This is a genomic window from Marivivens sp. ABH4_498, from assembly GCF_056160585.1.
On sequence record NZ_JBSWXL010000004.1, the window covers coordinates 57,672 to 167,831 of the forward strand.

General features: G+C 55.2%; 124 protein-coding genes and 2 tRNA genes (2 of these 126 running past the window's edge). 59 read left to right on the top strand and 67 right to left on the bottom strand.

Features of this window, described 5'->3' with window-relative positions; genetic code table 11:
* The 4 genes in view from ACXAGA_RS10420 to rsmA are tightly spaced (at most 30 nt apart) and all read left to right on the top strand, a layout consistent with a single transcriptional unit that may run on beyond the window.
* Positions 1-77, top strand: the end of a protein-coding gene (locus tag ACXAGA_RS10420; RefSeq protein WP_475117413.1) for an LPS-assembly protein LptD. It extends 2,014 nt beyond the left edge of the window; 77 of the gene's 2,091 nt are visible here — the last part of the coding sequence; the start codon falls outside the window, past its left edge; its stop codon occupies positions 75-77.
* A 10-nt stretch (positions 78-87) separates the two neighbouring features.
* Positions 88-1,284, top strand: coding sequence for a peptidylprolyl isomerase (locus tag ACXAGA_RS10425; protein ID WP_475117414.1), 1,197 nt, complete (start codon positions 88-90; stop codon positions 1,282-1,284).
* Positions 1,281-2,246, top strand: coding sequence for a 4-hydroxythreonine-4-phosphate dehydrogenase PdxA (gene pdxA / locus ACXAGA_RS10430; protein ID WP_475117415.1), 966 nt, complete (start codon positions 1,281-1,283; stop codon positions 2,244-2,246). Before ACXAGA_RS10425 ends, pdxA begins: the two co-directional genes overlap by 4 nt.
* 30 nt (positions 2,247-2,276) lie before the next feature.
* Complete coding sequence (gene rsmA, locus ACXAGA_RS10435; protein WP_475117416.1) at positions 2,277-3,116, top strand: 16S rRNA (adenine(1518)-N(6)/adenine(1519)-N(6))-dimethyltransferase RsmA; 840 nt, start codon at positions 2,277-2,279, stop codon at positions 3,114-3,116.
* Here the strand turns inward: rsmA and ACXAGA_RS10440 are convergent.
* The 7 genes from ACXAGA_RS10440 to ACXAGA_RS10470 form a co-directional block, all read right to left on the bottom strand.
* On the bottom strand, positions 3,106-3,705 hold the full coding sequence (locus ACXAGA_RS10440; RefSeq protein WP_475117417.1) for a DNA-3-methyladenine glycosylase I: 600 nt from the start codon (positions 3,703-3,705) through the stop codon (positions 3,106-3,108). The genes rsmA and ACXAGA_RS10440 overlap by 11 nt on opposite strands.
* Positions 3,706-3,752: 47 nt before the next feature.
* Positions 3,753-4,322: a DUF4167 domain-containing protein gene (locus tag ACXAGA_RS10445; protein ID WP_475117418.1), complete on the bottom strand. Its 570-nt coding sequence runs from the start codon at positions 4,320-4,322 to the stop codon at positions 3,753-3,755.
* Between the two features lie 201 nt (positions 4,323-4,523).
* Positions 4,524-5,360 carry a peptide chain release factor N(5)-glutamine methyltransferase gene (prmC, locus tag ACXAGA_RS10450; protein WP_475117419.1) on the bottom strand — a complete coding sequence of 279 codons (837 nt, stop codon included), beginning with the start codon at positions 5,358-5,360 and terminating at the stop codon, positions 4,524-4,526.
* Entirely contained in the window at positions 5,357-6,412 is a 1,056-nt protein-coding gene (gene prfA / locus ACXAGA_RS10455) for a peptide chain release factor 1 (protein ID WP_475117420.1), read from the bottom strand. Before prfA ends, prmC begins: the two co-directional genes overlap by 4 nt.
* A 38-nt stretch (positions 6,413-6,450) precedes the next feature.
* Positions 6,451-6,873, bottom strand: a complete 423-nt coding sequence (locus tag ACXAGA_RS10460) for a DUF1499 domain-containing protein (protein ID WP_475117421.1) — start codon at positions 6,871-6,873, stop codon at positions 6,451-6,453.
* The gene (gene speB / locus ACXAGA_RS10465) at positions 6,870-7,832 is read right to left on the bottom strand and encodes an agmatinase (RefSeq protein ID WP_475117422.1); all 963 of its coding nucleotides are present in this window, start codon (positions 7,830-7,832) and stop codon (positions 6,870-6,872) included. Before speB ends, ACXAGA_RS10460 begins: the two co-directional genes overlap by 4 nt.
* Positions 7,833-7,889: 57 nt before the next feature.
* Positions 7,890-9,053 carry a M20 aminoacylase family protein gene (locus tag ACXAGA_RS10470; RefSeq protein ID WP_475117423.1) on the bottom strand — a complete coding sequence of 388 codons (1,164 nt, stop codon included), beginning with the start codon at positions 9,051-9,053 and terminating at the stop codon, positions 7,890-7,892.
* Positions 9,054-9,119: 66 nt separating this feature from the next.
* Between ACXAGA_RS10470 and mazG the strand changes: the two genes are divergently transcribed.
* From mazG to ACXAGA_RS10485, 3 genes are all read left to right on the top strand, one after another.
* A complete protein-coding gene (gene mazG / locus ACXAGA_RS10475) occupies positions 9,120-9,953 on the top strand; it encodes a nucleoside triphosphate pyrophosphohydrolase (protein ID WP_475117424.1) in 834 nt (277 codons plus the stop codon).
* A 91-nt stretch (positions 9,954-10,044) separates the two neighbouring features.
* Entirely contained in the window at positions 10,045-11,043 is a 999-nt protein-coding gene (locus tag ACXAGA_RS10480; protein ID WP_475117425.1) for a Fe(3+) ABC transporter substrate-binding protein, read from the top strand.
* Between the two features lie 105 nt (positions 11,044-11,148).
* Complete coding sequence (locus ACXAGA_RS10485) at positions 11,149-11,400, top strand: hypothetical protein (protein ID WP_475117426.1); 252 nt, start codon at positions 11,149-11,151, stop codon at positions 11,398-11,400.
* 47 nt (positions 11,401-11,447) lie between these two features.
* On the opposite strand, the gene ACXAGA_RS10490 is transcribed toward ACXAGA_RS10485, so the two are convergent.
* The 3 genes from ACXAGA_RS10490 to ACXAGA_RS10500 all read right to left on the bottom strand — a co-directional run bounded on the left by ACXAGA_RS10490 (position 11,448) and on the right by ACXAGA_RS10500 (position 14,590).
* Positions 11,448-13,256: an ABC-F family ATP-binding cassette domain-containing protein gene (locus ACXAGA_RS10490; protein ID WP_475117427.1), complete on the bottom strand. Its 1,809-nt coding sequence runs from the start codon at positions 13,254-13,256 to the stop codon at positions 11,448-11,450.
* 39 nt (positions 13,257-13,295) lie between these two features.
* A complete protein-coding gene (locus ACXAGA_RS10495; protein ID WP_475117428.1) occupies positions 13,296-14,048 on the bottom strand; it encodes a GNAT family N-acetyltransferase in 753 nt (250 codons plus the stop codon).
* A 68-nt stretch (positions 14,049-14,116) separates the two neighbouring features.
* Positions 14,117-14,590: an outer membrane protein assembly factor BamE gene (locus ACXAGA_RS10500; RefSeq protein WP_475117429.1), complete on the bottom strand. Its 474-nt coding sequence runs from the start codon at positions 14,588-14,590 to the stop codon at positions 14,117-14,119.
* Positions 14,591-14,671: 81 nt separating this feature from the next.
* On the opposite strand from ACXAGA_RS10500, the gene ACXAGA_RS10505 reads away from it, so the two are divergent.
* The 8 genes from ACXAGA_RS10505 (at position 14,672) to ACXAGA_RS10540 (ending at position 19,989) form a co-directional block, all read left to right on the top strand.
* Complete coding sequence (locus ACXAGA_RS10505) at positions 14,672-15,229, top strand: YceD family protein (RefSeq protein WP_475117430.1); 558 nt, start codon at positions 14,672-14,674, stop codon at positions 15,227-15,229.
* A gap of 160 nt (positions 15,230-15,389) precedes the next feature.
* Positions 15,390-15,596 carry a 50S ribosomal protein L32 gene (rpmF, locus tag ACXAGA_RS10510; protein ID WP_475117431.1) on the top strand — a complete coding sequence of 69 codons (207 nt, stop codon included), beginning with the start codon at positions 15,390-15,392 and terminating at the stop codon, positions 15,594-15,596.
* 35 nt (positions 15,597-15,631) lie between these two features.
* A complete protein-coding gene (plsX, locus tag ACXAGA_RS10515) occupies positions 15,632-16,723 on the top strand; it encodes a phosphate acyltransferase PlsX (RefSeq protein ID WP_475117432.1) in 1,092 nt (363 codons plus the stop codon).
* 14 nt (positions 16,724-16,737) lie between these two features.
* Entirely contained in the window at positions 16,738-17,709 is a 972-nt protein-coding gene (locus tag ACXAGA_RS10520; protein ID WP_475117433.1) for a beta-ketoacyl-ACP synthase III, read from the top strand.
* 84 nt (positions 17,710-17,793) lie between these two features.
* Positions 17,794-18,096 carry an integration host factor subunit alpha gene (ihfA, locus tag ACXAGA_RS10525; protein ID WP_475117434.1) on the top strand — a complete coding sequence of 101 codons (303 nt, stop codon included), beginning with the start codon at positions 17,794-17,796 and terminating at the stop codon, positions 18,094-18,096.
* Positions 18,097-18,100: 4 nt separating this feature from the next.
* Positions 18,101-18,691 (top strand): MerR family transcriptional regulator, encoded by a 591-nt coding sequence (locus ACXAGA_RS10530; RefSeq protein ID WP_475117435.1) that lies wholly within the window; start codon positions 18,101-18,103, stop codon positions 18,689-18,691.
* Positions 18,692-18,782: 91 nt separating this feature from the next.
* Positions 18,783-18,859: transfer RNA gene (locus ACXAGA_RS10535), tRNA-Pro, on the top strand.
* 53 nt (positions 18,860-18,912) lie between these two features.
* Entirely contained in the window at positions 18,913-19,989 is a 1,077-nt protein-coding gene (locus ACXAGA_RS10540) for a 2'-deoxycytidine 5'-triphosphate deaminase (RefSeq protein WP_475117436.1), read from the top strand.
* Between the two features lie 57 nt (positions 19,990-20,046).
* Here the strand turns inward: ACXAGA_RS10540 and ACXAGA_RS10545 are convergent, their stop codons facing one another.
* The 6 genes from ACXAGA_RS10545 to argS form a co-directional block, all read right to left on the bottom strand.
* The gene (locus ACXAGA_RS10545; protein ID WP_475117437.1) at positions 20,047-20,244 is read right to left on the bottom strand and encodes a hypothetical protein; all 198 of its coding nucleotides are present in this window, start codon (positions 20,242-20,244) and stop codon (positions 20,047-20,049) included.
* 3 nt (positions 20,245-20,247) lie between these two features.
* Positions 20,248-20,934 (bottom strand): SMC-Scp complex subunit ScpB, encoded by a 687-nt coding sequence (scpB, locus tag ACXAGA_RS10550; protein WP_475117438.1) that lies wholly within the window; start codon positions 20,932-20,934, stop codon positions 20,248-20,250.
* Positions 20,927-21,727, bottom strand: coding sequence for a segregation and condensation protein A (locus tag ACXAGA_RS10555; RefSeq protein WP_475117439.1), 801 nt, complete (start codon positions 21,725-21,727; stop codon positions 20,927-20,929). The genes scpB and ACXAGA_RS10555 overlap by 8 nt, the downstream gene beginning before the upstream one ends.
* A gap of 8 nt (positions 21,728-21,735) precedes the next feature.
* Positions 21,736-22,719 (bottom strand): glycoside hydrolase family 3 N-terminal domain-containing protein, encoded by a 984-nt coding sequence (locus ACXAGA_RS10560; RefSeq protein ID WP_475117440.1) that lies wholly within the window; start codon positions 22,717-22,719, stop codon positions 21,736-21,738.
* Positions 22,720-23,739 carry an SPOR domain-containing protein gene (locus ACXAGA_RS10565; RefSeq protein ID WP_475117441.1) on the bottom strand — a complete coding sequence of 340 codons (1,020 nt, stop codon included), beginning with the start codon at positions 23,737-23,739 and terminating at the stop codon, positions 22,720-22,722.
* A gap of 75 nt (positions 23,740-23,814) precedes the next feature.
* On the bottom strand, positions 23,815-25,557 hold the full coding sequence (argS, locus tag ACXAGA_RS10570) for an arginine--tRNA ligase (protein WP_475117442.1): 1,743 nt from the start codon (positions 25,555-25,557) through the stop codon (positions 23,815-23,817).
* A 119-nt stretch (positions 25,558-25,676) separates the two neighbouring features.
* Between argS and ACXAGA_RS10575 the strand changes: the two genes are divergently transcribed.
* On the top strand, positions 25,677-26,762 hold the full coding sequence (locus ACXAGA_RS10575; RefSeq protein ID WP_475117443.1) for a hypothetical protein: 1,086 nt from the start codon (positions 25,677-25,679) through the stop codon (positions 26,760-26,762).
* Here the strand turns inward: ACXAGA_RS10575 and ACXAGA_RS10580 are convergent.
* Positions 26,739-28,598: a cation:proton antiporter gene (locus tag ACXAGA_RS10580; protein WP_475117444.1), complete on the bottom strand. Its 1,860-nt coding sequence runs from the start codon at positions 28,596-28,598 to the stop codon at positions 26,739-26,741. The two genes, ACXAGA_RS10575 and ACXAGA_RS10580, sit on opposite strands and share 24 nt — an antisense overlap.
* Positions 28,588-29,763: a deoxyguanosinetriphosphate triphosphohydrolase gene (locus ACXAGA_RS10585; RefSeq protein WP_475117445.1), complete on the bottom strand. Its 1,176-nt coding sequence runs from the start codon at positions 29,761-29,763 to the stop codon at positions 28,588-28,590. Before ACXAGA_RS10585 ends, ACXAGA_RS10580 begins: the two co-directional genes overlap by 11 nt.
* Positions 29,764-29,840: 77 nt before the next feature.
* Here ACXAGA_RS10585 and ACXAGA_RS10590 point away from each other — a divergent pair, with 77 nt between their 5' ends.
* Together ACXAGA_RS10590 and xth are read left to right on the top strand one after the other, a co-directional pair.
* A complete protein-coding gene (locus ACXAGA_RS10590) occupies positions 29,841-30,164 on the top strand; it encodes a HesB/IscA family protein (protein ID WP_086450683.1) in 324 nt (107 codons plus the stop codon).
* A 78-nt stretch (positions 30,165-30,242) separates the two neighbouring features.
* Positions 30,243-31,025: an exodeoxyribonuclease III gene (gene xth / locus ACXAGA_RS10595; protein ID WP_475117446.1), complete on the top strand. Its 783-nt coding sequence runs from the start codon at positions 30,243-30,245 to the stop codon at positions 31,023-31,025.
* Here the strand turns inward: xth and ACXAGA_RS10600 are convergent.
* Together ACXAGA_RS10600 and dksA are read right to left on the bottom strand one after the other, a co-directional pair.
* Positions 31,022-32,176: an FAD-dependent monooxygenase gene (locus tag ACXAGA_RS10600; protein ID WP_475117447.1), complete on the bottom strand. Its 1,155-nt coding sequence runs from the start codon at positions 32,174-32,176 to the stop codon at positions 31,022-31,024. The two genes, xth and ACXAGA_RS10600, sit on opposite strands and share 4 nt — an antisense overlap.
* 3 nt (positions 32,177-32,179) lie before the next feature.
* Positions 32,180-32,602 carry an RNA polymerase-binding protein DksA gene (gene dksA / locus ACXAGA_RS10605; protein WP_475117649.1) on the bottom strand — a complete coding sequence of 141 codons (423 nt, stop codon included), beginning with the start codon at positions 32,600-32,602 and terminating at the stop codon, positions 32,180-32,182.
* Positions 32,603-32,792: 190 nt separating this feature from the next.
* Between dksA and ACXAGA_RS10610 the strand changes: the two genes are divergently transcribed.
* The 7 genes from ACXAGA_RS10610 (at position 32,793) to ACXAGA_RS10640 (ending at position 38,383) form a co-directional block, all read left to right on the top strand.
* A complete protein-coding gene (locus ACXAGA_RS10610) occupies positions 32,793-33,632 on the top strand; it encodes an AAA family ATPase (protein ID WP_475117448.1) in 840 nt (279 codons plus the stop codon).
* Positions 33,633-34,011: 379 nt separating this feature from the next.
* Positions 34,012-35,361, top strand: coding sequence for a DUF2927 domain-containing protein (locus ACXAGA_RS10615; RefSeq protein ID WP_475117449.1), 1,350 nt, complete (start codon positions 34,012-34,014; stop codon positions 35,359-35,361).
* Positions 35,362-35,373: 12 nt separating this feature from the next.
* Positions 35,374-35,547, top strand: coding sequence for a hypothetical protein (locus ACXAGA_RS10620; RefSeq protein ID WP_475117450.1), 174 nt, complete (start codon positions 35,374-35,376; stop codon positions 35,545-35,547).
* 3 nt (positions 35,548-35,550) lie between these two features.
* Positions 35,551-36,738 (top strand): vWA domain-containing protein, encoded by a 1,188-nt coding sequence (locus ACXAGA_RS10625; RefSeq protein WP_475117451.1) that lies wholly within the window; start codon positions 35,551-35,553, stop codon positions 36,736-36,738.
* Positions 36,735-37,070 (top strand): hypothetical protein, encoded by a 336-nt coding sequence (locus tag ACXAGA_RS10630; protein ID WP_475117452.1) that lies wholly within the window; start codon positions 36,735-36,737, stop codon positions 37,068-37,070. Before ACXAGA_RS10625 ends, ACXAGA_RS10630 begins: the two co-directional genes overlap by 4 nt.
* On the top strand, positions 37,063-37,665 hold the full coding sequence (locus ACXAGA_RS10635) for a DedA family protein (protein WP_475117453.1): 603 nt from the start codon (positions 37,063-37,065) through the stop codon (positions 37,663-37,665). The genes ACXAGA_RS10630 and ACXAGA_RS10635 overlap by 8 nt, the downstream gene beginning before the upstream one ends.
* 37 nt (positions 37,666-37,702) lie before the next feature.
* A complete protein-coding gene (locus ACXAGA_RS10640) occupies positions 37,703-38,383 on the top strand; it encodes a M48 family metallopeptidase (protein ID WP_475117454.1) in 681 nt (226 codons plus the stop codon).
* A gap of 120 nt (positions 38,384-38,503) precedes the next feature.
* Here ACXAGA_RS10640 and eda read toward each other — a convergent pair whose 3' ends face one another.
* Both eda and edd read right to left on the bottom strand, forming a co-directional pair.
* Complete coding sequence (gene eda / locus ACXAGA_RS10645) at positions 38,504-39,145, bottom strand: bifunctional 4-hydroxy-2-oxoglutarate aldolase/2-dehydro-3-deoxy-phosphogluconate aldolase (protein ID WP_475117455.1); 642 nt, start codon at positions 39,143-39,145, stop codon at positions 38,504-38,506.
* A 42-nt stretch (positions 39,146-39,187) separates the two neighbouring features.
* Positions 39,188-40,993, bottom strand: a complete 1,806-nt coding sequence (gene edd, locus ACXAGA_RS10650; protein ID WP_475117456.1) for a phosphogluconate dehydratase — start codon at positions 40,991-40,993, stop codon at positions 39,188-39,190.
* 224 nt (positions 40,994-41,217) lie between these two features.
* On the opposite strand from edd, the gene ACXAGA_RS10655 reads away from it, so the two are divergent.
* The 3 genes from ACXAGA_RS10655 to ACXAGA_RS10665 are packed head-to-tail and all read left to right on the top strand — an operon-like array spanning position 41,218 to position 43,576.
* Positions 41,218-41,802 carry a DUF6778 family protein gene (locus tag ACXAGA_RS10655; RefSeq protein ID WP_475117457.1) on the top strand — a complete coding sequence of 195 codons (585 nt, stop codon included), beginning with the start codon at positions 41,218-41,220 and terminating at the stop codon, positions 41,800-41,802.
* A 41-nt stretch (positions 41,803-41,843) separates the two neighbouring features.
* On the top strand, positions 41,844-43,040 hold the full coding sequence (locus ACXAGA_RS10660) for an RSP_2647 family RNA methyltransferase (protein WP_475117458.1): 1,197 nt from the start codon (positions 41,844-41,846) through the stop codon (positions 43,038-43,040).
* On the top strand, positions 43,037-43,576 hold the full coding sequence (locus tag ACXAGA_RS10665) for an RSP_2648 family PIN domain-containing protein (protein ID WP_475117459.1): 540 nt from the start codon (positions 43,037-43,039) through the stop codon (positions 43,574-43,576). Before ACXAGA_RS10660 ends, ACXAGA_RS10665 begins: the two co-directional genes overlap by 4 nt.
* On the opposite strand, the gene ACXAGA_RS10670 is transcribed toward ACXAGA_RS10665, so the two are convergent.
* Both ACXAGA_RS10670 and ACXAGA_RS10675 read right to left on the bottom strand, forming a co-directional pair.
* Positions 43,573-43,845 (bottom strand): hypothetical protein, encoded by a 273-nt coding sequence (locus ACXAGA_RS10670; protein ID WP_475117460.1) that lies wholly within the window; start codon positions 43,843-43,845, stop codon positions 43,573-43,575. The two genes, ACXAGA_RS10665 and ACXAGA_RS10670, sit on opposite strands and share 4 nt — an antisense overlap.
* The gene (locus ACXAGA_RS10675; protein ID WP_475117461.1) at positions 43,838-46,615 is read right to left on the bottom strand and encodes a [protein-PII] uridylyltransferase family protein; all 2,778 of its coding nucleotides are present in this window, start codon (positions 46,613-46,615) and stop codon (positions 43,838-43,840) included. Before ACXAGA_RS10675 ends, ACXAGA_RS10670 begins: the two co-directional genes overlap by 8 nt.
* 182 nt (positions 46,616-46,797) lie before the next feature.
* On the opposite strand from ACXAGA_RS10675, the gene ACXAGA_RS10680 reads away from it, so the two are divergent.
* The 3 genes from ACXAGA_RS10680 (at position 46,798) to ACXAGA_RS10690 (ending at position 48,635) form a co-directional block, all read left to right on the top strand.
* Positions 46,798-47,223 carry a DUF2852 domain-containing protein gene (locus ACXAGA_RS10680; protein WP_475117462.1) on the top strand — a complete coding sequence of 142 codons (426 nt, stop codon included), beginning with the start codon at positions 46,798-46,800 and terminating at the stop codon, positions 47,221-47,223.
* 56 nt (positions 47,224-47,279) lie between these two features.
* Positions 47,280-47,729, top strand: coding sequence for an RDD family protein (locus tag ACXAGA_RS10685; RefSeq protein WP_475117463.1), 450 nt, complete (start codon positions 47,280-47,282; stop codon positions 47,727-47,729).
* 78 nt (positions 47,730-47,807) lie between these two features.
* Positions 47,808-48,635, top strand: a complete 828-nt coding sequence (locus tag ACXAGA_RS10690) for an arginyltransferase (RefSeq protein WP_475117464.1) — start codon at positions 47,808-47,810, stop codon at positions 48,633-48,635.
* 50 nt (positions 48,636-48,685) lie between these two features.
* Here ACXAGA_RS10690 and ACXAGA_RS10695 read toward each other — a convergent pair whose 3' ends face one another.
* Positions 48,686-50,566 carry a calcium-binding protein gene (locus tag ACXAGA_RS10695; protein WP_475117465.1) on the bottom strand — a complete coding sequence of 627 codons (1,881 nt, stop codon included), beginning with the start codon at positions 50,564-50,566 and terminating at the stop codon, positions 48,686-48,688.
* A 476-nt stretch (positions 50,567-51,042) separates the two neighbouring features.
* On the opposite strand from ACXAGA_RS10695, the gene ACXAGA_RS10700 reads away from it, so the two are divergent.
* Together ACXAGA_RS10700 and ilvN are read left to right on the top strand one after the other, a co-directional pair.
* Positions 51,043-52,785 carry an acetolactate synthase 3 large subunit gene (locus tag ACXAGA_RS10700; protein WP_475117466.1) on the top strand — a complete coding sequence of 581 codons (1,743 nt, stop codon included), beginning with the start codon at positions 51,043-51,045 and terminating at the stop codon, positions 52,783-52,785.
* Between the two features lie 12 nt (positions 52,786-52,797).
* A complete protein-coding gene (gene ilvN / locus ACXAGA_RS10705) occupies positions 52,798-53,361 on the top strand; it encodes an acetolactate synthase small subunit (protein ID WP_475117467.1) in 564 nt (187 codons plus the stop codon).
* A 56-nt stretch (positions 53,362-53,417) separates the two neighbouring features.
* Here ilvN and ACXAGA_RS10710 read toward each other — a convergent pair whose 3' ends face one another.
* From ACXAGA_RS10710 to ACXAGA_RS10725, 4 genes are read right to left on the bottom strand one after another with little or no spacing between them, the layout of a single operon-like run.
* Entirely contained in the window at positions 53,418-54,395 is a 978-nt protein-coding gene (locus tag ACXAGA_RS10710) for an ABC transporter substrate-binding protein (protein ID WP_475117468.1), read from the bottom strand.
* A 19-nt stretch (positions 54,396-54,414) separates the two neighbouring features.
* Positions 54,415-55,461: a FecCD family ABC transporter permease gene (locus ACXAGA_RS10715; protein ID WP_475117469.1), complete on the bottom strand. Its 1,047-nt coding sequence runs from the start codon at positions 55,459-55,461 to the stop codon at positions 54,415-54,417.
* Positions 55,458-56,453: a FecCD family ABC transporter permease gene (locus ACXAGA_RS10720; RefSeq protein WP_475117470.1), complete on the bottom strand. Its 996-nt coding sequence runs from the start codon at positions 56,451-56,453 to the stop codon at positions 55,458-55,460. The genes ACXAGA_RS10715 and ACXAGA_RS10720 overlap by 4 nt, the downstream gene beginning before the upstream one ends.
* Before the next feature lie 3 nt (positions 56,454-56,456).
* Positions 56,457-57,275 carry an ABC transporter ATP-binding protein gene (locus ACXAGA_RS10725; RefSeq protein ID WP_475117471.1) on the bottom strand — a complete coding sequence of 273 codons (819 nt, stop codon included), beginning with the start codon at positions 57,273-57,275 and terminating at the stop codon, positions 56,457-56,459.
* Positions 57,276-57,482: 207 nt separating this feature from the next.
* On the opposite strand from ACXAGA_RS10725, the gene ACXAGA_RS10730 reads away from it, so the two are divergent.
* Genes ACXAGA_RS10730 through ACXAGA_RS10740 form a run of 3 tightly spaced genes read left to right on the top strand, consistent with a single transcriptional unit; the run spans position 57,483 to position 60,256 of the window.
* Positions 57,483-58,424, top strand: coding sequence for a nucleoside hydrolase (locus ACXAGA_RS10730; RefSeq protein ID WP_475117472.1), 942 nt, complete (start codon positions 57,483-57,485; stop codon positions 58,422-58,424).
* Positions 58,421-58,870 carry a GNAT family N-acetyltransferase gene (locus ACXAGA_RS10735; protein WP_475117473.1) on the top strand — a complete coding sequence of 150 codons (450 nt, stop codon included), beginning with the start codon at positions 58,421-58,423 and terminating at the stop codon, positions 58,868-58,870. Before ACXAGA_RS10730 ends, ACXAGA_RS10735 begins: the two co-directional genes overlap by 4 nt.
* Before the next feature lie 9 nt (positions 58,871-58,879).
* Positions 58,880-60,256 (top strand): protein adenylyltransferase SelO, encoded by a 1,377-nt coding sequence (locus ACXAGA_RS10740; RefSeq protein ID WP_475117474.1) that lies wholly within the window; start codon positions 58,880-58,882, stop codon positions 60,254-60,256.
* A 75-nt stretch (positions 60,257-60,331) separates the two neighbouring features.
* On the opposite strand, the gene ACXAGA_RS10745 is transcribed toward ACXAGA_RS10740, so the two are convergent.
* Both ACXAGA_RS10745 and ACXAGA_RS10750 read right to left on the bottom strand, forming a co-directional pair.
* Positions 60,332-60,880, bottom strand: a complete 549-nt coding sequence (locus ACXAGA_RS10745) for a peptidylprolyl isomerase (protein ID WP_475117475.1) — start codon at positions 60,878-60,880, stop codon at positions 60,332-60,334.
* Positions 60,873-61,382, bottom strand: coding sequence for a peptidylprolyl isomerase (locus ACXAGA_RS10750; RefSeq protein ID WP_475117476.1), 510 nt, complete (start codon positions 61,380-61,382; stop codon positions 60,873-60,875). Before ACXAGA_RS10750 ends, ACXAGA_RS10745 begins: the two co-directional genes overlap by 8 nt.
* A gap of 128 nt (positions 61,383-61,510) precedes the next feature.
* On the opposite strand from ACXAGA_RS10750, the gene ACXAGA_RS10755 reads away from it, so the two are divergent.
* From ACXAGA_RS10755 to ACXAGA_RS10785, 7 genes are all read left to right on the top strand, one after another.
* Positions 61,511-62,686: a phosphoglycerate kinase gene (locus ACXAGA_RS10755; RefSeq protein ID WP_475117477.1), complete on the top strand. Its 1,176-nt coding sequence runs from the start codon at positions 61,511-61,513 to the stop codon at positions 62,684-62,686.
* Between the two features lie 147 nt (positions 62,687-62,833).
* Positions 62,834-63,721, top strand: coding sequence for a fructose bisphosphate aldolase (locus ACXAGA_RS10760; RefSeq protein WP_475117478.1), 888 nt, complete (start codon positions 62,834-62,836; stop codon positions 63,719-63,721).
* A gap of 107 nt (positions 63,722-63,828) precedes the next feature.
* Positions 63,829-64,131: an FtsB family cell division protein gene (locus ACXAGA_RS10765; protein WP_475117479.1), complete on the top strand. Its 303-nt coding sequence runs from the start codon at positions 63,829-63,831 to the stop codon at positions 64,129-64,131.
* A gap of 204 nt (positions 64,132-64,335) precedes the next feature.
* The gene (pdhA, locus tag ACXAGA_RS10770; protein ID WP_475117480.1) at positions 64,336-65,340 is read left to right on the top strand and encodes a pyruvate dehydrogenase (acetyl-transferring) E1 component subunit alpha; all 1,005 of its coding nucleotides are present in this window, start codon (positions 64,336-64,338) and stop codon (positions 65,338-65,340) included.
* Between the two features lie 17 nt (positions 65,341-65,357).
* Positions 65,358-66,722, top strand: a complete 1,365-nt coding sequence (locus tag ACXAGA_RS10775) for a pyruvate dehydrogenase complex E1 component subunit beta (protein ID WP_475117481.1) — start codon at positions 65,358-65,360, stop codon at positions 66,720-66,722.
* A 12-nt stretch (positions 66,723-66,734) separates the two neighbouring features.
* Positions 66,735-68,048 carry a pyruvate dehydrogenase complex dihydrolipoamide acetyltransferase gene (locus ACXAGA_RS10780; RefSeq protein WP_475117482.1) on the top strand — a complete coding sequence of 438 codons (1,314 nt, stop codon included), beginning with the start codon at positions 66,735-66,737 and terminating at the stop codon, positions 68,046-68,048.
* A gap of 129 nt (positions 68,049-68,177) precedes the next feature.
* Positions 68,178-68,684: a DUF4405 domain-containing protein gene (locus ACXAGA_RS10785; protein WP_475117483.1), complete on the top strand. Its 507-nt coding sequence runs from the start codon at positions 68,178-68,180 to the stop codon at positions 68,682-68,684.
* A gap of 30 nt (positions 68,685-68,714) precedes the next feature.
* Here the strand turns inward: ACXAGA_RS10785 and ACXAGA_RS10790 are convergent, their stop codons facing one another.
* Positions 68,715-69,137, bottom strand: coding sequence for a MarR family winged helix-turn-helix transcriptional regulator (locus tag ACXAGA_RS10790; RefSeq protein WP_475117484.1), 423 nt, complete (start codon positions 69,135-69,137; stop codon positions 68,715-68,717).
* A 116-nt stretch (positions 69,138-69,253) separates the two neighbouring features.
* Between ACXAGA_RS10790 and ACXAGA_RS10795 the strand changes: the two genes are divergently transcribed.
* Positions 69,254-69,682, top strand: coding sequence for an organic hydroperoxide resistance protein (locus tag ACXAGA_RS10795; protein WP_475117485.1), 429 nt, complete (start codon positions 69,254-69,256; stop codon positions 69,680-69,682).
* Positions 69,683-69,714: 32 nt separating this feature from the next.
* On the opposite strand, the gene ACXAGA_RS10800 is transcribed toward ACXAGA_RS10795, so the two are convergent.
* Positions 69,715-70,221 carry an N-acetyltransferase family protein gene (locus ACXAGA_RS10800; RefSeq protein ID WP_475117486.1) on the bottom strand — a complete coding sequence of 169 codons (507 nt, stop codon included), beginning with the start codon at positions 70,219-70,221 and terminating at the stop codon, positions 69,715-69,717.
* A gap of 146 nt (positions 70,222-70,367) precedes the next feature.
* Here ACXAGA_RS10800 and ACXAGA_RS10805 point away from each other — a divergent pair, with 146 nt between their 5' ends.
* Entirely contained in the window at positions 70,368-70,709 is a 342-nt protein-coding gene (locus tag ACXAGA_RS10805) for a carboxymuconolactone decarboxylase family protein (protein ID WP_475117487.1), read from the top strand.
* On the opposite strand, the gene cysE is transcribed toward ACXAGA_RS10805, so the two are convergent.
* The 17 genes from cysE to ACXAGA_RS10890 all read right to left on the bottom strand — a co-directional run bounded on the left by cysE (position 70,706) and on the right by ACXAGA_RS10890 (position 83,914).
* The gene (cysE, locus tag ACXAGA_RS10810; RefSeq protein ID WP_475117488.1) at positions 70,706-71,524 is read right to left on the bottom strand and encodes a serine O-acetyltransferase; all 819 of its coding nucleotides are present in this window, start codon (positions 71,522-71,524) and stop codon (positions 70,706-70,708) included. The genes ACXAGA_RS10805 and cysE overlap by 4 nt on opposite strands.
* 81 nt (positions 71,525-71,605) lie before the next feature.
* The gene (locus ACXAGA_RS10815) at positions 71,606-71,896 is read right to left on the bottom strand and encodes a DUF7742 family protein (RefSeq protein ID WP_475117489.1); all 291 of its coding nucleotides are present in this window, start codon (positions 71,894-71,896) and stop codon (positions 71,606-71,608) included.
* The gene (locus ACXAGA_RS10820) at positions 71,896-75,774 is read right to left on the bottom strand and encodes a baseplate multidomain protein megatron (protein ID WP_475117490.1); all 3,879 of its coding nucleotides are present in this window, start codon (positions 75,772-75,774) and stop codon (positions 71,896-71,898) included. Before ACXAGA_RS10820 ends, ACXAGA_RS10815 begins: the two co-directional genes overlap by 1 nt.
* Positions 75,774-76,208 carry an NlpC/P60 family protein gene (locus tag ACXAGA_RS10825; protein ID WP_475117491.1) on the bottom strand — a complete coding sequence of 145 codons (435 nt, stop codon included), beginning with the start codon at positions 76,206-76,208 and terminating at the stop codon, positions 75,774-75,776. The genes ACXAGA_RS10820 and ACXAGA_RS10825 overlap by 1 nt, the downstream gene beginning before the upstream one ends.
* The gene (locus tag ACXAGA_RS10830) at positions 76,205-77,080 is read right to left on the bottom strand and encodes a DUF2163 domain-containing protein (RefSeq protein WP_475117492.1); all 876 of its coding nucleotides are present in this window, start codon (positions 77,078-77,080) and stop codon (positions 76,205-76,207) included. The genes ACXAGA_RS10825 and ACXAGA_RS10830 overlap by 4 nt, the downstream gene beginning before the upstream one ends.
* Positions 77,077-77,709 (bottom strand): phage distal tail protein, Rcc01695 family, encoded by a 633-nt coding sequence (locus ACXAGA_RS10835; RefSeq protein ID WP_475117493.1) that lies wholly within the window; start codon positions 77,707-77,709, stop codon positions 77,077-77,079. Before ACXAGA_RS10835 ends, ACXAGA_RS10830 begins: the two co-directional genes overlap by 4 nt.
* Positions 77,710-77,718: 9 nt before the next feature.
* Positions 77,719-78,378, bottom strand: a complete 660-nt coding sequence (locus tag ACXAGA_RS10840) for a phage tail tape measure protein (RefSeq protein WP_475117494.1) — start codon at positions 78,376-78,378, stop codon at positions 77,719-77,721.
* A 1-nt stretch (position 78,379) separates the two neighbouring features.
* Entirely contained in the window at positions 78,380-78,547 is a 168-nt protein-coding gene (locus ACXAGA_RS10845) for a phage tail assembly chaperone (protein ID WP_475117495.1), read from the bottom strand.
* 19 nt (positions 78,548-78,566) lie between these two features.
* A complete protein-coding gene (locus ACXAGA_RS10850; protein ID WP_475117496.1) occupies positions 78,567-78,881 on the bottom strand; it encodes a gene transfer agent family protein in 315 nt (104 codons plus the stop codon).
* On the bottom strand, positions 78,881-79,294 hold the full coding sequence (locus ACXAGA_RS10855; protein ID WP_475117497.1) for a phage major tail protein, TP901-1 family: 414 nt from the start codon (positions 79,292-79,294) through the stop codon (positions 78,881-78,883). Before ACXAGA_RS10855 ends, ACXAGA_RS10850 begins: the two co-directional genes overlap by 1 nt.
* Before the next feature lie 24 nt (positions 79,295-79,318).
* Positions 79,319-79,729: a DUF3168 domain-containing protein gene (locus tag ACXAGA_RS10860; RefSeq protein ID WP_475117498.1), complete on the bottom strand. Its 411-nt coding sequence runs from the start codon at positions 79,727-79,729 to the stop codon at positions 79,319-79,321.
* Positions 79,726-80,064, bottom strand: a complete 339-nt coding sequence (locus tag ACXAGA_RS10865; RefSeq protein ID WP_475117499.1) for a head-tail adaptor protein — start codon at positions 80,062-80,064, stop codon at positions 79,726-79,728. The genes ACXAGA_RS10860 and ACXAGA_RS10865 overlap by 4 nt, the downstream gene beginning before the upstream one ends.
* On the bottom strand, positions 80,061-80,651 hold the full coding sequence (locus ACXAGA_RS10870; RefSeq protein ID WP_475117500.1) for a head-tail connector protein: 591 nt from the start codon (positions 80,649-80,651) through the stop codon (positions 80,061-80,063). Before ACXAGA_RS10870 ends, ACXAGA_RS10865 begins: the two co-directional genes overlap by 4 nt.
* A 149-nt stretch (positions 80,652-80,800) precedes the next feature.
* Positions 80,801-81,982, bottom strand: coding sequence for a phage major capsid protein (locus tag ACXAGA_RS10875; protein ID WP_475117501.1), 1,182 nt, complete (start codon positions 81,980-81,982; stop codon positions 80,801-80,803).
* Positions 81,983-82,006: 24 nt separating this feature from the next.
* Positions 82,007-82,555: an HK97 family phage prohead protease gene (locus ACXAGA_RS10880; RefSeq protein WP_475117502.1), complete on the bottom strand. Its 549-nt coding sequence runs from the start codon at positions 82,553-82,555 to the stop codon at positions 82,007-82,009.
* Positions 82,552-82,746: a hypothetical protein gene (locus tag ACXAGA_RS10885; protein ID WP_475117503.1), complete on the bottom strand. Its 195-nt coding sequence runs from the start codon at positions 82,744-82,746 to the stop codon at positions 82,552-82,554. Before ACXAGA_RS10885 ends, ACXAGA_RS10880 begins: the two co-directional genes overlap by 4 nt.
* A complete protein-coding gene (locus ACXAGA_RS10890) occupies positions 82,736-83,914 on the bottom strand; it encodes a phage portal protein (RefSeq protein WP_475117504.1) in 1,179 nt (392 codons plus the stop codon). Before ACXAGA_RS10890 ends, ACXAGA_RS10885 begins: the two co-directional genes overlap by 11 nt.
* A gap of 322 nt (positions 83,915-84,236) precedes the next feature.
* On the opposite strand from ACXAGA_RS10890, the gene ACXAGA_RS10895 reads away from it, so the two are divergent.
* On the top strand, positions 84,237-85,580 hold the full coding sequence (locus ACXAGA_RS10895) for an amidohydrolase family protein (protein WP_475117505.1): 1,344 nt from the start codon (positions 84,237-84,239) through the stop codon (positions 85,578-85,580).
* Here the strand turns inward: ACXAGA_RS10895 and ACXAGA_RS10900 are convergent.
* The 4 genes from ACXAGA_RS10900 to fabF all read right to left on the bottom strand — a co-directional run bounded on the left by ACXAGA_RS10900 (position 85,577) and on the right by fabF (position 89,746).
* Entirely contained in the window at positions 85,577-86,953 is a 1,377-nt protein-coding gene (locus ACXAGA_RS10900; protein WP_475117506.1) for a DNA-packaging protein, read from the bottom strand. The genes ACXAGA_RS10895 and ACXAGA_RS10900 overlap by 4 nt on opposite strands.
* Positions 86,859-87,188 carry a hypothetical protein gene (locus ACXAGA_RS10905; protein ID WP_475117507.1) on the bottom strand — a complete coding sequence of 110 codons (330 nt, stop codon included), beginning with the start codon at positions 87,186-87,188 and terminating at the stop codon, positions 86,859-86,861. Before ACXAGA_RS10905 ends, ACXAGA_RS10900 begins: the two co-directional genes overlap by 95 nt.
* Before the next feature lie 140 nt (positions 87,189-87,328).
* Positions 87,329-88,486: an endolytic transglycosylase MltG gene (gene mltG / locus ACXAGA_RS10910; protein ID WP_475117508.1), complete on the bottom strand. Its 1,158-nt coding sequence runs from the start codon at positions 88,484-88,486 to the stop codon at positions 87,329-87,331.
* The gene (gene fabF / locus ACXAGA_RS10915; protein ID WP_475117509.1) at positions 88,487-89,746 is read right to left on the bottom strand and encodes a beta-ketoacyl-ACP synthase II; all 1,260 of its coding nucleotides are present in this window, start codon (positions 89,744-89,746) and stop codon (positions 88,487-88,489) included.
* 120 nt (positions 89,747-89,866) lie between these two features.
* Here fabF and ACXAGA_RS10920 point away from each other — a divergent pair, with 120 nt between their 5' ends.
* The gene (locus ACXAGA_RS10920; protein WP_475117510.1) at positions 89,867-90,670 is read left to right on the top strand and encodes a hypothetical protein; all 804 of its coding nucleotides are present in this window, start codon (positions 89,867-89,869) and stop codon (positions 90,668-90,670) included.
* Between the two features lie 68 nt (positions 90,671-90,738).
* Here ACXAGA_RS10920 and ACXAGA_RS10925 read toward each other — a convergent pair whose 3' ends face one another.
* From ACXAGA_RS10925 to ACXAGA_RS10945, 5 genes are all read right to left on the bottom strand, one after another.
* Positions 90,739-90,972 (bottom strand): acyl carrier protein, encoded by a 234-nt coding sequence (locus tag ACXAGA_RS10925; RefSeq protein ID WP_086450334.1) that lies wholly within the window; start codon positions 90,970-90,972, stop codon positions 90,739-90,741.
* Positions 90,973-91,130: 158 nt separating this feature from the next.
* The gene (locus tag ACXAGA_RS10930) at positions 91,131-91,721 is read right to left on the bottom strand and encodes a TetR/AcrR family transcriptional regulator (RefSeq protein WP_475117511.1); all 591 of its coding nucleotides are present in this window, start codon (positions 91,719-91,721) and stop codon (positions 91,131-91,133) included.
* 114 nt (positions 91,722-91,835) lie between these two features.
* Positions 91,836-92,573, bottom strand: coding sequence for a 3-oxoacyl-[acyl-carrier-protein] reductase (gene fabG, locus ACXAGA_RS10935; protein ID WP_086450332.1), 738 nt, complete (start codon positions 92,571-92,573; stop codon positions 91,836-91,838).
* A 15-nt stretch (positions 92,574-92,588) separates the two neighbouring features.
* On the bottom strand, positions 92,589-93,527 hold the full coding sequence (gene fabD, locus ACXAGA_RS10940) for an ACP S-malonyltransferase (RefSeq protein ID WP_475117512.1): 939 nt from the start codon (positions 93,525-93,527) through the stop codon (positions 92,589-92,591).
* Between the two features lie 87 nt (positions 93,528-93,614).
* Positions 93,615-94,202, bottom strand: coding sequence for a hypothetical protein (locus tag ACXAGA_RS10945; RefSeq protein ID WP_475117513.1), 588 nt, complete (start codon positions 94,200-94,202; stop codon positions 93,615-93,617).
* A 270-nt stretch (positions 94,203-94,472) separates the two neighbouring features.
* Here ACXAGA_RS10945 and rpsF point away from each other — a divergent pair, with 270 nt between their 5' ends.
* From rpsF to rplI, 3 genes are read left to right on the top strand one after another with little or no spacing between them, the layout of a single operon-like run.
* Positions 94,473-94,826: a 30S ribosomal protein S6 gene (gene rpsF, locus ACXAGA_RS10950; RefSeq protein ID WP_086450329.1), complete on the top strand. Its 354-nt coding sequence runs from the start codon at positions 94,473-94,475 to the stop codon at positions 94,824-94,826.
* A 25-nt stretch (positions 94,827-94,851) separates the two neighbouring features.
* Positions 94,852-95,079 carry a 30S ribosomal protein S18 gene (gene rpsR, locus ACXAGA_RS10955; protein ID WP_045996359.1) on the top strand — a complete coding sequence of 76 codons (228 nt, stop codon included), beginning with the start codon at positions 94,852-94,854 and terminating at the stop codon, positions 95,077-95,079.
* 12 nt (positions 95,080-95,091) lie between these two features.
* A complete protein-coding gene (gene rplI / locus ACXAGA_RS10960) occupies positions 95,092-95,670 on the top strand; it encodes a 50S ribosomal protein L9 (RefSeq protein ID WP_475117514.1) in 579 nt (192 codons plus the stop codon).
* Positions 95,671-95,735: 65 nt separating this feature from the next.
* Here the strand turns inward: rplI and ACXAGA_RS10965 are convergent, their stop codons facing one another.
* The 4 genes from ACXAGA_RS10965 to ACXAGA_RS10980 all read right to left on the bottom strand — a co-directional run bounded on the left by ACXAGA_RS10965 (position 95,736) and on the right by ACXAGA_RS10980 (position 99,043).
* Positions 95,736-96,209 (bottom strand): hypothetical protein, encoded by a 474-nt coding sequence (locus ACXAGA_RS10965; protein WP_475117515.1) that lies wholly within the window; start codon positions 96,207-96,209, stop codon positions 95,736-95,738.
* 197 nt (positions 96,210-96,406) lie between these two features.
* Positions 96,407-97,732, bottom strand: coding sequence for a trigger factor (tig, locus tag ACXAGA_RS10970; protein ID WP_475117516.1), 1,326 nt, complete (start codon positions 97,730-97,732; stop codon positions 96,407-96,409).
* Positions 97,733-97,863: 131 nt separating this feature from the next.
* Positions 97,864-98,793, bottom strand: a complete 930-nt coding sequence (locus tag ACXAGA_RS10975) for a pirin family protein (protein WP_475117517.1) — start codon at positions 98,791-98,793, stop codon at positions 97,864-97,866.
* Between the two features lie 165 nt (positions 98,794-98,958).
* A tRNA-Leu gene (locus tag ACXAGA_RS10980) sits at positions 98,959-99,043 on the bottom strand.
* 189 nt (positions 99,044-99,232) lie between these two features.
* On the opposite strand from ACXAGA_RS10980, the gene ACXAGA_RS10985 reads away from it, so the two are divergent.
* Positions 99,233-99,697, top strand: coding sequence for a Hint domain-containing protein (locus ACXAGA_RS10985; protein ID WP_475117518.1), 465 nt, complete (start codon positions 99,233-99,235; stop codon positions 99,695-99,697).
* Between the two features lie 39 nt (positions 99,698-99,736).
* Here ACXAGA_RS10985 and ACXAGA_RS10990 read toward each other — a convergent pair whose 3' ends face one another.
* Positions 99,737-101,251, bottom strand: a complete 1,515-nt coding sequence (locus tag ACXAGA_RS10990; protein WP_475117650.1) for an NAD(P)H-hydrate dehydratase — start codon at positions 101,249-101,251, stop codon at positions 99,737-99,739.
* Positions 101,252-101,454: 203 nt separating this feature from the next.
* Between ACXAGA_RS10990 and ACXAGA_RS10995 the strand changes: the two genes are divergently transcribed.
* The 3 genes from ACXAGA_RS10995 (at position 101,455) to ACXAGA_RS11005 (ending at position 103,641) form a co-directional block, all read left to right on the top strand.
* The gene (locus ACXAGA_RS10995) at positions 101,455-101,793 is read left to right on the top strand and encodes a P-II family nitrogen regulator (protein ID WP_086450323.1); all 339 of its coding nucleotides are present in this window, start codon (positions 101,455-101,457) and stop codon (positions 101,791-101,793) included.
* 38 nt (positions 101,794-101,831) lie between these two features.
* Complete coding sequence (gene glnA / locus ACXAGA_RS11000; protein WP_475117519.1) at positions 101,832-103,250, top strand: type I glutamate--ammonia ligase; 1,419 nt, start codon at positions 101,832-101,834, stop codon at positions 103,248-103,250.
* Between the two features lie 211 nt (positions 103,251-103,461).
* A complete protein-coding gene (locus ACXAGA_RS11005; protein WP_475117520.1) occupies positions 103,462-103,641 on the top strand; it encodes a hypothetical protein in 180 nt (59 codons plus the stop codon).
* On the opposite strand, the gene ACXAGA_RS11010 is transcribed toward ACXAGA_RS11005, so the two are convergent.
* Positions 103,638-104,381, bottom strand: a complete 744-nt coding sequence (locus ACXAGA_RS11010; RefSeq protein ID WP_475117521.1) for a heme-dependent oxidative N-demethylase family protein — start codon at positions 104,379-104,381, stop codon at positions 103,638-103,640. The genes ACXAGA_RS11005 and ACXAGA_RS11010 overlap by 4 nt on opposite strands.
* Positions 104,382-104,471: 90 nt before the next feature.
* Between ACXAGA_RS11010 and purB the strand changes: the two genes are divergently transcribed.
* The gene (gene purB / locus ACXAGA_RS11015) at positions 104,472-105,776 is read left to right on the top strand and encodes an adenylosuccinate lyase (protein WP_475117522.1); all 1,305 of its coding nucleotides are present in this window, start codon (positions 104,472-104,474) and stop codon (positions 105,774-105,776) included.
* Between the two features lie 45 nt (positions 105,777-105,821).
* Here the strand turns inward: purB and ACXAGA_RS11020 are convergent, their stop codons facing one another.
* Positions 105,822-106,445, bottom strand: a complete 624-nt coding sequence (locus tag ACXAGA_RS11020) for a helix-turn-helix transcriptional regulator (protein ID WP_475117523.1) — start codon at positions 106,443-106,445, stop codon at positions 105,822-105,824.
* Positions 106,446-106,568: 123 nt separating this feature from the next.
* Between ACXAGA_RS11020 and ACXAGA_RS11025 the strand changes: the two genes are divergently transcribed.
* The 3 genes from ACXAGA_RS11025 (at position 106,569) to ACXAGA_RS11035 (ending at position 109,116) form a co-directional block, all read left to right on the top strand.
* Positions 106,569-107,057, top strand: a complete 489-nt coding sequence (locus tag ACXAGA_RS11025; RefSeq protein ID WP_475117524.1) for an autoinducer binding domain-containing protein — start codon at positions 106,569-106,571, stop codon at positions 107,055-107,057.
* Positions 107,058-107,131: 74 nt separating this feature from the next.
* Positions 107,132-108,163 carry a FliG C-terminal domain-containing protein gene (locus ACXAGA_RS11030; protein ID WP_475117525.1) on the top strand — a complete coding sequence of 344 codons (1,032 nt, stop codon included), beginning with the start codon at positions 107,132-107,134 and terminating at the stop codon, positions 108,161-108,163.
* Positions 108,164-108,228: 65 nt separating this feature from the next.
* The gene (locus ACXAGA_RS11035; protein WP_475117526.1) at positions 108,229-109,116 is read left to right on the top strand and encodes a lysophospholipid acyltransferase family protein; all 888 of its coding nucleotides are present in this window, start codon (positions 108,229-108,231) and stop codon (positions 109,114-109,116) included.
* Here the strand turns inward: ACXAGA_RS11035 and ACXAGA_RS11040 are convergent.
* The gene (locus ACXAGA_RS11040; protein WP_475117527.1) at positions 109,113-109,814 is read right to left on the bottom strand and encodes a DUF1223 domain-containing protein; all 702 of its coding nucleotides are present in this window, start codon (positions 109,812-109,814) and stop codon (positions 109,113-109,115) included. The genes ACXAGA_RS11035 and ACXAGA_RS11040 overlap by 4 nt on opposite strands.
* Positions 109,815-110,013: 199 nt before the next feature.
* Between ACXAGA_RS11040 and acnA the strand changes: the two genes are divergently transcribed.
* Positions 110,014-110,160 carry the 5' end (the start) of an aconitate hydratase AcnA gene (gene acnA, locus ACXAGA_RS11045; RefSeq protein WP_475117528.1) on the top strand. It continues 2,607 nt past the right edge of the window, so the window shows 147 of its 2,754 coding nt (coding positions 1-147); it begins with the start codon at positions 110,014-110,016; the stop codon falls past the right edge of the window.

Sequence of the window (110,160 nt, forward strand, 5' to 3'; positions counted from 1 at the left end):
ACAGCCTGACGATCGGGCTGGCAGGTTTCGGGACGGGGGCGACTTCGGTCACATCCCGTCAGGCCTGTCGAAATTAACGAGGCGAAAATGAAATTGCTAAAATCGCTTGCTCTTGTCGCAACCTTGGCGCTGCCTGCCACTGTTCAGGCCCAAGGATTGTTTTCCCCAGCGATTATCGTAAACGATAGCGCGATCACAGCCTATGAACTGGATCAGCGTACCCGCCTATTGGACCTGTTCGGCACAAACGGCGACCTTGCCGCAATTGCGCGCGAACAGCTGATTGATGACCGCCTACGCCTAGATTTTGTGAATGTTCGCGGCCTGACAATCACCGACGACGCCCTGAACACCGCGATCGAAGAATTCGCAGGCCGCACAGGGCGCAATGTGCCTGAACTAACGGCTGCGCTGGCTGCGCAAGGTGTGTCGTATGAAACCTTGCGCGATTACGTCAAAGCCAACAGCGTGTGGCGCGATTATGTGCGCCGCACCTATGCCTCGGATTTGACCGTCACGGATTCAGACATCGACGCCGAAATTGCGAATACATTAGGCGCGACCAACAGCCTAAGCGTGCTGCTGTCCGAAATCATCATCCCTGCCCCCGACGAACAAATGGCCGAAGCGATGGCGCTGGCCGAACGCATTAGCCAAATTCGATCCATCAGCGAATTTTCGGCGGCGGCGGCTGAATATTCCGCTGTCCGCACCCGCGAAGATGGCGGGCGTCTACCATGGCGGTCGATCACCGAATTCCCCGAAGGTTTGCAAAACCTTTTGTCAAACCTGAAACCGGGTGAAACCACGCAGCCACTGCAACTGGATGGTGCGATTGCTATTCTGCAACTGCGGTCGATCCGCGAATCCTCGGGTGGGTTTGTTGCGCCGACACAGATCGAATATGCGACGATGTCGCTTCCGAACACTGCGGAACTGCGCCCGATGATCGATGCAATCCCGCAAAACGTAGATCGCTGCGACGATCTATATACCGCCGCAAATGCTTTCGCGGGTGCAACTGTCGAACGGATCACGGCTGCGCCATCGCAGATCGCCAATGACCTCACATTGGAAATTGCGCGTTTGGATGTAGCGGAGATTTCGACGGGCCTGACACGCGATGGCAATCAAACGGCTGTCGTCGTCATGGTTTGTGACCGCTCGGCTGGCACCGTCGATCGTGATGCGATCACTGCAAATGTCCGCAGTCAGATTTTGAACGGATATGCCGATACGCTGCTGGCCGAATTGCGTGACAACGCGGTGATTGTGTATAAATGACCGTTGCGATCAGTTGCGGTGAACCCGCTGGTATTGGGCCCGAAATCGCAGCCAAAGCATGGGCCGCGCTAAAATCCGATTTTCCGATGGTATGGATTGGCGATCCGTCCCATTTACCCGCTGGCACACCGTGGAAAGCCGTTGAAACACCCGAACAGGCCGCATCGGTTTCGCAGGAATATTTTCCGGTCTTGGCCAAAGATTTCGGCGCGCCATTAACCCACGGCACGGCTAATCCCGTGCATGCGGCCGCTGTTATCGATTCCATCGAAACAGGCGTAAATTTGGTTCAGTCAGGCCAGTGCCACGCGATCTGCACGGCGCCGATCCATAAAAAAGCATTGGCAGACGGGGCTGGTTTCACCTACCCGGGCCACACCGAATTTTTGGCGGCTTTGGCTGGCGTCGATCAGGTCGTAATGATGTTGGCAAGCGACGCCTTGCGCGTTGTCCCCGCGACCATTCACATCGCACTAGAAGATGTGCCGAACGCCTTTACCGCTGCGGTTCTGACCGACACTGTTTTGATCACCCACGCAGCATTGCGCCGTGATTTCGGCATTTCCAAGCCTCGGATCGTGGTGGCTGGTTTGAACCCGCACGCTGGCGAAGGTGGGAAAATGGGCATGCAGGAATTGGACTGGATGAACCCAACCGTCGAAGCCTTAGCCGCGCAAGGCATCGATATACGCGGCCCCCTGCCCGCCGATACCATGTTTCATGCCCGCGCCCGCCAAACCTATGACGCAGCGATTTGTGGATACCACGATCAGGCCCTTATCCCGATCAAGACGCTTGATTTCGACAACGGCGTGAACGTCACTTTGGGCTTACCCTTTGTGCGGACTTCGCCCGATCACGGGACGGCGTTTGATATCGCCGGCAAAGGGGTTGCAAACCCATCCTCGATGATTTCTGCCCTGAAAATGGCCCATAAAATGGGAACGCAGCGCGGCGCTTGACCACGCACAAAAAACGGCAGACAAGGCACTATGGCCCGTATCGATAATCTACCGCCCCTACGCGACGTGATCGCGACCCATCAGCTTTCTGCAAAGAAATCGCTGGGACAAAACTTTTTGCTGGATTTAAATCTGACCGCAAAAATCGCACGTCAGGCCGGTGATTTGACCAATTCAGATGTTTTGGAAATTGGCCCCGGTCCGGGCGGTTTGACGCGTGGCCTATTGGCCGAAGGCGCGCGCCGCGTTTTGGCCATCGAAAAAGACGCCCGTTGTTTGCCCGCATTGCAAGAAATTTCCGATGCCTATGATGGCCGTTTGCAGGTCATCAATGGTGACGCGTTGGAAATCAATCCTCTGGAACATTTGACGCCTCCGATCAAAATCGCCGCGAACTTGCCCTATAACGTGGGCACGGAATTGCTGGTGCGTTGGCTGACGCCTGACGTCTGGCCGCCGTTTTGGGACAGCCTGACCCTGATGTTCCAAAAAGAGGTCGCGCAGCGCATCGTCGCCGAACCAGGCAGCAAAGCATACGGCCGTCTGGCCATCTTGGCCCAATGGCGCACGGACGCGAAAATCGTCATCGATCTGCCACCGCAGGCGTTTACCCCGCCGCCCAAAGTGTCATCGGCCGTTGTCCACCTAAAAGCACTGCCAGAACCGCGCTATCCTGCGGACGCCGCGACCTTATCGCGCGTGGTTGCTGCCGCGTTCAACCAGCGCCGCAAAATGTTGCGCGCGTCCCTAAAAGGCGCGGCCCCAGATATCGAAGATCACCTGATCGCCGCTGGTATCAAACCCACGGATCGCGCAGAACAAATCGGACTAGAACAATTCTGTGCCCTAGCCCGTTCGATCAAAGGCTAAATTCGGCCTGCGCTTTGGTAGCCGCATCGCGGTGAATGCACCCTGTAACGTGATCATTCACCATGCCTGCCGCCTGCATAAACGCATAGGCCGTGGTCGGGCCAAAGAATTTCCAGCCGTCTTTTTTCATTTGCTTGGACATGGCTTGGGCCGCGGGCGACGTGCCGCGCTGTTCGGTCCCCGACCCCAAATCGTTTGGATCCGCAAATGACCACAAATACCGCGCCAACGATCCGTGGGCCTGCTGCGCAGCTATCGCCAGTTTCGCGTTGTTGATCGTCGCTGTGATTTTACCGCGATGCCGCACAATCGATGCGTCTTGTAGCAACCGATCGACGTCTTGATCATCGAACAGTGCGATTTTGTGGAAATCGAAATTGGCAAAACCAGCCCGAAACCCATCGCGTTTTTCCAAAATCGTCCGCCAGCTTAAGCCCGATTGAAACGATTCCAACGTCAATTTTTCGAACAGCTTTAGATCATCCGACACGGGCCATCCCCAGTCGTCATCATGATAGGCGATGTAATTGTCCGTTGCCGTGCACCACCAGCACCGCGGTTGACCATCGGATGTAACGCTAATTTTCAAAACCCTAATCCCATAAAAAAACCCGGTCATAGACGACCGGGTTCCTTTTATTCCGCTGCAGCCGCGCTGTCATCCGCAGGTTTTGCGGGTGCGTCGGCTTCGGGCTTTGGCTTTGGTTTACGTGCGCGCGGCTTGCGCGCTGGTTTTTTCTTTTCTTCGGCCGGAGCGGCGTTTTTTTCAGCGGTTTCTGGTGTTTCTACCAAACCGCTATCGCCGTTTTCATTTGCCGGAGCCTCTACAACGTCGGGCTGTTCACCGGCGCCGTTTGCGGCCTCTTCCTGGGCTTTCAAACGTTCGGCGCGTTCGCGATCGCGTTCGGCCTGACGTTGGCGGTTGGCCTCTTCTTGCTCTTCGCGGGCTTTGTCGACTTCGCGTTGGGCTTCGGCCAAAAGACGCAGATAATGTTCAGCGTGCTGGGCAAAGTTTTCCGCAGCCACACGGTCGCCAGACAATTGGGCGTCGCGATGTAGCTGGTTGTATTTATCAATGATCTGCTGCGGCGTACCACGAACTTTGCCGTCCGGACCGGAGCTGTCAAAGACGCGGTTGATAATGTTACCGCCCGAAGGACGATTGTTGCGGTTCTTACCGCGCGACCGGGATTTCGATGATCTCATGAACGTGCTTTCGTGCAGCGTAATATGCGTTGCGCTCTGGCGTTTCCCCTAGCGGGGAACAAAGTGCCGTGCGATGTTCTGGCTAATACCGTCGGGGGGCCAAGGCCACCAGCCGTCTGGTAATCCTGAGTAAACAAAGCTGGTTAGGAAAGACAAGCCTTAATTACCTAAAATCACCTTTTTTAGATGTTTTATATTCTTTTAAGACGGTTTGACGGCAGAAACGACACGGTCGCGTCCGTCCAAATCCTGAATGACCTGAACATGCCCGAAACCAGCCGCCAACAGCAATTGCGAAACAGCCGTGCCTTGGGTTGGTCCGATTTCAAAAATGATACGCCCACCCGCCACCAGATAATCAGGCGCACGGGCGACGATTTCGCGATAGGCGTTCAGCCCATCCACGCCATCTGTCAGCGCCATATGCGGTTCAAAATCGTGAACTTCGGGCGATAGATCAGACATTTCAACGGGCGCGATATAGGGCGGGTTAGACACGATCAAATCGACCTGACCTTGCAACTCATCAAACCACGATGAACGCAGAACGGCTGCGCGATGTTCCAAACCCAGCGCTATCGCGTTCTGTTCGGCGATCAAACAGGCGTCTTCGGACAGGTCGATACCGACGCCTTGGGCGTTTTCCATTTCCGCCAACAACGTCAGCAAAATACAGCCCGATCCAGTCCCCAGATCGATCACACCGCCATAGGGCTGTTGCAGGGCAACTTCGATCAGGATTTCGGTTTCGGGGCGCGGGTCCAGAACGTGGCGGTTCACCTTGAATTTGCGACCGTAAAATTCGCGATAGCCCAGAATATGCGACACAGGTTCGCGGGCCGCGCGGCGTTGCAAAACGGCGGCGAAACGGGCCTCGGCGGCTTCGGTGACTTCCTCGGGCAGGATCAGGGTCAGGCGACCTGCATCAACGCCTGTTGCATGGGCCAGCAGGCGGCGGGCATCGCGCGGCGCGTTTGGCACGCCCGCATCCGTTAGCTGGCGCACGCCTTTGGCAAGAAGGACCGAACCTGTGGTCATCCGTTCATCTCGGCCAGCATGGTGGCTTGGGCGTCGGCGATCAGGGCATCGATGGTTTCTTCCAGATCGCCCTGCATGACCTTATCCAGCGAATACAGCGTCAGGTTGATACGATGATCCGTCATACGGCCCTGCGGGAAATTATAGGTGCGAATACGTTCGGAACGATCGCCCGACCCGACCTGACTTTTGCGGCTTTCGGAGCGTTCATCATGGGCCTTTTGGCGTTCCAAATCGAACAAACGCGTTTTCAGAACCTGCATCGCGATTTCGCGGTTACGGTGCTGCGATTTTTCGGAACTGGTCACCACGATACCCGACGGAATATGCGTGATCCGAACGGCGGAATCGGTGGTGTTCACGTGCTGACCACCCGCGCCCGACGACCGCATGGTATCGATGCGGATGTCATTGGCGTTGATCTGAATATCCACGTCCTCCGCTTCGGGCAGCACAGCGACTGTCGCAGCCGAGGTATGGATACGTCCGCCGCTTTCGGTTTCGGGAACGCGCTGAACGCGGTGCACACCGGATTCGTATTTCATTCGGGCGAACACGCCGTCACCTGCGATGCGGGCGACGACCTCTTTAATCCCGCCCAATTCGGTTTCCGACTGTTCTAGGATTTCGAATTTCCAACCCTGCCCTTCGGCATAGCGTTGATACATGCGCAACAGATCGCCCGCGAACAGCGATGCTTCGTCCCCGCCAGTGCCTGGGCGGATTTCCATGATCGCAGGGCGTCCGTCTGCCGCGTCTTTGGGCAGCAGCGCCAGCTGCACATCATGTTCCGCCGTTTCCAGCGCGGTGCGCAGCGTTGGCAATTCTTCTTCGGCCAATTCGCGCATGTCGGGGTCGGACATCATGGCTTCGGCTTCGGCGATATCGGCGACAATCTGGCGGTAGCCCTGAACGGTTTTCACCACAGGTTCCAATTCCGAATATTCGCGCGACAGGGCCGCAATTTCGGATGGGTCAACGCCGCCGTTCAGTTTCGCCTCTAGAAACTGAAAGCGTGAAATAATCTGGTCGAGTTTATCACTAGGTATCATGGTTCACTGCAATGGCGCAGGCCCCGCGCGGCGTCAAGTCAGCTTAGCCCTGCAACGGTCAGCCATTCGGTCACGCGCCGCTGATTTACGCCCATATCGCTTTGGCCAAAACGCAAGTGCGCGGATACGACCAACAGACCTTCGTCATTGATGTAGACGTTCGTGTAATCGGGAAAACCCCATACGGCGCTGCGGGTCACGAACAGCATATGATTTTCACGTTCCGACCCGTAAATCATCGCCGTACGATCCGTGGCCAGCGCGACCTTTTTAATCCGAACCAGCGCGTCATCGGGCGCGCGGCGCACTGCCGCAAAACCGCCCGTGACAGGATAATCGCCAATCCCGCCCTGATCCGCAAAATCGTTCCGTTTGTAAAACCGCTGCGCGTCAACAGGTGCCAACCGCACATAGGCCGCAAAACCGAACACCAATACGATCAGAGCGATAATTATCTTCATTTGCGTTTATTCCATAGGTTCAGACAGCACAGCTCCATCGCGACATGAGCGCCTGCGACGGCTGTGATGTTACCGTGATCGAACGGAGGCGAAACCTCAACCACATCGCCGCCGACCATGTTGATCCCCGCCAGATCGCGCAGCAACGCCGCCGCCTGCCAGCTGGCCAACCCGCCCCAAACTGGCGTGCCCGTACCGGGGGCGAACGCAGGGTCCAGCGCGTCGATGTCAAAGGTCACATAGGTCGGGTTTTGCCCCACAATGGATTTCGCGCGTTCAATCACCCACGGCAGGCCCATTTCATGCACGGACCGCGCATCAATATAGTGCATCCCCAGATAGTCATCGCATTCCGTGCGAATACCGATCTGCACCGACCGTTTTGGATCAACGTAGCCCAGTTTCACGGCCTTATACATAAACGTGCCGTGGTCTATGCGGTCAAAATCATCGTCGGCCCAAAGGTCCGAATGCGCGTCGAATTGGATCACGGACATGGGCCCGTATTTTTCGGCATAGGCCTTTAGGATCGGCAGAGTGATCGAATGATCTCCGCCCAATGTCACAGACGCCGCGCCCGCCGCCAAAATCGTGCTGATATGTTCCGTCAAAAGCGGTGGAAAGCTGGGCGTATGCGCATAATCAAACGCCAAATCGCCATAGTCGATGATGGAAAAATCGCCCAAAGGATCAAATCCCCACCCGATGGGCGGATCATAGGGCTGCAGGGTCGATGCTTCGCGGATGGCGCGGGGGCCAAAACGGGTGCCGGTGCGATTGGTCACCGCCTGATCGAATGGCACGCCCGTCACCGCGATATCAACGCCGGTCAGGTCTTTGGAATATTCGCGGCGCAAAAACGACGTCGCCCCGCCAAAGGCGTTTTCATAGGCCAGCCCTTTGCGATCCTTGCGCGTAAAGGCCAGATCGATCTGTTTTTTTGCGTCTTCCAGCGCCATAACGACCCCCATTTAAAAATTTGATCAAATTCAATTGGCCGATTTTACGGCCAAGGGTCAACCCCTAGGTTGGGCAATTTCAACCAACCGCGCGAAATAGCTGGCACCATAAGGCGCTGATCGGTCATCAAAGTTGAATTTCGGGTGATGCACCTGTGCGGTATCGCCGTTGCCTAAAAACAGATAGGCGCCAGGACGGTTTTCTAGGAAGAACGAAAAATCCTCGGCTCCCATTTCTTTGTGGCCTTTGTCGTTAACCTTATCATCGCCCACGATGGACCGCGCGACGCGGGTGGCAAAGTCTGTCTCGGCCTCGTCATTGATGGTGGGAGGATAATCGTCCAGATAATCCAGCTCTGCCTCGACCCCATAGGCGGCGGCGGTGCCCGTGACGATTTCGGCCAGACGGCGTTTGACCATGCCCTGCACATCGCGGCTAAAGCTGCGGACGGTCCCGTTGATATAGGCCGTATCGGGAATGATGTTATCCGCCGATCCTGTGTGAATTTGGCTGACGGAAACGACCAGATCATCCTCTGCCGCGCGGCTGCGGCTAACGATGGTCTGAATGGCCATGGTGATCGCGCAGGCCGCAACGATTGGATCGCGGGCGGCTTCGTGGTGGGCGACGTGGCCGCCGACACCTTTGACATGGATATCGAACGCATCCACCGCCGCCATGATCGGACCGGGGGTCGTGTAAAATTCACCCAAGTCAACGCCGGGCCGCGTATGCAGGGCAAAAATGCGCGAGATGTTAAACCGGTCCAAAACGCCTTCTTTGACCATCACGCCTGCGCCGCCGCCGGCTTCTTCGGCGGGTTGGAAAATCAGGGCGACGCGGCCCGAAAAATTGCGCGTCTCGGCCAGATATTTAGCGGCACCCAGCAACATCGCCGTGTGCCCATCATGGCCGCAAGCGTGCATTTTGCCGTGGTGAACGGATTCGTAATCCAGCCCCGTGTCTTCGATGATCGGCAGCGCATCCATATCCGCGCGCAGACCAATCGTGGGACCATCGCCCTGCCCTTCGATGATCGCGACAACGCCGCTGGTCGCGATGCCCGTGTGAATATCCGTGATCCCAAATTCGCGCAGCCGATCCACGACAAAGGCCGCCGTGTTATGACATTCAAACCCCAATTCGGGATGTTTGTGCAGATGCTGGCGCCATTCGGCCATGTCTTTGGCGAAATCAGCGATGCGGTTCAGGACGGGCATGGGTGGACTCTTGGGATTGTGTGAATACCTTTGGGCTGACCAAACTCTAAATTTCGGTGGGCCGCAATGAACCAATCCCAATCTGACGCAATCGTGCATGATCCAAACGGTGGGATGGAGCGGCTGATCGAAATTATGCGCCGCCTGCGTGATCCCAAAGGCGGCTGCCCATGGGACGTTGAACAGGATTTCGCGACCATCGCGCCCTACACCATCGAAGAGGCATACGAGGTCGCCGACGCCATCGAACGCAGCGCATGGGACGAACTGCGCGGCGAACTGGGCGATCTGTTGTTTCAATCGGTTTTCCACGCACAAATGGCGTCCGAGGCTGGGTATTTCGACATCAACGACGTGATCCAATCGATCAGCGATAAAATGGTGTCCCGTCATCCCCACGTCTTTGGCGGCGAAGGCAATGATTTTTCCGCCGACGATCAGGTCGACAGATGGGAGGCCGTAAAGGCCGCAGAACGCGCCGCCAAATCCGAAACCCGCGTTTTGGACGGCGTCGCGCCCGGATTGCCAGCATTGCTACGGGCGGTGAAATTGCAAAAACGCGCGGCTCGGGTCGGATTCGATTGGCCTTCGACCGACGAAGTCATCGACAAAATCATCGAAGAATCCCGCGAATTGGTCGAAGCACGCGACACACTGACCCAAGACGAAGTCGAAGAAGAAATGGGCGATCTGCTGTTTGTCATGGCAAACCTTGCGCGTCACATGAACGTAGACCCAGAGTCCGCCCTGCGCCGAACAAACGCAAAATTCATTAGACGTTTCAATTCCGTAGAGGACGCTTTGCATGCAAAGGGATCATCCCCAGAACAAAGCGACCTAGAGGAAATGGACGCCCTGTGGGACGCCGCAAAACAGGCCGAAAAAACAGAACCAAGATAAGCGGACATTTTCCGACCATTAGATTCAGGTATTGACCCGATTAATTTGGTCAGGTTTAAGGCGCTCAACCTAAACCAAAGGAATACATACGATGCTTCGCTCGCTTCTACTAACTGCTGCCACCATTTCGGCGGCGCCTGCATTCGCTGATGTGAACATTTACACCACCCGTCAACCAGAGCTGATCCAGCCCGTGATCGACGCCTTTACCGCTGAAACCGGTATCGCTGTAAATCTGGCATTCGTATCCGACGGTCTGCCAGAGCGCCTGAAAGCCGAAGGGTCCCGTTCGCCAGCTGATCTTGTCATGACCGTAGATATCGCAAACCTGCAGCAGATCGTTGATGCAGACGTGATCCAACCCGTAGAAAGCGACGTTCTGGCAGCGGCTGTTCCTGCTGAACTGCGCAGCCCTGAAAACCTTTGGTTCGCCCTGACCACCCGCGCACGTATCGTTTACGCGTCCCGCGACCGCGTTGCCGAAGGCGAAGTCACCACCTACGAAGATCTGGCAGACCCAAAATGGGAAGGCCGCATCTGCACCCGTTCGGGCGTTCACAACTACAACTTGGCGCTGGTATCGGGCATCATCGAACACCACGGCGTTGAGTACGCAAAAGAATGGGCCGAAGGCGTGCGCGCAAACCTAGCCCGCAAACCAGAAGGCAACGACCGCGCGCAGGTTCGTGCGATCTGGGCTGGCGAATGCGACATTTCGCTGGGTAACACCTACTACATGGGCAAAATGTTGTCGGACGAAGAACAGACCGAATGGGCGAACTCTGTCCGTATCGAATTCCCAGTCTTCGAAGGTGCGGGCACCCACATCAACGTGTCAGGCATCGCGCTGACCAAAGCAGCACCAAACAAAGAAGAAGCCATCCAACTGATGGAATTCTTGGTGTCGCCAGCGGCTCAGGCGATTTATGCCGAAGAAAACTTTGAATACCCAGTACTGGAAAGCGCAGAGCTGTCCGAACTGGTTGCAGGCTGGGGCACATTCGACGCCGACACCGTGAGCCTGACCGATCTGGCAGGTCACCGCGCCGAAGCACTGCGCGTCATGGAAGAAGTCAACTTCGACGGCTAATCACCTGTCTAATATGACATTTTTAAAACCGGGGCCAAAAGCTCCGGTTTTATTGCGTCAGCCTGCCGCATAGCGAAACCAAATCATACATGCCAAATGCGGCATATGAGTATCTTAACACCCCTCCCGCCGCAAACGCCTATCCTTGCACGTCTATTTTACGCCATTCCGCTGATCGGATGGATGGCACGTGACGTCGTATTCGGATCGAAAGACAACATTTATTACGCCTTGGTCACGATCTTGACGATCTGGATCGTCGCCATTTTGCATTGGGGATATCCGGCGCTGATCATCCCGTATTTGGCGATGGTCCCGACGATGTTCATTATCCTTATTCGCATTTCGCGCGGATAGAACGACAAAGGGGGCCAGCGGCCCCCTTTTCCAATCTAGCGCGCGGATCAGGCGTCGTCTTTTTCCATCAGTTCCAGCCATTCCTCTTCGGCGGCGGCGACAGCGTTTTGGCGTTGAACCAAGGCTTCGGTCGCTTTTTGGAATTTGACGGGCTGTTTGGTGAACAACTCTGGGTCGGCCATTAATTCTTCTAGCTTTGCGATCTCGGCATTCAGTTTGTCGATCTCTGCAGGCAGCGCCTCTAGCCGGTGTTTTTCGGTGAACGTCAGGCCAGATTTTTTCTGTCCCGCCTTTGGTTTGTCTGCAGGTTTATCCTTGGGCGCGGATTTCGCGACTGTTTCGACGGTGTCTTTGCGCTGTGCCATATAGTCAGTCCAGCCGCCCGCATAAACGGTGGCCTTACCGTTGCCTTCCATCGCGACAGTCGTCGTGGCAACGCGGTCTAGGAAATCGCGGTCGTGGCTGACCAAGATGACGGTGCCATCATAGTCGTCCAGAATTTCCTGCAGCAGGTCCAGCGTTTCGATATCCAGATCGTTAGTCGGTTCGTCCAGCACCAGCATGTTTGACGGTTTGGCCATCAGTTTGGCCAGCAGCAAACGCGCCTTTTCGCCGCCCGACAGCGATTTGACGGGCGCGCGGGCCTGACGTTCGTCGAACAGATAATCCTTGAGGTATGCCACAACATGTTTCGGCACGCCGCGCACCATCACCTGATCGGCACGGCCGCCTACACGCATGTCAGGATCACCCGTCAGGCTGTCCCACAATGTCATTTCGGGGTCCAGCTGCGCGCGAGTCTGATCGAACACAGCAATTTCTAGGTTGGTGCCCAGTTTGACCTTGCCCGCGTCAGGTTCGACCTGACCCAAGATCATTTTGATCAACGATGTTTTACCAACGCCGTTCGGCCCAACGAAGGCCACGCGGTCGCCACGCTGGATCATGATATCGAAATTCGAAATGATCTGTTTGTCACCAAAGGATTTTTGCAAACCTTCGACTTCGACCACTTTTTTACCCGAGGTCGGTCCAGATTCGATGTTCAGCGCTGCGGTGCCCTGACGTTTGATCATCGACGCACGTTCAGAGCGTAAATCCTGCAACGCCCGCACGCGGCCCTGATTCCGTTTGCGACGCGCAGAGATGCCTTCGACCGCCCAGCGGGCTTCGGCTTTGATTTTGCGATCCATCTTGTGGATCATCATTTCTTCTTCTTCCCAGATTTTATCGCGCCAGGCTTCGAATCCTTCGAAACCTGTTTCTTGGCGGCGGACGGCGCCGCGGTCGATCCATAGGGTCGCGCGGGTCAACGCACGCAGAAATGCGCGGTCGTGGGAAATCAGAACATAGGCCGCTTTGGTGGTTTTCAGTTCGTTTTCCAACCATTGCACCGCTTCGATGTCCAAATGGTTGGTCGGTTCGTCCAGCAGCATCAATTCGGGCGCTTCGGCCATCAGTTTGGCCAATGCCGCGCGGCGGCGTTCCCCGCCCGAAGCGGTTGCCACGGGGCGGTTGGGATCGAATTTCAGACCTTCGGCCACCATTTCAACGCGGTAGGCTTCGCCTTCGGGCAGTTCGCTGGCCGCGTATTCGCCCAAGGTTTCGAACCCTTCCATCGTGGGGTCCTGTTCCATGTAGCCGACGGTCACGCCGGGCGGGACAACGCGGTCGCCTGCGTCCGCCTCGATCAGACCCGCCATGACTTTCATCAAGGTGGATTTGCCCGACCCATTGCGGCCCACAAGGGCGACTCGGTCCCCCGACTGGATCACAGCCGAAAGATCGGAAAACACAGGATCCCCGCCAAAAGTCAGGGAAATATCGCTAATCTGTAGTAAAGGTGCACGTGCCATAGCGCAGCAGCTAATGCCGCGCCCGAATTTGCGCAAGCCCTATCCTGCAACGGCCCGCAGCGCGGCCGCCCGTGCAGGCGGGATTGATTTGATTTCCAGCCCTGTAAACACATGCAGCGTGTTCAAATCCGTATCCACCACCGCATGATCACTGACCCAGCCGCCCATCATCAGATAGGTTTTGAGCAAAGGCGGCATTCGCCGCATGGCGGCCTTGCGATCCAGCGGTCGGCGCAAACGGTCTGCGGCAAAACGAAATACATTCGGCGCTTTGGTTTTCGGCAACCAAGGCGCAGGGGCCAGATGCCGTTCGGCCAACACATCAAAAGCGTCTAGATAGGCCTCTTGGTCGGTTCCGATAAACGATGAACACCCGAACAACAGCTCGACCCCATGATCATCGACAAATTTTGTCATAGCGCCCCAAGCGACGCGCAAAATATCGGGGTCAATCACGTCGGGATGAATACAGAACCGCCCCATTTCCACCATTGGCCCATGGAACGAACGCAGCGACGACAGTTCATAGTATTGCGCGGAATAACTATCGTCGATCTGATCGGCGGTCAGATACATCAGGCGAAAACAGCACACCAATTGGCCCGTACGGCGATCTGTCACCAACATATGCTGACACCGATCATCAAAGGAATCAGCATCTATCGGATTTGGACGTTCCGCCGCGCCGCCGCGCACAAAACACATGTAACGTAGTTGCTGCGCCATGCGCAATTCAGCGTCCGAGGTCGCCAAATGCGCGTCATACCGGCCTTTGCGTAACATCACATTCATCGTCAGCCCATTCACAATACCATCACGGGCAGCATTACAGGTGGTTTGTAACACCTATGTTAGGCGAATTACCCGTCCCCAAAGACGCTGGTCGGATCAAAATTACCGATCGACGACAGCAACTGACGCAGCAGCGTGGTGTCACGCAGATTGTCATCGGTCACACGGCGCGACAGCGACACAACGCGCCCTTGTTCGACGCCAAATGTTTCTACATTGCGTGCAACGCCCGCCGCGTCAAAGGTGACAGCGACGACTTTGCGATCCAGTTCTTTGGGGGCCAGCGCACCATAATGGCGCATTCCATACGAAATATAATAAAGACCACCCTGATCCAAAACGCCGCCAGTGGTCGGCTGGCCCAGCTTTGCGATCACATCATCGCGGCGGTCACTGCCCAGATTTACGGTTTCGATTTGCGAAATTTCAGGGGTATATCCGTGGCGGTCGATCCGTTCGACACAGCCAGATACAAGGAATGCAGACGCACATACCGCTGCCAAAAACGCTTTGGAACGGTTGTTTGGGTTGAATTTGACCATAGCTGCCCTCTTGTATCGCCTGCCCGAGCCTTTTAATCGGCTTACATTAGGTATGCCCTATTATTCAAGAAAGGAAGCATCATGGCCAGCACAGACAAGACAATCCTGCGTCTACCAGATCTGCAGAACCGTGCCGATACCAGCTTTGCCCTAGAGCCTGATGCAGATACCCGCGCGAAAATCCGCGATGCACTAGGCATTAATGCGCTACGAAAACTGCGTTTTACCGGCAAATTGGTGCCTGTCGGTCAAAAAGATTGGCAAATGGTGGCGGAATTGGGCGCAACGGTGGTTCAGGACTGCGTTGTGACATTGGAACCTGTCACCACACGGATCGACGAAAAAGTGATCCGCAATTACATGGCCGATTTTGTCGAAGAACCCCAAATGGGCGAAACAGAGATGTTCGAGGATGAAACCATCGAACCTTTGCCCACCACGATCGACCTATCCGTCATCATGGAAGAATCGCTATCGCTGCATATTCCAGACTTTCCACGGGCGGACGGCGTTGAACTGGGCGAAGCCGTTTATACCGAACCAGGCGTCAAACCGATGACCGATCAAGACGCCCGCCCCTTTGCCGGTCTGGCCGCGTTGAAAAATGCGCTGGACAAAGGCGACAAAACAAACGATTAACCGCGGCAGAAATAGGGTTGCGTTATTACTGAATCGCAGTATGTTCGCGGCTCTTTCCAAAGAGGCTCGACAGGCTGCGTCTTTTATCCTATTACGCCCGCGATCTTCTTTTGAACAACGAAACAACGGGCCATGTGCCCCCGAATGGATAGGTAGAGACATGGCAGTTCAGCAGAACAAAGTCTCCAAATCGCGCCGCAACATGCGCCGTGCTCACGACGCTCTGGTTGCAGCGAACCCAAACGAGTGCAGCTCGTGCGGTGAGCTGAAGCGCCCACACCACGTGTGCCCTTCGTGCGGTCATTACGACAACCGTGAAGTTGTTGCACAGGCAAATGACGTCGATTTGGACGAAGACGCAGCGTAAGCTGATTTTAGGACTTCAGGGTGGGAGCTGACGGGATGGACACGTCCAACAGTGGAACACCTGTCGTGCTATCAGTCGACGCGATGGGCGGCGACAAAGGACCTGCGGCTATTGTCGCGGGTCTTTCGCTTTTCCTGAAAAAAGAACCAAACGCCCGCATCGTGCTGCATGGGGATCAGGACACCCTGATACCTTTGGTCGAACGCAAACGTTTGACCGACCGCGTAGACATCCGTCACGCGGATACCGTCGTTAAAATGACCGACAAACCATCGCAGGTTTTGCGCCATTCCAAAGGCACGTCGATGTTGTCGGCGATCAATTCCGTCCGCGATGGCGAAGCGCACGCCTGCGTATCCTGTGGCAACACCGGCGCCTTGATGGCGCTATCGATGCTGCGCCTACGCAAAGCGGATGGCGTGAATCGCCCTGCGATCGCCTGTATGTGGCCATCGCGTAACCCATCTGGGTTCAACGTGATGCTGGATGCTGGCGCCGATATCCGCGCCGATCAGGACGATTTGTTGACCTACGCGTTGATGGGCGCGTCCTATGCCCGCAACGGTATGGACCTGCCCCGCCCGCGCGTTGGGTTGCTGAACGTCGGCGTCGAAGAACACAAAGGCCGCGCCGAACTAAAGGTCGCGCATGAAATGATCGCGAAGGCCGCGCCCGCTGGTGATTTCGAATACATCGGCTTTGTCGAAGGCGGGGACCTGCCATCGGACCGCGTTGATGTGATCGTCACCGACGGTTTCACCGGAAACGTTGCCCTGAAAACGGGCGAAGGCACCGCGACGTTGATTTCTGACGCGCTACGCGATTCCTTTAATAATACGATCTGGTCAAAGATGGCCGCGTTGTTTGCGATGACGTCTTTGCGCCGTCTGAAAAAACGGATTGATCCACGCCGCGTGAACGGTGGTGTTTTCCTTGGCCTGAATGGCACAGTCATCAAAAGCCATGGCGGCGCGGATGCTATGGGGGTTTACGCTGCGTTAAAACTCGCCTATCGCCTTGGACAACAAGGGTTTTCAGACAAATTGGCGGCTCGGGTTGCCTCAGCGGCATCTTTGGCGCAAGATTACCACCAAGACGGTGAAAGCAAAGCTGAAGCCGACAATTAAGGCGAGCAAATTTCATGACTATCAGAGCTGTTGTCAAAGGCGTAGGCCACTATCTGCCAGAGCGCGTTGTTCCAAACAGCTGGTTCGAGGATAAGATCGACACATCCAACGAATGGATCGTGTCGCGGTCCGGTATCGAACGCCGTCATTTTGCCGCCGAAGGTCAAACAACATCCGATCTGGCCACGCAGGCCGCCAAAGCCGCGCTAGAAAATGCAGGCATTGATGCGGCCGACATCGACGCGATTGTGTTGGCCACCTCGACCGCTGATCTGACGTTTCCATCTGCGGCAACGATGGTTCAGCACAACATTGGCGCGAACAATGCCTTTGCTTTTGACCTACAGGCTGTGTGCGCGGGATTCGTTTTTGCACTGACCAATGCGAATGCACTGATTCAGGCAGGCAGCGCCAAACGCGTAATTGTCATTGGCGCTGAAACATTTAGCAGAATTTTGGACTGGCAAGATCGCGCCACCTGCGTCCTGTTCGGCGACGGCGCAGGCGCTGTCATCCTAGAGGCCGAAGAGGCATCAGGCACCAGCGACGATCGCGGTATCCTTGCGACCGATCTAAACTCTGACGGGTCCTATCGTGACTTGCTGTATGTTGACGGCGGCGTATCCACCCAAACCACCGGCGTTTTGCGCATGGAAGGCAAAGAGGTGTTCCGCCACGCGGTCGAAAAACTAGCACAAACGGCCCATAAGTCATTGGAAACAGCCGGACTTTCGTCTGATGACGTGGATTGGGTTGTGCCGCATCAGGCAAACATCCGCATCATCCAATCCACCGCTAAAAAACTGGGCGTTGGCATGGATAAGGTGATCGTCACGGTTCAGGACCACGGCAATACCTCTGCCGCGTCGATCCCTCTGGCGTTGTCCGTTGGCGCAGCCGAAGGCCGCATCAAACGTGGCGATCTGGTCGTCACCGAAGCAATCGGCGGCGGTTTGGCCTGGGGTTCTGTGCTGTTGCGGTGGTAAGTTAATTAACACCTGCCAAGTCCTTGTTATTGACTCCGAAATTCGGCTCTGGCTAAGCTTTGGTAATTAGCTCAGGGGGATGAGATGTCTGAAAAAACTTTAACCCGTATGGACCTAGCCGAAGCTGTTCACACCGAAGTCGGTCTGTCCCGTAACGACAGCGCCGATTTGGTCGAAAGCGTGTTGGAACATATCTCGGACGCGCTGGTTGATGGGGAAACCGTTAAGATCAGCTCTTTCGGTACGTTTTCCGTCCGCGAAAAGGCCGCACGCGTTGGCCGTAACCCCAAAACCGGTGAAGAGGTTCCAATCTCTCCACGTCGGGTGCTGACCTTCCGGCCAAGCCACCTGATGAAAGACCGCGTTGCGGCAGGTAACAAAGGCTAACCTGATGAAGAAATCCCGTGACGCCTTTCGCACAATTAGCGAGGTGTCCGATTGGCTGGACACGCCCGCACATGTTTTACGGTTTTGGGAAACCAAATTTTCCCAGATCAAACCGGTGAAACGTGCGGGAGGACGCCGTTATTACCGTCCGCAAGACATGGAATTGCTGGGCGGTATCAAACAGTTGCTCCATTCAGACGGGATGACCATCAAAGCCGTTCAAACCCTGATCAAGGAAAAGGGCGCGAAACATGTGGCATCATTTGGTGCATCGATCACAGCCCCTGCCCCCGAACCGGTGGAAAAATTGCCCGTGAAAAACGATGACACAGTGATCGAAACGGTGATGAAAAGCCCCGCGGCGAATGCGCCGATCGATGACGAACCCGCAGCCATGGGCGATTTGTTCGGGTTTGAACCTGCATCAAACGTCGTTCAACTGCCCACGGCCAAACCGGCACCGTCCGCTGATCGCCCGATGGTTCTGCAAACCTTGGCCACGGTATCGGTCGATAAACTCGCCGCACGCGCAGCAAAAATCGCGCCCATAGCAGCAAAACTGGCGGAGCTGCACGGGCGCATGTTGCGCGACTAATCACGTAAACGGTCTAATTCGGAAAACCTATCGTTTTCGATGCTTTGCCCTCTTGCCCTTGTGTGCAAATCGGGTATTTAGGCCACCACGTCGGGCTATAGCGCAGCCTGGTAGCGCGTCCGTCTGGGGGACGGAAGGTCGCAGGTTCGAGTCCTGCTAGCCCGACCACTAAAAACCGCCCGCCCGCAATCTGGGCGGGCGTTTTTGTATCGGAGGGATCGATGACCGGCGTTCTACCCAGCCAACGAATTCAACAGCTGATTGACGACGGCGCAATTACCGCGACCGATCCATATGTCACAGGCCAAATTCAACCCGCCAGTCTGGACCTGCGGTTGGGCACCGTTGCCTACCGCGTCCGCGCGTCGTTCCTATCGGGCGAAGGCAGGACGGTCGCCGATCGCCTAGAAGAATTCGAAATGCACCGCGTGGACCTGACGAATGGCGCCGTGCTGGAAAAGGGCTGCGTTTACGTCGTGCCGCTGATGGAATCGCTGGCACTGCCAACAGAAGTCCAAGCCGTCGCAAACGCGAAATCATCGACAGGTCGTTTGGATTTGTTGACCCGCACCATCACCGATGGCGGCGTTGAATTCGATCGCATCGCACCGGGCTACACGGGTCCGCTTTACGCTGAAATTTGCCCACGATCCTTTTCGGTTCTGGTCCGCCCAGGAATGCGTCTGAACCAAATCCGGTTCCGCTCGGGCCACGCGGTTTTGACAGACGACGAATTGCGCGCGCTGAACGCAGAAACACCATTGGTCAATGGCATCCCCGTTATTGACGAAGGACTAGGGTTTTCGGTCGATCTGTCGCCTGAAAATGGAACATTGGTCGGGTATCGGGCCAAACCACATACCGGGGTGATCGATCTGGACAACCTTAACCATTACGACCCAGCCGATTATTGGGAAGAAATCCACACCAAAGATCGCCAAATTATCCTAGACCCCGGTGCGTTCTATATCCTTGTCAGTCGTGAAGCCGTCACCATCCCGCCCATGCAAGCGGCTGAAATGGCGCCCTATCTGGCGATGGTCGGTGAATTTCGCGTTCACTATGCTGGGTTCTTTGACCCCGGTTTCGGCCATGCCGAAGCAGGCGGTCAAGGATCACGCGGTGTGCTAGAGGTCCGCTGCCACGAAGCACCGTTTGTTCTGGAACACGGTCAGGTAGTTGGGCGTTTGGTGTACGAACAAATGGAAAGGCTGCCCGATCAACTCTACGGCCGCGAAATCAAATCCAACTATCAGGGCCAAGGCCTCAAGCTTTCCAAACATTTCCGCGCCTCCTAACGGTGGCAGCTAGGCGCGCTGAAATGGAATGCGGGGCGACCAGCCCCGCGCAATTGACTAGCGCATTTTCATCATGCGGCGGATCGTCCGAAACGCGCGGGATGCACGCATCATGTTGTGATTGACCTGCTGCGCATTTTGGCGCTGTTCCGGCGTTTCGGTTTTATTGCCCGTGACGCGGTTTTGGATCGCGCGGCGTACACCGCGTTTACCTAGCGTACGGATCAGCAATCGAATGAGTCGTTCTGCATCCATGATTTATTCCTCAATGAACAGGTCGGCCTGTTCGTCATCTTCATCATCGTCTTCTGGGTCACGATCATCAACCTGCCCTGCACCCGGCGGCGGTCGGTTGTCCAGCAAACCCGCCGCACGCAGTTCTTTAAGCCCTGGTAGATCGCGGGCGCTTTCCAGACCAAAGTGATCCAGAAACTCTTGGGTCACAACAAAGGTCACAGGGCGGCCCGGCGTCATCTTGCGCCGACCAAAACGGATCCATTCCATTTCAATCAGTTGGTCAATCGTTCCGCGCGACACGGACACGCCGCGAATTTCTTCGATCTCGGCGCGGGTAATGGGCTGATGATAGGCGATGATCGCCAGCGTTTCGATCGCAGCGCGGGACAGTTTACGCACCTCGACCGTTTCTTTTTGCAACAGATAACTTAGGTCCGGCGCGGTGCGCAGCGCCCAAGCGTCCCCGATTTTATTCAAACGCACACCGCGTCCTTCGTATCTGCGAGCCAACATGGCCACCGCCTGCGCAGGATTGCATCCATGCGGCATACGTTTTTCCAATTCGCGGATCGTCACAGGTTCGGTGCTGGCGAATAAGATCGCTTCGACCATGCGTTCCTGTTCGGCCATATGGGGCGCGTCAAACAGGCTGGTTTCCTGTTCGCTTTCGTCGGGCGTCAGGTCTGTGGCTTCGGTGTCATCAATCATCTTTTACAGCCTTTCGCCTGATTTGAATGGGTGCAAAGGTTTCCCCCTGACGCAATTCAATCTTGCCCTCTTTCGCCAATTCCAATGACGCAGCAAAGGTCGCAGCAGTTGCCGAGCGGGTCCGCATTGCGTCGCCCTGCCAGCCGTCTGGCATATACATCACCAAATCGGTCCAGTCCCGCGCAAACCCGATCAAAGGGCGCATACGTTCCAGCGCACGTTCCATCGTATCGACATGTTCGCGGTCCATCACAAATGGGCGAAATTCGTCCTTTGTCCGAATGCGCGCGTAGCCTTGCATCAAATCCAGCAGTGTCGCGGTATAGCGCACCTTGCGGACGCGTTCGAAACCTTCTGGCACGCCGCGGACGAAAAAATCGCGGCCTTTTTGATCGCGGGCCATCAGGTTTGCTGCGGCATTCCGCATAGCCTCTAATCGCTCTAGCTGGAATGCCAGGTGCGCGGCCAATTCTTCGCCCGATGGGCCGTCTTCGGTCGGGTCGGGCGGCAACAAAAGGCGCGACTTCAAAAACGCCAGCCACGCCGCCATAACCAGATAATCCGCTGCCAGTTCCAACCGCAACTGTTTGGCTTTTTCAACGAACGCCAAATATTGTTCAGCTAGGGCGACCATGGAAATCTGCAAAAGGTCCACCTTTTGCGTGCGCGCCAGCGACAGCAGCAGGTCCAATGGGCCTTCGAACGAACCCACGTCAACGACCAACGCTTCGGCGGCGACCCGCTCTGAAACGCTCATTTTCTGATCGTTGAATAATTGTGTTTGTTCGGCCATTCAGGTCCTTACGCTATCAGCGTCCCAAATTCGGCCTCTAATGCCTGTATGTCAATCATTTCGGGCGTCTGGCGGTATTTCAGCGCCTTTTCGCCCCGCAAAGCCGCCTCTGACGACATCGCACCACAAGTCGCTGCGATCGCCTGCATTTCATCTGATTTGCCGTTGCAATGCAAAACAACGTCACACCCTGCCTTGATCGACAGGTCGGCCCGATGTTCGACGGGTCCGTCTAGCGCCTCCATCGAGATATCATCGGTCATGAGTAGACCATTAAACCCGATATCATCGCGGATCAGATTAATCAGATCGGCATTTTGCGTGGCTGGCGCGGTCCCTAGATCAGGGTAAACGATATGGGCGCTCATCCCCATTGGGACATCATTCACCGCCCGAAACGGCGCAAAATCCCAATCCTGTGCCACATCCAGCGCAACATCGGCCACAGGCAGGCCCAAATGGCTATCGACCTTGCCGCGGCCATGACCCGGCATGTGTTTGATCACGGGCAAGACGCCGCCGTCCAAATGGCCTGTGATCGATGCGCGCGCGTTCGCGGCAACCTCGGTCGGTGTTTCACCCATACAGCGGTTTTTCAAAAAGGGATGCGTGTCGGGCTGCGCAATGTCACAGGTCGGCGCGCAATTCACGTCGATCCCGACCGAACGTAATTCATGTGCGATGATCCGATAGCGTAGATAAAACGCGCGTTCGGGATCCTTGGCCAATCGGGCCAATTCCAATGGCGGCATCCACTGGCGCCAATGTGGCGCGGTCAGGCGTTGAACGCGGCCGCCTTCTTGATCGATCAGAATCGGTGCATCGCGCCCAACCGTTTCGCGCAAATCGCGACACAGGGCGCGCAGTTGATCGGGTGTTTCAACGTTCCGTGCGAATAGGATGAACCCATAGGGGTCTGCATCCCTAAAAAACGATTTTTCCCACGTTGAAACCTGCGCCCCTAAAGGCGCAAAGATAAAGGCACCCGCCATTTATTGCAGCACCACAGGCACGCAATCCACGCCTTCGGCCAACAAAGCCGCACAGAAACGGCGCGTATCCGACAGGTCGTCAAAATTCACAGCGCGTAGACGATAGAACACGCGACCACCGCGTTCAGCGCGTTGGATCACGTGGGTTTTCCCCGACATATAATCAGGAAACTGTGCGTTAAAACGGGCCCATTCGCTTTGAGCGACCTGAGCGCTGTCATAGGCCCCGATTTGGACCAGATTCGTGCCCAATGGCAGACTTTCGGACGCGGCCAACGCCTGTTCCACAGTGCGACCAGAGGCAACAGGCGCAGCGGCAGGCGCGGCCACACTGGTCGTTGATTTCGCGACAACCAGATTTGCAGGGCGAACCGTCGGACGGGGCGATTCAGCCACGCCCGGTACCGACGCTGGAATGATATCTGCTATAAAGTCGGTCGAAACGCCGTTGATCGACGTTTGGACGGGCGGCACATCGGCGGCTTCGACATTGGTCAAAGGATCAACGCCGGCTGCGATATTGTCCGCCATTTTCAAAATGTCTTCGGCCGTCATCGGCGCGGCAGGATCCGCGATTTCAGCGGCGACCGGCTCGGGCTCGGGCTCTGCTGCTTTTTCCAATGCAGCGGCAACGCCTTGGGCCATCACCTCGCCAGCTTCGGCGGTTGGCATAACGGCCAAATCTTCGGCAGGCAAAGCCGCCGTTTGCGGCGCTAGCAACACCTCTTCGGCGGCTTCGGGGGCAGTGGCGCCGCCCAAAGCGGCCACATCATTAACCGATAGGCCCAGATTTGGTGCGATTTCGCCTCCTGGGTTACTGGGCGCTTGGCGCATTGCGCCTTCCATTGCGCGGACAACGGGGACGCCCGTGACGTCCCGCATGACCAATTTGTAGCCCCAAACGCCAACACTGGCCACAACCGCCAAGGACACGCACGCGCCCACGATATTGACCAGTTTACCGGTGTTCAGCTTTCGCTCCGCATGATGCGGAGCGCGCACATCAGAATACGCTGCCATTTCGCCTATGCCGCGGTGCTTGCGCGCCCGCGTCCCTCAATTCGTTGCCTGCTCGAGCCCGGCGAAATGGATGCTTTAGCGCATCTCTGTTGCCGGTTTCACGCCCAAGATACCCAAACCGTGCGATATGACAACCGCCACGGCCTTGATCAAAGCGATTTTCGACTGACTTGTTGCAACATCACCCTCTTGGATGAAACGCAGCGACAGATCATCGTTCCCCTTGTTCCATAGGCCATGCAATTCCGACGCCAATTCGTACAGGTAGAACGAAATGCGGTGCGGTTCGTGGCCTTTGGCGGCGATTTCAACCAAACGAGGCCATTCCGCCAGTTTTTTCACAACCGCGATTTCGGATTCCGATGACGCTTTGGTCAGGTCAGCGGCGTTCAGGGCCGCGTCCGATACGTCGATCCCCTGCTCTGCTGCTTTGCGCAGAACGGAATGCACACGGGCCGATGCATATTGCACGTAGAACACAGGGTTGTCTTTGGACTGTTCCAACACTTTGTCGAAATCGAAATCCAAAGGCGCGTCGTTTTTACGGGTCAGCATGTGGAAACGGGTCACATCAGCGCCCGCCTGTTCAACCACATCGCGCAAGGTCACAAAGGTGCCCGCACGTTTGGACATTTTGAACGGTTCACCATTTTTGAACAGCTTCACCAACTGGATCAGTTTGATGTCCAATGGCACTTTGTTGTTCGACAGAGCGGAAACGGCGGCTTTCATACGTTTGACGTACCCGCCGTGGTCCGCACCAAAGATGTCGATCAGCTGATCGAAACCACGGTCCACTTTGTCATAGTGATAGGCAACGTCAGGCGCGAAATAGGTCCATGCGCCGTCCGATTTTTTCACAGGGCGGTCAACGTCATCGCCATATTCTGTCGATTTGAACAGGGTCTGTTCGCGTGGTTCCCAATCTTCGGGCACTTTGCCTTTGGGTGGTTCCAACACGCCTTCGTAGATCAGGCCTTGGGCCTCTAGACGTTCGATCGCGTTTTCAATCTGGCCTGTGCCGTACAGCGCCTTTTCGCTGCTGAATACGTCCATTTTCACGCCCAGCATCGCCAGATCGTCGCGGATCATATCCATCATCGCGGCGGTCGCGAATTCGCGGATATCGGCCAGCCATTCCGATTCTGGCTGATCGATCAGGCTGTCGCCGTATTTTTCTTTCAGCGCTTGGCCCACTGGGATCAGATAGTCACCTGGGTACAGACCTTCGGCGATGACAGGTTCCAGACCGTTGGCTTCGCGATACCGTTCGAACGCGGAACGCGCCAGCACGTCCACCTGCGCACCTGCATCGTTGATGTAGTATTCGCGCGTGACATCATAGCCCGCGTAATCCAGCAGCGACGCCAGCGCGTCACCGAATACCGCACCGCGGGTGTGGCCCACGTGCATCGGACCCGTTGGGTTTGCCGAAACATATTCAACGTTGACTTTGATCCCATTGCCCATGTCCGACTGACCATAGGTCGTGTCGGTCAGCGCTGTTTTCACGATCTGCGGCCAAACATTTGCGGCCAGACGCATGTTCAAAAAACCGGGGCCAGCAACATCAGCCGAGTCGACACGTTCATCGGCGATCAAACGCGCAGCCAGCGCATCCGCGATATCACGTGGCTTGGACTTTGCAGGTTTGGCCAAAACCATCGCAGCGTTGGTTGCCATATCGCCATGCAAAGCATCGCGGGGCGGTTCAACCGCTACGTTGGAAAAATCTAGGCCCTCAGGCAGCTGCCCATCGGCTGTCATTGCGGTCAGGCAGTCAATGACCAATGCGCGAATATCGGAAAACAGGTTCATTTCATCGTCTTTCTCGGGTTCGGGCTGGGTTTAACACGGCCAATCCAAAGGTCAACGGGCAGCTGCGCGATGCTTTCAGGTAGGTTGTTTTATTCAAGCGAAACGGTAAAGGTCAGAACATGGTTAAGTTGAACATTGTTATCATCTTCTCAATAGGCTGTGTGATGGGCCTTTTGTCGCTTTTTATGCGCGGCGAATTGGTCGATCCTGCCGTGTCGCCTGCCCTGATGTTTCTAAGCCGCGGCAACCCGCAGGCACTGTATGAATCGCTGGTGCATCTGCACGGCGGATTTGGCACCGGTCTGTTTTTCTTTGTCGCGTCATTTTTGGCATTCGTCGCCCGCGAAAAAGACGCGCGCGTCGCCCATATCTGGGGCGGTATTGCGTTTGGTCTGGGCATTTTGCAAATGTTGATCGCGATCTGGTCGTTTGGCCACGACATCGCGCCAACATTTATTCCCGAAATCAGCCTGATCGTTCATCACCATCACGCCGATGCCCCCCAGACATGGTATCAAATCATCCTAAGCGAAGAATACCTGCAAGTGACCGCGTTGACGCTGATCTTGTTAGCCTGCGCATCGACGTTGTGCATTTCGGCGGCCTACCAGATCGGGTCGGCGCTGATGATGGCGCTGACGCTGTGTACGTTTGCGCTTTATTCGTTTTTCTACCTCAAAACGCATTCCGAAATCGGGCTGTCATTGTTCATCATGCCAGAGGTCGTTTTGCTGGCCATTTTGGCAATTGTATTAGTTGACCCGCACCGCGTGGATCAACCGTACCTGACAATCGGCGTGAGTATTGTTCTGTTGGCTGGTTTGGCGTTTGACCTGCTATCGACAATGACCGATGAACAACTGCTGTCGGATAGCTATTTCTACATCGCCAACAAACATCTGGCGCAGCATGGGCTGTTGGTTTTCGCATTTTTCAGCGCATGGTCCGAATGGCAAAACAAAACCTTTGACCGCGGATTGGAATGGATCCATGCCTCGGCCATCGCATTGGCATTTTTGCTGACCTATGTGCCACTGATCCTCATCGGACGCCAAGGCGGAATGCGGTTCGATCTGGATACGTCAGCGACATATCCAGACCTGAATTATCTATCCACTTTGGGCGCTTATTCGTTAGTCGTCCTGATTGTGGCGGGGTTGTTTTTACCCAGATACCGCAGACTACGGGGTCAAATCGTCGGGTAAGTTCGGCGACACTTTGGCGGCCTCGCTTTCCAGACTTCCGGGTGGCAGCATCGAAATGATCTGCACATCCGGTCCCGGTTTGACCTGATCATCATTGCGGACGAAACGAATATCACCCGATGCATTCACAAAGGCATAGATCACCGCATTCGGGCGTTTTTCGCGCCAATCTGCAAATGTGAATTCTTCGGTCAGGCGCGTGACGCGGAACAACCATCCTTTGCGCATCAGGTCCCGCAATTCATGCAGAGTTTTGCCGTCGCCGAAATGTTTGCCACCCAGCGTCGCAGGCAAACTGTGCCGCGCGCTGTCGGATTTTTCCCGCACCAACTGATACACACGATCCCGCCCAAATTCAGGCGCAAGGTCCGTCGCAACGAGCGTGTTATACGCATCATTATCCGTTGCCGCGACGACAGTGCCGTAGCTGACAAATTCCAAACGATCCTCTGCCGCTTCAGACAGAATGTCGCCAGTAAATGTCGGCACGCCCGCAGACCGCGCTGTGCGCAATTTGGCGTGGTTTGGATCGGTCACAACAACGGGCACCGATGCCTTTTTCAATGCTTCGGCCAATGCTGTGGACCAGGTCGAACCACCAACGACGATAACGCCTGGCACCCCTGCCCCCGTCAGCCCCAACCAGCGCGCCACAGGCGCCAACGTGAAACCGTGCAGAACCACGGTCGCTGCGACCAGAACAAACGCCAACGGACCGACCAAAGCGCCGTCTTCGACACCGATTGCCGCCAGTCGTTCCCCAAACAGCCCCGCAACAGCCACCAGAACAACGCCGCGCGGACCCGTAATGGCGACCAACAGTTTTTCTTTGAATGGTATATCAACACCGATCAGCGAAATCAGAACGGTCGCGGGACGCGCGACCAAAATCACCAAACCGACAAACAGCGCGGCATGCCAATCCAAACGTGCCAGCGCGGCAAATTCCAGATTTGCGGCCAGCAGGATAAAGACGCCCGACACCAGCAGGACCGTTGCGTGTTCTTTGAAACGGCGCAATTCGGTGTAGCTGGGCAAATTCGCGTTCGCGATCCAGATACCCATGATCGTCACGGCCAAAAGCCCGCTTTCGTGCAGAACAGAGTCGGCCAAAGCAAAGGTCAGCAATAGCACCGTAAACAGGACCGGAACTTTCATATATTCAGGCACATAGGCACGTTTGAATGCGCGCGCGATGCCATAGCCGGCGACCAAACCCAATACCGTTGCAACACCGATACCGACAATAAAATCCATCGTGGCCGTGCCAGCGTTGGTCGCGGTATTGCGCACCATGACGACTTCGAACGCCAAAACAGCAGCCAAAGCGCCGATAGGGTCGTTCAAAATCGCTTCCCATTGCAAAAGGTTCGCAGGGCGTTTCGCCAAACGGGCCTGCCGCAACAGCGGCGCAATTACGGTTGGGCCCGTCACAATCATGATGCCGCCGAACACCGCCGCTGTTTCCCAGCCGATCCCAGCGCCATAGTGCAGCGCAAGCGTCGACGACAACCACCCCAGCGGGGCGCCGATAAACACCAACCGCCGCACGCCCGCAGCCGCATCAGACAGCGAATGGAAATTCAGCGTCAGGCCGCCTTCGAACAGGATGATCGCCACGGCGATCGCGATCATGGGCGATAACAGATTGCCGATGTCCCGCTGCGGATCAAAGACGCCCAACACGGGGCCGACGATGATCCCCGCCAGCAACATCAACACGATCGCAGGCATCCGCAGACGCCACGCGACCCACTGCGATCCCACACCCAACGCGCCCACCAGCGCAAACGCCATCACTGGCGACAATGCGCCCGCAGCAGATTCAACCGACATTTGTAACCCTTGTTCGTTCGATAATATCTGATCCTGTCAGGCGCGCGTGTTCTTGGATCGCGAACCTGTCGGTCATTCCCGATATGTAGTCACAAACAATTCGGGCAAGGTCGACTTCGGTCTTTACCTCGGCCAGGTCTTTGCGCCACTGTTTGGGCAGGTGGCTGGGATCGGCCATGAAAATCGGGAACAGATCTTTGACCGCGCCCGTCACATGTTTGCGCATCTCGACCACGCTGGGGTGGCGATACATGCGTGTAAACAAGAACTTACGGATCACTTTTAAATCAGCCCAAAGCGCCGGAGAGAACTGCACCATCATGCGGCCCGCCTCGCGGACGTCCTCGACCGATTGGGGGTTTAGATCGCGCAGATTTTCAGTTGTGACCGCAATGACATCTTCGACCAGAATGCCAAAGAACCGGCGCAGCGCCTCGTGGCGGCGGCGGTAATAATTCAGACCGGGGTATTTTTTATCCACCTCGGCCCAGCAATCATGCAAGATCGGCAGGTCCGCCAATTCGTCCGTGCTGAACAATTCGGCGCGCAGACCGTCATGCAAATCATGGTTGTTATAGGCGATGTCGTCCGCCAATGCCGCAACCTGCGCTTCGGCGCTGGCGTGAGTGTGCAATTCCAGATCATGTTTCGCCACATAATCGCGCAACGCCCAAGGGATATCCCCCGTTACGGGGCCGTTGTGTTTTGCGATGCCTTCCAACGTTTCCCACGTCAGATTCAGCCCGTCAAAATCGGCATAGTGCCGTTCCAGATTGGTCACGATCCGAATGGCCTGCGCGTTGTGGTCAAACCCGCCATAAGGCGCCATCAGTTCATGCAGCGCATCTTCGCCCGTGTGACCGAACGGAGGGTGCCCCAAATCATGGGCCAGCGCGATGGCTTCGGCCAATTCTTGGTTCAAACCGATGGTGTTCGCCAAAGTCCGCGCGACCTGCGCGACTTCGATCGAATGGGTCAGGCGCGTGCGGAAATAATCGCCTTCGTGTTCGATGAAAACTTGGGTTTTATGTTTTAAACGACGAAAGCTGCTTGCGTGGATAATACGATCACGATCCCGCTGAAATGGGGAACGAAAATGGCTTTCTTCTTCGGGGTATAATCTACCGCGGGACCGCGATGGATCGGTCGCAAATGGCGCGCCCATGTTACCTGCCTTGCCTTGTTGTGTTTGCCTAATGGTATTATATTGAATGCAAGGATCAACTCATAGGCCTTAAAATGCTGAATTTACCACCAAATGTGACCAATCGGGCGTTTGAACGTCTGTCTGAAATCGGTGCGGCCGCCCAAGGCAAAGCGCTGCGGATCGCGGTTGAGGGCGGTGGATGTTCCGGTTTTCAGTACAATATCGATCTGGATACCCCCGCTGACGATGATGTGATTTTCGAAGGTGCCGGTGAAAAGGTCATCATCGACCCCACATCGATGCCTTTTCTGGCAGGCGCGACCATCGATTTCACCGAAGAACTGATCGGCGCACGTTTCGCCATTGAAAACCCGAACGCCGCATCGTCCTGCGGCTGCGGCACATCGTTTTCCATGTGATCGGTTGGCGCCTTTAGTTTCGGGTTGTCCTGACGCCGTGCACGCGGCAAAACAGGGGCAACAAACCGGAGGCGCCCCATGAAAATCGCAACGTTCAACATCAACGGTATCAAAGCGCGATTTGAACGCCTGACCGAATGGTTGCAAGACAGCCAGCCAGACGTTGCGTTGCTGCAGGAAATCAAATCGGTCGACGAAAATTTCCCGCGCGAACATTTCGAAGATTTGGGATATCGCGTCGAAACCCATGGCCAGAAAAGCTTTAACGGGGTCGCGATCCTGTCGAAACTGCCGCTAGAGGATATCACCCGCGGCCTGCCCGGTGACGACAGTGACGAACAGGCCCGCTGGATCGAAGCGACCGTGATCGGTGACAAAGGCGCGGTGCGTGTGTGCGGCCTGTACCTGCCAAACGGCAACCCTGCCCCTGGTCCGAAATACGATTACAAACTGGCGTGGATGGACCGCCTGCATAAGCGCGCCCAGGATCTGCTGGCCGATGAAATGCCTGCGCTGATGGCGGGCGATTACAACATCATCCCCCAAGCCGAAGACGCCAAACGCCCCGATGCGTGGCGCGAAGATGCATTGTTCCGTCCAGAAAGCCGCGAAGCGTTCCGCAAAATCCTGAACCTTGGCTTCACCGAAGCGTTCCGCGCCCGCACCCAAGGCGCAGGTCACTATTCATTCTGGGATTATCAGGCAGGTGCATGGAACCGCGACGACGGCATCCGCATCGACCATTTCTTGCTTTCGCCGCAATGTGCGGACCTGATGGTGGATTGCTATATTCAGCGTGACGAACGGGCCAAAGAAAAACCATCCGACCACGTCCCGGTTTGGTTAGAGATCGACCTCTAAGCCCCTACATCATAACGATAAAGCCAATCAAAGCGCCGCAAAAACAACTGCGGTGCTGTGCGCGCGATTGCCTGAATGGCGGCCTGTCCCGCGATCCGTTTGATGCCATCCAGATGGTAATTCACCGCATTTGCGTTCGCCGCATTGATCGCGCGTGTCACACGCGGCTGACGCGCCAGTTGATAGGCTGACAGGGCCGCGTTCAAATCATCCGAGTCGTTGGTGAATTGGGCCAGTGCATAGGCGTCCTCTAACGCCAAATTAGCGCCTTGGGCCAAAAACGGCAGCGTGGGATGGGCGGCATCCCCCAAAATCGCCATCGCATCTTTGTGCCAAACAGACGCCACGGGATGTCGGAACAACCCCCACAAACGCACGTCATCCACACGCGCTAAAATATCGCGCAGCTCTGGCGCGCAATCAGCAAAGGCCGACCGCAAAGAATGCGGCGTGTCGGCATGGTGCCAACCTTCGGCGGCCCATTGTGATTGTTCGCGCACAGCCACGATATTGAGCCGCCCGCCTTTTAACGGATAGGTCACGACGTGTTTTTTGGGCGCCATCCATATCCGTGCAACCGGTTCGGCATCTTTGGCAGGCACAATCGCGCGCCACGCCACTTGGCCTGTGAAAAGCGGCTGATCGGTACCGTTCAGCAACGGACGGACGACGGAATGCAATCCATCGGCGCCGATAATCAAATCAGCCTTGACCGTGTGACCATTTTGAAAAGTAACAGAATTTTCGCTGATCTGCGTCGCCTTATGGCCCGTGTGAACAGCCACATTTGCGTCGATGCAACCCTGATGGATCAGATCCAAAAGATCAGCGCGGTGATAAAAACGATAGGGATGCCCCTGCCCGGCCTGCAGATCAAAACGGCCCAGAACACGCCCCGACAGGCCGTCCATCGGCCACAGCGATTGGGCCATAATGCTGCGGGGTGCGCCGTCTAACCCCAGCGCCGCCAGAACGGACGCGCCATTGGGCGTGATTTGCAGACCCGCACCGACTTCGGTAATTTCGGGCGCTTGTTCATAAACCTGAACATCCGCGCCCGTGCGGGCAAACGAAAGGGCGGCCGCGAGACCCGCGATACCGCCCCCGATAATCGCGACCCTCCGGCTGGAATTGGCGCCGGTGGTCAACATGTCTTAGTCGTCGCGGTGAACTTTTTCGCGACGTTCGTGACGTTCTTGCGCTTCTAGCGTCATGGTTGCGATCGGACGTGCATCCAGACGTTTCAGGCTGATTGGCTCGCCTGTCATTTCGCAATAACCGTATTCGCCATTATCGATGCGGCGCAGGGCGGCTTCGATTTTGGAAACCAGTTTACGTTCGCGGTCACGTGTGCGCAGTTCCAGCGCGCGATCGGTCTCTTCGGACGCACGGTCAGCAATATCAGGGATATTGCGAGTGCTTTCCTTCATGCCCTCAATAGTGTCGCGGCTTTCTTCGACAATTTCAGCTTTCCATGCGATCAGCTTGCGGCGGAAATATTCCAGCTGCTGGTCGTTCATGAACGGTTCGTCCTCGGCGGGACGGTAGTCATCCGGTAGAAAAATCTCGGCCTTCATCTCGTTACCTTTAGTCGAACTACTGGCCGTCACATTGGGTTGTTCGGCCATTAGCCACTCCCTTTCCTCGTGGCTTCCTTTACTCTCTCAATCCGCGCGTGTCACGTCCGAATTTCGCCAATCGATCAATATTTGCAGGGCTTTATCGTCATGATATGGTTACTTGACGATACAAACACAAAGTGAAGACATGCAATTTACAGGCACAGACACCTATGTCGCCAGCGATGATCTAAAGGTTGCCGTGAATGCGGCGGTCACGCTGCAACGACCACTCTTGGTCAAAGGCGAACCAGGCACAGGGAAAACCGAATTGGCCCGTCAGGTCGCGAACTCTTTGGGTTTGCGGATGATTGAATGGAATATCAAATCAACAACCAAAGCGCAGCAAGGCCTGTATGAATACGACGCCGTAAGTCGTTTGCGGGACAGCCAATTAGGCGACGAAAAGGTCAACGATGTTGCGAACTACATCAAAAAAGGCAAACTTTGGCAGGCGTTTGAATCCGACGAACGACTGGTTCTGTTGATCGATGAAATCGACAAAGCGGACATCGAATTCCCCAATGACCTGCTACAGGAATTGGATAAGATGGAGTTCCACGTCTACGAGACCGGACAGACCATCCGCGCAGAACAGCGCCCGATTGTAATCATCACATCAAACAACGAAAAAGAACTGCCCGACGCATTTTTGCGCAGATGTTTTTTCCACTACATCAATTTCCCCGATGCGGACACACTGCGACAAATCGTCGAAGTCCACCATAAGGGAATCAAACCTGAACTTTTGACCACAGCGTTGACCCGATTCTATGAAATCCGCGAAACCCCGGGTCTGAAAAAGAAACCGTCCACGTCCGAGGTTCTGGATTGGCTCAAACTGCTATTGGCCGAAGACCTAAGCCCCGAAGATTTGCGCAAAGACGGCGCGAACGCTCTGCCGAAATTGCACGGTGCGCTTTTGAAAAATGAACAGGATGTGCATCTTTTTGAACGACTGGCCTTTATGGCACGTCGGGACCGTTAACTATATTTAGGTGCAGCCTGTAAGCGGAACACAACTCGGTGGGGTAAACTGGTCACGGTTGCCCCGCTTTGTGCCGCAATTGGCCTAAAAACAGGTGATTTGTGAAAACTTTACGCCCTTAACTTGGCATGCCGCGTGCAAGGTGCCTTGGGAATACCCCAGTTCCACCCAAACGCGGCCCCACTCCCTTGGCAGGTTGGAGTCGGGTAACCAAGGAGAGCGAGTTGACCAAGGCAAAAATGCCGGTCCAGTGCCGTCCATGTCCCGTCCCGCACCATATTGCGGGCGCATCTGGACGTATGACCGAAGTACATAGCGCACCCTTAAATGGTGCGGCCGCGGATTTGGATGCCCATGAAAACTATGGGGTGATCTGTTAATGCGTGCATTGAAATTATGTGCTGTCACGGCCGTCACGGCCTGCACACCAGTTCCACAATACAACGAACCTAGCCGCGCCATCAGCATGGAAAACCATCTTCCGCCGATGCGCACGTTTGCCAGCAACAACGTATCTTTGCCAACGCGGCCAAACAGCGAATTGCTGAATGATTTTCTGGACCTGACCTTTCGTTTGGAAAGCGGCCGAAACGTTCCGTTGTTCACCCGTTTCGAAGGCCCGATCAGCGTTCGCCTAACCGGTACCCCAAGTACATTATTAGTTTCCGATCTGCGCGCGTTGATAACGCGGCTACAATCCGAAGCGGGATTGGACATCTACCTGACAGGCGCGCCAAACGCGTCGATCACGATCGAAGCGATCCCTCAGGCCGAATTACAAAGCACGGCACGCAATGTTGCCTGTTTCGTCGTCCCGCGCGTCAGCAGCTGGGCCGAATACAAGGCACACCGCCGCACCCCGCAAACCGATTGGACCACGCTGGAACGCCGCGACACAGCCGCGATTTTCGTTCCCGCCGATGTCGCCCCCCAAGAAATTCGCGACTGCCTACACGAAGAGCTTGCTCAGGCATTGGGCCCATTGAACGACCTATATCGCCTGCCCGATTCCGTCTTTAATGACGACAACATGCATTCGGTTCTGACCAGTTTCGACATGCTGATGCTGCGCACCTATTACGCGCCGGAACTGCAAAACGGGATGACCCGAGGCGAGGTCGCGGCCCGACTACCTGCCATTTTGGCACGGTTAAATCCGGCTGGCGAACGCATGACAGGCCGACCGCTGAACGCAACGACGCGGGATTGGATTGAACAGATCGAAACCGCGCTGCAGTCCCAGAACAACGCAGGTCAACGCCGAAATGCTGCAGAAAATGCGCTGAACCTGTCGATTTCCCACCGTTGGAACGACGCGCGGCATGGATTTGCGAACTTCGTCTTTGGCCGTCTGCAAGTTGGCCGCGATGACGATCTGGCCCGCGCGGCCTTTAACGCCGCCGACCGCGCCTATCGCGCCAGCAACGAAACCCGCCTGCAAACGGCGCATGTTGCGCTGCAACTTGCTGCGTTTTCGCTATCGTCCGGGAATTACATCGAAACTCTGGCCCGCGCCGAAGAGGCAATTCCGATCGCGGCCGCCCATGAAAATGCAGCCCTGCTGGCCACCCTCCTGATGTTCAAAGCCGAAGCGTTAGAGCATTTAGGCCGCGCCGAAGAAGCGCAGTCTGTGCGCATGGACAGTTTGGCGTGGGCACGATATGGATTTGGCTCAGAACAAAATGTTCGGGCCAGACTGCAAGAGGTAGCTGCGCTCGATCCCCGCTAAGGAGAAAGCGACATGATCATTCCCGTACTTGGCATCCTAATTGGCGCTATTTTCGGGGCATTCATGGCCAAACGCAAAAACGGCAACACGTTGGACATTCTACAATGGGCGGCTGTTTGGGCGTTGATTTTGGGCGCGATCAGCCTGTTCATCATGATCGGCATCGACCGCAGCTATCGTCCTTAACAGATGTTTTTGCCGTTTTTCGAAAACCTTCGGAAATCGGGCGTGCCTGTTTCCTTGCGCGAATACCTATCGTTTCTGGACGGGATGCGCGCGGGGTTGGTGACCTATGATATCGATGGGTTCTACTATTTGGCCCGCGTGTCGATGGTCAAAGACGAACGCAATCTAGATAAATTCGACCGTGCCTTTTCGGCGACGTTTTCGGGGCTGGAAAATATATCGGTCGATCAAGTGATCGAAGCCGTCGATCTGCCTGCCGATTGGCTGCGCAAAATGTCGGAAAAACTGCTATCCGACGAAGAAAAGCAAGAAATCGAAGCCTTGGGTGGGTTCGAAAAGCTGATGGAAACGTTGAAAAAACGTTTGGAAGAACAAAAAGGTCGCCATCAGGGCGGATCCAAATGGATCGGCACGGGCGGCACGTCGCCCTTTGGCGCTTATGGCTACAACCCCGAAGGCGTCCGCATCGGCCAAAAAGAAAGCCGCCACCAACGCGCCACCAAGGTTTGGGACAAACGCGAATTTCGCAATCTGGACGACAGCGTCGAACTGGGCACCCGCAATATCAAAGTCGCACTGAAACGGTTGCGCCGCTGGGCGCGTGACGGGGCCGCAGATGAATTGGATCTGGATGGGACCATTCGATCGACGGCGGAACACGGGTATCTGGATGTGAAAACCCGCCCCGAACGGCGCAATGCGGTCAAAGTTCTGCTGTTTTTAGATATCGGCGGGTCAATGGATCCCCATATCAAAGTCGTCGAAGAATTGTTTTCCGCCGCCCGCGCGGAATTCAAATATCTGGAACATTTCTATTTCCACAATTGCCTATACGAAGGCGTCTGGCGCGACAACAAACGCCGCTGGAACGACCAAACCCCGACTTGGGACATTTTGCGCAGCTACGGGTCTGATTACAAATGTATTTTTGTTGGTGACGCATCGATGTCGCCCTATGAAATTGCCTACCGCGGCGGCGCCAATGAACACTGGAACGAAGAGGCAGGACAAATCTGGCTAGAGCGCGCGCGCGACCAGTGGCCGAACCATTTGTGGATCAATCCTGTGCCGGAACGGCTCTGGAAATTCACGCAATCCATATCCATGATCCAACAGATATTTGGCGCTGATAGGATGGTCCCCATGACTTTGGACGGCATTGATCGCGGCATGAAGGCATTAGGCAGATGACCCGATTATTCACAGTTATCCGTGCGCATCCCATCGTGTCGTCGGTCTTCGGCATCGCGGCTGCGGTGTTTATATGGATGCTGGTTGATCTGTTGTTTATTGGCCCGCCCAAAGACCGCTTTGTCACCCCTGCCCCTTGGATGACGCCCAATTACATCGCGAACAGCTGGCATGTTGATGCCCGCGATGTCGCCGAAGCGGTCGGTCTGACCGAACGCCCCAAAGGTCGCCCCACCTTTGATGACATCGCCAAAATGCGCGGCGTCCCCGTTGAAACCGTCCTGACCGAAGTCATTGGTTTCCTAGCCATGCAAAGCCACCGCAATGACTGATTGGCTGTTGTTGCAAATGGCGCTTTGGGGGGCGCCTTTGTTGTTCGTCGTGAATTTCCTGTCCTGTATCGCCGTGCCGATCCCTGCGTCGCTGGTCATGATGACGGCAGGCGCGTTCATCGCAACGGGTGATCTGATGCTCGCCTATGTTTGGCCCGCTGCCCTTTCGGGCGCTGTTCTGGGCGATCAGGCGGGATTTATGATCGGGAAACATGGTGGACGCCGGTTACACACCGTCATTCATAACGATCCCAAAAGGTCGAAACTATTTAACCAAGCGCAAGAGTTAACCGACCGCCACGGCGGAATTGGCGTATTTCTGACCCGCTGGGCCCTTAGCCCTTTGGGCCCCTATGCCAATTTCGCGGGCGGCGCTGTTGAAATGCACCGCGGCAAATTCACCGCTTGGGGCTCGGCTGGCGAAATCGTTTGGGTGACATTGTACCTTAGCCTTGGGTTCGTATTTTCCGATCAGCTTGCAACGGTTGCCAGCTATGCCTCTGACATCTCAGGGCTTTTGGCAGCGGGCGGTGTTGCGCTTGTCCTGGGCCTTTGGCTACGCAAAAAACTATCAGAAACCAAAGTTGGCCCGTAAACTTGCCTGCCGCTGATTGCGGCCCCATATCTGCACCATGATCAAATTTCTGCCCTTTATTCTGATCCTGCTTTACGGACTTGCCATGTGGCATTTTTCGGCGTGGCGTCTGAAAAAGGAACTGAATGAACGGTCCACCGAACTGGTCGAACCGAAATTGCAGCCCGTGCTCCGTCAACTTGCGCAGGCTTTGGACCTGCCCCGCATTCGCGTTTTCGTGTACGAAGTCGACCAGATTAACGGGCTCGCGGCCCCCGACGGGCGCATCTTTATCACGCGTGGTTTTTTGCGCAAACTTCAGGCGGGCGAGGTCTCTGCGGCCGAACTTGCAACCGTTATTGCGCATGAAATGGGCCATGTTGCTTTGGGTCATTCCCGCCGTAGGATGATCGATTTCAGCAGTCAAAACGCCCTGCGCGTGATCCTGATGACCTTTATCGGGCGGTTTGTCCCGATCATCGGGCCATGGATCGCCAATGCCGTCATTGCGTTGCTGGCTGCGCGTCTGTCGCGCAAAGACGAATTCGAAGCCGACGCCTACGCCACAGCGCTCCTTATGAAATCGGGGATCGGTGCCGACGCCCAGATCACCCTATTCCAAAAACTGGATCAACTCACAGGGGGCCGTGCCAATGGCACACCCGCGTGGCTCCTTAGCCATCCAAAATCACCTGAACGTATCGCAGCTATCCGCAAGAACGCAGAAAACTGGACGTGATGGGGGAAAATGGCCGCAGGCCCATTTGGCGGCTATGCCCCTGCCCGCCGCAGGCGCCACCAGAACGAACAAAGCCCGAAGCAACGCTTCGGGCTTTGCCACTTTTAAACCGTCTCAGCCTTAGCGCGGCAGCGCGGCGGCTTCTTTTGCAAGTGCTTCGATGCCCGCCCAATCGCCGGCGTTCACCAAATCCTTTGGCGCGACCCATGATCCGCCACAGCACAGAACATTGGACAGCGACAGGTAATCGCCAACGTTTTTCATCGAAATGCCGCCAGTCGGGCAGAAATTGACCTGAGGCAGTGGCGCGCCAATGGCTTTCAACGCTGGCGCTCCGCCGTTTGCCTCGGCTGGGAAAAACTTTTGAACGGTATAGCCGCGCTCTAGCAGGCGCATGACTTCGGATGCAGTCGCAGCCCCCGGCAATAGCGGCAGGTCGTTGGCTTCGCAGGCGTCCAGCAGTTTGTCAGTCGCCCCTGGCGCCACGCCAAATTTTGCGCCCGCTTCTTTGGCTTTTTCAACGTCTTCTACCGTCAACAAAGTCCCCGCGCCCACAACGCCGCCTTCGACTTGGGACATTTCGCGGATCACATCCAACGCGGATGCGGTGCGCAGCGTGACCTCTAGTGCTGGCAGCCCGCCAGCGACCAGCGCGCGCGCCAGATCGGCGGCGGTGCTTGCGTCTTCGACAACCAACACAGGCACAACCGGCGCCAGATTACAAATTTTGCGGGCTTCGACAGAGGCGACTTCAGGTGTCATCTGAATTTCCTTTTGGATTGGTTTGATAACAGTGATGGCGTCTTAAACGACGACGCCAGCACCTTCGGAGGCAAGCCCCACATTACGACGGAACACTTCGAACAATTCGCGGCCAACGCCGTTTCCGTTGGCGGACAAATCCGCAACAGCCGCATCACGTGTCGATAGATCTACGCCAACAACCTCTAGCGTGCCAGAGATTGCATCCAGACGCACAACATCACCGTCTTGCAGATAGGCCAATGGGCCACCGTTTTTGGCTTCGGGGCTGACGTGGATCGCGGCAGGCACTTTGCCCGACGCGCCAGACATACGGCCATCGGTGACCAGCGCCACCTTTAGCCCGCGATCTTGTAGAACCGACAAAGTTGGCGTCAACGAATGCAGTTCGGGCATACCGTTTGCGGATGGGCCTTGGAAACGGACAACAACGATTGTGTCGCTGGTAAATTCGCCATTCTGAAACGCCTTTTTAACGTCCGCTTGATCGTGGAAAATACGGCACGGCGCCTCAACAATGCGGCGTTCTTCGGCGACAGCGGATACTTTGATCACGCCGCGGCCCAGATTGCCCGACAACTGAGTCAGTCCGCCATGTGCGCTGAATGGATCAGTCACAGGGCGCAAGATTTTGTCGTTCAGCGTTTCGGTTGGGCCAGCCTCGTATTTCACGGTGGCGCCGTCCAGTTTTGGTTCCTGAGTATACCGATCCATGCCCTTGCCTGCGACCGTGGTCACGTCGTCATGCAACAGACCCGCGTTCAGCAATTCGGAAATCATGAACTGCAAACCGCCCGCCGCGTGGAAATGGTTCACGTCGGCCAGACCGTTTGGATAGACTTTTGCCAGCAGTGGGACGACTTCGGACAGGTCCGAAAAATCCTCTAGGTCCAATTGAATACCCGCCGCGCGCGCCATGGCTGGCAGGTGCAGAACAAGGTTCGTAGACCCGCCTGTCGCCATCAGGCCGACCAGACCGTTTACAAATGCGCGTTCGTCCAGAACGTCACAGGCTGGCGTAAATTCATTGCCCAGTGATGTGATCTGCGCCGCGCGTTCAACCGCCGCATAGGTCAGCGCATCACGCATCGGCGTGTTGGGATTCACAAAAGACGACCCAGGCAGGTGCAGGCCCATGAACTCCATCAACATCTGGTTGGTGTTCGCGGTGCCATAGAACGTGCAGGTGCCCGGTCCGTGATAGGACGCCATTTCAGCCTCCATCAATTTGTCGCGGCCAACTTCGCCTGTGGCGAATTGCTGGCGGACCTTTGCCTTTTGATCGTTCGGCAGACCGCTGGTCATTGGACCTGCTGGTACGAACACCGCAGGAATATAGCCAAACGTCGCCGCAGCCATGACCAAACCCGGTACGATTTTATCGCAAACGCCCAAGTACAGGGAACTATCGAACACATTGTGCGACAACCCAACACCTGCAGCCAAAGCGATCACGTCACGCGAAAACAGCGACAATTCCATGCCTGTCTGGCCTTGGGTCACGCCATCGCACATCGCAGGAACACCGCCCGCAACCTGCGCCGTAGCACCGACCGAACGGGCCACACTACGAATGATGTCAGGGAATTTTTCATACGGCTGGTGCGCCGACAGCATGTCATTATAAGCTGTGATAATCCCGATATTCGGCGCGCGTTCATCGATCAACGCCGCTTTGTCATCGCCCATGGCGGCATATGCGTGCGCTTGGTTACCACATGTCAGGTGGGCCCGACGGGGGCCTTCGGCGGCGGCGGCGGACATATGATCCAAATAGGCAGTCCGCGACTTTTCACTACGTTTGCGAATTCGATCTGTGACTTCAACGATTTTGGCGTTGAGGGCCATGGGAATCTCCTTTGGCTTTACTTGGGTTTCCCCTAGCACGGATTGTTACCGCTAACAATATCTCAAAATATCTCATTGCGGTCAGCAAGATACCACTAAATCGGACGAACAGCGCCTTAGTTCCGTCACTATTCGAAAGGATATTTAGACAAACTTTCGAGAAACACCTTTGTTTCCGAATAAAAAACCCCAGAAAAAACGGGGCGAGCTGAAAGGACGAAACGATGCAACTAATCAAAGCCGCTTGCGCATGTCTATTGGCCGCATTTGTTGCTGGCTGTACAATGAGCGACGATGTGACGCGTAACGCAACCGTACAGCTGCCTTTGGCAGACGTGTCCGACCAATATCTGCCGACCTACACCGTCAAAGATGTTCGGATTTCGGTGCCGCTGAACCTGTCCGTATCCGAAGCGAATTCGATCAAACCGCGCGCCGACATCGTATGGCGCGGTGATCTGGGTTTTGATCGTCACGAACAATTGCGCGTCCTATTCGAAGAGGCCGCCGCCGAAGGCGCCGAACTGATGCGCGGCGAAGTTGACGTGGTTGTTGACCTGACCATCACCAAATTCCACGGCATGACCCAACATGCGCGTTACGCCTACAAAGGTGACTACGACATTCACTATACTTATCTGGTTCGCGAAGTCGGCACCGACCGCGTGATCGAAGGCCCGACCGAAATCGAAGTATCTTTGGTGTCCACGCCAGAAGCGTCGATTTTCATGGATGCCAGCGGTTACACCGAACGTCAGTACGTCAAAGATTACCTGATCCCGCTGCTGACCTCGACTTTGACGCACTAAACCGCTTTTCGGCGCAGATGAAACGATTTAAAGGGGACGATATGAACACGTCCCCTTTGCCTATTGTCCGCCTCATGCCCAAAGCTGATGCCCGTTCCATCCGGTTCGGCTATCCATGGGTTTATTCCAACGATCTGGTTGTCGACCGCCGGACGAAAAACATCGAAGCCGGCGCGATCGCGACCCTGCAAGATGCCGAACGTCAGGACATGGGCGTTGTTGCCGTGAACCCCAATTCACGCATCATCGTACGCATGCTGGACCGCAACCCCGATGCCGTGATCGACCAGACATGGATCGCCGCGAAACTGGCCCGTGCGCTGGCGCATCGTGACCGCCTGTTTTCTGATCCGTTCTATCGTCTGATCCACGCCGAAGCCGACGGAATGCCTGGCGTGATCATCGACCGTTTCGGCGATGTCGCCGTTGTGCAGCCGAATGCGGCATGGGCTGATAAACTGATGCCTGAAATCACGGCGGCGTTGCAGGACGTGGTTGGCGTGAAAACCGTCATCATGAACGGATCTGGCCGCGCGCGTGCGTTAGAAGGTCTGGATGAAACCATGTCCGTCACCGCAGGCACCGCGCCTGACGCCCCGATCCCAGTGCCGATGAACGGCGCGATCTACATGGCGGACGTGATGGGCGGACAGAAAACCGGTCTGTTCTTTGACCAGCGTCCGAACCACGCCTTTGCGGCATCATTGTCGCGCGGCGCGCGCGTGTTGGACGTGTTTTCCCATGTTGGTGGATTTTCGCTGGCGGCTTTGGCTGGCGGCGCATCTTCGGCCGTTGCGGTTGATGGGTCGGCCCCTGCCCTGTCTCTGGCCACCGATGGCGCGGCGGCGATGGGTATGGCCAATAAATTCAGCACCCGCCAAGGCGACGCATTCGACGTGTTGTCCGCATTGGGTGCCGAAGGCGAAACATTTGATGTGGTCGTTTGTGACCCGCCCGCATTCGCCCCATCGAAAAAAGCGCTAGAGGCCGGTCTGCGCGCCTACGAACGGGTAGCACGTCTGGCTGCGCCGTTGGTGCGCGAAGGTGGGTATTTGGTTCTGTGTTCGTGTTCGCACGCCGCAGAGATCACCAAATTCCGCAATGCATCGGTGCGCGGTATTGGCCGCGCAGGCCGCAGCGCCCAAATCATTCACACAGGCTACGCCGGCGCGGATCACCCATTGATGCCGCAACTGGCCGAAAGCGGATATCTGAAATCCGTGTTCTTCCGCCTGTGAGGGTCCTGATCGACGCCTGCGTGCTGTTTCCAACAGTGATGCGCGAAATCATTCTGGGGGTCGCGGACCAAGGTCTGTTCGAACCCCGTTGGTCTGACCGCATCCTAGAGGAATGGGCACGCGGCACGATCAAATTAGGCAACGGGGCCGAGGTCATCGCCCGCGGCGAAATCGCGGCCCTGTCCCTGCGGTTCCCCCGCGCCATCGTGCCCGCAGCGCCGCATATCGAACAGCGCCTGTGGCTGCCTGATAAAAACGATATTCACGTTCTGGCCAGCGCCGTCGCGGGATCCTGCGACGCGATCCTGACCGTGAATATGAAAGATTTCCCCAAACAATATCTGGCCGAAGAAGGCGTGGATCGTTTGGATCCTGACGGGTTTCTATACGGCCTGTGGCTGGATCATCCCAAACAGGTCGAAACCGCCGCCAATGCCGTTCTGGCCGAGGCCCGCCGACTATCGGACGGTGAATGGACCATGCGGAACCTATTAAAAAAGGCGCGATTGCCGCGCCTTGGGAAAGCTTTGGGTTAATTTTCGCGGGGACGACTGCGGTATCCACCACGGCGGCGCGGACGGTCCATCGGCTGCAGTGCATCCTTTAACACGCCGATCATCGGATGATCCAGCGGCTCGTTCGCGTGACGGGCCAGCAACTGACCAATCAACGCCGCGTTATCCGCGTCCACAGGCATTTTCAGCGCCCAGTCCAGAAAAATGCCGCGACAATCCTCTGGTCCGATGCCTTCGATCTTAAAGGATTCCGCGATGACCCCTGTCGGGTCCAATGCGTCCTTAGCCATGTTCAACCTCTCCCAATAGCTGACTGATGACCGTGTTCGCCTCCGCTGCGACGCGCTCCATTTCCTGTGTAAGCGACGCAACATCATCAAACCCCGTTTCACGCAAGATAAACCGCAACCCGCCTTCGCCCAGTTTTTCGGGGTCAAGTGTCCCGCCCGTCAGCAATCGCGCCGCAGCCTGCAGCGACCAGAATAAACTGGCGGACCTGCATAGCGCCGCTTCATCCGCGGCATCAAACCAGCCAGAGACGACACCGGCGTTAATTTGTTCCGCCACGCCGCGCACCGACGCCCCCGCCCGCAAGGCCGCCGTTTGCGCGCAAAGTTCGACATCCATCAAACGACCCGCACCGTTTTTCGCATCCCATATGCCATCTGGCGCTTTGGCTTCGCCCAGGCGGCGGCGCATATCGGCGACGTCGGCCAAAATGCTATCGCCTTTGGATTTTTCGGTCAGGATCGCGCGGCGCAAAGTTTCGACGCGATCCGCCAATTCGCCCGAACCCGCAATGGGCCGTGCGCGGGTCAGCGCCAAATGTTCCCACGTCCATGCCTCGTTTCGTTGATAGGTATCGAACGACGACAGCGACGTCGCAACAGGCCCCTGACGCCCCGAAGGCCGCAATCGCATATCAACTTCGTACAGTTGACCATCCGCCATAGGGGCCGTCACTGCGGTGATTAACGCTTGGGTCAGGCGTGCGTAATACGGGCGCACGGCCAGCGGGCGGCGACCTTCGGATTCTGTGGCATCTTGCGGGTCGTAGATCATGATCAGATCCAGATCAGACCCCGCATTCAGGCGCGCAGCACCCAAAGATCCCATCCCCAGAATAACCGCGCCAGCCCCAGGCATCGGCCCGTGTTTGCGCGCAAATTCATCCACGACCACAGGCCATAGACCTGAAATAACAGCGCTAGCTAAGTCACTGTATTGAATACCGCTTTCGGCACCCGACACCAACCCCTGCAAATGGTGCACACCGATGCGGAAATGCCATTCTTTCATGAAACGACGCGCCGCGTTCAATGCGTCTTCGTAATCGCCTGCGCGTTCCAAATCTTCGGACAACATTTGGGTTAATGCAGCCGTTCCGGGCCATGGCGCGAAAAAATCACCGCCAATAACCATGTCAAAAACGTCCGAATTGCGCGACAAATACGTGGCCAAGGCTGGCGCCGTCGCACAAATATCAACGATCAATTTTGTCAGTTGCGGGTTCGCGTCAAACAGGGAAAACAGCTGGACCCCTGCCGGTAGCCCGCGCAGAAAACCATCAAACTGCAGCAATGCTTCGTCTGGTTTTGCGGCCTCTTTCAGGCGTGCCAAAATCTCTGGCCGAAGTCGTTTGAATATTTCGACCGCCCGTTCCGATCTTAGCGCAGGATAGCCGTGCCACCGCGTCACAAAATCCGCGCCAAAATCATCCACCGGTTCCACAGGTGCGGCGTCAGGCGCAAAAAAGCCTTCGGTTAATGCGTGTACCTGTTCACTGCGGTCTGACAATTCCGCGCGCAACGCGGCAACATCCGTGTCCACGAATGCCGCCAAACGTTCCCAACCATCGTCCGATGTTGGCAACGAATGGGTTTGCTGGTCCGACACCATCTGCAAACGGTGTTCGATTTCGCGGTGATAACGGTAATGATCGTACAGCACTTTGGCATCTTCTGCGGGCACCCAGCCTGCCGCAGCCAACCGTTCCAGTCCCGATTTCGTATCGCGCACGCGCAATTCAGGATCGCGACCACCTGCGATCAATTGGCGGGTCTGCGTGAAGAATTCGATCTCTCGGATACCGCCACGGCCCAATTTTATATTGTGACCGTCTAGTTTCAATGCGCCTGATAACCCTTTGTGATCGCGTATTTTTAACCGCATATCATGGGCGTCTTGGATGGATGCAAAATCCAGATGTTTCCGCCAAACAAAGGGCTGCATGGTTTTTAAAAACCGTTCGCCCGCAGCGATATCGCCAGCACCGGTCCGCGCTTTGATATAGGCGGCCCGTTCCCACGTGCGCCCCACGCTTTCGTAATAATGTTCGGCCGCGTCCGTTGATAAACAGACAGGCGTCACGCTGGCGTCTGGGCGCAGTCGCAAATCGGTACGGAACACATAGCCCTGATCGGTGACATCAGACATCGTCGTGGCCATTTTCCGAGTTGCCCGAATAAACGCGGCACGCGCATCGTCATAATTTGACGCATCAAATCGATCACTGTCGAACAAAACGATTAGGTCGATATCCGATGAATAATTCAATTCACCCGCACCGCCTTTGCCCATCGACAGAGCAAACATCCCCCCAGCCGTTTCAGCATCCTGTTCGGTCAGCCCCGGAATTTTGCCTCGCGCAATTTCATGGCCTACTAGCTGACGCAAACATACATCGACGCTGGCATCGGCAAAATCAGACAAGGCTTGGGTCACTTGCTCCAAGGGCCACACACCCGCCACATCGGCAATCCCGGTGATCAATGCGACACGACGTTTGGCTCGGCGCAGCTCAATGCTCAGATCCTCTCGGGTTACTGTGCGGGTGCGGGCAATTTCGTCGGCCAATGCGTTTTCAGGCGCATCTAAAGCGGCGCGTATCCAATCGGCCTCTTTTGTTAATAGGGTCGCCAAATACGGGCTACATCCCGCTGCGCCGTGGATCACATTAACGGTAGCGGGTGGCAAATCGCTAAACGCCGCCGACAATTCATTAGCACGGTCGATATTGTAGGCGCGCGGCGCACGGGAAATACGGGATTCGAATGTCATATTGGCAGTTTGATCGCGCAGCAACCTATCGTCAACGGCCCAAAACGATCAAAAAATTGTCTATATTTCATACCTCTAACAAGAAAATGTAAAAATCTTTAACATTACCCCTTGCTGCAGGGCCGCCCCATACCGATATGATTTAATGTGAATACCATTTACATTCCCTGATGGAGCCAAAGATGACCCATACTTACGACCCGACTACCGCCCCGGCAGATCGCGCCGGTTGGCTAACGCGCGCTGAACATTGGCTGGACGAACGCGGCAAAGGCGCGTGGATTGCGGCCATGGTGTTTGGCTTTATCTTTTTCTGGCCTGTCGGCCTTGCCCTTTTGGCCTATATGATCTGGAGCAAACGCATGTTTAGTGGAAAATCCTGCCGAAAAACCCGTTATAATGGCGTACACATGACCCGTAGCAGCGGCAATTCGGCATTCGACGCATATCGCAACGATACCCTGCGCCGTCTGGAACAAGAACAATCCGATTTCGAGGCTTTCCTACAACGCCTGCGCGACGCAAAAGACAAAGCAGAATTCGACGAATTCATGGATGACCGTGCTCAGGCCGCCCGCGCCCCACGCGAAAACCACGAAGACGCATAACACTGAATGGCCCCCGATGGTTTGGGGGCCGTCCACTACCAACTAGGATCACAATTATGACCGCAAGAGTTGATGTATTAGGTTTGCCAGACCCCAATGTTCGGGGTGATTTTTATGACGGCGTTGTTCTGAAACGTGGCATTGCATGGGTTCTGGATGTTGCTCTGATTTTCATCGTGGCAATGCTGCTGGTGCCATTCACCGCGTTTACAGCCGTCTTTTTCCTGCCCGCCTTTATGGTGTTTGTCGGTTTCATTTATCGCTGGGTTACCATCGCGCGCGGATCGTCCACATGGGGCATGCGTATCGCGGGTGTTGAACTGCGCCAGATGGACGGATCCCCGATGAACGGCGCCTCGGCCTTTATGCATACGTTGGGGTATTCGGTGTCTTTCGCCGTGTTTCCATTGCAGTTAATTTCGGTCGCCATGATGATCATGACAGAGCGAAAGCAGGGCCTGACTGACCATTTGATCGGCACTGCGGCGCTAAATCGTCGCCTATAAGACCCGTAATTGACCAAAACCATAGACTTTATGCGCGAGGTTGCTAACCTCGCGCTGTCTGTTTAAGTGAACCACGCAATGCGCCACACGTTACCTATAGCGCCCCAGTTTTATGTGACGGCACCCCAAACCTGCCCCTACCTAGAGGGCCGGATGGAACGGAAACTGTTTACCGCATTGCAAGGCGAAAACGCTGAACGGCTAAACGACGCGCTATCAAAGCAAGGGTTTCGCCGGTCGCAAAACGTTCTGTATCGCCCTGCCTGTTCAGATTGCAAAGCCTGCATGTCGGCGCGTATCCGCGTTGCTGACTTTGTCCCATCGAAAAGCCAGAAACGCGTTTTGAAACGCAACGCGCATTTGGCCCGCCGCGTGACCAGCCCGTGGGCGACCGAAGAACAGTTTGCATTGTTCCGCAAATATCTGGACAGCCGCCATTCTGACGGCGGCATGGCCGATATGGACCTGTTCGAATTTGCCGCAATGGTCGAAGAAACTCCGATCAAATCGCGACTGATCGAATATCAAACGCCCGTTGACGGGCAAGAACCTGATCTAACAGCCGTTTGCCTGACCGACGTGTTGGATGACGGACTGTCGATGGTCTATTCGTTCTTTGACCCAACCAAAGATCGTCAATCTCTGGGCACGTTCCTGATTTTGGATCACATCCGCATTGCCGCGGAAATGGGCCTGCCGTTCGTCTATTTGGGCTATTGGGTCCCTGGCAGCCCCAAAATGGGATACAAGGCGAAATTCAGCGGGCTAGAGATTTTTGAAAGCCAGCATTGGCATCCCATTGGCGACGTGAACGGCTATGACAACGCCACCCACCCGTTAAAGGTAGAACCAATATCGGAACAAGTTTCGCGCATACAGTTACCGGACAGCAAAACGATCCGATGACCAGATACAAAAAGGGCGGCAGGTTGATACCTTGCCGCCCTAATTTGTTATCAGAACAAGAAATCCGTTTCGTCCAGATCTTCTGCGTTCATATTCTCTAGTCGGATTTGCAGATCACCATATTCGATGATGGCCGCGCTTTCGTCTTGGCTTAGGAATAGATCCTCATAGGTCGCGCCTGTGATCTGGATCGTGTCGTCGCCTTTGGTGAAATCCGACACAATATCCGAACCGTCGCCATCCGCGAAATCAAAGATGTCTTTGCCTTCGCCGCCGTGCAGGACGTCATCATCGATACCCCCCTGCAGCCAGTCATCGCCGGTGCCGCCGTAGATGAAATCGCTGTCATCAGCACCATAGATGATGTCATTGCCGCCATTACCCAGTAGGACATCGTCACCGTTCGACGTTTCCAGATCTTCGGCATCGTCAACGTTCAGTTCATCAGGGAATTCTGGGTTCAGGCCGCCATAAATAACGTCATCGCCTTCGCCGCCGCGCACATAGTCCGCACCTTCGCCAGCAAAGATCGTGTCGTTCCCATCGTTGCCGTACAGAACGTCGTCGTCAAAGCCGCCGTCGATTGTATCGTCACCATCACCGCCATAAGCAATGTCGGCGTCGTCGCCCGTCAGGATGGTGTCGTCCCCTGCACCGCCGCGGACGAAATCCATGTCGTCTTCGGGATCAGCATCGGCAGCGAACAGATCCGGATACCCACGATCAGGTGTGCCACTGATCCCAAACAACCCGTCGATATTGCCCGAAGTATCGATGTAATCGTTACCATCGCCACCAGCGACAACATCAGACCCGTCGCCCGTGATGATCGTATCCGCGCCGGCATTACCATGGGCCGTATCGTCACCATCCGCGCCGTCGATATAGTCGTTGCCCGACCCGCCCGACATCCAGTCATTGCCTTTGCCGCCATACAGCAGGTCAGCATCCGCATTGCCGTAGATGGTATCGTCACCTTTGCCACCGGTTACGTAATCTTTGCCTCGGCCCGCCTGTAGGTAGTCGTCGCCTTGACCGCCATGGATTTCGTCGTTGCTTTTGCCGCCATAAACGAAATCATCGCCTGCACCGCCAGCCAACCAATCGCTACCATTGCCGCCAGCGACAGTGTCGTCGCCCCGACCGCCATAGATAACGTCAGCACCACGCGCGCCCAGCAGCGTGTCGTTGTTTTCGCCACCTTCGATAAAGTCGCTGCCATATCCACCAGTAATGGAGTCGTGCCCAAAACCACCATAGATTTCGTCGTCACCGCCATCGCCGCGAATAACGTCGTCACCGCGATCACCGGAAATAAAGTCATCATTTCCGCCGCCATAGATGACGTCGCCACCATCGCCGCCGTAAATCATGTCATCGCCGCCAAGGCCGCGAATAGTGTCGTGACCATCGAACCCGTCGATTAGGTCGTCTGCGCCCGTGCCCAGCAAAATATCACTGATGTCGGTGCCTGCGATCGCGGAAACTTCGGCAATCGGGTCGACGGTTTCAACCTCTTCGACCGCTTCGGCGATTGGATCCAATGCAAGCTGTTCGTCACCATAATTGACGGCGATATCATAGATCGTACCGTCGTCGTCGAACGTGACTTCGATCTTTCCAGGCTCTCCGTCTGGCATGGATTGCGCCGCAATACCGCCATTGATCGCAAAGAATTCAAAATCCGCCGAGGTAGAGCTAGGCCCCAAACCAACGCTATAATCCCCAGCGCTTTGCTCAACGGCATTACCGTCCGCATCCGCAACGATGACGCTAAGATCATAATATGTTGTGGACGGGTCGCTGGGATACACGATGGGTTCGACAAAGAACACATAGGTAAACGCAGATGCGCCCGAAACCGTGTAAGTCGCGTCAATCGTTCGACCGCCCGCCTCTAATGCGCTTAGGACTTCTTCTACCGTTGCCATGTCAAACACCCCCTTAACCGTGCAAAGTCCGTTAAGTCATGGCAAGAATGTGGCGACAGCGCAAAGGTAAACAAATGATTAACGTGGCATTTCCGTTCAATCACACCCCCGACACGGGGTTTGGTGCGAAAATGGAAACATTAATACGTTAGATTAGGCGCATACCCCAAAGGTATATGCGAATTTACGACTAACCATTCGAATCATCCACATCAGGCTTTGAAAGAAAGTTGCGAAAAACGCATCCGAAACGACATTTTTTCGATTCCGACGGTTGACGATATTTTCCACGCGTGCATAAGGTTTCGCCACGATATGAGAAGGCCAAGAGATGAATGATCTAGTGCTAGTGGTGGTGAATAGGCGCATGGACCGGTAACGGTAGACCATAACGGCTCCCCATGCGCCCCCGAAAATCTCGGGGGCTTTTTTGTATCAAAACGACTTAACGGCGACGCAAGATAAGGAAGATGACAATGTCACGTCAGATGACCGGCGCAAAGATGGTGGTTCAAGCTCTGATCGATCAGGGTGTGGACACGGTATTCGGCTATCCCGGCGGCGCCGTTCTACCGATCTATGATGAAATTTTCCAACAGAACACGATCAAACACGTTCTGGTTCGTCACGAACAGGCCGCGATCCACGCAGCCGAAGGTTACGCCCGTTCAACCGGCAAGGTTGGCGTTGCGCTGGTAACTTCGGGTCCGGGTGCGACCAACGCGGTGACGGGTTTGACCGACGCGCTGATGGATTCGATCCCGATCGTTGTATTCTCGGGTCAGGTTCCGACCTTTATGATTGGTTCGGACGCGTTCCAAGAGGCCGACACCGTTGGCATCACCCGTCCGTGCACCAAACACAACTGGCTGGTAAAAGACACCGCCGAACTGTCGGGCCGCATCCACGAAGCGTTCCACATCGCACAATCGGGCCGTCCGGGCCCTGTGCTGATCGACATCCCCAAAGATGTTCAGTTCGCAACCGACACCTATACCGACAAAAACAAAGTCCGTTCGCATTACCAACCGAACGTCAAAGGATCGATCGAAGGCATCACCGATCTGGTTGCCGCAATGGAGAAAGCGAAACGCCCTGTGTTCTACACCGGCGGCGGCGTGATCAACTCTGGCCCAGCGGCATCGCAGCTGCTGCGCGAATTGGTTGACGCAACGGGTTTCCCGATCACCTCGACCCTGATGGGCCTGGGCGCCTACCCTGCATCGGGTGATGGCTGGTTGGGTATGCTGGGCATGCACGGCCTGTACGAAGCCAACATGGCCATGCACGACTGTGACCTGATGATCTGCGTTGGCGCACGTTTCGACGACCGCATCACCGGCCGCACCGATGCGTTTTCGCCAAAATCGAAAAAGGCGCATATCGACATCGACGCATCTTCGATCAACAAAATCATCCACGTTGATATCCCGATCGTCGGCGACGTTGGCCACGTATTGGAAGACCTGCTGAAAGTTTGGAAATCGCGCGGCCGCGTGACCAACAAAGAGGGTCTGGAAAAATGGTGGAAACAGATCAACGATTGGAAAAAAATCAACTGTCTGGCCTACACCAATTCGGAAACCACCATCAAACCTCAGTACGCGTTGCAGCGTCTTGAGGAACTGACCAAAGGCATGGACCGCTATGTTGCGACCGAAGTTGGTCAGCACCAGATGTGGGCCGCGCAATATCTGGGGTTCGAAGATCCGAACCGCTGGATGACGTCGGGCGGTTTGGGCACCATGGGCTATGGTTTCCCAGCAACCATCGGCATCCAGATGGCGCACCCTGAATCGTTGGTGATCAACGTCGCAGGCGAAGCATCGTGGCTGATGAACATGCAGGAAATGGGCACGGCGATGCAGTACGGCCTGCCTGTAAAACAGTTCATCCTGAACAACGAACGTCTGGGCATGGTCCGTCAGTGGCAGGAACTGCTGCACGGCGAACGCTATAGCGCGTCGTGGTCTGAATCCCTGCCTGATTTCGTGAAACTGGCCGAAGCGTTCGGCGCCAAGGGCATCATCTGTTCCGATCCAAAAGATCTGGACGACGCGATCATGGAAATGATCAACTATGATGGTCCGGTGATTTTCGATTGCTTGGTTGAAAAGCACGAAAACTGTTTCCCAATGATCCCATCGGGCAAAGCGCACAACGAAATGCTGCTGTCTGCCGACGCCGAGGCATTCGCCGCTGGCGCGAACCTAGTATAAGGAGGATACCCAATGTCTGCTCTACGTATCAAAAAAGGGTCCTCTTCGCATTCGGCATATAACCTGCGTTCGTCCTATGGCGACGATGTGGAACGCCACACGCTGGCTGTGACCGTGATGAACGAACCGGGCGTTCTGGCCCGCGTGATCGGCCTGTTTTCGGGCCGTGGGTACAACATCGAAAGCCTGACCGTGGCCGAAGTTGACCACGAAGGTCACCGTTCGCGTATCACCATCGTGACCGCTGGCACGCCGCAGGTAATCGAACAGATCAAAACCCAGCTTAGCCGCATTGTACCTGTTCTGGACGTGCACGACCTGACCGCCGAAGGCCCAAGCGTCGAACGCGAACTGGGTCTGTTCAAAGTCGCGGGCAAAGGCGAACAGCGCGTCGAAGCGCTGCGTCTGGCGGATATTTTCCGCGCGTCTGTTGTGGACACCACGCTGGAAAGCTTTGTGTTCGAACTGACTGGCACGCCTGAAAAAATCGACGCGTTTGCGGATCTGATGCGCCCATTGGGTCTGGTCGAAGTTGCCCGCACAGGCGTTGCAGCACTGGCACGCGGCGCGCAGTAATCTGCGACACATTTTATAAAAAAGGGCCGCGTTGTGATCAACGCGGCCCTTTTGTTTTAATCCGCTACCGGCACGAACGACCGCGTCACGATGTTGGACATATAGATCGCCAGCATTTCCTCCATCGAACGGAAGCTAAGCGCGCGCATTGGTTCGCGTGCGATCAGGATGTGCTGGTTGTTGCGTGGTGCGTGCAGCACTTGATCCCAACCTGGGATCAGCGCATCCCAATTGGCGCGGATATCGGCAGGCGGCGCGCGGAAATGTTCGGCATAGGATGACACCATAAAATCCGCGTCGATCAGTTGAACCTGTTCAGGGCTTAGGTCCAGACGGTCGCCATCGATGGATTTGATAATCTCGGGCGTGTTGAAACCCAATTCGTTCAGAACGCTGCTCATTGCGCCATAGTTTTTGTAAACGCGGAAACGGTCGCCTGTCACTTCGGCAATCACAACGCTGACGTTGGATGGGTCGCCGATCATTTTTTCGGTCAGAGCGCGGGCTCCGTTCAGGCGGAAATCATAGACCGATTGCAGCTGTTCGAATTCATCCAAACGGCCAACGGCATCGGCAATGTTGCGATACCGATCACGGGCCGTTTCGGACCATATATTGATCACAACGGTCGGCGCAACGGCCGACAATTGATCATAGAGTTCGACATTGAAATCAGGCAGCAGGATCAAATCAGCATCCAACGTGGCGATGGTTTCCACATCAGGCTGATTATGCGCCCCAACAAATGTAATGCCGCTATCGGCAAAGGTGGTGTGGAACAAATCATATGCGCCGCGAATGACGGGTTCACCATCATTCACGCCATCAATCAGATTTGCGGTTGCCCCAACAATCGGTGCGCCTAGTTCGATCAACGGCGTGACGAATTGTTCACCGCGCAAGGCCACAATGCGCTGTGCCTGAACGGGAATTTCAACGCTATGGCCAGCGCCATCAACATAGGTACGGGTGTCCTGTGCGGTGGCCGACAGACCAACGACTGCAAACACAAAACTCAGGAGGAAAGGTTTCATGATAACTCCGGTTAAGGTGTCAAAGCTGGCTTGAATTGGCTCGCTTTAGAATAAGAAGAACAAAGATGGGCACGCCCACCACCGCAGAGATAAGACCTGCGGGAAACTGGATCGGGGCCGCAATGGTGCGCCCCAGCAGATCAGCGGCAGACACCAGAACAGCACCGCCAAGCGCGCTAAGGACCAAATGGGCGCCGACGCCGGCGCGGGTCAGGCGCTGCGCCATTTGCGGTGCAAGCAGGCCGATAAAACCAATCGGCCCTGCTGCCGCGACGGCGAATGCTGCCATCGCAACAGCCAAGGTGATCACGCCAAATTTTGCGCGGCCAATAGACAGGCCGAACCCAATCGCCAATTCAGGCCCGAACCGTAGCGCAGTCAGCGGCCGTACGACCCAAACCAATGCCGGAACACATAACGCCGTGCAGATCGCCAATACCGCACAGGGCCACCAAGATGCGGTATGGACGCTGCCCGCCATCCATCCCAGCGCGCTGCTTGCGCGGTTGATTTGGCCGTAGGTTAACAACGCAGATGTCCCCGCGCTGATGATCGCAGCCACGCCGATGCCAACCAAAATAAAGCGCAGTGAATTTTCGCCCCGCTTGCCTGCTGAAATCCACTGGATCAGCAATGCAGCACAGACCCCGCCCGTAAATGCCGCGATGGGGCGCGCCCAGATGGACACGTTTGGCCAAAGGACTATCAGCGACACCACGGCAAAGCTGGCGCCTTGGCTTACGCCGACCAACGACGGATCGGCCAGCGGATTGCGCGTTGTGCCTTGCAGTAACGCCCCTGAGATGGCCAACAATCCGCCGACAAGGCAGGCCACCACAAAACGCGGCATGCGCAAATCCCACAGAACGGTCAAAGCCGTCGGATCGCCCCGCCCCGACAAAAGCGCGGGAATGTCCCAGACCGCCACATCGTATGATCCGGCTAGCAAACTGGTGGCTCCGACCGCTAGGACCGCGATGATCAGGGCTGTGATCGCAACAGGCACCCCCTTTGCGAACCGCAACGACACCCGACCGCCAAAATATGAAACAGCGATATCCGTCATAGCCGTTTTCGCACCAGATACAGGAACAATGGCGCGCCGCAGAAGGATGTGACGATCCCCGTTGCGATCTCTGCCGGGGCGAAAACCGACCGCGCAACCAGATCGACAAGGATCATAAAGCCCGCGCCGAACACAGCGGCAAACGGGATCACGCGCCGATAGTCAGATCCGACGAAAAGCCGCGTCGCATGTGGAACAACCAGGCCGACAAACGCAATCGGCCCCGCCAAAGCAACTGCCGACGCCGTCAGAACCACCACGCAAGCCAATAGCGCGACGCTAAGCCGTTTGACGTTTACGCCCAAACCTGTCGCCGCTTCATGGCCCATGGATAGGGTCGTGACCTGCCTTGCCAACGCAAACGCAACGCACAGCCCCGCCACCATCCATGGCCAGACCCACCCCATTTTCGTCGCGGCAGAGTTGGTAATCGCCCCCGACAGCCAAACCCGAAAGATCGAAAAGCTTTCTTCGTTCAGCAGGTTCACCCCAGCCACAATCGAATTCAGAAATACCGAAACAGCCGCCCCCGTCAGCAGCAAAACAGCCGGCGATCGACCCTTAGGGATCATGGCGCAAATCGCCAAAACTACGGATGCTGCGCCTAACGATCCGATGGCCGCCCAAACCGGCAACCACGCGTCGGATCCCAAACCGAACCACCCTGCCCCGATCACTACGCCAAAGGATGCACCGCTCATTAATCCCAGAAGCCCGGGGTCCGCCAAAGGATTGCGCGTCACGCCTTGCATGATTGCACCTGCGACGGACAACGACGCGCCGATTGCCATGGCGGCAAACATGCGCGGCAATCGCATTTGGCGCACGACGATATGATCGAAATTCGCACGGTCGAAATCATAAAATGCCGACAACACGTCAAAGGGCGGTATCCATTTGCTGCCCAAAGCAAGATGCATCACCGCAAACGCCAACAACGCAGCCAGTGCCACCGCGATGCGGCCAAAGGAATGTTGGAACGTAACGGACATCGTTTATTCAGCGGCCAAACGGATTTGCGCCGCTGGAACACAAACCAAACGGTTGGACACAGGCGCGCGCATGACATCAGCCGCTAGCCCGAACACAGAGTGCAAATTTTCTCGGGTGAACACATCGGAAACGGGGCCATCTGCGCAAATTTTACCATCACGCATCATGATCATACGATCCGCAAAAGCCGCCGCGACGTTCAAATCATGCAGTACAACAACAACGGCGCGGGATTTGTCGTGGGCAATCGACGCCAATAGTTGCAGCAAATCGATCTGCACCTTTAGATCCAGAAACGTGGTTGGTTCATCCAACAACATGACGGGTGTATCTTGGGCTAGGATCATCGCAATCCAGCACCGCTGCCTTTGACCGCCCGATAGATCGTTTAATGGACGGTCTGCGAATTGGGCGACATCGGCTTGTTTCATCGCCGTTTCGACGGCTTCTGCATCTTGTTTTGACCAGTGACGCAGCAACGTCTGGTGGGGAAACCGCCCTTGGGCCACCAATTCGCGAACGGTTAGCCCCTCTGGCGCGACGGGGCCTTGTGGCAACAGCGCCAATTTGCGCGCAATGGATCGGGTCGATTTTTGATGCACATCTTGATCGCCCAGCCTGATCACGCCTTTGGTCAGCGGCAGAACCCGCGCCATACCTTTAAGCAAAGTCGATTTACCGCAACCGTTCGGGCCGACCAAAACCGTCAGCTCGCCCGCGCGCGCCGTAAGCGACACGCCATGAACGATCCGTTTGCGGCCATAAGAAATGACCGCATCGGTCACCGATACATCGTTCGATATGTGGGCAGCCTTTGCCACAATAAAGACCTACAGTTTTGATAAGTTATACGCCTCGTGCCACCCTTTTTGCGCTAACACAACCAAGCCAGCCCATTTCTTAACAAAAATAGTCAGAAATTATACCAAAAGGCATATGGCCGATTACAGCCTCCAAACCGGCTTTACCCTTGCGCCCGCATCAATGGCATTTCAAAGTCAGGCGAAATTTTATTAAAGGCGCACATTATGACAGCTCGCAAAATCATCATCGACACTGACCCGGGTCAGGACGACGCCGTCGCAATTTTGTTGGCATTGGCCAGCCCTGCCGAAATCGACCTTTTGGGCATCACAGCCGTTGCCGGCAATGTCCCTTTGCCACTGACCCAAAAGAATGCCCGCATCATCTGCGAAATGGCGGGCCGCACCGACGTCAAAGTATTCGCGGGCTGCGACACCCCATTGGCGCGCCCTTTGGTGACGGCCGAACATGTTCACGGCAAAACGGGTTTGGACGGGCCGCAATTGCCTGATCCCACTATGCCGTTACAGGACCAACACGCGGTGGATTTCATCATCGAAACCCTGCGCCGCGAACCTGCAGGTACGGTCACGATCTGCCCGATTGGCCCGCTGACCAATGTGGCGACGGCCATGCAGCAGGCCCCAGATATCATCGACCGCATTCAGGAAATCGTCCTCATGGGCGGCGCGTATTTCGAGGTTGGAAACATCACCCCAGCCGCTGAATTCAACATCTACGTCGACCCAGAAGCCGCTGAAATCGTGTTTAAATCCGGCGTTCCGCTGGTGGTTATGCCGCTGGACGTCACGCACAAGGCGTTGACCACAAAGGCCCGCATGAAACCCTTTGCCGATATGGGTAATCTGATCGGCAACATGATCGTCGAATGGACCGATTTCTTTGAACGGTTCGACATGGAAAAATACGGCAGCGACGGCGCGCCGCTGCATGATCCATGCACAATCGCCTATTTGATCCAACCCGACCTTTTCAAAGGCCGCCACATCAATGTAGAGATCGAAACGAAATCCGACCTTACCTTGGGTATGACGGTCGCGGATTGGTGGCGGGTCACGGACCGCGCTCCGAACGCAATGTTCATGGGTGATGTCGATGCTGACGCCTTTTTCGCCATGATGGCAGAACGGATTGGAACTCTGTGACCACCTCTATTACCCTTGCGGGCCCCGATGCGCTGGACCGTGTGTTGTCATTAGTTGAACGTTACCACGCAGAATGCGGCATCGCATCGGACGAGGTCACCCGCCAACGCGCGGTCGAACCATTGCTGAACGGCAGCCCTTTGGGCGCGATTTGGTTGATCGGGCCGCAACGCGCGCCTTTGGGCTATGTTCTAGTGACATTCGGCTGGTCCATCGCCCAAGGCGGTATGGAAGGCTGGGTCGATGAAACCTACATCCGCCCGTCCGTTCGCCGCCGCGGTATCGGCACCGAAGTCCTGCATTCCGTCGCCGTCGCATTGGGCCAAGGCGGCGTCAAAGCGCTGCACATGCGTTTGGACAACCCCGACGCTGGTCTGATTGTGTTCTGCGAAAAGGTTGGCTTTCGTCGGCGGAACAATACCCTTGTGCTGACTGACGTTTTGTAAGGCCCCGATATGCACCTGTTCGATTTCGACAATAGCTATGCCACGCTGCCAACGGCGCTGTTTAGCGAACAAAAGGCTCAGCCCGTTGCGGACCCTCAGCTATTTGCCCTGAATGACGAACTGGTGCGAACGCTGGGCGGCACCCCAGATGATTTTCGCACGCCATTCGGCATCGCGTGTTTGGCTGGCAACGCCGTACCAGATGGCGCGCGCCCGTTGGCGCAGGCCTATGGCGGTCATCAGTTTGGCCACTGGAACCCCGGATTGGGCGACGGCCGCGCGCTGCTGATCGGGGAAATTGTGACCGACCATGGCCGGTTCGACATGCAGCTAAAGGGATCAGGCCGCACGCCCTATTCCCGTGCGGGTGATGGCCGTGCATGGGTTGGCCCCGTGATCCGCGAATATCTGATATCCGAGGCGATGGTCGCATTGGGCGTTCCCACCACCCGTGCGCTGGCCGCAGTCACCACAGGCGAAAATATCCTACGCGACGGCCCCGTTCCCGGCGCGATCCTGACGCGCATCGCATCTAGCCATATCCGCGTTGGCACGTTCCAGCTACAGGCGTTTCGCAGCGACACCAGCGCGCTGCGCGCCCTCTATGATCACACGGTTGCGCGCCATTTCCCGACCGCCACAACCATTTTCGAAACCACCGCCCAAATGATCGACCGCCAATGCGATCTGGTGGCCCGCTGGATGTCGCTGGGGTTCATTCACGGGGTTATGAACACAGACAATATGACCGTGTCGGGCGAAACCATCGACTATGGCCCCTGCACGTTTATGGACACCTACCATCCCTCAACCGTGCTGTCGTCCATCGACAGACAGGGCCGCTACGCCTATGGAAACCAACCATCCATCGCAGCGTGGAACATCGCCCAATTCGCATCCAGCCTTGTGCCTCTGGCCGATGACCAAGACGCCGCCATTGAAACATTAAACGCAATGATGGGCACGTTTCAGGACAAATGGCAGGCCGCTTGGGCGCGACATTTCTGCCCGAAATTCGGCCTAAAAACATCAGAACCCGCAACCCAACTGGCCCGTCAATATTTGACAATGATGGCCGAGGCCCGCGCAGATTTCACCCAAACCTTTGCAGATATCGACACGTCCCTAGACCATGCCGACTACGCAAATTGGCGTGCCGAATGGCTGGCCCTAAAACCAGATCTAGACCTTGCCGCTAAACACAACCCGCAGGTCATCCCGCGCCTTCATCATATCGAACAGGTGATCCAATCCGCCGTCGCCCAAGACCGCAAACCCTTCGATGACATCCTGACCGCCGTCACAAACCCATTCGCTCATCACGACATATACAGCCGCGCACCAGAACCAGAAGAACGCGTATCAGCCACCTTTTGCGGCACCTGAGCGCTAAAGGCGCGAGGCAAAAACAACGCGGGCGGCCATTGGCCGCCCGCACCGTTTAACAACAGAAGAAACCGATTATTCGGTTACAACAACTGTTTCCATCACATCTGGCTGACCGATCACCGACCCGTTTGGACCCAAACCGCGTTTGATCGCATCAACCACATCCATGCCTTCGGTCACTTCGCCAACAATGGTGTACTGACCATCCAGGAAATACCCTGGTGCGAACATGATAAAGAACTGGCTGTTTGCGGAATCAGGATGGCTCGAACGGGCCATGCCGACAACGCCGCGTTCGAACGACAGATTGGAAAACTCGGCAACGATATTGCCGTAATCCGAACCGCCCGTACCAGCCATCGCCATGTTGCCGCCCTCTAGCAGACCGTTTTTCACATCACCCGTTTGCGCCATGAAACCATCGATCACGCGGTGGAATACAACGCCGTCGTAATCGCCATCATTTGCAATCTTGGTGATCTGCTCGACGTGCAAAGGCGCCACATCTTCGAACAGGTCGATGTGGATTGTGCCGTTCGCTTCGCCCGCGATGGTGATGTCCAGCCCGCTGGCGGCCACAGGGCCCGCCAGCAAAACCAAAGCAGCCGCCAGATTACGCATCTGCAGCCACTTTCACCGAAATCATCTTGTCTGGGTTCGCAGGTGGTTCACCACGAACGATCGCATCAACATGTTCCATGCCTTCGATGACGCGGCCATAAACCGTGTACTGACCGTTCAGGAAATCATTGTCTTTAAAGTTGATGAAGAACTGGCTGTTTGCCGAATTCGGGTTCATCGAACGGGCTGCACCCAGCGTGCCGCGTGCGTGTGGCAGACGCGAAAATTCTGCTGGAACGTCTTCCAGATCCGAACCGCCAGTGCCAACGCGGCCCATGTTGAACGAATCTGCGTTCGAGTTGCCGTATTCAACGTCGCCGGTTTGCGCCATGAAACCGTCGATCACGCGGTGGAATACAACGCCGTCGTATTTACCCGCGCGCGCCAGTTCTTTCATGCGCTCGGAATGCTTTGGTGCAACGTCAGGCAGCAGTTCAATAACAACATTGCCGTCTTTCAGTTCGATGATGACAGTGTTTTCTGGATCTTTGATCTCGGCCACGTGGCTCTCCTTTATTCAAAAATTAGCCTAGACATATGCCTGATACAGCCGCTTGCCAAGGTATCTGCCTTGACCCGCGCCACAAAGGCGATATCGAGTAATAGAAACTTTATTTAAGGGAGGCACTCATGGCCTGGAAAACACTTGATGACATGGATCTGGCTGGCAAACGCGTATTGGTCCGCGTTGACATTAACGTTCCGGTAGAAGACGGCAAAGTCACCGATGCCACCCGCATTGAACGCATCGTCCCAACAATCAAAGATATCGTCGCTGCTGGCGGCCGCCCGATCATGCTGGCCCACTTTGGTCGCCCCAAAGGTCAGCCAAACCCCGACATGTCCCTGCGCGTCACATTGCCTGCGCTGGAACAGGCGCTGGGAACATCCGTCACATTCATCGAACGCCCATCGCGCGAAGACATCGACGCGCTGCCTGCTGATGCCATCGTTCTGATCGAAAACACCCGTTTTTCCGATATGGAAGAAAAGAACGACCCGAAAATGGCGCAGTTTCTGGCGACCTTGGGCGACATCTATGTAAATGACGCATTTTCTGCTGCGCACCGCGCCCACGCATCGACCGAAGGCGTCGCTCGTTTGCTGCCATCCGCAGCGGGCCGCCTGATGGCCGAAGAATTGTCCGCGCTGGAAAAAGCATTGGGCACCCCTGCCCGCCCTGTCGTCGCTGTTGTCGGCGGCGCGAAAGTTTCGACCAAATTGGATCTGCTGGGCAATCTGGTTGGCAAAGTCGACCATCTGGTCATCGGCGGCGGCATGGCGAACACGTTCCTAGCGGCCCAAGGCGTTAACGTCGGCAAATCGCTGTGCGAACATGATCTGGCCGATACCGCGCGTGACATCCTGAAAAAGGCCCATGATGCGGGCTGTGAAATCATCCTGCCACGCGACGTTGTTGTGGCCCGCGAATTTGCAGCGAACGCAGAGAACGAAACCGTTGTGCCTGAATCCGTTCCATCGGACGCAATGATTTTGGACGCAGGCCCAGAAACCGTTGCCTATATCTCTGATGTGCTGACCCGTGCGGAAACTCTGATCTGGAACGGCCCGCTGGGTGCGTTCGAAATCGAACCTTTTGACGCAGCAACGAACGCAGCAGCGAAAAAGGCGGCTGAGCTAACCAAAGCAGGCAAATTGGTGTCTGTTGCAGGTGGCGGTGATACCGTTGCTGCATTGAACAAAGCCGACGCAGCAAAGGATTTCACCTATATTTCCACCGCTGGCGGCGCATTCTTGGAATGGATGGAAGGCAAGGAATTGCCAGGTGTTTCTGCGCTCGGTTGAGGCAAAATGAAACAATAAAATGTTCGTTAGCGAAAACATGACTTTCGCTAGCGATAACACATTTGCGCGTTTCGCCTCGCTTTTCTATGAGCGAGGCGAAAGCCGTTATAGGGCGGCAAAAACCTAATATTTAAAGAGGGTTGACTAATGAACGCACAAATGGCCGACAAAATCTTGACCGGCAAAGGTTTCATCGCTGCACTGGATCAAAGTGGCGGATCGACCCCAAAGGCGCTGCGCCAATACGGCATCGAAGAAAACGAATATAACGGCGACGCCGAAATGTTCGACATGATCCACCAGATGCGCAGCCGTATCATCAAATCGCCTGCCTTTACCGGTGATAAAGTTGTCGGCGCAATCCTGTTTGAAATGACAATGGATCGCGACATCGACGGCACTCCAACTGCTGATTACCTGTGGAACCAGAAATCGGTCGTTCCGTTCCTGAAAATCGACAAAGGTCTGGAAGCCGAAGCAAACGGCGTTCAGCTGATGAAACCGATGCCAGACCTGAACGACCTGCTGGACCGCGCCGTTGCAAAGAACATCTTTGGCACCAAAGAACGTTCGGTTATCAACGCAGCGAACGAAACCGGCATCAAAGCGATCGTCGAACAGCAGTTCGACATTGGCCGTCAGGTCTCTGCCAAGGGTCTGATGCCGATCCTAGAGCCAGAGGTGAACATCACCATCGCGGACAAAGCAGAAGCCGAAGCGATCCTGCGTGATGAACTGCTAAAAGGTCTGGATGCTGTGAGCGAAGGTCAGGTGATGCTAAAAGTATCGCTGCCGACCGTCGAAAATTTCTACAAACCACTGATCGACCACCCTCGCGTGATGAAGGTCGTTGCTTTGTCCGGTGGCTACAGCCGCGATGATGCAAACGCCTTGCTGTCGAAACAAACAGGTATGATCGCATCGTTCAGCCGTGGTTTGACCGAAGGCCTGAACGCGAAACAGTCCGAAACCGATTTTGACAGCCTGCTGTCGAACGCAGTTGCGGGCATTCATGCGGCATCTATCGCAGGTTAAACAAAAAGCCGCATAAATTCCCCACATATACGAATTAGGGGATTCACAAAAAGAATCAGATGTGCGATTCTACGTCCAACACCCGTTAGAGGTGACATGAGGCAGATATGAACCGCACATCTCGTCCCGCTATGGGGGCAGTCATTTATTTTTCCGGCGCCGTTTTGTTCGGCCTGTATTTCACCTTTGCTGCAGTGCAAGGCGAATACGGTCTGTTCCGCCGCGCTGAAATCGACGCACATGCGCGGGATTTGCAGGCTGATCTGGATATATTGCAGATCGAAGTCGCCCGCATGGAAAACCTCACCCGCCGCCTAAGCGATACCTATCTGGATCTGGACCTGCTGGACGAACGCGCCCGTGACGTTCTGGGTATGGTGCGTTCCGATGAAATCGTGATCACGCGCTAACCCTCGGTTAATTTCTGAAAACCTAGCCACAGGCCTGCCGCGCACACCGCGTTGCGGGCCTTTTGCGTTGGCTGCGGGACGGTTTGCAGCGGATGCATGGCACCTACCCGCTGCCTAAAAACATTGACTCTCGCTTTTCCGCAAACCATCCTGTATGAGATTGTTTAACACTAAACTATTTCGCCAGTTAAGGACGGAGGACCTATGGCCGCGAGAAAACCAGCCAAACAGCCAAACGTGTCGAAAGAGGAATTGCTATCCTACTATAAAGACATGTTGCTAATCCGTCGTTTTGAAGAAAAGGCAGGCCAATTGTATGGCATGGGCCTGATCGGCGGTTTCTGTCACCTATACATCGGCCAAGAAGCCGTGGTTGTCGGCCTAGAAGCCGCAACCAAAGAAGGCGACAAACGCGTCACATCCTACCGCGACCACGGCCATATGTTGGCCTGCGGCATGGAAGCCAACGGCGTGATGGCCGAACTGACCGGCCGCGAAGGCGGTTATTCCAAAGGTAAAGGCGGCTCCATGCACATGTTCTCGAAAGAGAAACATTTCTATGGCGGCCACGGTATCGTTGGTGCGCAGGTTCCGCTGGGTGCGGGCCTTGCGTTTTCGGACAAATACAAAGGCAACGACAACGTCACCTTTGCATACTTTGGCGACGGCGCTGCGAACCAGGGTCAGGTTTATGAAACCTACAACATGGCCGAACTGTGGGACCTGCCGGTGATTTTCGTCATCGAAAACAACCAATACGCCATGGGCACTTCGGTTCAGCGTTCGACCAAATCGAAAACCCTATGGGAACGCGGCGCAGCCTACGGCATCGAAGGCGAAGAAGTCGACGGTATGGACGTTCTGGCCGTGAAAGAGGCCGGTGAACGCGCTGTCGCACACTGCCGCGCGGGCAAAGGCCCCTATATTCTAGAGGTCAAAACCTACCGTTACCGTGGTCACTCTATGTCGGACCCTGCGAAATACCGCACCCGCGAAGAAGTGCAGAAAATGCGCGAAGAGCGTGACCCAATCGAACAAATCCGTTCCATCCTGCTGACTGGCAACCATGCGACCGAAGATGACCTAAAGGCCATCGACAAAGACATCAAAGCCATCGTCAATGAATCGGCAGAGTTCGCAAAAACAAGCCCAGAGCCTGATGTGTCCGAACTATGGACAGACATCTACGCAGAAGAACCACAGGCTTAAGGGAGGAGACGACGACTATGGCTACTGAAATTCTTATGCCCGCCCTGTCCCCCACCATGGAGGAAGGCACTCTGGCCAAATGGCTGAAAAAAGAGGGCGACACCATTTCCGCAGGCGACATCATCGCAGAAATCGAAACCGATAAGGCAACGATGGAATTCGAAGCGGTCGACGAAGGCGTGATGGGCAAAATCCTGATCGAAGAAGGCACCGAAGCGGTCAAGGTTAACACCCCAATCGCAATTCTGGTCGAAGAAGGCGAAGAAGTCCCTGCCGAGGTCGGAAATTCCGCACCTGCAGCGGTCGCAGCGCCAGAGGCTGCTCCGGCACCTGCGCCAGTTGCGGCGGCCCCAGCTGCGCCAAAGGTCGAACAGACCCCTGATTGGCCAGAAGGCACCGAAATGAAAACCCAGACCGTCCGCGAAGCATTGCGCGACGCGATGGCCGAAGAAATGCGCCGCGACGAAAACGTGTTCCTGATGGGCGAAGAAGTCGGCGAATACCAAGGCGCCTATAAAATTTCGCAAGGGATGCTGGATGAATTCGGTTCGAAACGCGTGATCGACACGCCGATCACCGAACACGGCTTTGCGGGTATCGCGACGGGTGCTGCATTCGGCGGTCTGAAACCGATCGTTGAATTCATGACCTTCAACTTTGCAATGCAGGCGATCGACCACCTGATCAACTCTGCCGCAAAGACGCTGTATATGTCCGGCGGCCAGATGGGCGCACCAATGGTGTTCCGCGGCCCGAACGGCGCAGCGGCCCGCGTTGGCGCTCAGCACAGCCAAGACTACGCGGCATGGTACGCGCAGATCCCAGGCCTAAAGGTTGTGATGCCTTACACCGCAGCAGACTACAAAGGTCTGATGAAACAGGCGATCCGCGATCCGAACCCTGTGATCTTCTTGGAAAACGAAATCCTCTACGGCAAATCGTTCGAAGTGCCCGTTCTGGATGATTTCACCATTCCCTTCGGCAAAGCGCGCATTGCCCGTTCGGGTAACGATGTGACCATCGTGTCCTTCGGCATCGGCATGACCTATGCATTGGAAGCGGCCGAAAAATTGGCGGCCGAAGGTATCGACGCCGAAGTCATCGACCTGCGCACCGTACGCCCGATCGACTACGACACCGTTCTGGCATCGGTTAAGAAAACCAACCGCATGATCACAGTCGAAGAAGGCTGGCCAGTCGGTTCGATCGGCAACCACCTGTCGGCCTACGTCATGACCCATGCGTTCGATTATCTGGACGCACCGGTTCTGAACTGCACCGGCAAAGACGTGCCAATGCCTTACGCGGCGAACCTCGAAAAACTGGCGCTGGTCACCACAGCCGAAGTGATCGACGCCGTGAAACAAGTCACCTACCGCTAAGGAGGACAAGCGATGCCCACAGAAATCCTGATGCCCGCCCTGTCCCCCACGATGGAGGAAGGCACGCTGGCCAAATGGCTGGTCAAAGAAGGTGACACCGTTTCCAGCGGTGACATCATCGCCGAAATCGAAACCGACAAAGCGACCATGGAATTCGAAGCCGTGGACGAAGGCGTCGTTGGCAAAATCGTCGTCGCCGAAGGCACCGAAGGCGTCAAAGTAAACGCTTTGATCGCAGTCCTGCTCGAAGACGGCGAAAGCGCTGACGACATCGACACCGCTGGTTCGGCAGAACCAAAGGCGGCACCAGCCGCCGCCGCGGGCAACGAAGAGGCCGCGCCAGCGGCCGCTGAGGCGCCCGCAACCCCTGCCCCAGCTGCGCCTGTCAAAGACGGCAATCGCATTTTCGCGTCACCTTTGGCCCGCCGCATTGCTGCGCAAAAAGGTTTGGATCTGTCTGCAATCACCGGTTCCGGCCCCAAAGGTCGCATCGTGAAATCGGACGTCGAAAACGCGACCGCAGCGCCAAAGGCAGAAACGCCGAAAGCCGCCGCGCCTGCGGCTGCAGCGCCGGCCGCTGCTGCTGTTGCAACGGGCCCATCGACCGATGCCGTTCTGAAAATGTACGAAGGCACCGATTTCGAAGAGGTCAAACTGGACGGCATGCGCAAAACCATCGCTGCCCGTCTGACCGAAGCGAAACAATCCGTTCCGCATTTCTACCTGCGCCGCGACATCGAACTGGACGAATTGTTGGCCTTCCGCGCTCAGATCAACGCCAAACTGGCAGATCGCGGCGTGAAACTGTCGGTCAACGATTTCATCATCAAAGCCTGCGCCGTTGCCCTGCAACAAATCCCAGAAGCGAACGCAGTATGGGCAGGTGATCGTGTTCTGAAATTCACCAATTCGGACGTGGCCGTCGCCGTCGCGATCGAAGGTGGCTTGTTCACTCCGGTTTTGAAAAACTCGGACAGCAAATCGCTATCGGCTCTGTCGACCGAGATGAAAGATCTGGCAAAACGCGCACGCGACCGCAAACTGGCGCCGCATGAATATCAGGGCGGTTCCTTCGCGATTTCCAACTTGGGCATGTTCGGCATCGACAACTTTGACGCCATCATCAACCCACCGCATTCCGCAATTCTTGCGGTTGGCGCGGGCGTGAAAAAACCGGTTGTTGGCGCGGATGACCAGATCAAAGTCGCGACAGTCATGTCCGTGACCCTGTCGGTCGATCACCGCGTGATTGACGGCGCGCTGGGTGCGGATCTGCTGAAAGCGATCAAAGAAAATCTGGAAAACCCGATGGCCATGCTGGCCTAAGGCACCCCATAAACCAATCAGAAAAACCCTTTGGTCCTGCCAAAGGGTTTTTTTGTGCCTAAGCGACGGAAATCATGTCCGGTTTCGTTCTAATGGCATTTAATAAGCTAGTTTAGTTACGAGCCTGATATGAAACAGTTCTTTTTGCGCTATGCGACCCCTCTTATCACCGGATTTTTCCTAATTTCCATCATCACCGGCGTGGCGATGTATTTCGACCTTGGCCCACGGTCGTTCCATTCGATGCATGAAATTTTGGGTCTGGTTCTGGTTGTCCCGTTCGTTCTGCACCTATGGCGCAACTGGCGGCCGCTGAAAAGTTATTTCACACACGCGCCCATGGCGATTGGCCTGGCCATCGCTGCAGTATCCGCGTCGTTCTTTTTGTTCCAAACCACGCCCGAGGGCGGACCAAACGGCGGTGGACGCCCGCCTCAGTTCGAAATTGCAGCACAGATTGTCACGCAGCCAATCTCGGACATCGCGCCGCTGTTTGATGTCTCTGCCGATGATTTGGCTTCGGCTCTGATTGAAAACGGATATGCCGTCACATCGACCCAAGACACCTTGGCCGATATTGCAGCCGCATCAGGCAAAACAGACGAAGAGGCACAGTCCTTTTTGCTGACCATCTAATCCCCGACTAAGCCCCACAATTTGTGGGGCTTATTTTTTGATCGCACCGCGCATTTTGCGCAAAAGGCCCTGTAGCTGGATGAATTCATCAATGGTTAGCCCCGTCGCGGTCGCCACGCATTCTGTTAATCGCGCGCGTTCAGCCTCTAATTTGCGGCCCTGTTCCGTCAGATAAACATGTACACGGCGTTCATCGTCAGTATCGCGGCGGCGGGCAACCAGCCCTGCTCCCTCCATCCGTTTGATCAAAGGCGTAAGCGTGCTGCTTTCAAGTCCAAGGATTGAACTGATTTCGCCGATGGTGCGGCCGTCCTTTTCCCACAGGATCATCAGGGCAAGGTACTGCGGATAGGTCAAATTCAGATCGTCCAGCAATGGCTTATACAACCTGCCCACCGCTAGATTTGCGGCGTAGACATCGAAACAGATCATTTCATTTAACGGATCAGACATACTTTCAGCACCCAAAATGTAACAATCAATAACTAAGTCGTGCGCGATCTAATCGCAAGGTTGATAAATTTATATATCGCGATAATTAATATCACAGAAGCAAAAAGGAATACATTATGCCTGCATCAAAAATTCTATATTCGACCAAAGCCACAGCCACCGGCGGACGGACCGGCACCGCGAAAACCCATGATGGTGCGCTGGACCTGAAATTGGTGACCCCTAAGGAATTGGGCGGCGCTGGCGGTGATGGCGTCAACCCCGAACAGCTATTTGCAGCGGGATATTCGGCCTGTTTTTTGGGCGCGATGAAAGCCTATGCCGCTGGCAAGAAGATCAAAGTGCCCGAAGACGCGACCGTGACCGCGACCGTTGGCATTGGCCCACGCGATGACAACGGATTTGGCATTCAGGTCCAGATCGAAGTGTCCCTGCCCGGCGTGGCAGACGATGTTGCGGATGATCTGATCGCGGGCGCCCACCACGTGTGCCCATATTCGGACGCAACACGCGGGTCGTTGGATGTCACACCGACCCGAGTTTAATACAAAAGCCCCCGAAAATTCGGGGGCTTTTTTCATGGGGCGCTGCGGTCATCCAACCGCAATTGCAAAAGAACCAAATCCAACCAGCGACCAAATTTCATGCCGGCTTGGGGCATTCTACCGACTTCGACAAAGCCTAATTTTTGATGCAGCGCGATGGACCCTAGGTTTGCACCGTCAATGGCGGCGACCATCACATGCAAACCGTTACTTCGGGCTTTTTCGATCAAGGCCGACAGCAATTTGGGGCCAATACCCTGCCCTTGAAACCCAGGACGCAGGTAAATGGAATGTTCGACCGTTAAGTGAAACCCATCTTGCGGACGGAACACGGCGTAGGTTGCATAGCCAGCCATTTCGCCATCAACCTCGGCCACCAAAACGGGGTTCCCTTTTTCTTTTTGGGCCGACAGGAACGCAAGTCTGTTTTCTAAATCAATCGCTTGCACGTTCCACAGCGCAGTGCCTGTTTCCACTTCGTGATTGTAGATCTGCGTTAGGATGACCGCATCATCAGGCGTCGCGCTGCGAATAATCATATTTTCACACCCATTCATTTGCGCCTGAACAGAACCGCGAATTAAGCAAAACCGCAAGTCACCAAAACATTTCAAATTATTGATCTAACGCAAAGAATTTGCGCAGCGCGATGATACCAAGTCTGCATAAAGACAAAGGAACGACCATGGACTGGAAAGACTATCTGGGCAATACAACGCGGCTGACCCGTGATTTCCGCAAAGCGCAGCCCGACGTTGGCAAAGCGTTCACGCAAATGCACCATGCCGCTTTGGCTGATGGCGCGCTGTCGACAAAGCACAAAGAATTACAATGCATTGTGATTGGCATTGTCACCCATTGCGCGGATTGTATCGGTTTCCATTTGCAAGCCGCCGTCAAAGCAGGCGCAACCCGCGCCGAGATCGAAGAAACCATTTCGACATGCATTTTGATGGGCGGCGGCCCCGCGTATATGTATGGAATGAAGGCGTTAGAGGCCTATGACCAACTGATCGGAGAGGGTTAACCCTCTCCCATACATTTTTTCAGCAATTGATCCATCGAAACAGATGGCTGGTCGCAGCCTGCTTCGCCAACGATTTTGGCAGGTACACCGGCCACTGTTTTGCACGGCGGTATATCACCCAGCACAACGGAACCCGCCGCGATGCGGCTACGGTCACCGATTTTGATATTGCCCAGCACCGAAGCGCCAGCGCCGATCAGAACACCATTGCCGATTTTCGGGTGACGGTCTTCGTCCTCTTTGCCGGTGCCGCCCAAGGTGACAGTGTGCAGGATCGACACGTTGTCACCCACAACAGCGGTTTCGCCGATGACGATTGAATGAGCGTGGTCGATCATGATGCCCTTGCCGATTTTCGCGGCTGGGTGGATGTCGACGCCAAAGCTTTCGGAAATGCGCATTTGCAGGAAATACGCCATATCACGGCGACCCTGTTCCCACAGATAATGGCCCAAACGATAGGCCTGAACCGCCTGAAAACCTTTGAAATATAGTAAAGGATGCAGAAAACGGTGGCAGGCTGGGTCGCGTTCGAATGTTGCGACCAAATCGGCACGGGCCGAATTTACCAGCTCTGGTTCGGCCTCATAGGCGCTATCCGCAATTTCACGCAGCAACTGTTCCGACATTTCTGCCGACGCCAGTTTCATCGACAAACGATAGGCCAATGCGTCTTCGAAACGGGCGTGATGCAGGATGCATTGATGCAGCAGACTGCCCATCAACGGTTCATCTTTGATGGCGGCTTCGGCTTCGGAACAGATGCGATCCCAAACGGGATCGATTTGTGCGATTGATGCTTTGAACTTTGCCATGACCGGCTCCTGCGGGGTTATTTCGTCCTCTGTACCGCAAATAGCGCCCCAAGGCCAAGAACAAAGGCGCGAGCCAACATTTCAATTCTTTTGATGTCGCGCATCTACATAGGTGCGCAAAAAATGGGTCATTGCCTGAAAATACTGATCCGGAGTTGGGTAGCTGGGCCGATGGCGCGGATATCGAATACAGACATCATGTACGGTCCCATTGCCCCAGTCAGGGTGACGTTTGCCCGTCCGTTTACGGTATTTATCTGCCCATTTTGCCTGCCGCAGAATTTGCCGGCTTAAATCAGGCCAATCACGGGGATCGGCGGCCAGCAAAACGCTGACCGCCTGATCCAAATCGACTACCGATACCTGCCGCATCAGCCGAAATACAAATAAGTTTCAGGACCGGGGCCAAAACGCGCAGACAACTGCGCCACGCCGATTGTGTCAGCGCCCGAATCCGATGCCTGCGATGCCGCGTCATATTCAAACGAAGGCGCCGTCGTTACCAATTCCCGAACGGTTTCACCGTCGCGGAAAATGCGAATGCGGTAGGTTTCGGTTTCTTCGCCCAATGGCACATCCGGCCCATCCCAACCATCGCCGTCGATGCGAGTGCGTCGCACCCACGAAAACAGCATAGATTGGTTTGCAGCCTGTGTTTTGCGCATATGACAGATCGGATACGGCCGCAGCCCGACACCCGCAAATGCATGCTGCACTGTTTGATAGGAACTGTCCGTCATCGGCCTAGACGCAGGCCCAAACCGATAGAACCGTTCGACCCCGCGCAATTTGGCCGCATAGTCGATTTGGGAAACGGCATCATTGAACAGAACGAAATAGGCCCCCGCCTGCAAAGCGGTTCGGGATTTATGATCGGTCCCCAACTGGCCGCGCAAACGCATTGAAATGTCGTAGGTCTGTGGCCCGACCAGTTTTGCGCCGACGAACTGTATCGCCTCCCAATTGTCGGGCGTTCCATCGCCAACAAAGGCAACATTTGCCCCCGACAGGATATTTTCAGCCGAAGCCGACGACAACGCACCGTGCACCAGTTTGACACGCAAGGCCGCCCCCCGATCCCAGCGCCCTGCCCCAGCCGGCGCCAATTCAGTTTCCGTGATGCCAACAATGGCACAGCGATCAACTGTTTTTTCGATCTTATAATTCGCGTCCTGGTTCGAATGATACAGCGCCACAGAGCCAGGCCAAGGCGACCCAACGGCGGCGAAATATGGGGCGTGCTCGGCTTCTTCTCCGGTCAAAATCGGCAGGTCCAAAAATAGCCCATCGACCGGAACAGGCGGAACAAAGGCAGCGCCAGTGGTTGGCTCTTCGGTCGTAGGTGTCGTTTGGTACAGTCTGAGTTCATATTGCTGCGCCTCGATCGTGGCGGATTGCCCCGATGTTTTGCGCGTGATGCGGTAATCACGGCCCTCTAGGCGAATGCTATCCCCAGCGGCGATGGTTGACGCAGATGGCGGCAACGCGAAAGAAACCGTTTCGCGCGCAATGCCTGCTTCGGCCAGCCAACGTTCTGTGATTTTTTCCGCTTCGCCAGAGGTCAACACCAACGGCAATTCTGTATGCGATGTTGTATTTGTATCGTCATCGGCCTGAACCGTTTGGAACAGCCGCGTTTGGTAATCGCCGTCCGCTTCGACATATGTCAGGCGAACCGTTCCCGCCATTTCCGCATTAGGCGCGCGGACGCGTTCCAGACTGCTGGCTTCGGATCCATCAACGGCGAAAAACGCAGGATCCAATTGTGTACCAGCCCGTTCGTTTCGCGATCTGAACACAATCATCCCGTCCTGATCGACAGCGTCAAAACCATAGGCCAACATCAATGGCTGCAGAGCCGCCCGTGCGGTATCGGTCTGATCCACAACATAGCCACGGACCGTCCCATATAGCGCGCTGGTATCAATGTTGGTCATACCCGCCTTTTGGCAGATTTCGGTGACCACACTGGCCAAAGACCGCGACGACACACGGCCATTCAGCCAGTGCCCCACCGCATAGTTTTCGCCATCCGACCACAGATCAATATTCTGCGGGAAAAACGGATAAGGCCGCGTATCCCATGCCCAAGCCAAGGCGCGCGACATGTCAATCATGTCACCCCCATAAACGGCGGACACCGGATTGTTCTGATCCTCCGCAAAATATTCGGTCATTGCCGAAATATACTGCGCCTGCAGCGCATCATCGCGCGCTCCATTCGAATAATGCGGCAATTGCGATTCCGAGGATTTCGGATCCAAGAATTTATTCGGTTGGTTCGTGCCTTTGTCGATCGCAGCACAGCCGTATTCAGTGAACCAGATCGGTTTGCTTTGCGGCTGCCACGCGGTTGGCGTTTCTTGGCGTTGGCCATCAATACGATTGTGGTGGTAGTTCGACCACCAACCACGCATGTCTTTTGCACGCCAAACCCATGGTTCGCCGTCACCATCCGATATGAGCGTGCGAATTTGGGCGTCTCTCGCCTCGGGGGATTGGTAATACCAATCGTAATATTCGCCGCCTTCGATGTTTGATTTCAGGTAATCAAGGTTACGAATATCCCCCCAATCCGCATCCAGATGATCGTTCCCATCGCGCCAGTCTGATAGGGGCACATAGTTATCGATGCCGATGAAATTGATGTTGTCATCGGCCCAAAGTGGATCAAGATGGAAATATTTATCGGTAGTGCCCACAGGCTGATAGCCATGATATTCAGACCAATCGGCCGCGTAGCCGATTTTGCAGTCGGCACCCAAAATGGAACGTACTTCGGCAGCCAGTCGGCAAAGATGATCCACCGCGGGAAATCCGTTGTCGTCCCGAATTTGCGTCAGCGAACGCAATTCGGACCCGATGCAAAATGCATCGACACCGCCAGCGGCGGCACACAGATGCGCATAATGCAGGATAAACCGGCGATAGGTCCATTCATTCGGACCCGTATACAACACCTGCGTTCCATCAATTGTAAAATCCGACACGGCGGCGGTGCCGAAAAACGCGTCAACTTCGGCTGTCGCAGCAGCGGTTTGATCAGCAGTCCCGACCAAATATGGAGCCAAAGCGGTCGTGATACGCCCGCGCCACGGCATCGCAGGCTGTTCATCCGCCCCCCAAGGGTCTGGCAAACCGTTCCCCGTCAGCTGTTCCATTAGAATAAATGGATAAAACACAGGCGAAATGCCACGATCCCGCATGGCATGGATCGCTTCGACCACGGATTGATCCGTTGGGGTGCCGCCATATAGCGCACGGCCATCAGCGTCCAACGGCACAACGCCAACGTCCGAACGCACTGCGCCACTCACGGTCCAAGGCATCTGTTCGGGATCATATTCGGCCTGTTCGACGCGCGGGCCGATACGGCATTCACCGCAGCGCAAATCGTCACCAAACCACGACACAATCAATGACGCGGTTCGCGCATTGGGAACTTCATCAACCAATGCATCCAAGGACACGTCGATATCCGATTTGGCGGCGGGCGAATTGATGTTCAACGATCTATACGCCCCCAGCCCGTCAGACACCGTCAAAGGCGTGGTCGCCAAGGCGTATTCCCCCGTACCGGGGATCAAGGCGACACCCTGAATTTTCGTTGCGATATCTTGAACACTGGCCGACGCGGGCGCGGGCCGAGTGATCTCGAAACTGAACTGCGGAATTCGGTTGCCAAAGATTGATAGGTCCAAATCTTCGATCACGACATAAGACACGCCGCGATATGCGGGCACCATGCCATAGCCTTCGACAGCCTCCATTTTGGGATCGGGCAGCTGAGTTTGCGTGCCTTTGTAGATCCGCATATTCAAATCGGCTTTGGGCACTTCTGTACCATCCGCCCAAATGCGGCCGACGCTTGTGATTTCGCCGTCGCACAGCGCCAAAGCCAATGACACCCGATAGGAATATTCGGTGATAGTTGCACCACCGCCTTTGCCACCGCTGTGTGTGGTCGAATCTTCGATAAACCGCGTTGCCCAGATCACATGGCCGCCAACGCGATAGCGTCCATAAACCGATGAAACGGTGTCGCCTTCGGACGCGGTCGTCAAACGAAAACGATCGATTTGGCCAGTCGAAACAGTCCCACTGCCCGATCCCATGATACGTTGATCAATGGCCTGACCGACCATCGCGCCAACGGCACGACCAATCACCGCCGAGGAAATACCCAAAACCGTACCGCCGATCGATCCACCGATCGCCATGCCAACAGCTGATAATACGATAGTTGCCATTAGGTTTCCTTTGTTGGGAATTTAAATCGCGCAACGATGCGCCGCGCCCAAGGATCAGTCAGGCGGCTTTCGACAACGCCGTGACCTGAATACGAATGTATAAAACTGGCGTTTGGGCCAATTCGGGATTGAATGCCCAGATGTTTCGCCACTGCCCCATCGCGCATACGAAACAACAACAGGTCGCCAGGTTCAGCGTTCGACGCTGTTTTGCGATGAAAATGGCGGACCGCCGCATCGAACAGAACTTCGCGATTTTGCGGTTCGGACCAGTCCGGACTATAGGCTGGCAGTGTTTCGGGGATATCGCCGATGACGTCTTTCCAGACGCCCAAAATCAATCCCAAACAGTCACATCCCGCGCCAACACAGGATGATTGATGCCGATATGGAGTTCCGATCCAGCGGCGAGCCGCATGAACGATAGCGGTCATCGTAGGCTACCCCCATCATTTTTTGACGTTCGAATGGGTGTAGACACCAGCCAATCTTCGCCTGGAATGTCTGGAAAACCGCGAAAATTCAGCAGATTATCGAATTTTTGCAAACAGGTTTTCATTCGTTTGTCACAGCCAGCAACCAACCTTAGGGCAGCGCCCTTTGGCAGTTCCGTTTTCAGCGGCTGCCACAGTTCAATTTCGTGATTGCCTGTTTCCAAGATCGTGTGATTTTTGATCAGTGCCGGTTTCACGCCCGCCGCACCATCAGCAACCGAAAGCGTCCCTTTGGTGAACCAACCCGCCGCATAGGCCGCAAGACCATCAAATTCAAAGATACAGTTGTCCGTGTTGCCAACAGGCGCGCCAGTATAACAAAACTCGGCCATAGACGTGTCGAATTGGCATTCGGCATCGCCCAAAACGGCGCGGCAGCCACGTTGGAATACCCGACCGTTTGGTTTGTTCAGCGCCTCGGCCAGACCGCGTAGTTCGGCTGTAAATTCACCGCTGTTTCTACGAATTTCACCGATCTCACCACGGAACCGCAATTCGCGTTCTGAGACATTTGACCAGTTCACCAACCAATATCGCACCTCAGCGCCATCAAATAGGCCCTGTTCAATATCGGTTTCGGAAATCGCACTGTGCGACAGAACCCCGATAGCTTCGGAGTTGTCGACCGACAAACCGGCCGATTGTTCGACCTCTTTTGCTGTCATGCCACTGTCCGCACGGAACAGGATCGTTTCAAATTCGATATCCGTGTCGTGATCGGTGAACCCCAATTCAACACCGTCGTTGCGCGTCACTGCCCAACACCGACAGACCGTCGTTGCGCCCGTTTTCAGGTGATCAGCCAAGGTCATAGGCGCACCTCGATGACAGGTACGTCTGGCACTTCGCCTGCATTGAAATTGGCAACCGAGGTCTGAATCACGTCCGTGTCAAACCGAACAGGCACATCAAATTCAAACCCCGCACGGATTTCTGCACCGATGTCCGGCGCGTGGAAAAAATGGATCAATCCCGTCGTGTAATCAATTGAATAATCTATACTTTCCTGAAGCCGATCACCGGACATGGTAACCTGAACAGTGCCGCGAACGGGTTTAAGAATGGGACGCGAATAGGCCGCGTCGCCAGAGGTATAAATCTTTGCCAGCTGAAATTGGGTGGTGACCTCGTCTCCGGTTCCGATGAACTGATCCATGCCGGTGATGTCGGCAGACGGCAGGCAGGATTTGTAGTCTGCCCAATCTTTCCAACGGAAACCGTGCAACTGGCCCTGACGCGCCTCGAAAAACGCGATCATCTGTTCGACGTCATCCAACGAACGCAGCCCGATCCCAGCATCATAACGACGGCGCGAATGCGCCCATGGGCTGTTTCTTTCTTCGAAACCGTTGGACAGGGTGACGATTTCAGTACGACGTTCAGGCCCACCAATCGAACCGAATGACAATGACGCGGGAAAGCGAACTTCATGAAAGCTCATAATGACCTCCTATCGATTACGATTGGCGCGGCCCATGGCACGCGAAACCTGCGCCGCAATTTGGGTTTGGCTTTTCTGAAAACCTTCGACGTTGGGTGTCGAAATATTCATTGTGACATTGACGCTTCCACCGCCTTGGGCTGCGACACCTAGGCGACCGTCACTGCCGCGAGTCAAAGGCATGATGGCTTCTGGGCCTGCCTCGCCCATCAGGCCGGTTGCGCCGCGCATCGGAAACGTCACAGGGCTGGACACGACACCGCCTTTGGCAAATGGCATCACGCGGCCTTGGGAAAACGCACCGCCTTTTGCGAACGGCAAAGTGCCAGAAACCAACGAATTCAGGCCACCCGCCAACAGGGTCCCTAATTGATCCGTCACAGGTTTCATCGCGGCGTTGTAGACCGTGTTCGACATCGACTGCGCAAGCGACGTCAACGCATCCGACAGCTTCATCCCATTGAATGCCAAACCATCGAATGCTTTGCGTAAACCTGACGAAAACCCTGTTTCAAGCTTACCCAGATCGCGCGCTGTATCGGATAGTGTCGACCGCGTCAGACGCAACTGCGCGTCAAAGGCGGACGCCATTGATGTCGTTTCTGACAGGCTTTTTTCTATGGCATCCAGACCGGATTCCAGATCGTCCAATTGATCAATATCGGCCATGTTATCCTCTGTTAATTGTGTCGGGAAAACGCGCTGCCAATTCCATCAAACGGGCTCTGCCCATTGACGGAGTGGCCGCGTCAACGCCCAACATCAGCATCAATTCTACCGGGGTCAGGTTCCAGAACTCTGCTGGTTTCAGGCCCAGCCCCCGAAACCCCGCCCTCATTAGCCCCGCCCAATCCATGCTATTCAGGCGGAGAAAACGCGCGGGCCAACATTTCAGCGGCGGCGCGCGCGGCACCTACGGGACCATTTTCAATCTCTGCGCAAAACAGATCATCAACGGTTCCGCGCCATCCACCACCTCGCAGCCCAGCAACGCATAGCGCCAAGACATCCGACGACGTGAATTCACCCGCTTCGAACCTTTTGATCAGATCCACCAAAGATCCGACCTGCAGGGTCTGCTCTAATTCCGCCAATGCACCCAAGGTCAATTTGCAAACCATTGGCTGCCCATCGACCGTTAGGCTGACCTCTCCGGCATATGGGTTCACCATTAGGCAGCCACAAAGGTTAACGCGCCAGCGGACGCCAACGACATTTCATATGTCGCTTCGCCGTTGTGGCTGCCTGCGTATTCGATCGACGTGATCTGAAAAGCCCCTTGGACAGTTCCGAAATCTGGGATGATGACCTGAAAATCGGGCGTGATCCCGTCAAAGAAAATCTGCCGCGCGCGTTCGTCGGTTGCGTCATCTTTGAAAACACCGGATCCAGAAATCGCCGCGGATTTCACACCGGACCCGCCCAGCAATTCACGCCATCCACCGGCGCTTTCCATGCTTGTGACATCGACGGTTTCGGCATTGAAACTGATCCGGGTTGCACGCAATCCAGCGGCAGTTTCAAACAGGCCATCGCCGGTCATATCCATTTTAATCAACAGGTCTTTGCCATTTTGGGCAGCCATGGGTTTGCTCCTTTTTCAGGGTAATTAGGTGTCTTGGACGAACGCGCGGAACGTCAGAACAATTTGACGCGCCGAGCCGCTATCGATGCGTGCGGCTTTGGCGCTGCGGAAATTCAATGCAATCAAACGCCCGCGCGATAGCGACAGATCGGCGTCGACCAGGGCGTCACAGACGGCACCAGCAACCTGTTTGGCCGCTGCAAAGCCTGCGCTTTCGCTGACGATCGAAACGGTAAATTCGTGACGCGCGCCGTGACCGGTTTGATCTGAAAAATCGACCACTTTTTCTGGCCCAAGCGTCACATAGAGCGCTGGCAAAGCGCCGGTTGGTAGGGCATCGTAGATCGCGCCAGCGACCAATTCATCTAAACCTGCATCAGATATTAAGGCATTATAAACAGAGGCTTGTAATGCAGAGCTCATTGCATAGCTCATACTGTGACCTCCTCGGATACGTGACAGATCAGATAGCGCCCGTCGCGGTCAGCATCGCTGACGGCTTGGATCTGGAAAATGCGGTCGCCTTCGCGGAACCGTTGTTCGGGTTTCGGGCGCGATGGCGCACCCATTGGCGCACCGCGTACGGTAATGCGCATTTTGACCCGCGACACCGCGCTACCTGCGCCCGCAATTTGGCCCGCCGAACGTGTATCGACATGCGCCCAATGCAGGCCAATGGCCGTCCAAAAGGTTTGGAACCCACCCGCACCATCAGGAACCCGTTCGGGGGTTTCTAAAATCAATGCTCGGTTCAATATGGGCGCTTTCATAAGCTGCCTCCGATCCGAACCGTGCGATGACGTTCCACAATCACCGCAACCGAAGGCGGCATCATGTCCGTGCCCGAGCCTTCGCCGTGGCGGAAATCATAGAAATGCGCCGCCAACATCATTGTGGCCTGGCCTAAATCCGCAGGGACATCGGACCATTCAGGACCAAACCCAGCTAGAAAATACACCTGCGCCGAACCGTGAACTGCAATCTGCGGCAGGTTCGATCCTGTCGCCACGATGACCGGTCGTTGTAGCGACGGCACAAACGTCCAGCCATGGGTCGCCGCGGTAACCTTGCCTGACCGATCCGTCAGGTCGATCGCCGATACCACGCTCACGGGTGCCACCGGCAGCGATTGTTCATCGTTTTTTCGCCATGCGCGAACAGTCCAACTGAATTCGCGTTCGATCAGGATTTTACCGGTACGCGCCTCGATCGCCGCCATGGCCGCACGCAAACATGTTTCCAGTATGCCATCCTGTAAACCGTCATCGGCGAAACCGGACCCCAGTCGCAGGTGATCCTTCAGCTCCGCCACCGGTAGCGCCGATTGTGGCACCGTGGTTTCCTCGATTAACATCATCAAATTTCTCCGATTTCCGGCCCTATCCCCGCCTAAAGCCGGACGCGCACCCTGTTGCCGCTCGGGCGGAGGGAAAATACTAGATAGCAACAGGTGCTACGTGCGCGTCCGATAAGGGGGCGACCAAAGCCGCCCCTGTTCGACTGCCCTTAGGCGGTGCCGAATTTCAGCAGTTTGATTGCTTTGAAATCGCTAACCGCACCGCCAACGCGTTTGGTCGCATAGAACAGGACATGCGGCTTGGCCGAGAATGGGTCGCGCAGGACACGCACATCAGGACGTTCGGCGATGGTATAGCCATTGGCGAAATCACCAAATGCCACGGCTGTCGCGTTCGAACCGATATCTGGCATGTCTTCGGCGATCAGAACCGGGTAGCCCATCAGACGCGCAGGTTCGCCCGCTGCCAGACCGTCCGCCCACAGGAAACGACCATCTGCGTCTTTGAGTTTACGCACAGCGCCAGCGGTTTTGGAATTCATTACAAAAGTCGCATTCGCGCGGTATTCGGCACCCAGCGAATAGACCAGTTCGATGATGGAATCGCCGTCATCAATTGCGCCGTCATTTCCAGTCACAACATAGCCAAGGTTGCCCCAGGTCCAGACGTCGTTGTCCACGGTTGGATAACTTAGGAAACCTGTCGGTTTATCGGCGCCATCACCGTTGATAAATGCGGCGGCTTCGGAACGTGCAAATTTATCCGAAATACGGCCGGCCAGCCAACCTTCGATATCAAATGCGCTATCATCCAGCAGGCGTTGCGAAATCTTTGGCATTGCGGATAGTTCGTTAACCGGAATGGTAATACGGTCAATTTGCGGCGTATCGGTTTCAGTCAACGCCGACGTTTCATTCGCCCAGCCCGAACCCATTTCGGTGTGATCGACCAGAACATCAAACGACGTCGCTTCGACCGTCACAACGGACGCAATGGCACGGATCGAAGCCATCGCATTCAGCGCCGATTTGATCGAATCCGAGGTCTGAGGATCGACCAGATAACCGCCATCCGCCGCCACAGCGGTCGACATCGCTTTGCCCTCTAGCGGCAGATCGCGCAAACCATCGTCGTCACCCGAACGCAGATATGCGCCAAACGCCTTTTGATGAGGAACATCAGAGGCCGCAGCTCCGGCCAAAACGGGGCGAGCAGCAGTCATCGATTTACGGTCCATTAGGGTCATGCGGTTTTCCTGTTTTTTGAATTTGGCATCAATGCCGTTAGAAAAGTGTTTGAATTCGCTTACAAAATCAGCAATCGCTGATTTCAGATCTTTGACCGAAGACAGATCTTCTCCGGCCCCAGCCTGCGCCTGAGGTGCATTCATTCGATTTTCCTTTGTAAAAGTCGCTTAGATTTCGGCTGACGCCATCAAGCTACTCGCGTCCCTTAGTGCGGACGCCAATTCGCGCAGATCAGTATCGATCAACGTGTCGCTTTTCGCACCGACCCGCGCCTCGGACAGCATGGGAAACGTCACAAGCGACACCTCCCATAGCTCCAATTCCGCCAAAAGCCGTTGGCCTTGGGCATTTTTTGTGGATTTGACCGTGCGGTATCCGATCGACAGGCCGTCGATTGCCCCCGCTTCGATCAGGGCGATGGCTTCGCGCCCTTTTTCTACGTCGGCCAAAATACGTCCTTTGACCCATAGACCACGTTCGGTTTCACGGACCTCGTCCCATATGCCGATGGGCTGCGCTGGATCATGCTGCCACAGCATTTTCACCTTATCGCCTTTGGCATTCAGCTTTGCCAATGACGCAGCATATGCACCACGTTCAACCACATCGTTGCCTTGATCGACGGCTCCGAAATACGATGCATAACCTTCGATCTCGTGTCCGTTGGTGACTTTCACATCACCACCCAACTTACTGAATTTGTGCTCTAAATTCATACTGAACCTTCATTCAACATCTGCAAAACATCCATCACAACCATCGCCGTACAGGTACCAATCAAAATCCAAATTTGCAGGCGGACACGCGACACGACAGTTTCAATCCGCCCCAAACGCATTTCCAATTGAGCGTTCCAGAAATCATTTCCCGGACGCTTGGCTGTGAAATCCAAAACCTTAGCTGCCATCACCCACCTCTTTCGGCGGCAACCCCAACAGCGCGCGTTTTTCGGCCGCGCTTAGAAACGAAGCCTCGCTGATACGGCGCCATCTGGCATCACGTTCGGCAGACAGCGCCGGGATTTGGTCAAGGTCAGGACGCAATACCAATGGCTCGCCCGTAAATTCAGCCAGCCAGTTGGACACCACGTTTGTGACCCGCGTCGCCAAAGGCAAAACAGTCAAACGATAGAATGCGCGATTGGCCTCTTGGTAATTGGCATAGGTCGCGTCGCCCGGAATACCCAGCAACATTGGGGGAACGCCGAACGCAATCGCGATTTCTCGCGCGGCGGCTTCTTTGGTTTTTTGGAATTCCATATCGGATGGACTGAACCCCATCGGTTTCCAATCCAGACCACCCTCTAACAGCATCGGCCGACCGGCGTTTCGTGCGCCTTGATGCATGGATTCCATTTCATGCAGCAAACGATCGTATTGATCCGCCGACAAACTGCCCTGTCCATCAACGCCTTTATACACAATCGCACCGGATGGGCGGGCCGCATTGTCCAGCAACGCCTTGGACCAATTCGATGCAGCATTATGCACATCAATCGCAGATGCGGCGGCCTCTAGCGGGGAAAACCCATAATGGTCATCCTGTGGGTGAAACGATTTGATGTGACAGATCGAATTGGCGGTTTCGCCCATGTTGAAACGGTGCTTTCGCCCGCCAACAACATAGTCATACGCAATCGGCCAACCATCCGCACCAGGGACAACTTGCATCCGTTCAGGGCGCAACGCATGGAGTTCGATTGGCAACGTTCCGTCACCGACAGCCTCGATATAGGCGTCACCCGACAACAACAGATACCCATACAGCGCCTCGAACAGCTCTGCGCGGCCCTGAGCATTATTTGGACGCGATAGTAGTTTGTTAACGGGATGGTCTTCGTAGCGCCGCTCTGCATCCTGCAGGATCAGCGGCAATGCTGCGGCGGCTTCTGCGATCAGTTTAACCGCGCGAAACCCAACAGGATTACGTGTGAACCCGCCCTTTGTTAGCGAAACAGTATCCCGCGACGACCAAATGGCCCGTCCTGCGCCCAGCCCCAAAACCTTTCCCGTGGCCGAAGCTTTCACTTCGGTCGCGCCATCTACGGCCGCTCCACGTTTCAGAAAGTCAAACATCCATTTCTCCTTGATCTATGCGGCGTGTTTGGCCGCTGTCCGATCTGATGAAACAGAATTTGACTTAAATAGGTTCACATCACCTCACCCCATCGTACGCAGGGCCGCGCAACGCCCGCTTTGGACGGAACGGAAAATGTGATACGCTGGATTTATTGTAATGAGTTATTTTCGCTACTGATATGTTGCGACGCCATTTTATGTCTGGCGCAACAGCGACCTTTGGCCTGTCTGCTTGCGCCCCGCTACCCGACTATGAAATCAACCGCACTACGACGCTGTGTGCGACGACGCCCATCCTGATGGGATGTTGCGGATTGATATGCATAACCACATCATGAACCTGCGGGACGGCGACGCGATGGAATTCCTGCGCCGCCGCGAAGAGCTGAATGCAAACATCCCCTTTAACACCGATACGGTGCGGTTCATGCTTGCGCCGTATACACGGGCCCTTAGCCGCGAAATCAATGATCTACAGGCGGTTATCGATGCTGACATGGACATCCCGGGTTTCTGCGCGACGGCCTCTGATCGTCAAAAAACGTCGTTGCCAAATTTTCAAACCAGACCAGCCGAGGACGAGCCACTGGTTTTTATGCGCAACCGCATGCGCAATGCCGCGCTGTTGATCGCCAGCGCGCCTCAGATCGATTTGTTCATCACGTCGATGGTCGATATGTACGAAGTGCGCGGTGACGTCGATTTCTACGATCCCCAAAAACAGCGCCAGTTTTATTCGAAACTCGCGCTGGCAACCAAAGGGCGGATTCTGCCTTTTGTGTCGTTCAATCCCGAACGGGCCGCCGAATATACCAACAATGCCGATTACACGATCGACTTTGTTCGGACTGCAATTTTGGATTACGGGTTTCTGGGGGTGAAAATTCATCCCTCGGTCGGAATTGAGCCGTTGGATAATACAAATTTCGGATGCCGCAATACATCGTCGCCTGATGATCAGGACGGTGTTTGGGGCGAACGTGATGGCCCCTATATCCAAAGGCAAATGGATCTACTTTATGATATGTATGACGAAATAAACGTGCCCTTGCTCACCCACCATGGCACTGGCATTTTGGCAAACCCGACCTGTCAGTTGCGCGGTGAAAATCCAGATAACTGGACCAATTCAACACAACACTGGATTCAACTGATGGAGCGTTTGGAACAAACTCACCCGAATTTCCGTGTCTGTCTGGGGCACTTATCTGGCGGGTTTGTATATGAACAGGAAACCGTGCGCGAACATCCGTGGTTCAGCCGCACCACGGGGTACATCCTGGAACGCCTCACCGCGGGCGATCCGTGCAACATTTGGTTAGACACATCCGCGCATGGCGAATTGTTCGAAGATTCTAAAGAAGCCGAGCTGCTAAAACCAGCCATCACAAAATTCATCAAAGACAACCCAAAGATCGCCGATCGCCTGATCTACGGCAGCGACTGGCACATGCCATCTGGCCTAGCCAAAGATTACGCGCACAGCATGGAGGGTATCTTGCCCGACTCGAAAACCGAAATCATGGGCCATAACGCGGTGCAGTTTCTAGGACTCAACAAACCGGCCACATTGGGCCGGCTTGAACGTTTTTTCGGGCAAATCAACCTGCCACTGTCTGACATCCCATGGTTCCGAAAAATGGAACGGGACGGCCTGATTTAGAACAGCCCACGCATGCGCGGCGCGCGGTATTGGCCCGATGGCACGATCACCAGATCATGTAACGCCCATACCAGCGCATCGACGCGATCTGGCGACCCTGCCCCGTCAAAGCCGCGCAGCGTCATCATGCACATCTGGTCCTCTAGGTCACACAAACCCCGCAGATGTCGCACCCGTCCCTGTTCATAAAGGGCGGCAATAGGTTCGGCGCGGGCGGCTTTACCTTTGGACGCCCGCACAGCGCGATAGGCGATCAGCGGATCGACCTGCCGCACCACAGTTTCGACCAAAGCGCCCCCCTGATTGACCTCTGCAATCAGCCGATCAGCGCCGTGGCGTTTCATGGCATCAACGGCTGCCTTGGCCCAATCCGATGGTTTGGCGGCAGATACGGTTGCATCTTCGATCACATAGGCGGTCCAGTCTTGCGGCGGTCCATCCATTTTTACGCCAGCCACGATAATACCGCAGTCATCCGATCCTTTGTGGCCCGTCACAGGCGGATCAACGGCCACGACAATGCGATCCAAGGGCGGCACATGATCCACCTGCGCGGCCTGCAAATCAGCCGACCGCCACAACGCACCTTCGACATCGGCCAATAGCACGCCGTCCAATTCCTGCCGCCCTAGCCGCGTTCCCGCATATCGACGTTCGACTTCCTCTAGGAAACCGGCCGCTAGATTGGCGCGGTTGGCATGTGTCGGCGCATGGGTCATTACAGTGCTTTCGCGTTCCAACAGGGATTTCAGCACATCCGCATTGCGCGGCGTTGTCGTCACACACGCGCGCGGATCATCCCCCAACCGTAGACCAAACTGGATCATATCCCACGTTTCAGCGCCCCGTTTCCATTTCGCGATTTCATCGGCCCAGACCGCATCAAATTGTGGCCCGCGTAACGCTTCGGGATCGAAGGCTGAAAAAACCTGCGCGGTCGCCCCGTTCGGCCACACCAACATTTTGCGCCCCGACACCCACGTTGGCCGCCGATCAGGCGGGGAACAGGCCATAATGCCACTATCGCCGAACACCATGACCTCGCGTGCCTGATCAAAGGTTTCACCAACAATCGCAACGCGGTTCGCGCGCCCCTTATCGCGGGGGCGCGCACCTTCGACCATTGACCTGACCCATTCGGCACCGGCGCGGGTTTTCCCCGCGCCGCGCCCGCCCATAATCACCCAAGTCCGCCATTCGCCAGTGGGCGGCAGCTGATGTTCCATTGCCCAAAAATCAAACAGATAGGGCAACGCTTGGATTTCATCATCTGTCAGATCATCCAGAAATGCCGCCTGCTGTTCGGCTGTGCCGGATGCGATCAAGTCTGCGCCCGATCGACAGTCGAACGGCGTCGAAATCGATGTCTCCATCCCGAGTTCCTTCTCCGAATTTATCCTCAAATGCGTCCTCGGCCTTGCGCAAACGCGCAAACAGCTCTGTCAGCACTCCTAGTTGGTTGGTCAGTTTCTTTGCTGTTTCCGCGTCGCCCTCTTCGGCGCGAATGATCAGCCCGTGCAACACTTTGCCCGCGCTGTGATAGACCTGCCTCAAATCGTCTACCTTGGCTTGGGCTGCGGTATGTTGCTGTGTGTTTTGTCCCGTCATGGTTCTGATGCCTGTTTTGGGTATCTCCGCCACATGGGTGAGCAACGAAAAAGGCGGCCCGCTATGGACCGCCTTTCGCGTCTCTAGCGTAGGATGACCCTACGCCTGTTTTGATCAGTATCGCCTTAACGCACCGCGCGTTATTGGGCTGCGGCCTCTAGCGCGCGCAAATTCGCCACGTTCCGATTGTGTTCGGCCAATGTCACCGCAAACGCGTGACCATCAGAGGCATTCAGCGTTTTCGCAACAAAGAAAATGTAATCCGTTTCATCTGGATTAACCGCGGCAAAGATCGCATCGCGACCTGGGTTTGCGATAGGCGTCGGAGGCATCCCATCAATCTGATAGGTGTTGTATGGCGTCACGCGGTCCAATTCACTGCGGCGAATACCGCGGCCCAGCACACCTTCGCCATTGGTGATACCATAGATCACCGTCGGGTCCGTTTGCAGGCGCATACCCTGACGCAGACGGTTGATAAAGACACTGGCGACCTGCGGACGTTCACCCGCAATACCCGTTTCTTTTTCAACAATGGACGCAAGGATCAGCGCTTCTTCTGGGGTGTCGAATGGCAGATCGTCATCACGACCTTCCCACGCTTCGGTCAGAATCGCGGCCTGCGCTGTGACCATTTCGTTGATCAATTCGCTTACCGTATCGCCGGGTGCGAAATAGTAACTATTCGGCGCAAGGCTGCCTTCGGCGGGGACCGTGTCAACATCATGTTCCAACACACCAATCGACGACAGGCTGGTTAGAACCTGCCAACTAGTGACACCTTCGGCGATGACCACACGAAATTCCGTGTCGTCATTTGCAGCGGCATCCACAAATACAGACGGAACATCAGCAGCACCTAGGTCGAACTGAGCCAGTTCTTCATAGGCGCCCGTTTCCGGATTTGTCGCGCGTAGTTCGGCGGTCGCAGCATTCACGCCCACACGATACACGATTTCCGACCCGCAAGAGCTTTGACCCGAACGAGTCAATTCATGCGCGATTTCGTCCATCGACATACCAGGTGTCAGCAGGAAACTGCCCGCTTTCAGCTGGCTTTCCAGACCTGAATATTTCACGCCCATGTTGAACACGGTCAGGTTCGAAATCGCGTTGATTTCTTCTAGCTGCGGGGCCACGCGCCGAAACACCGTGCCGCTTTCAACCTTGAAACAGACACCCTGTTCTAACGGACCTTCAGCGACATACTGATCCTTGCCCCACAGGATGACACCACCCAGCAGGAACAAGATCACGATAAACAGCGTCAGCGCATTCGACGCGATGGCCTTCCACATTTAGCTGGCTTTCCCGAAAATCACGCTTGCGTTGGTACCGCCAAAGCCGAACGAATTCGACAAAGCCACATTGATTTCGCGTTCGACTTTTTTGTTCGGCGCCAGATCAACTGCGGTTTCAACAGCAGGGTTGTCCAAGTTAATGGTCGGCGGTGCAACCTGATCGCGGATCGCAAGGATCGAAAAGATCGCTTCGATCGCGCCAGCAGCGCCCAACAGGTGGCCGGTCATCGATTTGGTCGACGACATGGTCACTTTGCCAGCGTTGTCGCCCAGCATGCGTTCAACAGCGCCCAGTTCGATGGTGTCAGCCATCGTCGAAGTGCCGTGCGCGTTGATGTAGTCGATCGCGGATGCATCAATGCCTGCGTCTTTCAACGCAGCGTCCATGCAACGGCCTGCGCCTTCGCCATCCTCGGACGGAGCAGTGATGTGATACGCATCGCCCGACATGCCATAGCCCAGAACTTCGGCATAGATTTTCGCGCCGCGCGCTTTGGCGTGTTCGTAATCTTCTAGAACAACAACACCTGCACCTTCGCCCATGACGAAACCATCACGGTCCGCATCATATGGACGCGATGCCGATTTTGGATCTTCGGCGCCTTTGGTCGACAGCGCCTTACACGCGTTGAAACCAGCGATACCGATTTTACAAATCGCAGCCTCTGCGCCGCCAGCAACCATAACGTCTGCTGCGCCGTATTTGATCAGACGTGCTGCATCACCGATTGCGTGGGCACCTGTCGAACAGGCGGTGACAACCGAATGGTTCGGGCCTTTGAAATCGTATTTGATCGACACCTGACCAGAGATCAGGTTGATCAGCGCACCAGGGATAAAGAATGGCGACACGCGGCGCGGGCCTTTTTCTTCGATCATGACGGCGGTGTCAGCGATGGATTTCAGACCACCGATGCCCGAACCGATCAAAACGCCGGTGCGGTTTTTCTGTTCGTCGGTTTCAGCAACCCAACCAGAATCTTCGACCGCTTGTTGCGCAGCCGCAACGCCGAACAAAATGAAATCGTCCACTTTGCGCTGTTCTTTTGGCGCCATGTATTTAGCAGCGTCAAAGGTGCCGTCGGTGCCGTCACCACGTTTGACTTCGCACGCATAGGTCGTTGCCAGACCCTCTGGATCAAACTGCGTGATGGGCCCTGCGCCCGATTGTCCGTCCAGCAGACGGGTCCATGTTTCTTCGACCCCGTCAGCCAATGGTGTGACTAGACCCAATCCTGTTACTACGACACGGCGCATTTTCTGCCCTCAGCTCTTGAATTCTCTTGGCCCCCAATAGCCTGTTCGCCCCCCGATGGGCAAGTCAAACCACAGTCCGCCGTTTACCAACAATTGGGATTCGTGGGGTAAATCCGCAATATGTCGCGTATTTTCACAAGTGTTCTGATCATTTTTCTGCCGTTTCGCACGTTTGCAGCGATTGATTGTAATCTGGTTTCAGATTTGGATCGGGCCTTTGCCGCCCATATCCAGATTGCCGAAACCACCCCGCCACCAACCGAAGCGCTGTTTTTCCTAACCAGCACCCACATCAAACTGGACGCGGCAACGGTTCATAACGCGTTGCACCCCTACGCCACAGCCAATCAGTTGCGCACCATCGTGACCGCTGCAACACAAACCACAAACAGCATCACCGATTTGCGGATGGCAAACGACTTGCGCGCGCAAACTCGGGCGATCCAATCCATTTCAAACCTTAAAATGGCTGCATCAGCTTTGCGTATTTTAGGCGATAGTTGCCTGACCGCGCAGCCGCCACCCCCCCAAAACCAACAAGACAGCGTAAATTTCAGGCCAATCAACGTCATTGCCAGCATTGTCGGCATCGTCATGTTCGTTGTTTTGGCTATTTCGGGTTTTGCGCTGTGGTCGACAAAACACAACAAACGTGCGCAGCGCTATCCGTGTCGGATCCAAACAATCGTCCAAATCGACGGTTTGAGCCATGACGCGACGCTATTCGACATCAGCCGCGAAGGCGCAAAGGTGAAATTTCATTCTGGCCCCAAATCAATAGACCGCCCCATGTCCGTGCGCCTAGAAATCGGGGCGATCTCTGCCGCTAAAATGTGGGCCAATGCCCATTACTGCGGCCTGAAATTCAGCAAACCTTTGTCAAAATCCGACTTGGCGATTTTGGTGCCGTCATTTTTCCGATGACCAACACACAAAAGAAAAGCGGCACCCCAAAGGATGCCGCCTAGATTTCTGCGATGCGTCAGTAAAAATTACTGAGCTTCGGAGATGAATTTTACAGCGTCGCCGAAAGTCTGGATGGTTTCAGCAGCGTCGTCTGGGATTTCGATGCCGAACTCTTCTTCGAACGCCATAACCAGCTCAACGGTGTCCAGGCTGTCTGCGCCCAGATCATCGATGAACGAAGCGTTCTCGGTTACTTTTTCTTCTTCAACACCCAGGTGCTCAACTACGATTTTGCGAACACGATCTGCAACGTCGCTCATTTCAAGTCCTCACGTTCAATGGGCTTTTGCCCTACTTTGTATGCCCCGGAGGGCGGTTTAACTGCCCCCGTAGGGACAATTCCGACCGACCCTAAATAAGGGGTCATCCGGAAAACTCAATGCGCCTATAGCAGAGATTGACGCCAAGGCAAACGCTTTCACGCAGGCTCTGGCTCTGTAACGTTAATCGGATTTGTCACCATCATGCGACAAGTCTTTTTAATATAGAACGAAACCGCTTCGGGAATGTCATCAAACGGAAGATATTTCTGCAAAATCGCCTTTGGCATCTGAATGACAGCCAATTCGATTGTCTCAATATCGAAATCTTCTCGTTCAGCAAACGTTACGATCGCGTCGTTGAATGCCGCCTTTTCCTTTTGGATTCGGGTTGCGGTTGCTTGTTCGATCCCGCCGCGCACCAGATAGCGTTCCGGCACTGCAAACAATAGGTTTGCTGCCGAACGGCATTCACTGGTCAAAACCAAACCGCGCAAAGACGCCCGTACCGCGCCCCTAACGCCAGTATGTTCCAACGCGCCTTCGATCAGTTCGCGATATTTTCCATGTGCCCATAGCCAGCTTTCGGCCAATAGACCTTCCATCGAACCGTAGCGGTGATACAGCGACCCGACCGATACGCCTGTGCCTTTGGATACTTGCTGCACTGTCACGCCAGGTGCTTGCGCCAAATGATCGGCCAGCCAAACAAATACCTGATCGTCCGTAAATCCTGCTTTACGCCCCATAATGTGCCCCCATTATTTTTATTAGATAAATTCTAATAAAAAAGGGCGGCCATAAGCCACCCCCTTTATGAGAATTTTAAGAATAAAAGCCGACAAAAACAGTCAGCTGTGCTTTTACAGCATCGCCATACCGCCGTTGACGTGAATGGTCGCGCCTGTGGTGTAACCGGCCTCTTGGCTTGCCAGATACAAAACAGCAGCCGCGATTTCAGCGGGCGTACCCATGCGTGCAGCAGGGATTTGTTTGTTGATGGTTTCTTTTTGATCGTCGTTCAATTTGTCGGTCATCGCGGTCGCAATGAAACCAGGCGCGACGCAATTCACGGTGATACCGCGGCTTGCGACTTCGTACGCGATGGATTTCGACATGCCGATCATGCCCGCCTTGGACGCGGCATAGTTTGCCTGACCCGGGTTGCCTGTCGCGCCAACGATGGACGAAATGTTCACGATGCGGCCCCAACGGGATTTCATCATGCCGCGGATCACGCCTTTGCACAGGCGCATGGTCGAGGTCAGGTTAACCTCTAGAACAGAAGCCCACTCGTCGTCCGACATGCGCATGAAAATCTGGTCGCGGGTGATGCCAGCGTTGTTGATCAGAATATCAACCGACCCCATCGCCTCTGCCGCTTGTTTCGGCAGTGCGTCAACGGCGGCTGCATCGCTTAGGTTACAAGGCAGAACATGCGCGCGTTCGCCCAGTTCAGCGGCCAAAGCCTCTAGCGGTTCAACGCGGGTGCCCGACAGGCCAACGGTTGCGCCAGCCGCGTGTAGCGCTTTGGCGATTTCTGCACCGATGCCGCCCGACGCACCAGTAACAAGAGCGTTCTTTCCAGTAAGATCAAACATAGTAATACCTATTTCTTAGTTGTTCAGCGCGGCAACAGCGGCGGCGACATCATCAGGGGTGCCAACAGCCGTCGGCGCGATTTCTTTGTTGATGCGTTTGATCATGCCGGACAACGCTTTGCCCGCACCGATTTCCCACGCTTCGGTGACGCCCTGTTCACCCATCCACAGAACGCTTTCGCGCCAACGGACGGACCCAGTGACCTGTTCCACCAATAGCGAACGGATCAGCGCAGGGTCGGTCACAGCCGACGCGCGGACGTTTGCAACAACTGGAACGGCTGGTTCGTTGATGGTGACATCATCCAACGCTTCGGCCATTGCATCGGCAGCAGGCTGCATCAATGCGCAATGGAAAGGCGCGGATACAGGCAGCAACAGCGCGCGTTTTGCGCCCTTTTCCTTGGCGATTGTCAGGGCGCGTTCAACAGCCTCTTTATGGCCGGACACAACAACCTGAGACGGGTCATTGTCGTTTGCCGCCTGACAGATCTGGCCTTGGGCAGCTTCGTCCGCAACGGCTTTGGCCGTTTCGAAATCCAGACCCAGCAGCGCGGCCATGGCGCCTACCCCAACGGGTACTGCCGATTGCATCGCGTTGCCGCGAATGCGCAACAACCGCGCGGTGTCGGCAACAGACAACGCACCAGCCGCAGCCAGTGCCGAATATTCGCCCAGCGAATGGCCAGCCACAAAATCAGCGGCGGTGATTTCAACACCTTCGGATTCCAACGCGCGCATCGCAGCCAGCGACGTCGCCATCAACGCAGGTTGTGCGTTTGCAGTCAGGGTCAGCGTTTCGATGTCGCCTTCCCAGATCAGCGCCGACAGCTTTTCACCCAAAGCGTCGTCAACTTCATCAAAAATAGCCTGAGCGGCTGGATATGCCTCTGCCAGCGCTTTGCCCATACCGATGGTCTGAGCGCCCTGCCCCGGAAAAACGAATGCACGCATCTGGAATGCCCCTTTGGTCCTGTTTGGACCTGCATTAGCGTGACTAGACGTCAATCACAAGGAACACGGGGCATCAGACAGATTAGATCAGCGCAGTTGCGACGCAAAAACATCGCGGCCCAAACGGTCGCGCAGGTTTTCGATCCGCGCCAACGGACCACTTGCAACTTCGACAACCGTGGCCGTGTCGCGGTAACGCAGCATCAAAGCGGCCTCGCCCGATGACAGTTTGCTGCGATCAATGAACAAGCCGCCAAAACTATCGAATGCCCATTTGCCCACTAGCGATGGACGCCCTGCACGGTTGCGCACCACCTCGCGCAATTCTTTGGCGTTCAGATCCACCTCGATTTCGACCAAAGATCCGCGTGTCCCGTATCGCACCAGAAAATAACCAACGGCCATAAAAACGCAGGTCAACGCCAGATGCAGTTCAAACCCCGCCGCCAAAGCCCGCGATGGGAAAACCCAAAGCGCCACAGCCGAGATCAGAAAAGCCCCGCCCATGAAACAGGACGCGGCTTGCGCCATGCGAACACGCATATGCTCGGCCTCGGTTCCTTTTATTACGTATCCCCAATGCGTTTCGCGCACGTTTGTCCCCTCTAAACGGCTAAATCGACTGATAAAGTCGGCGTCGATTGAAAAATGATCTCTTGAATAGGCTGCGGTCATGAAATCCACCTTTGTCCTGCAACCCTACGTAAACTGGTAAAAATGGCAGAAAACGGGCACACCCCAGACGAAGTTCAGGCATTTGAGCGCAACCTTTGCGTTAATCCATTCTCACGTATCACAGATCATACCAAACAGAGTCTTGTGTTTGACGCCTAACCGCGTATAAGGCCCCATCTTTCCGCAGATCGTATGAACTGCGCAGTCTCTCGTGGGTGGGAGCGGAAAGAAAACCCGCCCTATGAAATGCGCTGAAAAACAGGAGTGCACATGCCACTATACGAGCATGTCTTTATCTCGCGTCAGGACTTGTCCAACGCGCAGGCAGAAAGCCTAGTCGAACACTTCGGCACCGTATTGGCTGACAACGGCGGCAAAGTCGTTGAGAGCGAATACTGGGGCGTTAAGACTATGGCCTACAAGATCAACAAGAACCGCAAAGGCCACTACGCTTTCTTGCGCACCGACGCACCTTCGTCGGCTGTTCAGGAAATGGAACGCCTGATGCGCCTGCATGACGACGTCATGCGTGTTCTGACCATCAAAGTCGACGAACACCAAGAAGGCCCATCGGTTCAGATGCAGAAACGTGACGACCGCGAAGGTCGCCGTGAACGCCGCTAATCCGATCTTGAAAGGACACTAAGTCATGGCTACCAAACCATTTTTCCGTCGTCGTAAGTCGGACCCATTCGAGGGCGAAAACGCTCCGAAAATCGACTACAAAGACACCCGTCTTCTGCAGCGCTACATCTCTGAGCGCGGCAAAATCGTACCTGCCCGCATCACTGCTGTAGGCGCCAAAAACCAGCGTAAACTGGCTCAAGCCATCAAACGCGCTCGTTTCCTGGCTCTGCTGCCATACGCTGTTAAGTAAGGAGCAAATCCAATGGACGTAATCCTGCTAGAACGCGTGGCCAAATTGGGCCAAATGGGCGACATCGTTGCTGTTAAAGACGGCTACGCACGCAACTTCCTGCTGCCTCAGGGCAAAGCACTGCGCGCGAACGAAGCTAACAAAGCAAAGTTCGACGCTGACAAAGCTCAGCTGGAAGCTCGCAACCTGGAAACCAAAAAAGAAGCAGAAGCACTGGGCGATCGTCTGAACGGCGAACAGTTCATCGTGATTCGTTCCGCTTCGGATTCGGGCGCACTGTACGGCTCCGTCACACCTCGTGACATCGCTGACGTTGCTTCCGAAGGTGGCTTCTCGGTCGACAAAAAACAGGTTGTGCTGAACGGCCCAATCAAAGACCTGGGTCTGCACGACGTAAGCGTTGTTCTGCACCCAGAAGTTACCGTTTCGATCACCATCAACGTTGCACGTTCCGCTGAAGAAGCCGAACTGCAAGCGTCGGGTAAATCGATCCAGGAACTGGCTGCCGAAGCTGAAGCAGAAGCAGAAAACGAAATCGCAGAACTGTTCGACGAAGTCGGCGCAGCTGCAGCGGACGAAGACGCCGAATAATCGGCTCTCTTCTTTCGGAAATAGAAAAGCCCCGCTTTTGCGGGGCTTTTTGTTTTCTCACGACCTCAGCGGCGGAATGTTTCTAGCTGTAGCTGGGCATCGCAATAATCGCCGTCATAGGTGCCGATCCAAACATCCAGATAACCATCAATTGGACGGGTCAACACGATGCGTGGATCATAGTTGCCGTTATCGTCGTCGTCATAGTACCACGTTCCCGACGCCGTATTGATCAGCAGCGCGCTATCACAATCGCTGACCACAGCCACCTCTAGCGCCAGTCCGGACATGCCCGAAATTTCCAGCGTGAAATCAGGGGCTGTCGTAAAATATCCCGCACCGATATCGGTTTGCGGCGTCACATTACGACAATTCCCGATGTAGTTTTCACCACCAGCGACCACATTCAAATAAACGCCCTTGCGCATTTGCGAACCGGTCACGCTATAGCTGTCGCCCCATTGCGAATAATCTGGGCAGGCCTGCGCCGCGGTCCCAAGTGCGAACAAACCAAAGGCTGCGCTGATCAAATATCTCATATCATTCTCCAATATTCTCCACCCCTTCGGACAGGGTAGTTTCTCAGGATGATAATCTAAAGGAAAACATGCCGTTTTGACCTAGAACAAACCTTAGTTTTGGACCTTTTAGTCAACTCGTTAACCGTATCGGTTGTCAAAAACGAAAAAGGCGCCCCCTAAGGGACGCCTCTCGAAAGATTAGAAACGAATCTAAATTATTCGTCTTCCAGCGCTTCAACAGCTTTGGTCAGCTCGTCTTTGGACACTTCTTTTTCGGTCACGTCTGCAACGTCAAAGATGTGATCGACAACTTTGTCTTCAAAGATTGGCGCCTGCAGCTGCTGGCGGAACTGTGCGTTCTGCTGAACGAATTCAAAGAACTGACGCTCTTGACCTGGGTACTGGCGTGCTTGGTTCATGACAGCTTGGGTCAGCTCTGCGTCGGAAACCGAAACTTCTGCTTTTTGACCGATGTCAGCCAGGAACAGGCCCAGTTTCACGCGACGTGCAGCCAGAGCTTTGTGCTCGTCGGTTGTTTCGATTTCGCCGTGGTTGTGGTCTTGAACTTCTGGGTTCTCTTCGTGCCACAGCTGGTGTGCGATTTGCGAAGCTTCTTGGGCTACCAGCGATTCTGGCAGGTCGAATTCAACTTTGCCGTCCAGCGCGTCCAGCAGGCTGCGTTTTGCAACTGCGCGTGCTGCGCCTTTGTATTCTTCTTGCAGACGCTCTGCGATTTGGCCTTTCAGACCTTCCAGATCTTCTGCGCCGAATTTTTTCGCCAGCTCGTCATCGATTGCAGCGTCTGCTGGTGCTTTGACTGCTTTGATGGTGCAGGTGAAAACAGCGTCTTTACCAGCCAGGTTCTCTGCGCCGTATTCCTCTGGGAATTTGACGTCGACGTCTTTTTCTTCGCCGGCTTTCACGCCAACCAGACCGTCTTCGAAACCTGGGATGAAGGAGTTCGAACCCAGAACCAGTGGGTAATCAGCAGCGGTGCCGCCTTCGAATGCTTCGCCGTCAACTTTGCCAACGAAATCCATGACAACTTGGTCGCCGTTTTCTGCTGCGCCGTCTTTGTCTTCGAACGACTGAGCCGTTTTCGCCAGGTTTTCCAGCGCTTCGGTAACCGATGCGTCGTCAGCTTTGACAACCAGACGCTCTAGTTTGATGTCTTTGAAATCGACTTCTGGAACATCAGGAAGACGTTCGTAGGAAACTTCAACAACAACGTCGTCGCCTTCTTTCCAGTCTTCGTTGGTCATTTTCATTTCAGGCTGTGCAGCAGGACGGTCACCCGATTCTTTCAGGTGGTCGTTCATTGCGCCGTCGATGGCTTCTTGCATCGATTCACCCAGAACGCGTGGGCCGAACTGTTTCTTCAGCATCGCCATTGGCACTTTGCCTTTGCGGAAACCCTTCATTTCGATGTCGGGCTGCGCTTCGGTCAGCTTTTCGTTTACTTTCGCTTCCAGCTCTGCTGCGGTTACAGTGATGGTGTAGCCGCGCTTTAGGCCTTCGTTCAGAGTCTCGGTGACCTGCATCCTATGCGTCCTTTATTTGTGTCGTTGGACCGCGCGCGGCGGCCTTTAAATCAGACGCACTTCTATGTGGGGCGGCCTTTCGTGGCAAGGCGAAAAAGGGCTAGTTTTGCAGCTATACGGGGTCATTTTGCCTAAGGAAGCGGAATCCATTCATTTTCATCCCCAACAGGCAGGTCAAAAATGCCTTCGCCCCAGCGTTCGGCCTGCCAATGTTCTTTGGCTTCTTCGATCCTTTCTTTGGATGAGGACACGAAATTCCACCACATATGGCGCGGTTCATCCAATGTGGCGCCGCCCAGCAGCAGCAAACGCGCACCGGACGCCCCTGCCCTGACGCTGATTTTATCGCCCGGACGAAACACCAACATACGGCCAGCATCAAAGGTGTCCCCCGCCACGTCGATTGATCCGTCCAATATATAGATGCCGCGGTCTTCGTGGTCGTCGGGCAATGGCATTTGATGATGTGGCGCGACTGCCGCGTCCACATAGAACATATCTGTGAACGTAGACACCGGCGACACCTGCCCCCACGCGCGGCCCATGATCACGCGGGCGGTGATGCCTTCGGCATTTAGAACAGGCAGAGCCTCTTTGCCGTGGTGTTCGAAACTGGCGGCCGAATCTTCGGCCCCTTTGGGCAATGCGACCCAAGTTTGAATGCCCAACAATGAATGCGGGTTTTTGCGGGTTTCGGCGCTTGTGCGTTCAGAATGCGTGACCGCGCGGCCCGACACCATCCAATTGACTTCGCCAGGTAGGATCAGTTGATCGCTGCCCAAACTGTCGCGGTGCTGAAATTCACCGCGATATAAATAGGTGACCGTCCCCAATCCGATATGAGGATGCGGCCGAACATCAATACCTTCGCCCGTGACAAATTCGGCAGGACCCGCCTGATCGAAAAACACAAACGGCCCAACCGTGCGGCGACCGACGACAGGCAACGCGCGGCGTACTTCGAATCCCCCGATATCGCGGGATCGTGGGACGATGACCGTTTCAATTGATTCTGCTGCGATCAAACCTGCATCATGCGCAACTGAGGGGTTCCAGCTCATGTTCAGCCTTTCCGGTATCTACACATGACAAACTGACACGAGCCCTGCGAAATTCAACGCACAAAGGCTGTGCAAACGCCTTGAATTTAAGGGGATACAAACGCAAACGGGCGCAGCAGATGCCGCGCCCGTTTCGCAATAACCAGTTGGTAACACTGGAATTTGTGGTGCGGGTGGAGGGACTTGAACCCCCACGCCTCGCGGCGCCAGAACCTAAATCTGGTGCGTCTACCAATTTCGCCACACCCGCATTGGCGGTCGATATAACGAAGCTTTTCAGGAAGTGCGAGAGCAAAAATCAACTTTTTTCGACTGTGTCCAAAAGTCTAGGTCACAGGCTCTTTCAGGCAGCCCCCGTAGATTTTCGAGTGCAAAGCGCAACTAAATGCTTAGACTGCCCGTATTGAGGCAGAATACATAGCAAAGAGCGGAAACCGCCATGCACCTAGAGACATTACTCCGTCCGGCGGATTCCGTCGGCGCACGCCCTTTATCTGGCCTTTTGGCTGGCACGACGATTCTAACTATGGATGGTCAACTGCCAGTCGAAACATTGGCCGAAGGTGACCGCGTGATTACGCGCGACGCTGGGATGGCGATCCTGAAAGAGATAAAAGCTTTTACCGTGACCGCCCCCGCGTATCGCGTGAAGGCAGGCACATTGGGCAATACCCGTCCGGACTGTGATACGATCGTTGCTCGCGACGCGCTGATCCACATCCGCGACTGGCGCGCGCAAGCGATCTATGGTGATGACACCGCGCTGGTTCCCGCGCATCGTTTGGCCGACGGCGAATACATTGCCGAACTGAACGAAGTGGAACGCGTCATGTTCGAACTGATCTTTGACAAACAGCACATCGTTTATGCAGACGGTCTGGAAATCGCGACTGCTGTTGTTTGATCGCCGCGCTACGCGCGACTGTTTCATGAAACGCCGTCCCTATCGGGGCGGCGTTTCGGTTTTGGGCTGCAACGACTGTAGCACCGCAGGAATGACATCGGGCAAATCAGAAGCGATCAGGCCAATACCGAAGTGTCGCGCCGCCTGCGCATGAACCCAAGCAGCTTGTGCCGGATCACGCATGCCGGCGATCACCCCAGCAAGAACATCACCTGCCCCTGCCGTACCCAGCCACGGCACGGCGTCCTCGTAAACGCTTGCGCATAGCTGAGTGCCAAAATGAGGGTCGGCAATGATGGTATCCCGTCCTTTCAACAGAACCGTGCAACCGAACCGCTGCGCGGCGGCCTCAGCTGCGTCGATTTTCGGTAGAGATGCCAAATCTGGGCACAGGCGTGCAAATTCGCCGCTATGAGGTGTCAGGACGCATTTGACATGCAGCTGCGCCATCAGATCGTTTGACCGCGACAACGCTGTTATAGCGTCCGCATCAATCACTGTGTACCGATCTGCTGCCAAAAGTGTCGGCATCAATTCCAACGACTGATCTACGCCCGTAGCAGGACCCACGCAAATACGATCAAACCTAGGGTCTTGTAACAAATCCTGCAGATCCTGCGCATGATCCAAAGGACGCAACATCACCGCTGTTTCATGGCAGGCGTAGATATTCAACGCGTCACGCGGCGCGGCAATGGTCACCAAACCAGCCCCTGCCCGCAACGCCGCCCGTGCAGCCAAACGCGCCGCCCCCGTGGCATACCGCCCCCCACCAATGACCAAGACATGACCACGGGTATATTTATGCCCAGACGATGAAACTGCAGGCGGGATGCCCGCCCGCGGTCGAACCAATTTGACCGCATCGGTCTGGACCGAGCCGATTCCCAAATCAACAACGGCCAGATCCGCGATCAGGTCTGGGCCTTGCCCGACGAAATGGCACCGTTTTGGCGCATGAAACGTGACGGCCAAATCACAATACCACCCGAACGCCCGATCACCCGATGGATCATCGATCATCAGGTCTCCTGTGTCGGTATTCAGTCCGCTAGGCATATCGACAGCGACGACGTATCCGCCGCGCGATGACACCAGATCATTCGCCCAATTGGACAGCGCATTTAACGCTGTGGCTAATTCGCCCGCGATCGGACGCGTCAGACCTGTGCCGAAAATAGCATCGATCCAAAGATCAGGATGATTGTGGTCGCCGGTCTGGCGCAGGAACGCCTGTAGATCGGAAAAAGGCCGCACCTGACCTAATTCGCTCCATCTATCATAGTTCAGGCGCGCATCAGGCGGCAAACGACCGCTATCGCCGTAGAAAAAGACTGTCACCGCCCACCCGCATTGATGAAGCAGCCGCGCAACGACAAAACCGTCGCCGCCGTTGTTGCCGGGACCACATAGAATGACCGCATGACCGACAGACGTTTTCAAATCGGGCCACTTTGACCAGATTTCATCGACAATGCCCCGCCCTGCACGTTCCATCAAATCGGCGCCGGATTGGCGGCCGGACCTGATCTCATGCTGCTCTGCGGCGCGCATTTGTGCAGCGGTTAAAATTTCATCCCTGCAATTTGCATAAAAAGTTTTCAAACCGCACACCCAATAGTCATGTTGCACATTTTTTAATCACACAATATGGAATCACACAGTAACAAACGTCATTCGTCAGACTACCCGATTGTGGTTGCTTTGCAGACATGGTCTGACGCCCCAGACACACTAATGCGGAGGGAGTCGCGCCCATGAAAAAGATCGAAGCGATCATCAAGCCGTTCAAGCTCGACGAAGTCAAAGAGGCTTTGCAAGAAGCTGGCGTTCAGGGCCTGTCGGTCATCGAAGTAAAAGGCTTTGGCCGTCAAAAAGGTCACACCGAATTGTACCGAGGTGCAGAGTACGTTGTAGACTTCCTTCCTAAAGTCATGATCACGGTCGTTTTGGCCGACGATCAGGTCGATGGCGCTATCGAAGCGATCATCGGCGCTGCCAAGACCGATAAAATCGGCGACGGCAAAATTTTCGTTTCGCCTGTTGAACAAGCGATCCGCATCCGTACCGGCGAACGCGACGACGACGCACTGTAATCTCCGGCACACTTCAAAAGTCCAAGAGGAAATCAAGGATGAACATTCAAGAAGTTCTAAAGCTTATGGCTGACGAAGACGTTCAGTACGTCGACGTTCGCTTCACCGACCCGCGCGGTAAACTGCAGCACGTGACCCTGCGTCACACCGAAGTAGACGAAGATTTCTTCGAAGAAGGCTTCATGTTCGACGGTTCGTCGATCGCTGGCTGGAAATCGATCGATCAGTCCGACATGAAACTGATCCCTGATGCGTCGTCCGCATACATCGACCCATTCTACGCAGAGAAAACCCTGTGCGTACACTGTGACGTTGTTGAGCCAGACACCGGCGAATCCTACGACCGCTGCCCACGTCAGACCGCAAACCGCGCAGAAGCCTACCTGGTTTCCTCGGGTATCGGTGACACCGCATATTTCGGTCCAGAAGCTGAATTCTTCATCTTCGACGACGTACGCTACTCGGTTTCGATGAACAAAGTATCGTACCAAGTTGACGCAATCGACGGCGCTTGGAACACCGACACCGATTTCCGTTCGTCGGACGGCATCGGCAACACCGGTCACCGCCCAGGTGTCAAAGGTGGTTACTTCCCAGTAAACCCAATCGACGACGCACAAGACATGCGTGGCGAAATGCTGTCGACCATGGCTCGTATGGGCATGAAAGTTGACAAGCACCACCACGAAGTTGCTTCGTGCCAGCACGAACTGGGCCTGATTTTCGGCACCCTGACCCATCAGGCTGACGAAATCCAGAAATACAAATACGTCATCCACAACGTTGCACAGTCCTACGGCAAATCGGCGACCTTCATGCCGAAGCCAATCTCGGGCGACAACGGCACCGGCATGCACGTAAACATGTCGATCTGGAAAGACGGCAAGCCTCTGTTCGCAGGCGACAAATACGCTGACCTGTCCCAAGAAGCTCTGTACTTCATCGGTGGTATCCTGAAGCACGCAAAAGCGCTGAACGCGATCACCAACCCATCGACCAACTCGTACAAGCGTCTGATCCCAGGCTTCGAAGCTCCTGTTCTGCGCGCTTACTCGGCACGTAACCGTTCGGGTTGTGTACGTATTCCTTGGTCGGAATCGCCAAAGGCAAAACGCGTCGAAGCTCGTTTCCCAGATCCATCGGCAAACCCATACCTGTGCTTTGCTGCACTGATGATGGCTGGCCTAGACGGCATCAAAAACAAGATCGATCCAGGCCCATCGTCGGACAAAGACCTGTACGATCTGCCACCAGAAGAACTGGCAGCAATCCCAACCGTTTGTGGTTCGCTGCGCGAAGCTCTGGAAGCTCTGGAAGCAGACATGGACTTCTTGCTGGAAGGTGGCGTGTTCACCAAAGGTCAGCTGGAAGGCTACATGGCTCTGAAATGGGACGAAGTGTACGCATACGAGCACACTCCACACCCAGTAGAATACCAGCTGTACTACAGCTGCTAATTTCTACGACACCCAAACGAAAGGGCGCCTTTGGGCGCCCTTTTGCATTTCCGGACAGCCCCAAAACTGTGATTGAAATCATACGGGTAAAATAGGTGACACCCCTGCTGTCGCATTTCTTACAATCAACAATTTTGTAACGAATTACGTCTAATTTCGGCCTCATTCCTTCCGTAACCAAGGCCAAGTAACAAGTAAGCAGGGCAAGTTAATGCTGCAAAATATCAAATCCTTTATGACCCCGAATTCGGACCAGAAACCGATGTCGGCCGATAGCAAGCCCGTCGACCTGACCCGTTTGGAACTGTCGCAACCTCAGAAACGCGAAACCGAAAACAAACGCCTCAGCTCTGCGCTGTCGCGTATCAATTCGATTTTGTCCCCGAACTAAGGCAACGCAACAACGCAGGTTTGGATCGCGAATAGAACTGCGCCCGATTTTGGTAGGCGCAGGACAGTTTGCCGTTCGCTGCGTTCATAACGCGCATCAATATCGGTATAAGGCCGCGGATCATTTTCGGCGCGTACGTGAAATAGGTCTGGTTCTTCGTAGGTGTGCAAATTAGCGCGCCAGATTGGCCGACCTGGCTGAATACCATCGAATAAACGTTGAACGCGGCTGGCGATGTTATCGTCATAGGGCGGAACCGGCACATGAATACGCGTCAACGGCTGTCCAATCTTTTCGGCCAACGTCCATGCCGCTGGAAAACACAACAACGCTGCGGTCAACACGTGTTCATCGCCATGCTTTTCCAAAAGACACAAATCTTCGGTCACCAACTGACTTAGCGTTAGGAACGGATCATTGCGGTCTATCGTGATTTTCTGCCCGTCTGGACGCTTAACGCTGTCCCCACTGCGATCAAACCCGTCCAGCCCCACAATTTCTGCCAGTACATAATCCAGCAATTCAGAAACCGCTGGTTCTGCGCCATTCGTGATTTGGCACACGGCCTGCCGGTTCTGGGTCATCAATCGGGCTTTTTCAGCCAATTGCGCGGAATAGGCATCGTCGATCGTAACCCAAGACCCCTGAACAGGTTTCATGGCCGGCAAACGCGCTGTTGCGGCCTCTCTTTGGTCGGCGGGGATCATGGATTGCAGAATCATACCAGAATGTTGGGTCAATCGGCTGGCTTTGACCAGTCATGGTCTTGTGACCACGGGTCATGCGCAGTAATACCCACCCAACCATTCCAGACACAAAGGTCGCTGCCGATGATCCCCCGTTATGCCCGCCCCGACATGGTTGCCATTTGGGAACCTGCTACCAAATTCAAAATCTGGTACGAAATCGAGGCGCACGCCTGTGACGCACAAGCCAAACTGGGCGTGATCCCACAGGAAAACGCAGACGCCGTTTGGAAAGCCAAAGACGTAGAATTCGACGTGGCGCGCATCGACGAAATCGAAGCTGTCACAAAACACGACGTCATCGCGTTCCTGACGCACCTTGCAGAACACGTCGGTTCCGAAGAGGCCCGTTTCGTTCACCAAGGCATGACTTCGTCCGACGTTCTGGACACCTGCCTGAACGTTCAGCTTGTTCGCGCATCCGACATCCTGATCAAGGATATGGAAGCCCTGCTGGCCGCGCTGAAAAAGCGCGCGATCGAACACAAAAACACCGTTCGCGTTGGTCGTTCCCACGGTATTCACGCTGAACCAACCACCATGGGCCTGACCTTTGCGCGTTTCTATGCGGAAATGGATCGTAACCTGTCCCGCCTGAAACACGCCCGCGAAGAAATCGCAACTGGCGCGATCTCGGGTGCTGTTGGTACGTTTGCGAACATCGACCCAGCGGTTGAAGAACATGTTTGCGAACAGCTGGGCCTGAAACCAGAGCCAATTTCGACCCAAGTTATCCCGCGCGACCGTCACGCGATGTTCTTTGCTGTGCTGGGCGTGATTGCATCGTCGATCGAAAACGTAGCCATCGAAATCCGCCACATGCAGCGTACCGAAGTTCTGGAAGGCGCCGAATTCTTCTCGATGGGTCAAAAAGGCTCGTCCGCGATGCCGCACAAAAAGAACCCAGTTCTGACCGAAAACCTGACCGGTCTGGCACGTCTGGTGCGCATGACCGTGATCCCAGCGATGGAAAACGTGGCGCTGTGGCACGAACGCGATATTTCGCATTCGTCCGTTGAACGCGGCATCGGCCCTGATGCGACCATCACTTTGGACTTTGCTTTGAACCGTCTGACCGGCGTTATCGACAAGATGCTGGTGTTCCCACAGAACATGCTGGACAACATGAACAAATTCCCAGGTCTGGTGATGTCGCAGCGCGTTCTGCTGGCACTGACCCAAGCAGGCGTATCGCGCGAAGACGCATATTCCATGGTTCAGCGTAACGCGCTGAAAGTATGGGAAGACCGCGTTGATTTCCGCGAACTGTTGCTGGCCGACGCCGAAGTCGTCGCCGCATTGGGCGAAGACGGCATCAACGCCAAATTCGACATGGATTACCATACCAAACACGTCGACACGATTTTCAAACGTGTGTTTGGCGAATAATTCGGATCAGGGGCCTTCGGGCCCCTTTTTCATTTCTGGAAACGATTAAATCAGCCCGTAGGCCCGCGCGAGCGATGCAGCCTGGGCTGATGTGTTCGCACCAAGTTTTGTTTTGGCATTCTTTAGGCGCTGTTTGACCGCACCTTCGGTCACACCCAATTCATGTGCGATCTGTTTCAATCGCATGCCTTCACCGATCATGGATAAGGCTTCGGTTTCTGCAATTGTGATGTTGCTGGGCGGCATACAGCGACGGTGCAGACGCTGCACACGATCCAACAGCATCGCCATTTCATCATCGGTAAATTCGCGATCCCCGCGCAAGAACGACCCAAACGACCTCACGCCCTGCCCGCCTTCGTCCAGACAAGCAACAGACACGCCGTAATTCAATCCAAACTGTTTGGCCTGTTCCATCACGCCAAAGGGATCGAACTGAGCCAGCTCTGACCAACGAATTGTGCCCGTTTTTGCATAGGCCCACCGAAACACGGGATCCTGCACCACCATTCGGTTGGCTGCATAGTGCTGCAGCCATTTGCGCGGCAGTGCGTTGATTTCCTCTAACGGAAACGCAAAACCCACACGCAACGCGATATGATGACCTAGCGGCGCCACCTTATTTATTTCTTGTGCATAATCGCTCGTTGATGCGAAAACGAAACTCATAGCGCCGCCCTTTGCAGACTTAACATTACTGTGTTTGCAGACGGACGCGGAATAGGTCATAGACAACCGTATCCAAGTGTACGCCTTGAGAAAACAAAGAAACTCTTCATACCATACAGCCTCATGACGACGACCAAATCCCAGATCAGATCGACCCTAACAACAGCACAAACGCTATGTCCGTCGGGGTTCGCCTTGGGGTTGCATATTGTATATAACGCACCTTCGATCATGCTGCAAACCTACAGAGCCGATTGGACAGCAATATATGTCGAAAAAGGCATGGTTGTCGCCGATCCGACCGTTCATTGGGCATTTCAAAACCGTGGTGCGGCGCGTTGGTCGGAAATTGACATTCCTGACCCAGACAAAGTCATGACCCAAGCGGCCGAGCACGGTTTGGTCTATGGCTGCGTGACCAGTATTCAGCCCAACGACGTTCAGTCCATGGGGTTCTTTGCCCGCGATGACCGCGAATTTACGGATGATGAAATCCAATCGCTGTTGGACTGCACACAAAAGATACACGACCTAACCGATCCGTCCGAACCGCTAAGCATCGACATCCGCGCCGACCTGAAATCACTGTCGGTTATGTTGACCACCCCCTAAACCTGCGATCCCGTTAGGAATTGATTTACCACAGGTTTGTATCATTTAGCGGAATAGACAAATGATGATCTGTGATGGCCGACGGACAAACACTGACCCCTAAACCATTGCCCCGTAGACAAAAAGCGGCGGTGATACTTCAGTTTTTGCATGACAACGGGATCAATCCTGATCTGGCGTTGCTATCAGAAGATGCGCAAATCGCCCTGACCCGCGAAATGGGATTGATCGGGCAGATAGACACGCTAACAATCGATTGCGTGATCCGTGAATTTCTGGACGCTGTCGAACACACGGGCCTGTCTGGGCCCAACGGTTTGTCCGATGCCTTTAAACAGATCAGCGGATCACTGTCCGAAACCGTTCAGGCCAGACTAAAGGATGAAATTTCAGGGACAGACCCGTGGGGCGCCGTGAAAGCCATGCCAACGGATCGATTGCGCCAAATCATGCAGGCCGAAGCGATCGAAATCGGGTCGATCATCCTTGGCCAATTGCCCGTAGACATAGCCGCAGACATATTGGGCCAACTGCCCGGCGATCATGCGCGCAAAATCACCTATGCAATGTCGCGCACTAATGGGGTGTCGTCACAGATTTTGGGGCTGATCGGCACAACCCTAAACGAATCATATCAACGCAAATCCGATCCGGTGTTTGGCGACACACCGCCCAAACGGTTGGGTGCAATCCTGACTGCATCGCAGGGCAAGCTACGCGATAGCCTGTTGGATGACCTGAACCAAGAGGATCCAGTTTTCACCAACGAAGTGCGCCAATCGATCTTTACCTTTGCCGATATCCCCGAACGGATCGCACCACCTGACGTCCCGACCATCATCCGCGAAGTGCCAAACGACATTGCAATTCCTGCACTTGCGTGCGCTTTGGCCATTGCAGGGCCCACAACCGATGCGGCCGCCTATATCCTGTCGAACCTATCGAAACGACTGGCCGAACAGCTGAAAGAAGATATCGAAGCCGCCCCCACGCCATCCCCCAGCGAAGGCGAACAGGCACAATCCAAATTCATTTCCGTCGTCAGTGATTTGGCATCAAAGGGCGACATCGCTTTGATCCGTGCCAAGTCATCGGACGGCGCGTAATCTGTGGGAAAACTTGTTCTTTGCGGCGCAGGCCATTATCTGATGGCCAAACAACAGGATCGCGCATGGCGAAGAATAAAAACAAAGGCCGCCGTACGCCGGCTGACTGGATCACCGACAAACTGTTGCGGGGGATAATCAGCGGTTTGTCTTTGCTTCCCTATGCGCGCAGGGTCCGCCTGATGGGCGCGCTGACCGAACATGTGATCGGCCCTATCGCGGGATATCGGACACGGGTTGTGAACAACCTGTCCATGATCGATCCATCGCTGGATCAGAAAACAAAACGCGCGATTGCGGCAGGTGTTTTGAATAACACAGGTCGGACCCTGATCGAAAATTACTCGGGCGCGGAATTCGGTGATCATTTGCAGAATTCCGAAATTATCGGGGACGGACTGGATGCGGTCAAACAGGCCCATGCGGAAAATCGGCCTGTGCTGTTCGTGACGGGCCATTTCGGCAACCACGAAGCCCCGCGCCAAGTTTTGACGCGCATGGGGTATTCCATCGGCGGTCTGTATCGCCCGATGAAAAACGCCTATTTCAACGAACATTACGCGAAAACCATGACCGAAATGTCTGGTCCTGTATTTGCGCAAGGCAAACGCGGCACAGGCGGTTTCGCACGCCATTTGCGATCAGGCGGCATGGGAACGTTGTTGTTTGATGTGGCTGTCCGCGATGGCGCGATGATCGATTTCTTGGGGAAACCTGCGCGCACGGCCACATCGGCGGCCAGCATCGCATTGCGGTCAAACGCCCTGTTGGTGCCTTATTTCGGTATCAGACAACCGGACGGGCTGTCGTTCAAAATCGCTGTTGAAACGCCAATTGAACACAGTGATCCCGAAACCATGACAACCGAACTGACGCGCCGATTGGAAAAACGGATCGCGGCCAACCCCGAACAATGGTTCTGGGTCCATCGCCGTTGGAAAGAGTTTTCTTAATCCAGCTGCGCCGCCGCGACGATCACGCCTGGGCCTTGCTCTTGTAACAGAATGACGATCGGATTGTCGGTATCAACCGTCATCGAAATGTCCAAAGGCGCCTGCGCCGCCCAATCCGCGACGTCATCCCAGCTTTGAACGATGTTGTGGTATTCTACTGTTTTTCCTGCGTTTTCACCGCTTTGGATGTCGACGTTTGCGTTGGGCACATAGGACACCACCACCACATCCAACGCCTTGGCAAAGCTTTGCGCTGACACGGCTTGAACCCGCAGGGTATCGCCTGAACGGCTCACGGTGAGCTCTGCACCGCCCTGCATATCGGCGGCGTCGCGTATTTGGTCGGCCAACTGCATCGGCTCTGCCCCGACGACGTGGTTCACGCCGCCCACAACAAACTGCGGCGTGTAAATAGACCGCGCCCCCGCCTGCATTGCATAAGCTTTTTGGCGTTCTGTGAACATTGGATCGGCGAATTCGTCTTTCCAGCCGATGTAATCCCAATAATCGACATGCAGCGCCAATGCGATCACATCATCGCGCCCAGCAAGATCAGCCAGAATTTTATCCGCGGGCGGACAAGACGAACAGCCCTGCGACGTGAACAATTCAACCACCACCGGCGATGTATCCTGAGCAATCGCAGGCGCCGCAACAGACGCCGACATCAACACGGCCGATAATAGATTTCGCATCATTCATCCCACTTTCCAGTACAGAGCCGAACTTAGACCAAACCCTAGGCACACTCCAATCAACGAATTGCGAGTGTTTGACATGAAATGGCAACAAACGCGGTATACAACCGCATACAATTCGCAATTAGCCTATTGTAATGACAGGGTTACGCACTAGTTTTTAACTATAGCTACTTGCCAAAACATAAGGACGTATCAAATGCCTATTCAGGTCGGCCAAGATACCGCCAAGACCCGCCGCACTCTGACGGTTGGCGACAAATCAATTGCCTATTATTCGATCCCCGCCGCCCAAGAGGCAGGTCTGGGTGATTTCACCAATTTGCCCGCATCGCTAAAGGTGGTT

Excerpts from the sequence above, each read along its gene's own strand:
- ACXAGA_RS10425 (WP_475117414.1), top strand. The coding sequence starts at position 88 with ATGAAATTGCTAAAATCGCTTGCTCTTGTCGCAACCTTGGCGCTGCCT.
- pdxA (WP_475117415.1), top strand. The coding sequence starts at position 1,281 with ATGACCGTTGCGATCAGTTGCGGTGAACCCGCTGGTATTGGGCCCGAA.
- rsmA (WP_475117416.1), top strand. The coding sequence starts at position 2,277 with ATGGCCCGTATCGATAATCTACCGCCCCTACGCGACGTGATCGCGACC.
- ACXAGA_RS10445 (WP_475117418.1), bottom strand. The coding sequence starts at position 4,322 with ATGAGATCATCGAAATCCCGGTCGCGCGGTAAGAACCGCAACAATCGT.
- prmC (WP_475117419.1), bottom strand. The coding sequence starts at position 5,360 with ATGACCACAGGTTCGGTCCTTCTTGCCAAAGGCGTGCGCCAGCTAACG.
- prfA (WP_475117420.1), bottom strand. The coding sequence starts at position 6,412 with ATGATACCTAGTGATAAACTCGACCAGATTATTTCACGCTTTCAGTTT.
- ACXAGA_RS10460 (WP_475117421.1), bottom strand. The coding sequence starts at position 6,873 with ATGAAGATAATTATCGCTCTGATCGTATTGGTGTTCGGTTTTGCGGCC.
- speB (WP_475117422.1), bottom strand. The coding sequence starts at position 7,832 with ATGGCGCTGGAAGACGCAAAAAAACAGATCGATCTGGCCTTTACGCGC.
- ACXAGA_RS10470 (WP_475117423.1), bottom strand. The coding sequence starts at position 9,053 with ATGCCCGTCCTGAACCGCATCGCTGATTTCGCCAAAGACATGGCCGAA.
- mazG (WP_475117424.1), top strand. The coding sequence starts at position 9,120 with ATGAACCAATCCCAATCTGACGCAATCGTGCATGATCCAAACGGTGGG.
- ACXAGA_RS10480 (WP_475117425.1), top strand. The coding sequence starts at position 10,045 with ATGCTTCGCTCGCTTCTACTAACTGCTGCCACCATTTCGGCGGCGCCT.
- ACXAGA_RS10485 (WP_475117426.1), top strand. The coding sequence starts at position 11,149 with ATGAGTATCTTAACACCCCTCCCGCCGCAAACGCCTATCCTTGCACGT.
- ACXAGA_RS10490 (WP_475117427.1), bottom strand. The coding sequence starts at position 13,256 with ATGGCACGTGCACCTTTACTACAGATTAGCGATATTTCCCTGACTTTT.
- ACXAGA_RS10495 (WP_475117428.1), bottom strand. The coding sequence starts at position 14,048 with ATGAATGTGATGTTACGCAAAGGCCGGTATGACGCGCATTTGGCGACC.
- ACXAGA_RS10500 (WP_475117429.1), bottom strand. The coding sequence starts at position 14,590 with ATGGTCAAATTCAACCCAAACAACCGTTCCAAAGCGTTTTTGGCAGCG.
- ACXAGA_RS10505 (WP_475117430.1), top strand. The coding sequence starts at position 14,672 with ATGGCCAGCACAGACAAGACAATCCTGCGTCTACCAGATCTGCAGAAC.
- rpmF (WP_475117431.1), top strand. The coding sequence starts at position 15,390 with ATGGCAGTTCAGCAGAACAAAGTCTCCAAATCGCGCCGCAACATGCGC.
- plsX (WP_475117432.1), top strand. The coding sequence starts at position 15,632 with ATGGACACGTCCAACAGTGGAACACCTGTCGTGCTATCAGTCGACGCG.
- ACXAGA_RS10520 (WP_475117433.1), top strand. The coding sequence starts at position 16,738 with ATGACTATCAGAGCTGTTGTCAAAGGCGTAGGCCACTATCTGCCAGAG.
- ihfA (WP_475117434.1), top strand. The coding sequence starts at position 17,794 with ATGTCTGAAAAAACTTTAACCCGTATGGACCTAGCCGAAGCTGTTCAC.
- ACXAGA_RS10530 (WP_475117435.1), top strand. The coding sequence starts at position 18,101 with ATGAAGAAATCCCGTGACGCCTTTCGCACAATTAGCGAGGTGTCCGAT.
- ACXAGA_RS10540 (WP_475117436.1), top strand. The coding sequence starts at position 18,913 with ATGACCGGCGTTCTACCCAGCCAACGAATTCAACAGCTGATTGACGAC.
- ACXAGA_RS10545 (WP_475117437.1), bottom strand. The coding sequence starts at position 20,244 with ATGGATGCAGAACGACTCATTCGATTGCTGATCCGTACGCTAGGTAAA.
- scpB (WP_475117438.1), bottom strand. The coding sequence starts at position 20,934 with ATGATTGATGACACCGAAGCCACAGACCTGACGCCCGACGAAAGCGAA.
- ACXAGA_RS10555 (WP_475117439.1), bottom strand. The coding sequence starts at position 21,727 with ATGGCCGAACAAACACAATTATTCAACGATCAGAAAATGAGCGTTTCA.
- ACXAGA_RS10560 (WP_475117440.1), bottom strand. The coding sequence starts at position 22,719 with ATGGCGGGTGCCTTTATCTTTGCGCCTTTAGGGGCGCAGGTTTCAACG.
- ACXAGA_RS10565 (WP_475117441.1), bottom strand. The coding sequence starts at position 23,739 with ATGGCAGCGTATTCTGATGTGCGCGCTCCGCATCATGCGGAGCGAAAG.
- argS (WP_475117442.1), bottom strand. The coding sequence starts at position 25,557 with ATGAACCTGTTTTCCGATATTCGCGCATTGGTCATTGACTGCCTGACC.
- ACXAGA_RS10575 (WP_475117443.1), top strand. The coding sequence starts at position 25,677 with ATGGTTAAGTTGAACATTGTTATCATCTTCTCAATAGGCTGTGTGATG.
- ACXAGA_RS10580 (WP_475117444.1), bottom strand. The coding sequence starts at position 28,598 with ATGTCGGTTGAATCTGCTGCGGGCGCATTGTCGCCAGTGATGGCGTTT.
- ACXAGA_RS10585 (WP_475117445.1), bottom strand. The coding sequence starts at position 29,763 with ATGGGCGCGCCATTTGCGACCGATCCATCGCGGTCCCGCGGTAGATTA.
- xth (WP_475117446.1), top strand. The coding sequence starts at position 30,243 with ATGAAAATCGCAACGTTCAACATCAACGGTATCAAAGCGCGATTTGAA.
- ACXAGA_RS10600 (WP_475117447.1), bottom strand. The coding sequence starts at position 32,176 with ATGTTGACCACCGGCGCCAATTCCAGCCGGAGGGTCGCGATTATCGGG.
- dksA (WP_475117649.1), bottom strand. The coding sequence starts at position 32,602 with ATGAAGGCCGAGATTTTTCTACCGGATGACTACCGTCCCGCCGAGGAC.
- ACXAGA_RS10610 (WP_475117448.1), top strand. The coding sequence starts at position 32,793 with ATGCAATTTACAGGCACAGACACCTATGTCGCCAGCGATGATCTAAAG.
- ACXAGA_RS10615 (WP_475117449.1), top strand. The coding sequence starts at position 34,012 with ATGCGTGCATTGAAATTATGTGCTGTCACGGCCGTCACGGCCTGCACA.
- ACXAGA_RS10620 (WP_475117450.1), top strand. The coding sequence starts at position 35,374 with ATGATCATTCCCGTACTTGGCATCCTAATTGGCGCTATTTTCGGGGCA.
- ACXAGA_RS10625 (WP_475117451.1), top strand. The coding sequence starts at position 35,551 with ATGTTTTTGCCGTTTTTCGAAAACCTTCGGAAATCGGGCGTGCCTGTT.
- ACXAGA_RS10630 (WP_475117452.1), top strand. The coding sequence starts at position 36,735 with ATGACCCGATTATTCACAGTTATCCGTGCGCATCCCATCGTGTCGTCG.
- ACXAGA_RS10635 (WP_475117453.1), top strand. The coding sequence starts at position 37,063 with ATGACTGATTGGCTGTTGTTGCAAATGGCGCTTTGGGGGGCGCCTTTG.
- ACXAGA_RS10640 (WP_475117454.1), top strand. The coding sequence starts at position 37,703 with ATGATCAAATTTCTGCCCTTTATTCTGATCCTGCTTTACGGACTTGCC.
- eda (WP_475117455.1), bottom strand. The coding sequence starts at position 39,145 with ATGACACCTGAAGTCGCCTCTGTCGAAGCCCGCAAAATTTGTAATCTG.
- edd (WP_475117456.1), bottom strand. The coding sequence starts at position 40,993 with ATGGCCCTCAACGCCAAAATCGTTGAAGTCACAGATCGAATTCGCAAA.
- ACXAGA_RS10655 (WP_475117457.1), top strand. The coding sequence starts at position 41,218 with ATGCAACTAATCAAAGCCGCTTGCGCATGTCTATTGGCCGCATTTGTT.
- ACXAGA_RS10660 (WP_475117458.1), top strand. The coding sequence starts at position 41,844 with ATGAACACGTCCCCTTTGCCTATTGTCCGCCTCATGCCCAAAGCTGAT.
- ACXAGA_RS10670 (WP_475117460.1), bottom strand. The coding sequence starts at position 43,845 with ATGGCTAAGGACGCATTGGACCCGACAGGGGTCATCGCGGAATCCTTT.
- ACXAGA_RS10675 (WP_475117461.1), bottom strand. The coding sequence starts at position 46,615 with ATGACATTCGAATCCCGTATTTCCCGTGCGCCGCGCGCCTACAATATC.
- ACXAGA_RS10680 (WP_475117462.1), top strand. The coding sequence starts at position 46,798 with ATGACCCATACTTACGACCCGACTACCGCCCCGGCAGATCGCGCCGGT.
- ACXAGA_RS10685 (WP_475117463.1), top strand. The coding sequence starts at position 47,280 with ATGACCGCAAGAGTTGATGTATTAGGTTTGCCAGACCCCAATGTTCGG.
- ACXAGA_RS10690 (WP_475117464.1), top strand. The coding sequence starts at position 47,808 with ATGCGCCACACGTTACCTATAGCGCCCCAGTTTTATGTGACGGCACCC.
- ACXAGA_RS10695 (WP_475117465.1), bottom strand. The coding sequence starts at position 50,566 with ATGGCAACGGTAGAAGAAGTCCTAAGCGCATTAGAGGCGGGCGGTCGA.
- ACXAGA_RS10700 (WP_475117466.1), top strand. The coding sequence starts at position 51,043 with ATGTCACGTCAGATGACCGGCGCAAAGATGGTGGTTCAAGCTCTGATC.
- ilvN (WP_475117467.1), top strand. The coding sequence starts at position 52,798 with ATGTCTGCTCTACGTATCAAAAAAGGGTCCTCTTCGCATTCGGCATAT.
- ACXAGA_RS10710 (WP_475117468.1), bottom strand. The coding sequence starts at position 54,395 with ATGAAACCTTTCCTCCTGAGTTTTGTGTTTGCAGTCGTTGGTCTGTCG.
- ACXAGA_RS10715 (WP_475117469.1), bottom strand. The coding sequence starts at position 55,461 with ATGACGGATATCGCTGTTTCATATTTTGGCGGTCGGGTGTCGTTGCGG.
- ACXAGA_RS10720 (WP_475117470.1), bottom strand. The coding sequence starts at position 56,453 with ATGTCCGTTACGTTCCAACATTCCTTTGGCCGCATCGCGGTGGCACTG.
- ACXAGA_RS10730 (WP_475117472.1), top strand. The coding sequence starts at position 57,483 with ATGACAGCTCGCAAAATCATCATCGACACTGACCCGGGTCAGGACGAC.
- ACXAGA_RS10740 (WP_475117474.1), top strand. The coding sequence starts at position 58,880 with ATGCACCTGTTCGATTTCGACAATAGCTATGCCACGCTGCCAACGGCG.
- ACXAGA_RS10745 (WP_475117475.1), bottom strand. The coding sequence starts at position 60,880 with ATGCGTAATCTGGCGGCTGCTTTGGTTTTGCTGGCGGGCCCTGTGGCC.
- ACXAGA_RS10755 (WP_475117477.1), top strand. The coding sequence starts at position 61,511 with ATGGCCTGGAAAACACTTGATGACATGGATCTGGCTGGCAAACGCGTA.
- ACXAGA_RS10760 (WP_475117478.1), top strand. The coding sequence starts at position 62,834 with ATGAACGCACAAATGGCCGACAAAATCTTGACCGGCAAAGGTTTCATC.
- ACXAGA_RS10765 (WP_475117479.1), top strand. The coding sequence starts at position 63,829 with ATGAACCGCACATCTCGTCCCGCTATGGGGGCAGTCATTTATTTTTCC.
- pdhA (WP_475117480.1), top strand. The coding sequence starts at position 64,336 with ATGGCCGCGAGAAAACCAGCCAAACAGCCAAACGTGTCGAAAGAGGAA.
- ACXAGA_RS10775 (WP_475117481.1), top strand. The coding sequence starts at position 65,358 with ATGGCTACTGAAATTCTTATGCCCGCCCTGTCCCCCACCATGGAGGAA.
- ACXAGA_RS10780 (WP_475117482.1), top strand. The coding sequence starts at position 66,735 with ATGCCCACAGAAATCCTGATGCCCGCCCTGTCCCCCACGATGGAGGAA.
- ACXAGA_RS10785 (WP_475117483.1), top strand. The coding sequence starts at position 68,178 with ATGAAACAGTTCTTTTTGCGCTATGCGACCCCTCTTATCACCGGATTT.
- ACXAGA_RS10790 (WP_475117484.1), bottom strand. The coding sequence starts at position 69,137 with ATGTCTGATCCGTTAAATGAAATGATCTGTTTCGATGTCTACGCCGCA.
- ACXAGA_RS10795 (WP_475117485.1), top strand. The coding sequence starts at position 69,254 with ATGCCTGCATCAAAAATTCTATATTCGACCAAAGCCACAGCCACCGGC.
- ACXAGA_RS10800 (WP_475117486.1), bottom strand. The coding sequence starts at position 70,221 with ATGATTATTCGCAGCGCGACGCCTGATGATGCGGTCATCCTAACGCAG.
- ACXAGA_RS10805 (WP_475117487.1), top strand. The coding sequence starts at position 70,368 with ATGGACTGGAAAGACTATCTGGGCAATACAACGCGGCTGACCCGTGAT.
- cysE (WP_475117488.1), bottom strand. The coding sequence starts at position 71,524 with ATGGCAAAGTTCAAAGCATCAATCGCACAAATCGATCCCGTTTGGGAT.
- ACXAGA_RS10815 (WP_475117489.1), bottom strand. The coding sequence starts at position 71,896 with ATGCGGCAGGTATCGGTAGTCGATTTGGATCAGGCGGTCAGCGTTTTG.
- ACXAGA_RS10820 (WP_475117490.1), bottom strand. The coding sequence starts at position 75,774 with ATGGCAACTATCGTATTATCAGCTGTTGGCATGGCGATCGGTGGATCG.
- ACXAGA_RS10825 (WP_475117491.1), bottom strand. The coding sequence starts at position 76,208 with ATGACCGCTATCGTTCATGCGGCTCGCCGCTGGATCGGAACTCCATAT.
- ACXAGA_RS10830 (WP_475117492.1), bottom strand. The coding sequence starts at position 77,080 with ATGACCTTGGCTGATCACCTGAAAACGGGCGCAACGACGGTCTGTCGG.
- ACXAGA_RS10835 (WP_475117493.1), bottom strand. The coding sequence starts at position 77,709 with ATGAGCTTTCATGAAGTTCGCTTTCCCGCGTCATTGTCATTCGGTTCG.
- ACXAGA_RS10840 (WP_475117494.1), bottom strand. The coding sequence starts at position 78,378 with ATGGCCGATATTGATCAATTGGACGATCTGGAATCCGGTCTGGATGCC.
- ACXAGA_RS10845 (WP_475117495.1), bottom strand. The coding sequence starts at position 78,547 with ATGAGGGCGGGGTTTCGGGGGCTGGGCCTGAAACCAGCAGAGTTCTGG.
- ACXAGA_RS10850 (WP_475117496.1), bottom strand. The coding sequence starts at position 78,881 with ATGGTGAACCCATATGCCGGAGAGGTCAGCCTAACGGTCGATGGGCAG.
- ACXAGA_RS10855 (WP_475117497.1), bottom strand. The coding sequence starts at position 79,294 with ATGGCTGCCCAAAATGGCAAAGACCTGTTGATTAAAATGGATATGACC.
- ACXAGA_RS10860 (WP_475117498.1), bottom strand. The coding sequence starts at position 79,729 with ATGAGCTATGCAATGAGCTCTGCATTACAAGCCTCTGTTTATAATGCC.
- ACXAGA_RS10865 (WP_475117499.1), bottom strand. The coding sequence starts at position 80,064 with ATGAAAGCGCCCATATTGAACCGAGCATTGATTTTAGAAACCCCCGAA.
- ACXAGA_RS10870 (WP_475117500.1), bottom strand. The coding sequence starts at position 80,651 with ATGATGTTAATCGAGGAAACCACGGTGCCACAATCGGCGCTACCGGTG.
- ACXAGA_RS10875 (WP_475117501.1), bottom strand. The coding sequence starts at position 81,982 with ATGAATGCACCTCAGGCGCAGGCTGGGGCCGGAGAAGATCTGTCTTCG.
- ACXAGA_RS10880 (WP_475117502.1), bottom strand. The coding sequence starts at position 82,555 with ATGAATTTAGAGCACAAATTCAGTAAGTTGGGTGGTGATGTGAAAGTC.
- ACXAGA_RS10885 (WP_475117503.1), bottom strand. The coding sequence starts at position 82,746 with ATGGCAGCTAAGGTTTTGGATTTCACAGCCAAGCGTCCGGGAAATGAT.
- ACXAGA_RS10890 (WP_475117504.1), bottom strand. The coding sequence starts at position 83,914 with ATGTTTGACTTTCTGAAACGTGGAGCGGCCGTAGATGGCGCGACCGAA.
- ACXAGA_RS10895 (WP_475117505.1), top strand. The coding sequence starts at position 84,237 with ATGCATAACCACATCATGAACCTGCGGGACGGCGACGCGATGGAATTC.
- ACXAGA_RS10900 (WP_475117506.1), bottom strand. The coding sequence starts at position 86,953 with ATGGAGACATCGATTTCGACGCCGTTCGACTGTCGATCGGGCGCAGAC.
- ACXAGA_RS10905 (WP_475117507.1), bottom strand. The coding sequence starts at position 87,188 with ATGACGGGACAAAACACACAGCAACATACCGCAGCCCAAGCCAAGGTA.
- mltG (WP_475117508.1), bottom strand. The coding sequence starts at position 88,486 with ATGTGGAAGGCCATCGCGTCGAATGCGCTGACGCTGTTTATCGTGATC.
- fabF (WP_475117509.1), bottom strand. The coding sequence starts at position 89,746 with ATGCGCCGTGTCGTAGTAACAGGATTGGGTCTAGTCACACCATTGGCT.
- ACXAGA_RS10920 (WP_475117510.1), top strand. The coding sequence starts at position 89,867 with ATGTCGCGTATTTTCACAAGTGTTCTGATCATTTTTCTGCCGTTTCGC.
- ACXAGA_RS10925 (WP_086450334.1), bottom strand. The coding sequence starts at position 90,972 with ATGAGCGACGTTGCAGATCGTGTTCGCAAAATCGTAGTTGAGCACCTG.
- ACXAGA_RS10930 (WP_475117511.1), bottom strand. The coding sequence starts at position 91,721 with ATGGGGCGTAAAGCAGGATTTACGGACGATCAGGTATTTGTTTGGCTG.
- fabG (WP_086450332.1), bottom strand. The coding sequence starts at position 92,573 with ATGTTTGATCTTACTGGAAAGAACGCTCTTGTTACTGGTGCGTCGGGC.
- fabD (WP_475117512.1), bottom strand. The coding sequence starts at position 93,527 with ATGCGTGCATTCGTTTTTCCGGGGCAGGGCGCTCAGACCATCGGTATG.
- ACXAGA_RS10945 (WP_475117513.1), bottom strand. The coding sequence starts at position 94,202 with ATGACCGCAGCCTATTCAAGAGATCATTTTTCAATCGACGCCGACTTT.
- rpsF (WP_086450329.1), top strand. The coding sequence starts at position 94,473 with ATGCCACTATACGAGCATGTCTTTATCTCGCGTCAGGACTTGTCCAAC.
- rpsR (WP_045996359.1), top strand. The coding sequence starts at position 94,852 with ATGGCTACCAAACCATTTTTCCGTCGTCGTAAGTCGGACCCATTCGAG.
- rplI (WP_475117514.1), top strand. The coding sequence starts at position 95,092 with ATGGACGTAATCCTGCTAGAACGCGTGGCCAAATTGGGCCAAATGGGC.
- ACXAGA_RS10965 (WP_475117515.1), bottom strand. The coding sequence starts at position 96,209 with ATGAGATATTTGATCAGCGCAGCCTTTGGTTTGTTCGCACTTGGGACC.
- tig (WP_475117516.1), bottom strand. The coding sequence starts at position 97,732 with ATGCAGGTCACCGAGACTCTGAACGAAGGCCTAAAGCGCGGCTACACC.
- ACXAGA_RS10975 (WP_475117517.1), bottom strand. The coding sequence starts at position 98,793 with ATGAGCTGGAACCCCTCAGTTGCGCATGATGCAGGTTTGATCGCAGCA.
- ACXAGA_RS10985 (WP_475117518.1), top strand. The coding sequence starts at position 99,233 with ATGCACCTAGAGACATTACTCCGTCCGGCGGATTCCGTCGGCGCACGC.
- ACXAGA_RS10990 (WP_475117650.1), bottom strand. The coding sequence starts at position 101,251 with ATGCGCGCCGCAGAGCAGCATGAGATCAGGTCCGGCCGCCAATCCGGC.
- ACXAGA_RS10995 (WP_086450323.1), top strand. The coding sequence starts at position 101,455 with ATGAAAAAGATCGAAGCGATCATCAAGCCGTTCAAGCTCGACGAAGTC.
- glnA (WP_475117519.1), top strand. The coding sequence starts at position 101,832 with ATGAACATTCAAGAAGTTCTAAAGCTTATGGCTGACGAAGACGTTCAG.
- ACXAGA_RS11005 (WP_475117520.1), top strand. The coding sequence starts at position 103,462 with ATGCTGCAAAATATCAAATCCTTTATGACCCCGAATTCGGACCAGAAA.
- purB (WP_475117522.1), top strand. The coding sequence starts at position 104,472 with ATGATCCCCCGTTATGCCCGCCCCGACATGGTTGCCATTTGGGAACCT.
- ACXAGA_RS11020 (WP_475117523.1), bottom strand. The coding sequence starts at position 106,445 with ATGAGTTTCGTTTTCGCATCAACGAGCGATTATGCACAAGAAATAAAT.
- ACXAGA_RS11025 (WP_475117524.1), top strand. The coding sequence starts at position 106,569 with ATGACGACGACCAAATCCCAGATCAGATCGACCCTAACAACAGCACAA.
- ACXAGA_RS11030 (WP_475117525.1), top strand. The coding sequence starts at position 107,132 with ATGGCCGACGGACAAACACTGACCCCTAAACCATTGCCCCGTAGACAA.
- ACXAGA_RS11035 (WP_475117526.1), top strand. The coding sequence starts at position 108,229 with ATGGCGAAGAATAAAAACAAAGGCCGCCGTACGCCGGCTGACTGGATC.
- ACXAGA_RS11040 (WP_475117527.1), bottom strand. The coding sequence starts at position 109,814 with ATGATGCGAAATCTATTATCGGCCGTGTTGATGTCGGCGTCTGTTGCG.